Source organism: Streptomyces sp. NPDC046303 (assembly GCF_055588085.1).
Genome location: NZ_JBVJFA010000011.1, coordinates 57,134 through 153,801 on the forward strand (window position 1 = coordinate 57,134; position 96,668 = coordinate 153,801).

The 96,668-nt window shown below is 72.0% G+C and carries 85 protein-coding genes and 1 riboswitch (1 of these 86 cut by a window edge); of the genes, 32 read left to right on the top strand and 53 right to left on the bottom strand.

Translation table 11 applies throughout. From position 1 onward, the window contains the following. A protein-coding gene (locus ACZ6I1_RS14075; protein ID WP_469286820.1) for an anthranilate synthase family protein crosses the window boundary here: on the top strand, nt 1-347 show its 3' portion. It extends 1,516 nt beyond the left edge of the window; only the last 347 of its 1,863 coding nucleotides appear in the window; the start codon falls outside the window, past its left edge; the stop codon is at nt 345-347. On the opposite strand, the gene ACZ6I1_RS14080 is transcribed toward ACZ6I1_RS14075, so the two are convergent. The 6 genes from ACZ6I1_RS14080 to ACZ6I1_RS14105 all read right to left on the bottom strand — a co-directional run bounded on the left by ACZ6I1_RS14080 (nt 331) and on the right by ACZ6I1_RS14105 (nt 5,847). Next, nucleotides 331-648, bottom strand: a complete 318-nt coding sequence (locus ACZ6I1_RS14080; protein ID WP_469286822.1) for a hypothetical protein — start codon at nt 646-648, stop codon at nt 331-333. The two genes, ACZ6I1_RS14075 and ACZ6I1_RS14080, sit on opposite strands and share 17 nt — an antisense overlap. Before the next feature lie 284 nt (nt 649-932). Next, the gene (locus ACZ6I1_RS14085; protein WP_469286824.1) at nt 933-1,928 is read right to left on the bottom strand and encodes a 2-hydroxyacid dehydrogenase; all 996 of its coding nucleotides are present in this window, start codon (nt 1,926-1,928) and stop codon (nt 933-935) included. Nucleotides 1,929-1,996: 68 nt separating this feature from the next. Beyond that, nucleotides 1,997-3,025 (bottom strand): 6-phosphofructokinase, encoded by a 1,029-nt coding sequence (locus tag ACZ6I1_RS14090; protein WP_469287060.1) that lies wholly within the window; start codon nt 3,023-3,025, stop codon nt 1,997-1,999. Between the two features lie 145 nt (nt 3,026-3,170). Continuing rightward, the gene (locus tag ACZ6I1_RS14095) at nt 3,171-3,815 is read right to left on the bottom strand and encodes a response regulator transcription factor (RefSeq protein WP_362300331.1); all 645 of its coding nucleotides are present in this window, start codon (nt 3,813-3,815) and stop codon (nt 3,171-3,173) included. A gap of 23 nt (nt 3,816-3,838) precedes the next feature. Beyond that, nucleotides 3,839-5,053, bottom strand: coding sequence for a MacS family sensor histidine kinase (gene macS, locus ACZ6I1_RS14100; RefSeq protein WP_469286826.1), 1,215 nt, complete (start codon nt 5,051-5,053; stop codon nt 3,839-3,841). 32 nt (nt 5,054-5,085) lie between these two features. Further along, complete coding sequence (locus tag ACZ6I1_RS14105) at nt 5,086-5,847, bottom strand: lysophospholipid acyltransferase family protein (protein ID WP_469287062.1); 762 nt, start codon at nt 5,845-5,847, stop codon at nt 5,086-5,088. A gap of 170 nt (nt 5,848-6,017) precedes the next feature. On the opposite strand from ACZ6I1_RS14105, the gene ACZ6I1_RS14110 reads away from it, so the two are divergent. Then, entirely contained in the window at nt 6,018-6,797 is a 780-nt protein-coding gene (locus ACZ6I1_RS14110; RefSeq protein ID WP_469286828.1) for an alpha/beta hydrolase, read from the top strand. After that, nucleotides 6,790-7,398 carry a hypothetical protein gene (locus tag ACZ6I1_RS14115; protein WP_469286829.1) on the top strand — a complete coding sequence of 203 codons (609 nt, stop codon included), beginning with the start codon at nt 6,790-6,792 and terminating at the stop codon, nt 7,396-7,398. Before ACZ6I1_RS14110 ends, ACZ6I1_RS14115 begins: the two co-directional genes overlap by 8 nt. Before the next feature lie 69 nt (nt 7,399-7,467). Here the strand turns inward: ACZ6I1_RS14115 and ACZ6I1_RS14120 are convergent, their stop codons facing one another. From ACZ6I1_RS14120 to ACZ6I1_RS14150, 7 genes are all read right to left on the bottom strand, one after another. Further along, nucleotides 7,468-7,632 (bottom strand): hypothetical protein, encoded by a 165-nt coding sequence (locus ACZ6I1_RS14120; RefSeq protein ID WP_469286831.1) that lies wholly within the window; start codon nt 7,630-7,632, stop codon nt 7,468-7,470. Between the two features lie 55 nt (nt 7,633-7,687). After that, nucleotides 7,688-8,458 carry an endonuclease/exonuclease/phosphatase family protein gene (locus ACZ6I1_RS14125; RefSeq protein ID WP_469286833.1) on the bottom strand — a complete coding sequence of 257 codons (771 nt, stop codon included), beginning with the start codon at nt 8,456-8,458 and terminating at the stop codon, nt 7,688-7,690. 72 nt (nt 8,459-8,530) lie between these two features. Beyond that, complete coding sequence (locus ACZ6I1_RS14130; protein ID WP_469286835.1) at nt 8,531-9,472, bottom strand: ROK family glucokinase; 942 nt, start codon at nt 9,470-9,472, stop codon at nt 8,531-8,533. Nucleotides 9,473-9,533: 61 nt separating this feature from the next. Further along, the gene (locus ACZ6I1_RS14135; RefSeq protein WP_469286836.1) at nt 9,534-9,998 is read right to left on the bottom strand and encodes a DUF5304 domain-containing protein; all 465 of its coding nucleotides are present in this window, start codon (nt 9,996-9,998) and stop codon (nt 9,534-9,536) included. Between the two features lie 114 nt (nt 9,999-10,112). Further along, nucleotides 10,113-11,342, bottom strand: coding sequence for an ArsA family ATPase (locus tag ACZ6I1_RS14140; RefSeq protein ID WP_469286838.1), 1,230 nt, complete (start codon nt 11,340-11,342; stop codon nt 10,113-10,115). A gap of 28 nt (nt 11,343-11,370) precedes the next feature. After that, nucleotides 11,371-11,814 (bottom strand): SRPBCC family protein, encoded by a 444-nt coding sequence (locus ACZ6I1_RS14145; protein ID WP_469286840.1) that lies wholly within the window; start codon nt 11,812-11,814, stop codon nt 11,371-11,373. A gap of 80 nt (nt 11,815-11,894) precedes the next feature. Next, nucleotides 11,895-12,722, bottom strand: a complete 828-nt coding sequence (locus tag ACZ6I1_RS14150; RefSeq protein ID WP_469287064.1) for a metallophosphoesterase family protein — start codon at nt 12,720-12,722, stop codon at nt 11,895-11,897. 242 nt (nt 12,723-12,964) lie between these two features. On the opposite strand from ACZ6I1_RS14150, the gene ACZ6I1_RS14155 reads away from it, so the two are divergent. Further along, nucleotides 12,965-14,761 (top strand): AMP-dependent synthetase/ligase, encoded by a 1,797-nt coding sequence (locus tag ACZ6I1_RS14155; RefSeq protein WP_469286842.1) that lies wholly within the window; start codon nt 12,965-12,967, stop codon nt 14,759-14,761. On the opposite strand, the gene ACZ6I1_RS14160 is transcribed toward ACZ6I1_RS14155, so the two are convergent. The 7 genes from ACZ6I1_RS14160 to ACZ6I1_RS14190 all read right to left on the bottom strand — a co-directional run bounded on the left by ACZ6I1_RS14160 (nt 14,758) and on the right by ACZ6I1_RS14190 (nt 23,252). Continuing rightward, nucleotides 14,758-16,386: a GMC oxidoreductase gene (locus tag ACZ6I1_RS14160; RefSeq protein ID WP_469286844.1), complete on the bottom strand. Its 1,629-nt coding sequence runs from the start codon at nt 16,384-16,386 to the stop codon at nt 14,758-14,760. The two genes, ACZ6I1_RS14155 and ACZ6I1_RS14160, sit on opposite strands and share 4 nt — an antisense overlap. Nucleotides 16,387-16,725: 339 nt before the next feature. After that, nucleotides 16,726-17,868 (bottom strand): glycosyltransferase family 4 protein, encoded by a 1,143-nt coding sequence (locus ACZ6I1_RS14165; RefSeq protein ID WP_469286847.1) that lies wholly within the window; start codon nt 17,866-17,868, stop codon nt 16,726-16,728. A gap of 32 nt (nt 17,869-17,900) precedes the next feature. Further along, on the bottom strand, nt 17,901-19,031 hold the full coding sequence (locus ACZ6I1_RS14170; RefSeq protein WP_469286849.1) for a hypothetical protein: 1,131 nt from the start codon (nt 19,029-19,031) through the stop codon (nt 17,901-17,903). Between the two features lie 33 nt (nt 19,032-19,064). After that, complete coding sequence (locus ACZ6I1_RS14175; protein WP_469286851.1) at nt 19,065-20,108, bottom strand: C40 family peptidase; 1,044 nt, start codon at nt 20,106-20,108, stop codon at nt 19,065-19,067. 221 nt (nt 20,109-20,329) lie between these two features. Then, nucleotides 20,330-21,358: a C40 family peptidase gene (locus tag ACZ6I1_RS14180; RefSeq protein WP_469286853.1), complete on the bottom strand. Its 1,029-nt coding sequence runs from the start codon at nt 21,356-21,358 to the stop codon at nt 20,330-20,332. A 252-nt stretch (nt 21,359-21,610) separates the two neighbouring features. Continuing rightward, complete coding sequence (locus tag ACZ6I1_RS14185; protein WP_469286855.1) at nt 21,611-22,972, bottom strand: NYN domain-containing protein; 1,362 nt, start codon at nt 22,970-22,972, stop codon at nt 21,611-21,613. Nucleotides 22,973-23,012: 40 nt separating this feature from the next. Beyond that, complete coding sequence (locus tag ACZ6I1_RS14190) at nt 23,013-23,252, bottom strand: hypothetical protein (protein WP_008738811.1); 240 nt, start codon at nt 23,250-23,252, stop codon at nt 23,013-23,015. A gap of 137 nt (nt 23,253-23,389) precedes the next feature. Between ACZ6I1_RS14190 and ACZ6I1_RS14195 the strand changes: the two genes are divergently transcribed. Together ACZ6I1_RS14195 and ACZ6I1_RS14200 are read left to right on the top strand one after the other, a co-directional pair. After that, complete coding sequence (locus ACZ6I1_RS14195) at nt 23,390-24,112, top strand: rhomboid family intramembrane serine protease (protein WP_469286858.1); 723 nt, start codon at nt 23,390-23,392, stop codon at nt 24,110-24,112. Continuing rightward, complete coding sequence (locus tag ACZ6I1_RS14200) at nt 24,109-24,390, top strand: Lrp/AsnC family transcriptional regulator (protein WP_008738815.1); 282 nt, start codon at nt 24,109-24,111, stop codon at nt 24,388-24,390. The genes ACZ6I1_RS14195 and ACZ6I1_RS14200 overlap by 4 nt, the downstream gene beginning before the upstream one ends. Nucleotides 24,391-24,735: 345 nt before the next feature. Here ACZ6I1_RS14200 and ACZ6I1_RS14205 read toward each other — a convergent pair whose 3' ends face one another. From ACZ6I1_RS14205 to ctaE, 7 genes are all read right to left on the bottom strand, one after another. After that, entirely contained in the window at nt 24,736-25,341 is a 606-nt protein-coding gene (locus ACZ6I1_RS14205) for a hypothetical protein (RefSeq protein ID WP_469286859.1), read from the bottom strand. Nucleotides 25,342-25,354: 13 nt separating this feature from the next. After that, on the bottom strand, nt 25,355-26,755 hold the full coding sequence (locus ACZ6I1_RS14210) for an aminotransferase class V-fold PLP-dependent enzyme (RefSeq protein WP_469286862.1): 1,401 nt from the start codon (nt 26,753-26,755) through the stop codon (nt 25,355-25,357). Nucleotides 26,756-26,973: 218 nt separating this feature from the next. Beyond that, nucleotides 26,974-27,090: riboswitch (SAM riboswitch) on the bottom strand. An 84-nt stretch (nt 27,091-27,174) separates the two neighbouring features. After that, nucleotides 27,175-28,239 (bottom strand): anthranilate phosphoribosyltransferase, encoded by a 1,065-nt coding sequence (gene trpD / locus ACZ6I1_RS14215; RefSeq protein ID WP_469286864.1) that lies wholly within the window; start codon nt 28,237-28,239, stop codon nt 27,175-27,177. Between the two features lie 166 nt (nt 28,240-28,405). Then, entirely contained in the window at nt 28,406-30,037 is a 1,632-nt protein-coding gene (qcrB, locus tag ACZ6I1_RS14220) for a cytochrome bc1 complex cytochrome b subunit (protein WP_469286866.1), read from the bottom strand. Further along, entirely contained in the window at nt 30,034-31,089 is a 1,056-nt protein-coding gene (qcrA, locus tag ACZ6I1_RS14225) for a cytochrome bc1 complex Rieske iron-sulfur subunit (protein ID WP_469286868.1), read from the bottom strand. The genes qcrB and qcrA overlap by 4 nt, the downstream gene beginning before the upstream one ends. Next, nucleotides 31,086-31,895, bottom strand: coding sequence for a cytochrome bc1 complex diheme cytochrome c subunit (qcrC, locus tag ACZ6I1_RS14230; RefSeq protein ID WP_469286870.1), 810 nt, complete (start codon nt 31,893-31,895; stop codon nt 31,086-31,088). The genes qcrA and qcrC overlap by 4 nt, the downstream gene beginning before the upstream one ends. Before the next feature lie 76 nt (nt 31,896-31,971). Continuing rightward, a complete protein-coding gene (gene ctaE / locus ACZ6I1_RS14235; RefSeq protein ID WP_030036314.1) occupies nt 31,972-32,592 on the bottom strand; it encodes an aa3-type cytochrome oxidase subunit III in 621 nt (206 codons plus the stop codon). Nucleotides 32,593-32,791: 199 nt separating this feature from the next. Between ctaE and ACZ6I1_RS14240 the strand changes: the two genes are divergently transcribed. Then, nucleotides 32,792-33,196, top strand: a complete 405-nt coding sequence (locus tag ACZ6I1_RS14240; RefSeq protein ID WP_215140598.1) for a DNA-binding transcriptional response regulator — start codon at nt 32,792-32,794, stop codon at nt 33,194-33,196. Between the two features lie 54 nt (nt 33,197-33,250). Here the strand turns inward: ACZ6I1_RS14240 and ACZ6I1_RS14245 are convergent, their stop codons facing one another. The 4 genes from ACZ6I1_RS14245 to ctaC all read right to left on the bottom strand — a co-directional run bounded on the left by ACZ6I1_RS14245 (nt 33,251) and on the right by ctaC (nt 37,730). After that, nucleotides 33,251-34,495: a L,D-transpeptidase gene (locus tag ACZ6I1_RS14245; RefSeq protein ID WP_469286872.1), complete on the bottom strand. Its 1,245-nt coding sequence runs from the start codon at nt 34,493-34,495 to the stop codon at nt 33,251-33,253. Nucleotides 34,496-34,612: 117 nt separating this feature from the next. Beyond that, complete coding sequence (locus tag ACZ6I1_RS14250; RefSeq protein WP_469286874.1) at nt 34,613-35,011, bottom strand: cytochrome c oxidase subunit 4; 399 nt, start codon at nt 35,009-35,011, stop codon at nt 34,613-34,615. After that, complete coding sequence (gene ctaD, locus ACZ6I1_RS14255; RefSeq protein WP_469286876.1) at nt 35,008-36,744, bottom strand: aa3-type cytochrome oxidase subunit I; 1,737 nt, start codon at nt 36,742-36,744, stop codon at nt 35,008-35,010. The genes ACZ6I1_RS14250 and ctaD overlap by 4 nt, the downstream gene beginning before the upstream one ends. After that, nucleotides 36,741-37,730 carry an aa3-type cytochrome oxidase subunit II gene (gene ctaC, locus ACZ6I1_RS14260; protein ID WP_469286879.1) on the bottom strand — a complete coding sequence of 330 codons (990 nt, stop codon included), beginning with the start codon at nt 37,728-37,730 and terminating at the stop codon, nt 36,741-36,743. Before ctaC ends, ctaD begins: the two co-directional genes overlap by 4 nt. A 283-nt stretch (nt 37,731-38,013) precedes the next feature. On the opposite strand from ctaC, the gene ACZ6I1_RS14265 reads away from it, so the two are divergent. After that, complete coding sequence (locus tag ACZ6I1_RS14265; protein ID WP_469286881.1) at nt 38,014-39,393, top strand: aminotransferase class V-fold PLP-dependent enzyme; 1,380 nt, start codon at nt 38,014-38,016, stop codon at nt 39,391-39,393. 75 nt (nt 39,394-39,468) lie between these two features. Here ACZ6I1_RS14265 and ACZ6I1_RS14270 read toward each other — a convergent pair whose 3' ends face one another. Then, nucleotides 39,469-40,443 carry a carbohydrate kinase family protein gene (locus tag ACZ6I1_RS14270; RefSeq protein ID WP_469286883.1) on the bottom strand — a complete coding sequence of 325 codons (975 nt, stop codon included), beginning with the start codon at nt 40,441-40,443 and terminating at the stop codon, nt 39,469-39,471. Between the two features lie 133 nt (nt 40,444-40,576). Between ACZ6I1_RS14270 and ACZ6I1_RS14275 the strand changes: the two genes are divergently transcribed. Continuing rightward, on the top strand, nt 40,577-40,816 hold the full coding sequence (locus ACZ6I1_RS14275; protein ID WP_469286884.1) for a hypothetical protein: 240 nt from the start codon (nt 40,577-40,579) through the stop codon (nt 40,814-40,816). A gap of 73 nt (nt 40,817-40,889) precedes the next feature. Further along, nucleotides 40,890-42,338 carry a hypothetical protein gene (locus ACZ6I1_RS14280; protein ID WP_469286886.1) on the top strand — a complete coding sequence of 483 codons (1,449 nt, stop codon included), beginning with the start codon at nt 40,890-40,892 and terminating at the stop codon, nt 42,336-42,338. 75 nt (nt 42,339-42,413) lie between these two features. On the opposite strand, the gene erpA is transcribed toward ACZ6I1_RS14280, so the two are convergent. Beyond that, nucleotides 42,414-42,770 (bottom strand): iron-sulfur cluster insertion protein ErpA, encoded by a 357-nt coding sequence (gene erpA, locus ACZ6I1_RS14285; protein ID WP_030010511.1) that lies wholly within the window; start codon nt 42,768-42,770, stop codon nt 42,414-42,416. A gap of 315 nt (nt 42,771-43,085) precedes the next feature. On the opposite strand from erpA, the gene nadA reads away from it, so the two are divergent. Beyond that, the gene (gene nadA, locus ACZ6I1_RS14290) at nt 43,086-44,273 is read left to right on the top strand and encodes a quinolinate synthase NadA (RefSeq protein WP_469286888.1); all 1,188 of its coding nucleotides are present in this window, start codon (nt 43,086-43,088) and stop codon (nt 44,271-44,273) included. An 84-nt stretch (nt 44,274-44,357) separates the two neighbouring features. Here nadA and ACZ6I1_RS14295 read toward each other — a convergent pair whose 3' ends face one another. After that, nucleotides 44,358-47,489: an efflux RND transporter permease subunit gene (locus ACZ6I1_RS14295; protein ID WP_469286890.1), complete on the bottom strand. Its 3,132-nt coding sequence runs from the start codon at nt 47,487-47,489 to the stop codon at nt 44,358-44,360. 146 nt (nt 47,490-47,635) lie between these two features. Next, the gene (locus ACZ6I1_RS14300) at nt 47,636-48,361 is read right to left on the bottom strand and encodes a response regulator (protein WP_469286892.1); all 726 of its coding nucleotides are present in this window, start codon (nt 48,359-48,361) and stop codon (nt 47,636-47,638) included. A gap of 157 nt (nt 48,362-48,518) precedes the next feature. On the opposite strand from ACZ6I1_RS14300, the gene ACZ6I1_RS14305 reads away from it, so the two are divergent. Continuing rightward, nucleotides 48,519-49,415, top strand: coding sequence for an alpha/beta fold hydrolase (locus tag ACZ6I1_RS14305; protein ID WP_469286894.1), 897 nt, complete (start codon nt 48,519-48,521; stop codon nt 49,413-49,415). Between the two features lie 50 nt (nt 49,416-49,465). On the opposite strand, the gene ACZ6I1_RS14310 is transcribed toward ACZ6I1_RS14305, so the two are convergent. Then, complete coding sequence (locus tag ACZ6I1_RS14310) at nt 49,466-50,287, bottom strand: adenosylcobinamide-GDP ribazoletransferase (protein ID WP_469286895.1); 822 nt, start codon at nt 50,285-50,287, stop codon at nt 49,466-49,468. Between the two features lie 70 nt (nt 50,288-50,357). Between ACZ6I1_RS14310 and ACZ6I1_RS14315 the strand changes: the two genes are divergently transcribed. Continuing rightward, nucleotides 50,358-51,134: a hypothetical protein gene (locus ACZ6I1_RS14315; RefSeq protein WP_469286897.1), complete on the top strand. Its 777-nt coding sequence runs from the start codon at nt 50,358-50,360 to the stop codon at nt 51,132-51,134. Between the two features lie 70 nt (nt 51,135-51,204). Here ACZ6I1_RS14315 and pspAA read toward each other — a convergent pair whose 3' ends face one another. After that, entirely contained in the window at nt 51,205-51,483 is a 279-nt protein-coding gene (pspAA, locus tag ACZ6I1_RS14320; protein WP_469286899.1) for a PspA-associated protein PspAA, read from the bottom strand. Between the two features lie 13 nt (nt 51,484-51,496). Beyond that, nucleotides 51,497-52,291: a PspA/IM30 family protein gene (locus ACZ6I1_RS14325; RefSeq protein ID WP_469286901.1), complete on the bottom strand. Its 795-nt coding sequence runs from the start codon at nt 52,289-52,291 to the stop codon at nt 51,497-51,499. 291 nt (nt 52,292-52,582) lie between these two features. On the opposite strand from ACZ6I1_RS14325, the gene ACZ6I1_RS14330 reads away from it, so the two are divergent. Continuing rightward, the gene (locus ACZ6I1_RS14330; protein ID WP_469286904.1) at nt 52,583-53,191 is read left to right on the top strand and encodes a DUF3043 domain-containing protein; all 609 of its coding nucleotides are present in this window, start codon (nt 52,583-52,585) and stop codon (nt 53,189-53,191) included. 113 nt (nt 53,192-53,304) lie between these two features. Further along, on the top strand, nt 53,305-54,015 hold the full coding sequence (locus ACZ6I1_RS14335; protein WP_469286906.1) for a class I SAM-dependent methyltransferase: 711 nt from the start codon (nt 53,305-53,307) through the stop codon (nt 54,013-54,015). Between the two features lie 53 nt (nt 54,016-54,068). Here the strand turns inward: ACZ6I1_RS14335 and ACZ6I1_RS14340 are convergent, their stop codons facing one another. After that, nucleotides 54,069-54,281: a hypothetical protein gene (locus ACZ6I1_RS14340; RefSeq protein ID WP_469286908.1), complete on the bottom strand. Its 213-nt coding sequence runs from the start codon at nt 54,279-54,281 to the stop codon at nt 54,069-54,071. Between the two features lie 93 nt (nt 54,282-54,374). Here ACZ6I1_RS14340 and ACZ6I1_RS14345 point away from each other — a divergent pair, with 93 nt between their 5' ends. The 6 genes from ACZ6I1_RS14345 to ACZ6I1_RS14370 all read left to right on the top strand — a co-directional run bounded on the left by ACZ6I1_RS14345 (nt 54,375) and on the right by ACZ6I1_RS14370 (nt 61,579). Then, complete coding sequence (locus tag ACZ6I1_RS14345; protein ID WP_469286910.1) at nt 54,375-55,604, top strand: bifunctional adenosylcobinamide kinase/adenosylcobinamide-phosphate guanylyltransferase; 1,230 nt, start codon at nt 54,375-54,377, stop codon at nt 55,602-55,604. Nucleotides 55,605-55,617: 13 nt separating this feature from the next. Next, nucleotides 55,618-56,514 carry a DMT family transporter gene (locus tag ACZ6I1_RS14350; protein WP_469286912.1) on the top strand — a complete coding sequence of 299 codons (897 nt, stop codon included), beginning with the start codon at nt 55,618-55,620 and terminating at the stop codon, nt 56,512-56,514. Nucleotides 56,515-56,547: 33 nt separating this feature from the next. Further along, complete coding sequence (gene cobT / locus ACZ6I1_RS14355; RefSeq protein WP_469286914.1) at nt 56,548-57,612, top strand: nicotinate-nucleotide--dimethylbenzimidazole phosphoribosyltransferase; 1,065 nt, start codon at nt 56,548-56,550, stop codon at nt 57,610-57,612. Between the two features lie 82 nt (nt 57,613-57,694). After that, complete coding sequence (locus ACZ6I1_RS14360; protein WP_469286916.1) at nt 57,695-59,599, top strand: phosphatidylglycerol lysyltransferase domain-containing protein; 1,905 nt, start codon at nt 57,695-57,697, stop codon at nt 59,597-59,599. Beyond that, nucleotides 59,596-60,315 (top strand): hypothetical protein, encoded by a 720-nt coding sequence (locus ACZ6I1_RS14365; protein WP_469286917.1) that lies wholly within the window; start codon nt 59,596-59,598, stop codon nt 60,313-60,315. The genes ACZ6I1_RS14360 and ACZ6I1_RS14365 overlap by 4 nt, the downstream gene beginning before the upstream one ends. Nucleotides 60,316-60,400: 85 nt before the next feature. Continuing rightward, a complete protein-coding gene (locus ACZ6I1_RS14370) occupies nt 60,401-61,579 on the top strand; it encodes a sensor histidine kinase (protein WP_469287066.1) in 1,179 nt (392 codons plus the stop codon). 36 nt (nt 61,580-61,615) lie between these two features. Here the strand turns inward: ACZ6I1_RS14370 and ACZ6I1_RS14375 are convergent, their stop codons facing one another. From ACZ6I1_RS14375 to ACZ6I1_RS14395, 5 genes are all read right to left on the bottom strand, one after another. After that, on the bottom strand, nt 61,616-62,431 hold the full coding sequence (locus tag ACZ6I1_RS14375) for an endo alpha-1,4 polygalactosaminidase (protein ID WP_469286919.1): 816 nt from the start codon (nt 62,429-62,431) through the stop codon (nt 61,616-61,618). After that, nucleotides 62,428-63,120 (bottom strand): spherulation-specific family 4 protein, encoded by a 693-nt coding sequence (locus ACZ6I1_RS14380; protein WP_469286922.1) that lies wholly within the window; start codon nt 63,118-63,120, stop codon nt 62,428-62,430. The genes ACZ6I1_RS14375 and ACZ6I1_RS14380 overlap by 4 nt, the downstream gene beginning before the upstream one ends. 26 nt (nt 63,121-63,146) lie before the next feature. Then, the gene (locus ACZ6I1_RS14385) at nt 63,147-64,673 is read right to left on the bottom strand and encodes a hypothetical protein (protein WP_469286924.1); all 1,527 of its coding nucleotides are present in this window, start codon (nt 64,671-64,673) and stop codon (nt 63,147-63,149) included. Further along, complete coding sequence (gene pelF / locus ACZ6I1_RS14390; RefSeq protein WP_469286926.1) at nt 64,670-66,202, bottom strand: GT4 family glycosyltransferase PelF; 1,533 nt, start codon at nt 66,200-66,202, stop codon at nt 64,670-64,672. Before pelF ends, ACZ6I1_RS14385 begins: the two co-directional genes overlap by 4 nt. Before the next feature lie 101 nt (nt 66,203-66,303). Continuing rightward, nucleotides 66,304-68,331: a hypothetical protein gene (locus tag ACZ6I1_RS14395; RefSeq protein WP_469286929.1), complete on the bottom strand. Its 2,028-nt coding sequence runs from the start codon at nt 68,329-68,331 to the stop codon at nt 66,304-66,306. Nucleotides 68,332-68,676: 345 nt separating this feature from the next. Here ACZ6I1_RS14395 and ACZ6I1_RS14400 point away from each other — a divergent pair, with 345 nt between their 5' ends. The 8 genes from ACZ6I1_RS14400 (at nt 68,677) to ACZ6I1_RS14435 (ending at nt 84,543) form a co-directional block, all read left to right on the top strand. Continuing rightward, nucleotides 68,677-70,218 (top strand): leucyl aminopeptidase, encoded by a 1,542-nt coding sequence (locus tag ACZ6I1_RS14400; protein ID WP_469286931.1) that lies wholly within the window; start codon nt 68,677-68,679, stop codon nt 70,216-70,218. A 333-nt stretch (nt 70,219-70,551) separates the two neighbouring features. Beyond that, complete coding sequence (gene lpdA, locus ACZ6I1_RS14405) at nt 70,552-71,940, top strand: dihydrolipoyl dehydrogenase (protein ID WP_446587501.1); 1,389 nt, start codon at nt 70,552-70,554, stop codon at nt 71,938-71,940. A gap of 53 nt (nt 71,941-71,993) precedes the next feature. Next, the gene (sucB, locus tag ACZ6I1_RS14410) at nt 71,994-73,772 is read left to right on the top strand and encodes a 2-oxoglutarate dehydrogenase, E2 component, dihydrolipoamide succinyltransferase (protein ID WP_469286933.1); all 1,779 of its coding nucleotides are present in this window, start codon (nt 71,994-71,996) and stop codon (nt 73,770-73,772) included. A gap of 129 nt (nt 73,773-73,901) precedes the next feature. Continuing rightward, nucleotides 73,902-75,287 (top strand): esterase/lipase family protein, encoded by a 1,386-nt coding sequence (locus ACZ6I1_RS14415; protein ID WP_469286935.1) that lies wholly within the window; start codon nt 73,902-73,904, stop codon nt 75,285-75,287. Continuing rightward, the gene (locus tag ACZ6I1_RS14420) at nt 75,280-80,262 is read left to right on the top strand and encodes a caspase family protein (protein ID WP_469286938.1); all 4,983 of its coding nucleotides are present in this window, start codon (nt 75,280-75,282) and stop codon (nt 80,260-80,262) included. The genes ACZ6I1_RS14415 and ACZ6I1_RS14420 overlap by 8 nt, the downstream gene beginning before the upstream one ends. A gap of 121 nt (nt 80,263-80,383) precedes the next feature. Next, complete coding sequence (locus ACZ6I1_RS14425) at nt 80,384-81,007, top strand: GntR family transcriptional regulator (protein ID WP_362054665.1); 624 nt, start codon at nt 80,384-80,386, stop codon at nt 81,005-81,007. Between the two features lie 221 nt (nt 81,008-81,228). After that, nucleotides 81,229-83,913, top strand: coding sequence for a pyruvate dehydrogenase (acetyl-transferring), homodimeric type (gene aceE, locus ACZ6I1_RS14430; RefSeq protein ID WP_469286940.1), 2,685 nt, complete (start codon nt 81,229-81,231; stop codon nt 83,911-83,913). A 108-nt stretch (nt 83,914-84,021) separates the two neighbouring features. Beyond that, nucleotides 84,022-84,543 (top strand): DUF4240 domain-containing protein, encoded by a 522-nt coding sequence (locus ACZ6I1_RS14435; RefSeq protein ID WP_469286942.1) that lies wholly within the window; start codon nt 84,022-84,024, stop codon nt 84,541-84,543. Nucleotides 84,544-84,627: 84 nt separating this feature from the next. Here the strand turns inward: ACZ6I1_RS14435 and ACZ6I1_RS14440 are convergent, their stop codons facing one another. Then, the gene (locus ACZ6I1_RS14440; RefSeq protein ID WP_469286944.1) at nt 84,628-85,398 is read right to left on the bottom strand and encodes an SDR family NAD(P)-dependent oxidoreductase; all 771 of its coding nucleotides are present in this window, start codon (nt 85,396-85,398) and stop codon (nt 84,628-84,630) included. Between the two features lie 87 nt (nt 85,399-85,485). On the opposite strand from ACZ6I1_RS14440, the gene ACZ6I1_RS14445 reads away from it, so the two are divergent. After that, nucleotides 85,486-86,139 carry a TetR/AcrR family transcriptional regulator gene (locus ACZ6I1_RS14445; protein WP_469286945.1) on the top strand — a complete coding sequence of 218 codons (654 nt, stop codon included), beginning with the start codon at nt 85,486-85,488 and terminating at the stop codon, nt 86,137-86,139. 55 nt (nt 86,140-86,194) lie between these two features. On the opposite strand, the gene ACZ6I1_RS14450 is transcribed toward ACZ6I1_RS14445, so the two are convergent. Continuing rightward, entirely contained in the window at nt 86,195-86,686 is a 492-nt protein-coding gene (locus ACZ6I1_RS14450) for a hypothetical protein (protein ID WP_469286946.1), read from the bottom strand. Between the two features lie 207 nt (nt 86,687-86,893). Continuing rightward, nucleotides 86,894-88,303 (bottom strand): type I glutamate--ammonia ligase, encoded by a 1,410-nt coding sequence (gene glnA / locus ACZ6I1_RS14455; protein ID WP_469286948.1) that lies wholly within the window; start codon nt 88,301-88,303, stop codon nt 86,894-86,896. 185 nt (nt 88,304-88,488) lie between these two features. Here glnA and ACZ6I1_RS14460 point away from each other — a divergent pair, with 185 nt between their 5' ends. Further along, on the top strand, nt 88,489-88,956 hold the full coding sequence (locus ACZ6I1_RS14460) for an RDD family protein (protein WP_469286950.1): 468 nt from the start codon (nt 88,489-88,491) through the stop codon (nt 88,954-88,956). Between the two features lie 84 nt (nt 88,957-89,040). Here ACZ6I1_RS14460 and ACZ6I1_RS14465 read toward each other — a convergent pair whose 3' ends face one another. The 4 genes from ACZ6I1_RS14465 to lipB all read right to left on the bottom strand — a co-directional run bounded on the left by ACZ6I1_RS14465 (nt 89,041) and on the right by lipB (nt 92,098). Beyond that, complete coding sequence (locus ACZ6I1_RS14465; protein WP_469286951.1) at nt 89,041-89,739, bottom strand: DUF4191 domain-containing protein; 699 nt, start codon at nt 89,737-89,739, stop codon at nt 89,041-89,043. A gap of 10 nt (nt 89,740-89,749) precedes the next feature. After that, nucleotides 89,750-89,947 carry an SCO2195 family GlnR-regulated protein gene (locus ACZ6I1_RS14470; RefSeq protein ID WP_069923792.1) on the bottom strand — a complete coding sequence of 66 codons (198 nt, stop codon included), beginning with the start codon at nt 89,945-89,947 and terminating at the stop codon, nt 89,750-89,752. Nucleotides 89,948-90,196: 249 nt separating this feature from the next. Further along, on the bottom strand, nt 90,197-91,147 hold the full coding sequence (lipA, locus tag ACZ6I1_RS14475) for a lipoyl synthase (RefSeq protein WP_469286953.1): 951 nt from the start codon (nt 91,145-91,147) through the stop codon (nt 90,197-90,199). A 153-nt stretch (nt 91,148-91,300) separates the two neighbouring features. Next, nucleotides 91,301-92,098, bottom strand: a complete 798-nt coding sequence (gene lipB / locus ACZ6I1_RS14480; RefSeq protein ID WP_469286954.1) for a lipoyl(octanoyl) transferase LipB — start codon at nt 92,096-92,098, stop codon at nt 91,301-91,303. 512 nt (nt 92,099-92,610) lie between these two features. Between lipB and ACZ6I1_RS14485 the strand changes: the two genes are divergently transcribed. Beyond that, nucleotides 92,611-94,053 (top strand): regulator, encoded by a 1,443-nt coding sequence (locus ACZ6I1_RS14485; RefSeq protein ID WP_469286955.1) that lies wholly within the window; start codon nt 92,611-92,613, stop codon nt 94,051-94,053. A 91-nt stretch (nt 94,054-94,144) separates the two neighbouring features. Here ACZ6I1_RS14485 and ACZ6I1_RS14490 read toward each other — a convergent pair whose 3' ends face one another. Together ACZ6I1_RS14490 and ACZ6I1_RS14495 are read right to left on the bottom strand one after the other, a co-directional pair. Further along, a complete protein-coding gene (locus tag ACZ6I1_RS14490; protein WP_469286956.1) occupies nt 94,145-95,416 on the bottom strand; it encodes an NAD(P)/FAD-dependent oxidoreductase in 1,272 nt (423 codons plus the stop codon). A 174-nt stretch (nt 95,417-95,590) separates the two neighbouring features. Continuing rightward, entirely contained in the window at nt 95,591-96,478 is an 888-nt protein-coding gene (locus tag ACZ6I1_RS14495; protein ID WP_469286958.1) for a TIGR01777 family oxidoreductase, read from the bottom strand. Between the last annotated feature and the right edge of the window lie 190 nt (nt 96,479-96,668).

Below are 96,668 nucleotides of genomic sequence, written 5' to 3' on the forward strand. Positions count from 1 at the left end.
GGCACGGCCTGCTCGGGGTCTGCCTGGGCCACGAGCTGCTGGCGGCGGAGCTGGGGCTGCCGCTGGTCCGCAAGGCGGAGCCGGCGCAGGGGGCGCAGACGCGGATCGACCTGTTCGGGGCGCAGGAGGTGGTCGGCTTCTACAACACGTACACCGCGCGGTGCGATGCGGGAGCGGAGCCCGCGGGGGTGGAGGTCTCCCGCGACCCGGCCACGGGCGAGGTCCACGCCCTCCGCTCGGCGGAGGGGGGCTTCGCGGGGGTCCAGTTCCACCCGGAGTCGGTCCTCACCCTCCGCGGCGCGGACCTGCTGCGCGAACTCCTGACGGGGGTCACGGCCCCGGCCTGACCGCGGCGCGGGGAGCGGGAGATCCGGTCGGAGCGGTCTGACCGCTCCGGCCTCCAGAGTTCCTGAGCTCGCGGGCCCACCTCCGCGAGTTGCGCAGGACTTCCTCGACGGACGGATTCGTGCCCACGGTCATCTGCCGCGCCTTCGCCGCGTACGCCTGGAGCGATCGGGCGAGTCGCTCCCGCTGCCCGTCGTCTTTCCACCCAAGGTTCTCGTCGGTCAAGAGCCACTCGGTCATCGCAATGATGTTCTCCACCTCGTGGCTGTGGAAGCGCCGCTCGCCGTGGTTCAGGACGTACATGAGCTGACGGAACAGCTGCTCACGAACCGCCGGTGCGTAGCGTGCCCACTTCCGTCTCCGGATCCGCCCGAGCTTCCGGTGGGGTGTCCCTCTGACAGCCGTCAGTGCGGCCACCGCGCTGCTGCGTTCCTGGGACCCTCCACCCATGTGGGACAGGGCGGTGATGACAAGCTGGTCCAGCCGCTGGCGATAGCTGTTCCACAGGGTCACGCACGCGGTCACGGCTGCGGTAAGGACCACGAAACCGCCGGCGATCCAGGCGGGGGCGACTGATGTGGCCATGGTCAGACCGCCGGGACCAGGGTGTTCTGCGACCGCCGGCCGGCCAGGTAGTCGGCCACGTTGCGCACGGTGGTGTCGATGATCTGCCCCACCGCGTCCGTCGTGTAATACGCCTGGTGCGAGGTCACCACCACGTGCGGGAACGTGACGAGCCGGGCCAGGGTGTCGTCCTCGACGGCCTCCAGGGACTTGTCCAGGAAGAACACCCCGGCTTCGGCCTCGTACACGTCGAGCCCCACCCCGGCGAACCGCCCCGCCCGCAGCTCCGCGACCAGCGCGTCCGTGTCGACCAGCCCGCCGCGGCTGGAGTTCACCAGGATCGCGTCGTCCCGCATCAGCCGCAGCGCCGCCGCGTCGATGAGGTGGTGGGTGGACTCCAGCAGCGGTACGTGCAGGCTGATCAGGTCCGAGGACGCGAGCAGCTCGTCCTTGTCCACGTACTTCATGCCGAGCTCGACGCAGGCCGGGTTCTGCGCGACGTCCCAGCCGAGCAGGTTCATCCCGAAGCCGTGCGCGATCCGGGTGAACGCCTCGCCGATCTTGCCGGTGCCGAGCACGCCCACCGTGCGGCCGCGCAGGTCCCGGCCCATCAGCCCGTTCAGCCGGAAGTCGAAGTCCCGGGTCCGGTTCGAGGCGCGGACGATCCGCCGGTTCACGGCCAGCGCCAGGGCCCACGCGAACTCGGCCACCGCGTACGGCGAGTAGGAGGAGACGCGGCTGACCGTCATGCCGAGCTGCCGGGCCACGTCCAGGTCGATGTTGTTGAAGCCCGTGGAGCGCTGGGCGACCAGCTTCGTACCGCCCGCCGCGAGGGTCCGCAGCACCCGGCCGCCCAGATCGGCGTTCACGCTGGAGGAGACGATCTCGTACCCGGCCGCGATGGGCGCGGTGTCCTCGCTCAGGAACACGTCGAGACAGCGCACCTCGTGCTGCCCGTCGAAGGCGCGCTCCAGGAGCGGCTTCTCGTCGGCGGTCACACCGAATGCCAGGATCTCCACGCCGGCTCCCGTACCTCGTCCCCATGGGTCGTTTTGTCACCCTACGACCCATGGGTCCGCACTGCCGCTCAGCCGAAGAAGACCCCGACCTCCCGGTACAGCGCCGGGTCCACCGTCTTCAGCTTCGCCGTGGCCTCGGCGATGGGCACGCGCACGATGTCCGTCCCCTTGAGCGCGACCATCTTGCCGAAGTCCCCGTCGCGCACCGCGTCGATCGCGTGCAGCCCGAAGCGGGTCGCCAGCCACCGGTCGAAGGCGCTCGGCGTACCGCCCCGCTGGATGTGCCCGAGCACCGTCGTACGGGCCTCCTTGCCGGTCCGCGCCTCGATCTCCTTGGCCAGCCATTCGCCGACGCCCGACAGCCGGACGTGCCCGAAGGAGTCCTTGGTGGCGTCCTTGAGCACCAGGTCCCCGTCGGTGGGCATCGCACCCTCCGCGATCACGACGATCGGCGCGTAGCTCGCCTTGAACCGGGAGGTCACCCAGGCGCACACCTGGTCGATGTCGAAGCGCTGCTCCGGGATGAGGATGACGTTGGCGCCGCCCGCGAGCCCCGAGTGCAGGGCGATCCAGCCGGCGTGCCGGCCCATCACCTCGACGACCAGGACGCGCATGTGCGACTCGGCCGTGGTGTGCAGCCGGTCGATGGCCTCGGTCGCGATGCCGACGGCGGTGTCGAAACCGAAGGTGTAGTCCGTCGCGGACAGGTCGTTGTCGATGGTCTTGGGCACGCCGACGCAGGGGATGCCGTACTCCTCGTACAGCTTGGCCGCGACCCCGAGGGTGTCCTCGCCGCCGATCGCGATGAGCGCGTCCACCTCGTACTTGGCGAGGTTGTCCTTGATCTGCCGGACCCCGTGCTCCACCTTGAACGGGTTGGTGCGCGAGGAGCCCAGGACGGTGCCGCCCCGGGGCAGGATCCCGCGGACGGCGGGGATGCCGAGGGGGACCGTGGCCCCTTCGACCGCGCCCCGCCAGCCGTCCTTGAACCCGATGAACCCGTAGCCGTACTCCTGCTCGCCCTTGCGGACGACGGCCCTGATCACCGCGTTGAGCCCGGGGCAGTCACCGCCGCCGGTCAGCACTCCGACCTTCATTGCATCTCCCTTCGCCATGACGGCCACGCTAGTGGTGACCCAGGTCACAGCGAGAGGTCTGGAAGAGTCAATTCGGGCGGAATTACGGGGCGTTGCGTACGCTCGTTCACTCGTACGGGGACATAAGTACGACCGACGCCACCGGCTACGCGTCGTCGAGGCCCCGTTCGATCGCGTACCGGACGAGCTCCACGCGGTTGTGCAGCTGGAGTTTGCCCAGGGTGTTCTGGACGTGGTTCTGCACCGTGCGGTGGGAGATGACCAGCCGCTCCGCGATCTGCTTGTACGAGAGCCCCTTGGCCACGAGCCGCAGGACCTCCGTCTCCCGGTCGGTCAGCTGGGGCGCCTTCGCCTCGTCGGAGGCGGCGGGCGCCGGGTCGGTGGCCAGCCGCCGGTACTCGCCGAGCACCAGTCCGGCGAGGCCCGGGGTGAACACCGGGTCGCCGGCCGCCGTGCGGCGGACCGCGTCGATCAGCTCCTGGGCGCCGGCGGACTTCAACAGGTAGCCGGTCGCGCCGGACTTCACCGCCTCCAGGACGTCCGCGTGCTCGCCGCTGGCCGACAGGACCAGCACCCGCAGGGCGGGGTTGGCGCCCACCAGCTCCTTGCAGACCTGGACGCCGGGCATGCCGGGGAGGTTGAGGTCGAGGACCAGGACGTGGGGGGTGACGGCACGGGCCCGGCGCACGGCCTCGGGGCCGTCGCCGGCGGTGGCCACCAGGTCGAAGCCCGCGGCGGCCAGGTCGCGGGCGACCGCGTCCCGCCACATCGGATGGTCGTCGACGACCATCACCTTGATCTCGTGCGGTTCGCTCACTGGGTCCTCCCCCTCGGTACTTTCAGTTCCACCTCGGTGCCCTGTCCGGGGACGGACACCAGCTCGGCGCTGCCGCCGAGATCACGCAGCCGGCCGCGGATGGACAGGGCCACTCCCATCCGGCCCTCGCCCTCGGCCTGGTCGAGCCTGCCCGCCGCGATGCCCGGGCCGTCGTCCCGGACCGTCACGATCACCTCGTCGCCCCAGTCCTCGAGCAGGATCCAGGCACGGGCACCGTCCCCGGCATGCTTGCGCACATTGTCGAGGGCGGCTGCGACGGCCGCGGCCAGTTCCTTCGCCGCGGGCGCCGGCAGCGGCACCGCGGTGCCCGGCTCGGCGAAGCTCACCCGGGACCCGGCGTGCGGGGCGAGCAGCGTGCGCAGGTCCAGCTCGCCGCCGTCCGCGTCGCCGGGTTCGTCCACTTCGTACGCGTCCACCAGCGCGCCGCGCGATTCGTCGCGGGAGACCCGGGAGGGGTGCACCAGCCCGCTGGAGACCAGCGAGCGCAGCGCCACCTCCTGCTCCCCGGCCATCCGGCCCAGCTCGGCGGCCTCGCCGCCCAGTTCGGTGCCGCGCCGCTGGACCATGGCGAGGACCTGGAGGACCCCGTCGTGGATGTCGCGGGCGAGGCGCTCGCGTTCGCGGGTGGCCGCCTCGATCTCCAGGGCGCGGGCGAGGGTGGCCTCACTGGCCCGGGCCACCTCGACGACGTAGCCGATGGCCACGGAGGCGACCCAGACGAGCAGGACGTTGTGCAGGGCGTCCCGGGTGGGGTCGCCGCCGTGGACGGCGATGTTGGCCACGGCCACGAAGGTGGAGGCGACGCACGCCCAGCGCCAGCCGCCCTTGATGGCGAAGGCGAGGACCGAGCCGGCCGTCCAGATGGTGGGCAGGGTGGGGCCGCCGGCGGCGATCCGCTCCTGGGTGTCGGCGAGCGGGGTGAGCAGGATCCCGACGAGGGCGACGGCGAGGTCGACGCCGAGGAACCGCTTGGTGCAGCTGGCCGCGTTCGCCACCTTGCCGTGGGTGGCCAGGGTCCAGACCGCGAGGACGGCGAGGTAGCCGACCGCGATGCCGGGGCGGTCGAACCGCTTGTACGCGGAAGCGAACAGCCCCACGGCGTAGACCATGGTCAGCAGCCGGTACACCGTCAGGGCGCGCCAGAGCGGCTGCTCGACCGACATGCGCACGACGCGTTCGCGTTTCGCCATCTCCCCCACCCCCGCGGGCGGTTCGCCCGTCGTTACTCCGCCGCGCCGTCGGCCTTCTCGGCCTTCTCGGCCTTCTCCGCCTTGTCGGCCTTGTCAGCCTTCTCGGCCCTGGCGGCGGCCTTCTCGGCGTCGGCGATCTGGCGCTTGGCCGCGGTGGCGTAGATGTCCACGTACTCCTGGCCGGAAAGCTTCATGATCTCGTACATGACCTCGTCGGTCACCGAGCGGAGGATGAACCGGTCGCCGTCCATGCCGTGGTAGCGGCTGAAGTCGAGCGGCTTGCCGATCCGGATGCCCGGGCGCATCAGCTTGGGGACCACCTTGCCGGGCGGCTGGATCTTCTCGGTGTCGATCATCGCCACCGGGATCACGGGGGCGCCGGTGGCGAGGGCCACGCGGGCCAGGCCGCCGGGCTTGCCGCGGTAGAGCCGGCCGTCGGGTGAACGCGTCCCCTCGGGGTAGATACCGAACAGCTCCCCCCGCTCGATGACCTCGATGCCGCTCTTGATGGCGGCCTCACCGGCCCCGCGCGCACCGGAGCGGTCCACCGGGAGCTGGCCGACGCCCTTGAAGAAGGCGGCCGTCAGCTTGCCCTTGACGCCCGGGGAGGTGAAGTACTCCGCCTTCGCGATGAAGGTGACCTTCCGGTCCAGTACGGCCGGGAGGAAGAAGGAGTCGGAGAAGGACAGGTGGTTGCTCGCGAGGATCGCCGGCCCCTCCGCGGGAATGTTCTCGAGGCCCTCCACCCACGGCCTGAAGGCGAGCTTCAGGGAACCGCCGATGGAGAACTTCATTGCGCCGTAGATCAACTCTTAAGCCTTCCTGTGTCTGTCGATCAGACCATATCCCGTGGCTCTCCCGGCAGCGGCCCGACGGCCCTGGTCGGTGTCACCCCGGTCGCGTACGGTGAAGTCACACAGAGCAACGCACCCACCTGATGTACCTCGTGATCAAGGAGACCCTGGTGCCCGTCCTCCCTGGAGCCGAGCCGTTCCGCCACGAGGGCGGAGAGGTCGGCGTCCTTCTCTGCCACGGCTTCACCGGTTCCCCGCAGTCGCTGCGCCCCTGGGCCGAGTATCTCGCCGGGAGGGGGCTCACGGTGTCGCTGCCGCTGCTGCCCGGGCACGGGACGCGCTGGCAGGACATGCAGCTCACGGGCTGGCAGGACTGGTACGCCGAGGTGGACCGGGCGCTGCGGGAGCTGCTGGACCGGTGCGAGCAGGTGTTCGTGTTCGGGCTGTCCATGGGCGGGGCGCTGACCCTGCGGCTGGCGGCCAGGCACGGGGACGCCATCAGCGGCATCGTCCTGGTCAATCCGGCCAACAAGGTGCACGACCCGCTGGCCTTCGCCCTGCCGGTGGCCCAGCACTTCATCCGTTCGACGCCGGGCATCGCGAGCGACATCGCGAAGCCCGGGTCGGAGGAGGTGGGATACGACCGGGTCCCGACGCGGGCCGCGCACTCGCTGCGGAAGTTCTTCCAGCTGGTGGACACCGAGCTGCCGCAGGTCACGCAGCCCGTGCTGCTGCTGCACAGCCCGCAGGACCACGTCGTACCGCCGGCCGACTCGGCGCGGATCCTGGCGCGGATCTCGTCCACCGATGTCACCGAGACCCTGCTGGAACAGAGCTACCACGTCGCGACGTTGGATCATGACGCGGAGCGGATCTTCGCGGACAGCTATGCGTTCGTCGGCCGACTGGCGGAGAGCGTGGGCAGGGAGGGGGCGCAGGCGGGTGGCTGAGCACGAGGAGCAGTCGGGCGGGGTTCCGCCGCTGGACGAGGAAGCGGCGTGGGCGGCCATCGTCGCCGGGTACGGGCAGGAGCCGCCGGACCCGCCGGGGTCGCGGCCGTTCAAGCCGATCGAGAACCTCCTGCTGCCGGAGGAAGACGTGAAGCCACTGCCGCCGGAGCCGCAGTCCGCGGGGGGTTCGCAGCCCGAGGACGAGCACGAGCCGAAGCCGAAGGCCGAGCCGAAGCCGGAGCCCAGGCCGGAGCCGGAGCCCCCGGCCGCGCTGGGCAGCTCGGTGGTTTTCGCCCCGGGTGTCGGCGCCCCCGGCCCGGGCCCCCGCGACCACTCGCTCGCGGAGCCGGCGGACGAGGGCCACTTCGTCCCCCCGGAGCCGGAGCTCCCGGAGGCGGACACCACGTCGAAGTTCGCCTGGCTGGCGGTCGTCGGCGGCCCGGTGCTGCTGCTCCTGGCGGTGCTGCTGCAGTGGGAGATGACCTGGTGGCTGACGACCCTGGGCATCGGCGGCTTCCTGGGCGGCTTCGCAACGCTGGTCGCGCGCATGGCCCAGGACGACGACGAGGACGACGACCCGGGCCGCGGCGCGGTGGTCTAGGGCTGCCGTTCCTTGACACCCCGCGCAGAAGCCCCACCGAGAAGGTTCCTCGGTGGGGCTTCTGACGCTTCAGCAACCGCGCGTCTTCAGATACTTCGCGATGATGACGGATGCTCCGTGAGCGCCGTTCCTGGCGGCCAGGAACAGGTCCAGCTCCTCGAACAACACCTCGAGCGCTTTCTCCTCGTCGGCACCGGAAAGCTCCATCCCGACGCCAGAGTCTCCGGCTGCCACGTCCGCGACCTTCACGGAGACTGATGCGGTCAATGGCTCCCGCCGGCGGCCCGGTTCACGACCGGGCGGTGGTCGCCGGGAGGCGGAGGGCGGCCAGGACCGGGAGGTGGTCCGTGGCTGCCAGGAGGTCGGCGGGGGATACGCCCGGCAGGCCGGCCGGGACTCCGCAGGCCAGGACCTCCACCTCCTTCGTCGCGAAGATCCCGTCGATGCGCCGGGCCGGCGCCGAGACCGGGAAGGTGGGCTCGCCGCCCCACGGGGCCACCGACCAGCAGTCCTGCAGTGATCCCGCGAGCTGCCCGAAGGCCGGGCCGTCCGGGCCCTCGTTCACGTCGCCGGCGATGATCCCGTACGGGGTGTCCAGTGCCGCGACCCGGTCCAGGAGGAGATCCGCCTGGGCCCGGCGTTCCGTGCGGTTCAGGGACAGGTGGGCGCAGAGGAGGCCCGCGCGGGCGCCGCCGATGCGGACCACCGCCGTCGCGAAGCCCCGCCGGTGCAGGCCGGGGGTGCGCGGCAGCAGTACGTCCTCGGTCCGCTCCACGAAGACCCGTAGCGAGGACAGCAGCAGCGGCCCGGATGCCGTCGCGCCCCCGCCCAGCACCACCAGGTCACACTTGGCGGCCAGCCGCGCCGCGTGTTTGCGCCACCGGAAGAACCGCGGCGCCTCCTGCACGAACACGAGGTCCGGTGCGCAGGCCCGGATGACCCGGGCCAGCGCCTCCTCGTCGTCGCGCAGCGAGCGGACGTTGTAGGTGAGGACCCGGATCACGGCAGAACCGTCGGGCTCCGTACGGGACTTCGGCAGCGAGGGCAGCAACTGGTCCATGTCCGCAAGATATGCGGCCGCCCGCCGCTCCCCCAAGGGGCGCGGCGGGCGGTCGCGTACGTGCCGGAGGCGTCAGCCCTGGCGGGCCAGGTCGGCGGCGCCCACGAGCCCGGCCTTACCGCCCAGCTGGGCGGCCAGTACCTGCGCGTGCGGACGCCAGGCACCGCCGATCAGCCAGCGCTTGAAGGACTTGCGGATCGGGTCGAGGACGAGGTCGCCCTCGTCGGAGACGCCGCCGCCGACGATGAACGCCGACGGGTCGAAGAGCGAGGCGAGGTCGGCCAGGCCCGCGCCGGCCCAGCGGGCCAGCTCGCGGAAGGAGTCGATGGCGACCAGGTCGCCCTGGCGCGCGGCCTGGCTGATGTGCCTGCCGTCGATGCCCTCGGGGGTGCCGTCGCCGAGGGAGAGGAGGATCGCCGCGTTCTCGGGGGTGGCTTTGGCGCGCTGCTTCGCGTACCGGACGAGCGCGCGCCCGGAGGCGTACTGCTCCCAGCAGCCCTGGCTGCCGCAGCCGCACAGCAGGCCGTCGGGGACGACCCGGATGTGGCCGAATTCGGCGGCGACGCCGAAGCGTCCGCGGCGCAGTTTGTTGCCGATGATGATGCCGCCGCCGAGGCCGGTGCCGAGGGTGATGCAGATGACGTCCTCGTGGCCCTGGCCGGCACCGAAGCGGTACTCGCCCCAGGCCGCGCAGTTCGCGTCGTTCTCCACGACGACGGGCAGGCCGATGCGCTGCTCGACCTTGTCCTTGAGCGGTTCGTGCCGCCAGTTGATGTTGGGGGCGAAGAGCACGGTGGCGCGCTTGTCGTCCACGTAGCCCGCGGCGCCGATGCCGACGGCGTCGATGGTGTGGTTGCTGCTGACTTCGGAGACGGCGGCGCAAATGGCCTCCGTCACTCCGTCCGCGGTCGGCGGGGTGGGCACCTTGTACGTCTCAAGGATGGTGCCCTCTTCGTCGACCACGCCGGCCGCGATCTTCGTGCCGCCGATGTCGACGCCGATGGTGAGTCCCATTAGTCCCTCGGTTTCCGGTCAAACCCCGCCACGGCCCACCGTACCCGAGGGCGGAGGGCCTTCAGTCGAGATCGATCCGCTCGGCCGGTCCGTCGCCGGGGCCGTCGTCGCGGGGATCGCGCTCGCCGGGGGCCTGGCGGGGGGCCGGGGGCTCGCCGCGCGTCCAGCGGCGTTCGTGGCCCTCGACCGCCGAGCGGTAGGCGGCGAGCAGCTCGGATCCGGCGGCCGCGAGGTGGTCGAACACCTCGGGGTTGCGCTCGATGACGGGCTTGGCTGCGATCTTCGCCTGGTTGACGAACTGGCGGACGGCGCCCTGGGCCGCGCCGCCGATGAGGGGGTTGTTCAGGCCGGACACCTTGTCGGCGACGGCCTCGAAGAGCTTGAACAGCTCCTCGGCGGCGGTCCCGGCGCCCTGGCCCCCCGCCGCGCCCTGCCCGCGCAGGCGCTCCTTCTCGGCGGCGAGGTCCTCGGCGCAGGCCTTGGCCCAGGCGTCGTCATCGGTGGGGCGGTCGGTGGCCTCGCTCATGGCGGACTCCTGCGGCGGCTGCGGTGCGTGCGGTGTGCGTGTGCGGTGTGCGTGTGCGGTAGTGGCTGTGCGGTGGTGGCTACCTTCGACGGTACCCGAACGGCGGTACGCGGATCAGGGCGTGCGCGGCCACAGGCCGGGGTCGGGGGTGAAGCGGATGCGCAGCGCGTCCTCGGCCAGGGCGGCTCCGGAGACGGTGCAGCGGCGCAGCGCGGAGGGCAGGGGAACGATCCTGCGGTACGGGCCCACGGCGAGCAGCAGCTCGTCGCCGCGCCGGATCAGGTCGAGCTCGCGCTTGTGCGCGCCGGGCAGCGGGACCACCCAGACGAGTACCCCGTCCTCGGCGAGCCGGTCCTCGACCGTCCAGGCCGGGCGGGGGGCGGGCGCCTGCGGGAGGAGTCCGCCGGCGGCGGCGAGCAGTTCCAGGTCCTGCGGGCCGCGCGGGTCCCGGCCGAGGTGGCCGAGCCGGACCAGGGGAACCTCTCCGGCCCACTGGGAGGCGTACTTCTCCTGCTGGGCGGCGAGACCGGCGAGCCAGGGGTCGGCGGAGCCCTCGGGCAGGAGGCGGTTGGCGACGACGGCGGAGAGGGGCAGCTGCTGGAGGGCGAGCCCGAGCCGCCCCTGCCGGAGCGCGTCGTGGGCGGCCGGTCCCGGTTCGGCGACCAGCCGGACCCCGGTGGTGTCGGCCTCGATGACGGCCTGGACCGCGGCGAGCTCCTCGTCCCAGCGGGCGGCGGTCTCGTAGAGCCACTGCGCGGGCATGGGCACGCCGGCCAGCTGGGCCAGTACGGGCCGCAGGGCGCGGGCGGCCTGCCGCTCGGCGGGGAGCAGCCGGGCGAGGTAGCGGCGCAGCTGGGCGGGAAGGGCCAGGGCGGCCAGGGCCTGGTGGAGCGGGGGCAGGTCGACGACGACGAGGTCGCAGTCGGGCGCGGCGGCGGCCCGCCGCAGGGCGCGCAGCAGGGCGAACTGCTCGGCGCCGGGCAGTTCGGTGAGCTCCTCGGCGCCCAGCGGCCGGGCCCCGACCATCCCGAGGAGGGCCGATCCGCGCTCCTGGAGGGCGACGAGTTCCTCCCGGAACTCCTCGCCGGAGTCCACCCGGGCCACCCGGATGCCGCCCGCCACCGGGACGGCCGGCAGTCCGGGCGCGACGTCGGCGGGCTCCCCCACCGGTTCCCCGGTCAGGGCGGAGAGGGGGTCCCCGGCGTCCCCGGACAGCAGCAGCACCCGCCGCCCCTGCCGAGCCGCGGCGAGGGCGGTGGCCGCGGCCACGGTGGTCCGCCCGGCCCCGCCGGGGCCGGTGATCAGCACAGTGTGCTTGGTGGGCGTGGTGGGCGTGGTGTGCACGGTGTTCAGGGCCTCGGTCCCAGCAGCCTCAGCCGGTCGATTCCACGCGCTTCTTCAGGCCGGCCAGCGCGCGGTCGATGATGACCTTCTCGGCCTTGCGCTTGATCATGCCGAGCATGGGGATCTTGACGTCCACGGTCAGCTGGTAGGTGACCTCGGTGCGCTTGCCGCCGTCCAGCGGGGCCAGCCGGTAGGAACCGTCCAGCTGGCGCAGCATCTGGGACTTGTCCAGGGTCCAGCTGACCTCGTCCTCGCCCTTCCAGGTGTAGGACAGGGTGTGGTCGTCCTTGATCGCGCCCGCGTCGAGCAGCAGCCGGACCTTTTCGGCCCGGCCCTCGGCGTCGGCGGCCATCACCTCGGCCTCCTTCACCTCGCCCGTCCACTCGGGGTAACGGGCGAAGTCGGCGATCACGGCCATCACGTCGGCCGGCGAGGCGTCGATCGTGATGCTTGAGCTGGTGTGTTCCGCCATCGCGGTCGCTCCTCCGTGGAGTTATTCGAGGAAGTGTGCGGCCTTCGGCCGCCGCTCGAAGGCTACCGTGCGTGCGGAGCTCACCACTCCAGGGCCCAGGGCGTCCCGGTGGCCGCGAAGTGCCCGACGTTCACGCACTCGGTGCCGCCGATCCGCATCCGCCGGGCGAGCGGCTGGTGGACGTGCCCGAAGAGGGCGTAGCGGGGGCGGGTGCGCCGGATCGCGGCCAGCAGGGCCTCGCTGCCGCGTTCGAAGCGGCGCGCGACCGTGTCGTAGCAGAGCTCGGGCACCTCCGGGGGGATGTGCGAGCACAGCACGTCCACCTCGCCCAGGGCCTCCACCTTGGCCGCGTACTCCTCGACGTCCACCTCGTACGGGGTGCGCATCGGCGAGGGCAGCCCGCCGCCGACGAAGCCGAAGACCCGGCCGCCGATCTCCGCGCGCTGTCCGTCGAGCACGGTGACGCCGGGGCGGCCGGCGTACTCCGGCCACAGGGCCGGGATGTCGACGTTGCCGTAGGTGGCGTACGTCGGGGTGGGGAAGGCGGCGAACATCTGTGCGTACTGGCGGCGTACGGCGTCCTCGATGAGCCGGTCCCGGTCCAGCCCCGCCCACAGCTGCCGCCCGAAGGCGCTGGCCTCGGCGAAGCGGCGCGCGGTGCGCAGCTCGACGATCCGGTCGGCGTTCTCGACGCCGAACAGGTCGGGGAAGATCCCGCGCGAGTGGTCGGCGTAGTCGAGGAAGAGCACGAGGTCACCGAGGCAGATCAGCGCGTCGGCGCCGTCCCCCGCCCTGGCGAGGGCCTCGGCGTTGCCGTGCACGTCGCTCACGACGTGGACCCGGGTGCGGGGCGCACGGCGGAGCCCGGCGCGGCTCGATCCGCTCGTGCCCGACGTCCCGTCCCGCATGCTCCCGGCCATGCGGCCACCCTAGGGCGGCCGGGTGAGGGCGGGGTAGAGGGGGTACCAGATGCAGCCGGACCTGCGGTTACTTCCGAGTCCCCGGCGGGGTCGACTAGGGTCGGCTCGAAAAGGCCGTGTCATGTGACGCAGGGAACATCTGGCCGGTTCCCTCTATCCGGAACCCACTACCGGTGGGTAACGTCCGGTCGGTCCACATGGTGGCGATGGCGCCCAGAGGAGCAGCAGTCTTGCGCGAGTTCAGCCTTCCGGCCCTGTACGAGGTCCCGTCGGACGGGAACCTGACGGATCTCATCCGCCGCAATGCCGCTCAGCATCCCGACACCGCCGTCATGAGCCGCAAGGTGGACGGCCGGTGGCAGGACGTGACCGCGACCGAGTTCCTGGCCGAGGTCCGGGCCACGGCCAAGGGCCTGATCGCGGCGGGCATCCGCCCCGGCGACCGGGTCGCCCTGATCTCCCGTACCCGCTACGAGTGGGTGCTGGTCGACTTCGCGATCTGGACGGCGGGCGCCGTCACCGTCCCCGTGTACGAGACCAGCTCCCCCGAGCAGATCCAGTGGATCCTCGGCGACTCCGGCGCCGTCGCCGCGATCGTCGAGAGCCCCGGGCACAGCGCGGCCGTCGCCTCGCTGCGCGACCGGCTGCCGGACCTGCGCGACGTCTGGGAGATCGAGCAGGGCGCCCTCGCAGCACTGAAGAGCGCGGGCGCCGAGGTCACCGACGCCGAGGTCGACGAGCGCAGCAGCCTGGCGGGCGCCGACGACCCGGCCACCATCGTCTACACCTCGGGCACCACCGGCCGCCCCAAGGGCTGTGTGCTGACCCACCGCAACTTCTTCGCCGAGTGCGGCAACGCCGTGGAGCGGCTGAAGCCGCTGTTCAAGACCGGCGAGTGCTCGGTCCTGCTGTTCCTTCCGGCGGCGCACGTCTTCGGCCGCCTGGTGGAGGTGGCGGCCGTGCTGGCGCCGATCCGGCTGGGCTGCGTACCGGACATCAAGAACCTCACCGACGAGCTGCAGTCCTTCCGGCCCACCCTGATCCTCGGTGTGCCGCGCGTCTTCGAGAAGGTCTACAACTCGGCGCGCGCCAAGGCCCAGGCCGACGGCAAGGGCAAGATCTTCGACGCGGCCGCCGAGACGGCGATCGCGTACAGCCGGGCACTGGACACCCCCCGCGGGCCGTCCTTCGGCCTGAAGCTCAAGCACAAGGTCTTCTCCAAGCTCGTCTACAGCAAGCTGCACGCGGTCCTCGGCGGGCGCGGCGAGTACGCGATCTCCGGCGGCGCGCCGCTGGGCGAGCGGCTCGGGCACTTCTTCCGCGGCATCGGCTTCACGGTGCTGGAGGGCTACGGCCTGACGGAGTCCTGCGCGGCGACGACCTTCAACCCGTGGGACAAGCAGAAGATCGGTACGGTCGGCCAGCCCATGCCGGGCTCCGTGGTGCGCATCGCGGACGACGGCGAGGTGCTGCTGCACGGCGAGCAGGTCTTCACCGGCTACTGGAAGAACGAGACGGCGACGGCCGAGGCCCTGACCGACGGCTGGTTCCACACCGGCGACGTCGGCACCCTCGACGAGGACGGCTACCTCACGATCACCGGGCGCAAGAAGGAGCTGATCGTCACCGCGGGCGGCAAGAACGTCGCACCCGCCGTGATCGAGGACCGGATCCGGGCGCACGCGCTGGTCGCGGAGTGCATGGTCGTCGGCGACGGGCGGCCGTTCGTGGCGGCGCTGGTCACCATCGACGAGGAGTTCCTCGGCCGGTGGGCCGCGGAGAACGGCAAGCCGGCGGGTGTGACGGCGGCGGAGCTGCGCGATGACGCGGAGCTGAACGCCGCCGTCCAGCAGGCCGTCGACGACGGCAACGCGGCGGTTTCCAAGGCGGAATCGGTGCGGAAATTCCGCATCCTGCCCTCCCAGTTCACGGAGGAGTCGGGCCACATCACGCCGTCGCTGAAGCTCAAGCGGAACGTGGTCGCGAAGGACTTCGCGGACGAGATCGAAGCCCTGTACCGGGGTTAGGCGGTTCCCTGGTCCTCGGAGAGGATCCGGGCCATGTTCCGCTCGGCGAGGGCGGTGACGGTCACGAACGGGTTCACGCCGAGCGAGCCGGGGATCAGGGAGCTGTCGACCACGTACAGCCCCTGGTAGCCCTTGGCCCGGCCGTACAGGTCGGTCGCCTCGCCGAGGACGCAGCCGCCGAGCGGGTGGTACGTGAAGTCGTCGGCGAAGGCCTTGTTGTCGCCGAAGAGGTCGTACCGGTACATCGTGACGTTCCTCCGGTTGATCCGGTCGAACAGGTTCTTCGCCGCGTTGACCGAGGGCGTGTTCTGGTCCCGCCGCCAGTGGAGGCGGGCCGAGTCGGTGGCGGCGTCGTACGTGAAGTGCCCGCGCTCGGGGTTCTTCGTGATGGCCAGGTACAGCGAGATCCAGTGCTCGATGCCCATCGGGAGCGGGGCGACCTCGGCGAAGACGGGGTTCGCGGCGTTGTCCCGGTCGTCGATGCCCAGGGCGGGCATGGTGGCCTGGTTGCAGCCGACGGTGTCCCACAGGTGGTTGGCGCGGGCGGTCATGACGTTGCCGTTGTGGCCCCAGCCGAGCCCGACCCGGTCGCTGAGCGCGGGCAGCGTCCCGGTCTCGCGGGCGCGCAGCAGGATCTCGGTGGTGCCGAGGCTGCCGGCGCCCAGGAAGAGCCGCCGGCAGCCCAGTTCACGGACTTGGGTGACGCGGCCGCCGAGGTCGCTGGTCCGCACGGTGAGGACGTAGCCGCCGTCCGGGTCCTGCCGTACGCCGACGACGCGCTGCATGGTCTCGATGGTGACGTTCCCGGTGCCGATCGCGGCGGCGAGGTAGGTCTTGTCGAGGCTCTTCTTGCCGTGGTTGTTGCCGTAGATGACCTCTCCGGCGAGGGCCGACCGGGTGGCGGTGCCGGCCGCCTCCCGCCGCATGTAGGCGAAGTCGTAGACGTTGGGGACGAAGACGGTCCTCAGGCCGGTGTGGTGGGCGTGCTTGCGGGAGATCCGGGCGAAGCGGTACCACTCGGTGGACTCGAACCAGGCCGGGTCGATGTCGTTGACGCCGAGCATGGCGCGGGCGCGGGGGAAGTAGGTGCCGTACATCTCGTCGGCGTCGACCCCGGGCAGCACCTCGGAGAAGTACGCCCTCCTGGGGGTCGGCGCCATGCCCCCGTTCACGAGCGACCCCCCTCCCACACCTCGGCCGACGTACACGGACATGTCGCCGTGGTGCACGCGGTCGAGGACGCCGGGGTACGGGCTGATGTCGCGGTTGACCACGTCGAGCCAGAGGAACTGGGCGAGCGGGGCCTCGGTGCGCGTGCGGAACCACATGGAGCGGTGGTCGGGCGCGGAGGTGGAGGGGAAGACCTTGCCGTCGGGCCCGGGGGCGTCCCAGAGCCGGCCCATTTCGAGGACGACGGTGCGGATGCCGGCCTGGCCGAGGCGGAGGGCGGCGACCGCCGCGCCGTAGCCGGAGCCGACGACGATGGCGGGCGCGTAGGGGGCTGCGCCCGGCTCGGCGGGGTCCGCGGCTGCGGAGCCCAGGCCGATCCTCGTGAAGCCGAGGGCGGCGGCGGTCTGCAGGGCGCCGAGCCCCAGGACGTGACGGCGTGTCAGGTGGGGTGTCATGGCCGCATGATGGGCGGAATCGGCCGGTTCGGCCAGACGCGGCCGTGCCAGGCATCCGGGGAACAGTCAGCCGTGGCTGCGGCGCGGTGTGCACGGCTCGCCACCGTTGTCAGGGGCTCCGCCCCCGAACCCCCGCGCCTCAAACGCCGGCGGGGCTGGTTTTGGCTGATGCAGTCCCATAGGGGTACGTCGCAGGCTGACGTCGGCCACTTCCAGCCCCGCCGGCGTTTGAGGCGCGGGGTCTGGGGCGGAGCCCCAGCAACGGCGCCGCGCCAAATCAGCCTCGCCGGCGATTGAGACGCGGGCTGGGCGGGAGCCCCATGCGGCCGCCGCGCGGCCTCAGAGCAGGGCGCGGAGGCGGTCCGCCAGGAGGTCCCAGCGCCACTTCTCCTCGACCCAGGCGCGGCCCCGCTCCCCCATGCGGGCCCGCAGGGCCGGGTCCAGCAACAGGGCGCTGATCCGGTCCGCCGCCTCGTCCGGGGCGCCGCCCCGGACGACCCACCCCGTCTCCCCGTCGAGCACCGCGTCCGGCGCCCCGCCCGAGTCGCCGGCCACCACCGGCAGCCCCGTCGCCGAAGCCTCCAGGTAGACGATCCCGAGCCCCTCGACGTCCAGTCCGCCGCGCCGGGTCCGGCACGGCATGGCGAAGACGTCCCCGGCCCCGTAGTGGGCGGGCAGCTCGGACCACGGGACCGGTCCCGTGAAGAGCACCGAGTCCTCGACGCCCACCGAAGCGGCCAGCGCCCGCAGGCCGGACTCGTACGGTCCGCCGCCCACGACGAGCAGCACCGCGTCCGGCACCGCCGCCAGGATCCGCGGCATCGCCTCGATCAGCGTGTCCTGCCCCTTGCGCTGCACGAGCCGCGACACGCACACCACCACCGGCCGGTCGGTCAGCCCCAGCCGCGCCCGGACCTCCGCCCCGCCCGACTCCGGGTGGAAGGTCTTCTCGTCCACCCCCGGCGGCAGCTGCACCATCCGCGCCGCCGCCCGTTCGGACACCGCCGAGGCGATCCGCGAGCGCGTGTACTCCCCCAGGTAGGTCAGCGTGTCGGTACCCTCGCCGATCCGCCGCAGCAGCTGCCGCGCCGCCGGCAGCTGGGCCCAGCCCGCCTCGTGGCCGTGCGTGGTGGCCACGATCCGTCGGGCGCCCGCCCGCCGCAGCGCCGGGCCCATCAGCCCGAGCGGGGCGGCCGCCCCGAACCACACGGACTCGCAGCCGTGTTCGCGCAGCAGGCCGACCGCCCGCCGCGTCACGCGCGGGGTCGGCAGCAGCATGGTCGTGCGGTCGCGCACCACCTGGAAGGGCTGCTCGGCGTCGAAGGCCGCGGTGGCCTCGCGGCCCTCCGCGCTGTGCTTCCACGTGGAGGCGTACACGACGACCCGGTCGGGATCCAGCCGCAGCGCCATGTTGTGCAGGAAGGCCTGGATGCCGCCCGGTCGCGGGGGGAAGTCGTTGGTCACGATCAGCGTCTTGTGCATTGCCTGCCGACAGTACCGGACGTGCGCGGCGCTCAGCGGAGCCAGCCGCGCAGGGCCTCCTGCCAGGCCTTCGTCAGCCCCGCCTCGTCCACGTCCAGCGCCCCGTCGAGCGCTGTCGCGAGGGGCTCGCGGCCCGTCCGCTCGTACAGGTCGGTCAGGGCCTCCTCGCCCCACTTCTCGGCGATCAGCCGGCAGGCCAGCCACGCACCCTCGTACGCCCCGGCCAGCGCCTCCGGGTCGCCGCCGAAGGCGAAGGCGTCCGTCGCGGGCAGCGTCGCGGGCACCTCGCCGCGCCGCACGGCCCGGCCCAGCGCCGGCGCGCCCTGCCCGGGTGTGGTGGGGCCGCCGCGGTACGCGGCCCAGTCCGCGAAGCCCTCGGAGAGCCACAGCGGGGTCGAGGCGGTGGTGGCCGCCCGGGTGGCCACGTGGGTGACCTCGTGGGTGAGGACGATCCGGCGGCCCGCCGCGCCCAGGTCCGCGTACCCCTCCGGGTTGACCACCACCCGGTCCGCCGGGGCGGGTCCCGCGCCCACCCGGCCGGTGGTGACGGCGCCCATGCCCCGGTAGGCGTCGGCCGTCCCGCCCAGCAGCTCCGCCATCCGCTCCAGCGACCCGGGGACCAGCACCACCACCCGCCCGGCCCACGGCCGGGGCCATGCGGCGCTCACCGCGGGCACCGCCCGGTCGGCCTCGGCGGCGACGGCCCGCAGGGCGTCCTCGTCCTGCCCGGAGCCTCCCAGCACCAGGGAGTGCGTGCCCCGGACCACCGACACCGGCCCCTGGTCCCACAGCTGCGGCGGGGCGCCGGGAGCGGGCCGGTCGGCGGTGACCCGCCACGTGCCGCCGTCCTGCCGCAGTTCGAGCGCGCGGGCCGAGCCTCCCGGGGCCGGGTCGTAGCCGGTGAGCCGGTAGCGCAGCTCCGCGCGTACGAGGGCCCGTACGCCGTCCCGCCGCACCGACGCGACCTCGTACGCCCAGTCCTGCACCGGGACCCCGGCGAGCCGCTCGGGCGGTGTCCGCGCCCACTCGGCGACGGCCCGGCGCACGTCCTGCCCGGCCGTGTCCGCCGGCCGCACCGCGCATCCGGCCGCCGGCACGCACAGAAGGCACAGCAGGAGCGGCAGGAGCGGCAGTACGCGGACGAGACGACGGGCCGGGAGCATCAGCCGATCGTACGGGGGGCGGCTCTCCGGGGGTCAGGGCCGGGTGACCGCCGACACCGGCATCATCCCGACGGGGTCGTAGCGGACCCTGGCCCCGGGGTAGGGGGCGTGGACCACCTGGCCGTTGCCGACGTACATGCCGACGTGGCTGGCGTCCGAGCGGTACGTCACCAGGTCGCCCGGGCGGGCCTGCGACAGCGGCACCTGGCGGCCGGCGTACCGCTGGGCCTGCGAGGTGCGCGGCAGCGAGACCCCGGCCTGCCGGTAGGACCACACCATCAGCCCGGAGCAGTCGAAGCCGGAAGGGCCGGTGGAGCCCCACACGTACGGGCGGCCGACGGCGGCCCGGGCCGCCATCACGGCGGTCGCGGCGCGGCCGGAGGAGGGGCCCAGGGAGGGGAGGTCGGGCAGCGCGTCGGGGCGGCCGCCGGAGCGGGAGGCACGCTCGAAGTCGGCCCGCTCCTCGGAGGGCATGGCGTTGAGCAGCCGCCGGGCGGCCGCGAGCTTGGCCGTGACCGAGCGCTTGTGCCGGGCCACCTCGGCGCGCAGCGCGTCGAGTTCGGCGAGTTTGCGGGCGCCCTCCCGGCGCTCCTGGCCGAGTCGGCGCTGCTCCTCGCGGAGTTCGTCGAGCTGCCGGGCCTGGCGGCCGGTCAGCCGGTCCAGGGCGGCGGCCTGTTCCAGGTACGCGTCGGGGTCCTCGGCCAGCATCAGGCCGACGGCGGGGTCGATGCCCCCGCTGCGGTACTGGGCTCCGGCGAAGGTGCCGAGGATGCCCCGCATGGTGTTGATGCGCGCCTGCCCGCGGGCGACCGCGTCCTGGGCCCGGTTGACCTCGGCGCGCAGCCGGTCGGCCTTCTCGCCCGCCTCGTTGAAGCGCTCGGTGGCCTGCTCGGCCTCCTCGAAGAGCCGGTCGACCTGGGCGCGGGAGCCCGTTGGGGGTTCCTGCGGCAGGCCGGGGGCGGCGAGGGCGGGCGCGCCCGTCATGGCGACGGCGGCCGTGGCCGCGGCGGCGGTGAGGACGGTGACCTTCGTGTTCCGGTCGAGGCTGCCGAGCCCGGGCCGGCGATGGGACGCCACGTGAAACCGCTCCCTTCCGCTGGGCGTGGCCCGGGTCCGCCCCCCGTGGACGGACGTGTGCCGGGTTACGCGCTGGCAGACAGTAGCCGCGCCACCGGGCACCGGCCAACGACCGTCGGAGGGCACGCACGGCGACGCCCCGCCGGAGACGCAGGTCACCGGCGGGGCGTGGGGTCAGAGCGGAGCCGTGGAATTCGCCCGGATGGGCGGTGTACGGCGCGTCAGGAGACGCGGACGCCGAACATGAACGGCATGTTGTCCATCGACTCGTACTTGATGCCGCCGCGCGGGTTGGAGGCGTGCAGCGTCATGTTGTTGCCGGCGTAGAGGCCGACGTGGTGCAGGTCGTTGTAGAAGAAGACCAGGTCACCGGGCTGGAGTTGGCTGCGGCTGATGCGCGTGCCGTCGTTCGCCTGGGTGTAGGTGGTGCGGCTGATGCTCACACCGGCCTGCTTGTACGCCCACTGGGTCAGCCCGGAGCAGTCGAAGGCGCTCGGGCCGGTGGCGCCGGAGACGTACGCGCCGCCCAGCTTGGTCTTGGCGGCCGCCAGGGCCGCTCCGGCCCGGCCGGAGGCGCTCACGTTGCCGAGCTCGACGCGCTGGCTGTCGCTGCGGCTGGCGCGCGACTCCTCGTCCTTGAGCGCGGCACGCTCCTGCGCGGTCAGGGTGTTGAGCAGGGCCTGGGCCGCGGCGAGCTTCTCCTGCGAGACCTTCTTCTTCTCGCCGAGCTCCTTGCGGGTGGCGTCGAGGTCGGCGAGCTTGCCGGCGGCCTCCTGGCGCTGCTGCGCGAGGGTGCGCTGCTTGGCCTGGATCTTCTGGACCGCCTCGACCTGCTTGCCGCTCAGGTGCTCCAGGGAGGAGGCCTTGTCGAGGTAGCTGTCGGGGTCCTCGGAGAGGAGGAGGGCGAGCGACTGGTCTATGCCGCCGCTGCGGTACTGGGCGCTCGCCATCGAACCGAGCGTGCCGCGCAGCTCGTTGAGGTCGCCCTGGCCGCGCGCGACCTGGTCCTGGAGCTGCCCGATCTCCTTCTCGAGCTTCTCCTGGCGTTCCTTGGCCCCGTTGAACTTCTCGGTGGCCTGCTCCGCCTCTTCGTAGAGCGCGTCGACCTGGGACTTGACCTCGTCCTTGCTCGGCTTCGCCGGGGCGGCGGTGGCGCCCTGGGTGGAGAGCGCGACGGCCGCGGCCGCGGTGGCGGTCAGCACGGTCACACGAGCGCGGGTCGGCTGCTTGGGTCGACGGTGGGACGCCACGAAGGCGATCTCCTTCTTCCTCGAGCCGCCGAAGAACGCAACTCGGCAGCACCTCCGCTGCCACCCCGAATGAGTGATCTACCGCACGAAGGTTTGAGCAGACCCTAGTGACCCTACTGTGATCAGTTCAAATCCTGCCGGGAAAAAAGTCGGTCCCCGACCAGCTTCTTTACCTACAGCGCACGCTCTGTGCAGGGCACTTGACGGTACGTTCCCCGAGCGCCCCGCCAATTCGGGCATGCAGGGCAGGAGTTACGAAACGCGCGAAAGCCGCTTCAGGAGCAATGCGGACGCCACGGGCCGCGCGCCCGCCTTGGCCACCCCGTCCGCGACCTCCCGGTCGGTGGAGACCACGACCACCGGCCGGCCGGGCGGCTCCGCCCGCACCAGCTGGCGGATCAGCTCGTCCGCCGTCACCCCGGCCTTGGAGAACAGCACCCGGACCCCGCGCGGCGGCGCGAGCAGCACCGGGGCGGCCAGTTCCGCCCCGTCGAAGACACAGGTCATCTCCGCGCCCGTCTGCGCGGCCAGCATCGACAGCCCGCCCAGCAGCCGCAGCCGCTGCTTCTCCAGCGGCATCGTCGGATAGCCCGTCTTGGTCACGTTGTAGCCGTCGACGACCAGATGGGCCTGCGGCAGCGCCAACAGCTGGTCCAGCAGCGCCGGATCGGTCTCCGACAGGGCGCGCGCCGCGATGTCCTTCGGGGTCATCCGGCCCGGCTCCACGGCCTCCACGGTGTCCGCGGGGCGCGTCGACACCGGCGGCAGCGCCAGCTCGCGGCGCAGCCCCGCCGCCGCGTCCAGCACGGTGTCCAGCAGCAGCCGCAGCCGCATGTCCTCGATGCTGCGTCCCTCGCGGGTGGCCCGGCGCGAGGTCTCCAGCGCCGTCTCCACCTCCGCCAGACGGGACTTGAGCCGCCGGGTCTCGCTCTCGGCGGCGGCCACCCGTGCGGCCGCCTCGCCGCGGATCCCGTCGATCTCCGTGTTGACCTTGCGCAGGGCGGCCTCGCCGCGCTTGACGTCGCTGAGCGCGCTGCGCAGCTTGCGCTGAAGCGATTCCGCTTCCTTGCGGGCCTCGTCCAGCTCGGCCCGCACCTGTTCACCGCCCGAGCGCTGCACGTCCCGCAGCTGCGCCAGCTCCTCGCGCAGCCGGTCCAGCTCGCGCCGGGTCTCCTCGCCGACCCGCTCGGCATCGGCGCGCTGCGCCTCCTCGCCGGCGGCGGCCACCAGCTTGACCCAGCCGACCGGCCGCAGGACGTACGCGGCCGCCGCCACGTCCAGCGGATCCGCGGCGGCGGGCGGTGCGCCGGACTCCAGCGCACCGGCCAGGTCCGCCTGCGCCTCGCGCAGCTTCTCGGCGACCCGGCTGCGGAACACGGGGTCGGTCTCGACCGCCGCGGCCATCGCGTTGCCCGCGAACTTGGCGCGCCGGGTCGGGGTGAAACGGGCGTACTGGCGCAGCTGCGCCGGGAGGTCCGCGACCGTCAGTCCGCCGAAGGCGTCCGAGACGAGCGCGACGACCCGGCGCCGCACGCCTTCCGGCAGCGGGCGGTCGAGCACCTCGGCGGCGTCGCCGGCCGCATCGGCCGGCCCAGCGCCGCTTGCTGGCTCCACAGTCCGTCACCCCTACCGATCTACCGTGGGCGGGGCTCCGTCAGGAGTCCGCGCCCGGCCTGTCCACGAGCTCGATCTGGTCCACCGCGTTGCACCAGCGGCAGCGGACCGACTCGATGGTCTCATTGACCACCTCGCGCTCCTCGACCTTGGGCTCCCCGGCGAGGTCCAAGTGGACGTACTCCACGACCTTCGACGAACGGGTGACGTCGAAGCGCGTGAGGTTGCCGCACAGGGTGCAGCGCCACCGGGTGGTGTCGGTCGGCAGGGGAACCGTCATCAGGCCGCTCTCTCCTTCGTAGCTGATTCAATTAAAGCCGTCGGCTGAGCCGCCCGCGCCGATTGGGCGGACGCCGGCTCGTAACCCTACGGCCTGCCACCGCCTCGGGTGGGGTGGGTTGCGTCATGCTCTGTCACATGATCGTAAGGTGGCAGGCCGTTCGCGAGGCCGCCCGGGGACCGGTGGTCACCCATGCGCTGATCGCCGGCTGCGCCCTGGTGTTCGTCCTGGGCCCGGCCTCGGGTCTGAACCCGGCCTACGGGACCGGCGAGGGGCTGCTGACCGCCGGGACGGAGTACTTCCGGCGCTGGGGAGTGGTCCCGGACGAGTTGTTCACGGGCCGCCCGCGGGCCTGGCTGACGCCGCTGACCGCGCTGTTCGTGCACGGGAGCTGGCTGCACCTGCTCGGCAACATGCTCTTCCTCCACGTCTTCGGCGCGATGGCGGAGGAGCGGATGGGCCGGCCGGCGTTCCTCGTGTTCTACGTCTGTACGGGGTACGTGGCCCTGGCGGCGTACGCGGCGGCCAACGCGGGGTCCGCCCAGACGCTGGTCGGGGCGTCCGGGGCCATCTCGGCCGTGCTGGGCGCCTTCCTCTACCTGCTCCCGCGGGCCAGGGTGACGAGCCTGTTCCCCTTCCTCTTCTTCCTGCCGCTGCGGTTCCCGGCGTGGATCGTGCTGCTGTTCTGGTTCGCCCTCCAAGGGGTGGCGGCGCACCGTGCGGGCAGCGGTCCCGGGGTCGCCTATCTGGCCCATCTGGTGGGCTTCTCCGTCGGCTTCCTGTACGCGTGGGCGCGCTATCGGCCTGCGACTAGAGTGGAGCGACCAGCGACGGCCACCGAGGGAGACAGTCAGCCGTGATCACCGCGATCGTGCTCATCAAGACCAGCGTGGACCGCATCCCCGAGATCGCCGAGTCCATCGCCGCGCTGGACAGCGTCAGCGAGGTCTACTCCGTCACGGGGACGTACGACCTGATCGCGCTGGTCCGCGTGGCCCGCCACGAGAACCTGGCGGACATCATCCCGGGCCGCATCAGCAAGATCCCGGGCGTCGAGGCGACCGACACGCACGTGGCGTTCCGTACGTACTCGCAGCACGACCTCGAGGCGGCGTTCGCGATCGGCCTGGACGCTTAGCGCTGGGCCCCGCCGTCTGCCCTGCCTTCGCCCGGCCGGGGCTCCGTCCGCCCTCCCCTGCCTCCGCCCGGCCCCCGGGGCTCCGCCCCGGACCCCGCGCCTCAAACGCCGGCGGGGCTGGGTTTGGCCCCCTGCCCGGGACCGGCCCGCCGGCCCGTCCGCGGGGTCCCTCCGGGGCGTCTCCTCGTCGTCGCGCACTGAGGCACCGCTCGATGCGGAGGGCGGTTGCGCGCTCCTCCTGCGGGGACGCCCCGCAGTGCCCCCGCTCCCCACGCATGCCGAGCGCCCCTGGGCCGGGAGGACACGGGCGGGGCACCACCCCAACAGACCGGTCCCGCCCATCGGTCATACGCCGGCCAGCTCCGGCAGGCGCTCGCCGGGCCGGGCGGGGCGGCCCTCCGAGAGCCAGAAGAGGTAGTCGCGCAGGTATTCCTCGAGGCCGCGGTCGATGTGGGCGGTGAACGCGCGGGCCCCCGCCGAGGCCTCCCGCTCGTAGACGCTCTCCGACGCCGACCAGCGGCGGTCCAGGGCCACGGCCCACTCCCGCACCCCTCCCCGGTCGCGCCACCAGTCCCGGACCAGCTCGGGCGTCCAGCGCAGGTCCCCGTCACCCGCGTAGCCGCACATCGGGTCGCACTCCGCGGCGCAGAGGACCGCGTAGGTCTCCTGCTCGTCGCGGGGCTGCCGGTAGACGAACTCCTGGTTGTGCTCGCCGTCGTACATCACGTTCGCGGGCGCGCAGTCGTGGCCGGTCCAGCAGGTGTCCGTGCCGGCGCCGTAGAACGGACCGGGTACGTTGCGCCAGTTGCGCTCGCTCCACTGGTCGGGCTCGCACGTGCTCGCCGACCCCCTGCTCCAGTCGGACACCGGCGGACGGGTGCCCGGCCCCCAGTGGGGCAGGTGCGTGCCCGCCACGGCGCGGACGGTCGGTATCGGGTCCCAGTAGGTCATGGTCCGCAGACTGTCAGACGGCCGGGACGCAGCGGCCGTCCTCGGTGCGGTACTGCCACTTCGCGCCGTCCGCGACGAGTTCGCGTACCGCGCGGACGAAGCGGTCCACGTGCTCGTCGGGGGTGCCGGCGCCGAAGCTGACGCGGACCGCGTTGAGTGAGGGGGCGCCCGGGGCCGCCTCGGGGGCTCCGCATGCGCCCTGGGCCTGCGGCTCGCTGCCCAGCAGGGTGCGGACCAGCGGGTGGGCGCAGAACAGGCCGTCGCGGACGCCGATCCCGTACTCCGCGGACAGCGCGGCCGCGAAGTGGGAGCTGTTCCAGCCGTCCACGACGAACGAGATGACGCCGACGCGCGGGGCTTCGTCGCCGAACAGCGAGAGGACGCGGACCGCCGGAACGTCGGCCAGGCCCTCGCGGACCTTCGCGATGAGGTGCTGCTCGCGGGCCACCAGGTTCTCGAACCCGGCTTCCCGGAGGGCCCGGCAGGCGGAGGCGATCGCGTAGACGCCGATGACGTTCGGGGAGCCGGCCTCGTGGCGGGCGGCGGTGGTGTGCCACTCGACGTCCACGCCGCCGTCCGCGCGGCGGGCGACCGTGCGGGAGGCACCGCCGCCGGCCAGGTACGGCTCCGCCTCCTGGAGCCAGTCCGCGCGGCCGGCGAGGACGCCCGAGCCGAAGGGGGCGTAGAGCTTGTGGCCGGAGAAGGCGACCCAGTCCACGTCGAGGTCCCGGACCGAGACGGGGTGGTGCGGGGCCAGCTGGGCGGCGTCCAGGACGATCCGCGCGCCGTGGGCGTGCGCGGCGGCGGCGAGCTCCTTGACCGGCCACAGCTCACCGGTGACGTTGGAGGCGCCGGTGACGCAGACCAGGGCCGGGCCGTAGGGGTCGCGGTCGGCGAGCGCCCGCTCCAGGGTGGCGACGGCCTCGTCCGGGGTGCGGGGCGCGTTGAGGTAGGTGACCTGCGCGTCCGTCCACGGCAGCAGCGAGGCGTGGTGCTCGGTCTCGAAGACGAAGACCTGGCAGCCGGCCGGGAGGACGGCCGCGAGCAGGTTCAGGGAGTCGGTGGTGGACCGGGTGAAGACCACCTGATCGGTGGGGCGGCAGTCCAGGAACTCGGCGACCGTGACCCGGCTCTGCTCGAAGAGGTCGGTGGAGAGCTGCGAGAGGTAGCCGGCGCCGCGGTGGACGCTGCCGTAGTACGGGGCGTACGCGGCCACGTCGTCCCAGACCCGCTGGAGCGCGGGGGCGCTGGCCGCGTAGTCGAGGGCCGCGTAGGCGACCTCGCCGCCGGTGACGAGCGGGACGGTGACGTCCCGGCCGAGGACCGGCAGCGGCCCGGCACAGGCGAGGTCGACGGTGTCGGTGGTCACGGCGGCGGCGGTGGCGGTGGCGACGGCAGTCAGGGATGCGGACATGGCGGAATCTCCCGGCAGGCAGGGGTGAATGGCTTCGGTGTGCCCGTACGCGGCCACGGCGCGGCGCCGTGCGGCGGGGTACGGGAAGTCCTCGGAGCTGAACGGGGGTACGCCGAAACGACCCTGTCCGAGGGGTGAAGAAGGGGCGGAGTCGCCCTATCGCATTCGCTTGCTCACGGAAAACGCTCCTCGAGAGACCAGGACCCCTGGTGTCGAGGGATCCGCGCTTGCCGTAGGCCTTGCTGCCTACGACCTGGTCATCACCCGGGGCACCCCGCCACGGAAGGAGGGTTGCCGGACAGCAAGCCGGGGCCTAAACGCTGTCACTCGTGACCTGGTCAGCATCCTGCCACAAGATCCCGCACGCGCAAGGCCCCGGTCCAGCATCCGGACCGGGGCCTTGACCGAAAAGCGCGGGGTCAGGCGTTGCTGGCCGCCACCCACCGCTCCAGTGCCGCCCGGGCCGCGCCCGAGTCGACGGACTCCGCCGCACGGGCGATCCCGGCCGCGATCTGCTCCTCCAGGCTGCCCGTGCCCGGGTCCAGCGCCACCAGGGCCGCCGCCGAGTTCAGCAGCACCGCGTCCCGGACCGGGCCCGTCTCGCCGGCGAGCAGGCGGCGGGCGATGTCGGCGTTGTACGAGGCGTCCGCGCCGCGCAGCTGCGACACGTCGACCAGGGGGATGCCCACGTCACGGGGGTCGAAGGGCTGCTCGGCCACCTCGCCGTCGCGGACCCACCACACCCGCGAGGTGGCGGTGGTGGTCAGCTCGTCCAGGCCGTCGTCGCCGCGGAAGACGAGCGCCGAGGAGCCGCGGTCGGCGAGGACGCCGGCCACGATCGGGGCCACCCGGGGGTCCGCGACGCCAGTGGCCTGGGCGCGGACCTGGGCCGGGTTGGTGAGCGGGCCGAGGAAGTTGAAGGTGGTGCGGATGCCCAGTTCCTTGCGGGCCGCGGCCACGTGCCGCAGCGCCGGGTGGAACTTCACGGCGAAGCAGAAGGTGATGCCGGCCTCCTCCACGACCTCCGCCACCCGCGCCGGGGTGAGGTCCAGGTTGACGCCGAGCTTCTCCAGCACGTCCGAGGAGCCGCTCGCGGAGGAGGCGGCCCGGTTGCCGTGCTTGACCACCTTGGCGCCCGTACCGGCCACGACGATCGCCGACATCGTGGAGATGTTCACCGTCTTGGCCCCGTCGCCGCCCGTGCCGACGATGTCCACCGTCCGGCCCGGCACCTCGATGAGGTTGGCGTGCGCGTACATGGCCCGGACCAGGCCGTTGATCTCCGCGACCGTCTCCCCCTTGGCCCGCAGCGCGACCGCGAAGCCGGCGATCTGGGCGTCGGTGGCCTCGCCGCGCATGATCCGGTCCATGGCCCAGGCGGTGTCCTCCGCGTTCAGGTCCCGTCCGGTGAGCAGCGCGTCGAGTACGCCCGGCCAGCCACGGGCCGCCACGCTGTCGCCGCCTGCCGGGGTCGCAACGTTCATGGTCCGCTCCTGCTGCTCGTCGCCCGCTGTTGTGGGGGCCCACACCGAATGGGAAGGCCTTCAGCCTATCCAGCCCCGGAGACGGCAAAGAGCCCCGTCCAGACACTGGACGGGGCTCTCGCCGTGGCGACACCGGGACTGGCCGGAACCAGTCCCTCAAACGGGATCAGTGGTGGCCGTGGCCGCTCTGGATCTCCTTGTACTCCTCCACCGTGGGCTTCGGAATCTGGTTGCCCTCGGCGTAGAAGCCCTTGCTGAGCTTCGCGCGCAGCTTCTCGCCGAGCTTCACCTTGCGCACGACGCCGTTCTCGTCGACCGTCGGGCCGATCTCGATCGGCTCGTAGGTGACGTACGAGGTGAGCGTGTGCAGCTTGTCCTGCGAGAGCGGCTCGTGGACCTCGACGAACTCACCGTGCGGCAGGCGCTTGATGATGCCGGTCTCGCGACCGTGCAGCACCTTGTCCCGGTCCCGGCGCTGGAGGCCGAGGCAGATCCGCTTGGTGACGATGAAGGCGAGGACCGGGACGACGAAGAAGCCGATCCGGACGAACCAGGTGATCGAGTTGATCGACAGGTGGAAGTACTGGGCGAACATGTCGTTGCCGCCGCCGATGAGGAGCACGATGTACTCCGCGATCCAGGCGACACCGAAGGCCGTACGGGTCGGGACGTTGCGTGGGCGGTCCAGCAGGTGGTGCTCGCGCTTGTCACCGGTGACCCAGGACTCGATGAACGGCCAGACGGCGATCGCGCCCAGGACCAGCGGGAAGAGGATCAGCGGGATGAACACGCCCAGGACGAGCGTGTGGCCCCACAGGTTGATCTCCCAGCCGGGCATGGCTCGGATCAGGCCTTCCGGCATACCCATGTACCAGTCGGGCTGCGCACCGGTGGACACGTGGTCCGGGCGGTACGGGCCGAGCGCCCAGATCGGGTTGATCGAGGCGATCGCCGCGACGGCCGCGATGACACCGAAGACCAGGAAGAAGAAGCCTCCGGCCTTGGCCATGTAGACCGGCAGCAGCGGCATGCCGACGACGTTGTTGTTCGTCTTGCCGGGGCCGGGGAACTGGGTGTGCTTGTGGTAGAAGACCAGGATCAGGTGGGCCACCAGCAGGCCCATCATGATGCCGGGCAGCAGCAGGATGTGCACCGAGTAGAACCGCGCGACGAAGTCGCCGCCCGGGAACTCCCCGCCGAACAGGAACATCGACAGGTACGTGCCGACGACCGGGACGGACAGGATGGCGCCCTGCATGAAGCGGACACCGGTACCCGAGAGCAGGTCGTCCGGCAGCGAGTAACCGGTGAAACCGGTGAACATGCCGAGGACCAGCAGCAGGAAGCCGAAGATCCAGTTGATCTCGCGCGGCTTGCGGAACGCACCGGTGAAGAAGACGCGCATCATGTGCACGACCATCGCCGCGACGAAGATCAGCGCGGCCCAGTGGTGGATCTGGCGGATGAGCAGACCACCGCGGACGTCGAAGCTGATGTCCAGGGTCGAGGCGAAGGCCTCGGACATCATGACGCCCTGCATGGGCACGTACGAGCCGTGGTACACGACCTCGTTCATGCTCGGGTGGAAGAACAGCGTCAGGTACACACCCGTGAGGATGATGATGATGAAGCTGTAGAGGCAGATCTCACCCAGCATGAAGGACCAGTGGTCCGGGAAGATCTTGCGCATGTTGGCCTTGGCCAGGCCGTAGATGCCCAGGCGGCCGTCCGCCCAGTCGGCCATGCGCTCGCCGGCGGGCGCTTTGCGCGCCGTCTTGGTGTCAGTCGCAGTACTCATCCGCGCTCCCAGAATGCAGGACCGACGGGCTCTTCGAAGTCGCCGAGCGCTTCGAGGAAGCCTTCGTCATTCACACCGATCCGCAGCTGCGGGAGCGCGTGACCAGCCGGGCCGAAGATGACACGGGCGCCGTCGGAAAGGTCGAAGGTGGACTGGTGGCACGGGCAGAGCACGTGGTGCGTCTGCTGCTCGTACAGGCTGATCGGGCAGCCGACGTGGGTGCAGATCTTGGAGTAGGCCACGATCCCGTCGTGGGACCACTCCAGCTCCTGCTTGTCCTTGATGTCCTCCGGCTTGATCCGGACGATCATCAGGGCGGCCTTGGCGATCTGGACCTGGAAGTCGTGCTGCTCCTCCTCCAGGCCTTCCGGCATGGCGAAGGTCAGCGAACCGACCAGGACGTCCTCGGGACGCAGCGGCTCCATCGTGTTCTGGTTGATGAGCAGCTTGCCCTTGGCCCACAGGGTCTTGCGCAGCTTGTCCTCGGGCAGCGGGCCCAGGTCGCGCATGATCACGACGGCGGAGAGCGGCAGCATGGCCAGCGCACCCAGCAGCGTGTTGCGGATCAGCGGGCGGCGGGCGATGCCCGACTCCTCCGCGCCGTCGCGGAAGTCCTGCATGACCTGCGCCTTGACCTCCGGCGGAGCCGCGATCTCGTGGCGCTCGGCGGCGACCTCGACGTCGGACATCAGGGTGCGGGCCCAGTGGACCGCGCCCGCGCCGATGCAGAAGAGCGCCGTGCCGAGGGTCATGCCCAGCGCGAAGTTGAGCGCGCTGACCTTCCCGAGCGGGAAGATGTACACGATCTTGTCGACCGGGATGGTCACGTAGGCGGCGATGAAGGCCACCGTGGCCAGCATCGACAGCGTGAACAGCATCGCAACGGTGCGCTCGGAGCGCTTCGCCGCACGCTCGTCGATGTCCTGGATGCGCGGCTTGTGGACCGGCAGGCCCGGGTCGGCGAACGGGTCGTCCGCAACCGCTACGGCACCGTGGTGCGCGTCGCCCTGCTCACTCGGCAGGTGCTTCTCTTCGGGAATGTCTTGACTCATGACTTCTTGGCCTTAGCGGTGTGGGCCGCGACCCAGACGGCAACAGCGATCAGCGCACCCAGACCGAAGATCCAGCCGAACAGACCCTCGGAAACGGGACCGAGGCCGCCGAGCTTGAGGCCACCGGGGCTGGTGGACTTCTCGCCGTTGACGTTCTCGAGGTACGCGATGATGTCCTTCTTCTGCTTCTCCGGCATGGTGCCGTCCGGGAAGGAAGGCATGTTCTGCGGGCCGGTCAGCATGGCCTCGTAGATGTGCTTCGGCGAGACGTCCTCAAGGTTGGGGGCGTACTTGCCGTTCGTCAGGGCGCCGCCCTCGCCGGTGAAGTTGTGGCACTGCGCGCAGTTGTTGCGGAACAGCTCACCACCATTGGCGATGTCGGCACCTGCCGGGTCGTACTGCTTCTCGGTCGGCGTGATCGGACCGGCACCGAGGGAGGCGATGTACGCCGCCAGCTGGTCGATCTGCGCCTGCGAGTAGACGGCGGGCTTCTTCGGCACCTGGGCGCCGGGCTGCTGGGCGGGCATGCGGCCCGTGCTCACCTGGAAGTCGACGGCCGCGGAGCCGACGCCGACCAGGCTCGGGCCGTCAGAGGAACCCTGACCGCCGGTTCCGTGGCAGCTTGCGCAACCCACGGCGTAGAGCTTCTTGCCCTCCTCGATGGCGAGGGACTGGGCGGTTTCTTCGGCCTGCGCCTTGCCCGCGGGCGCGAAGGCGGCGTACAGCCCCCCAGTGGCCGCCAGCGCGAGGAGTAGAACGACGACCGCCGCCAGCGGATGGCGTCGTCGTGCGGAGAGCTTTTTCACGGATTACCCCGGTGTCAGGATCTTCTGCGTCGGTGTGTCTGGATGGAGTGCCGGGTCGGGCCCGGTGACGTGTTCGCTACTTGATCAGGTAGATCGTCGCGAAGAGGCCGATCCAGACGACATCGACGAAGTGCCAGTAGTAGGACACGACGATGGCCGACGTGGCCTGTTCGTGGGTGAACCTCTTGGCCGCGTACGTCCGGCCGAGGACCAGCAGGAAGGCGATGAGACCGCCCGTCACGTGCAGACCGTGGAACCCGGTGGTCAGGTAGAAGACCGAGCCGTACGGACCGGACGAGAGGCTCATGCCCTCGTGCTTGACCAGCTCGGTGTACTCGAACACCTGGCCGCCAATGAAGATCGCACCCATGACGAACGTGATGATGAACCACGTCCGGAGCTTCTTCACGTCACCGCGCTCGGCGGCGAATACGCCGAGCTGGCAGGTGAGCGAGGAAAGCACCAGGATCGTCGTGTTCGTCGCCGAGAAGGGCAGGTTCAAGGCCGAAGCCTGCTCTGTCCAGTACTCGGGGCCTGTCACTGATCGCAGGGTGAAGTACATCGCGAAGAGGGCCGCGAAGAACATCAGCTCGGAACTCAACCAGATGATGGTTCCGACGCTGACGAGGTTCGGCCGGTTGACCGTCGGGTGCGCGTGCCCGGTATCTACTGTCGTTGCTGTCGCCACGACCGACATTATGTCGGTCGCTTATCCCGCCCTCACCCCGGGGGGTGCCGTTCGGAGTGTCCGGGGCGTGTGCAAGGCCCGAACGGCCCATCAGATGAGCCAATGAGCGTCTCGTGCGAGGGTGTCCGAACGGATGTTGACAGCGCGGCGGGAGGAGTAGCATCCCGCGCAACATCAACGTGATTCACGTGACACGTGGAGGAACGAAATGCGGGCGACTGCGCGGGTTCTGGTCTACAGCGACGACGCGGGCACCCGGGAGCAGGTGCGGCTGGCGGCAGGGCGCAGGCCGGCCGCGGACCTGCCGCCGGTGGAGTTCCTGGAGTGCGCGACGCTGCCGGCGGTCCTGACCGAGCTGGACGCGGGCGGCATCGACGTGTGCGTGCTGGACGGCGAAGCGGTTCCGGCCGGGGGCATGGGCGTGTGCCGGCAGATCAAGGACGAGATCTTCCGGTGCCCGCCCGTGCTGTTGCTCATGGGACGCCCCCAGGACGCCTGGCTGGCCACGTGGAGCCGCGCGGACGCCGCGGTGACCCTTCCGGTGGACCCGGTGGAGTTCGCGGACGCCTTGGCGGCCCTGCTGCGCTCCCGCCTGTCCTCCTCGGCCGCCTGACGGGCCGTCCGCGGGCCCACGGGGTGCCGTGGGCCCCCGCGGAGGGGCCGGGGGTCAGACGGTGGGGCGCAGACGGGCCTGGTCGACGGGGCTGCGGCCTTCCTGGGTGCCCTTGAGGAGGGCGCTGCCCTGGCGCCAGTCCTTCCAGTCCATGTTCCAGTCGCCGAAGCCGTTTCCGAAGATGTCCATGTCGTCGCCGATGCTGTTGATCACCTGGACGATGTCGCCTTCGGTGATGTTCTCGTAGAACCAGGCGGCGTTGCCGGTGCTCATGCCGGTGCATCCGTGGCTGACGTTCGCATAACCGTGCGAGCCGACGGACCACGGCGCGGCGTGGACGTATTCACCACTCCAGGTGACGCGAGTGGCGTAGTAGACGGGCAGGTTGTAGTACTCGCTGCCGCCGATGCCGACGGTGTCCCCGCGCATCTGGACGTAGTACTGCTTGCCGAGCACCACCTTGACGCCGTTGCGGGTGGAGAAGCCGGGCTTTCCGGTGGTCACCGGAATGGTGTTGATCACTTCTCCGTTGCGCTTGAACGTGAGGTAGTGCGAGGCGGCGTCGGTGGTGACCTCGACGCGGTCGCCGATCTCCAGTTTCAGCGGCTTGGCCGCGGCCCCGTAGAGGGCGTCCTGGATCAGGACGCCCTCCAGGTTGCTCCGTACGGAGACCTCCGTGTTGGCCGGCCAGTACTCCTTGGGGCGGTAGTGGAGCCTCTTGTCGTCGACCCAGTGCCAGGCGCCCTCGACACCGGCGGGGGCGGTGACCACGAGGCCCCGTTCGACGACGGCGCGGGCGGCCTTGTCCTTGACGGGTTCGCTGAGGTCGGCCGTGAGGGGCTGTCCGACGCCGTATTTGCCTTCCTCGGGCCCGAATTCCACCTTCAGGACACCTTTGGCCGGGGTGGTCTCGAAGGACATCGTGCGCTGGCCGGGGGCGCCCTCGCCGTTCTCGGTGCTGACGGTGACCGTGTAGCGGACGCCCGCCGCCATGGACGCCGTGTTGTGCCAGCGGTCGCCCTTGGCGGACAGTTCGCCCGCCAGCCGGCGTCCGTGGGTGTCCACCACGGTGACGTCGGTGATGCGGGCCTCACCCCCCTTCGTGGTGACTTCGAGGGGCTTGTTGGGGTCGACGGGGCGCCCGCCGGCGGCCTGGTTGAAGGCGACTTGCTCGCCCGCGTCGTACGGGCGGGCTGACAGCGGGTTGTCGCCGGACCCGCATGCGGTGGCGCCGGCCCCGAGGGACGCGACCAGCAGGGAGCAGCTGAGTACCGTCCAAAGACGCGGTGAGTGCTTCATGGAGCCAACGCTATGAAGATATGACAATTACGGCGCGTGGAGTGACTGCAAACGAGGGGCCCGGACCCCTCCGAAGAGGTGTCCGGGCCCCAGGTTCACCGAGTGCTACGGGTCTTGCTACTGGTTCTGGTTCTCACCGCGGTAGTACTCGTACACCCAGCCCCACAGGCCGATCAGGATGATCGGGGCCGAGAAGTACATGAGCCACCAGCCGAAGATGACGCCCATGAACGCGAGCGCGCCACCGATGCCCAGCGAGAGCGGCTGCCAGCTGTGCGGGGCGAAGAACCCCAGCTCGCCCGCCTCGTCGGCGACGTCGGCCTCCAGGTTGTCCTGGGCCATCTCGTCGACGCGCTTGGCCGTGAAGGCCAGGTAGTAGCCGATCATGACGCTCAGGCCGAAGGCCAGGAAGAGCGCGGTGGTGCCTACGGGCTCCTTCGACCACACGCCGTACACGACGGCCATGATCAGGATGAAGAAGGAGAGCCAGAGGAACATCTTGCCCTGGATCTTCACTTGCCGGCCTCCTTGTCACCGGTGAGCGCCTTGGTGCCACCGGCGGTGTGGTCCTCGAGGTGGTCGAGGGCCGCGATCTCCGGGTGGTGCAGGTCGAACGCCGGGGATTCGGAACGGATCCGCGGCAGGGTGAGGAAGTTGTGCCGCGGCGGCGGGCAGGAGGTGGCCCACTCGAGTGAACGGCCGTAGCCCCACGGGTCGTCGACCTCGATCTTCTTGCCGTACTTCGCCGTCTTCCAGACGTTGTACATGAAGGGGAGCATCGACAGGCCGAGCACGAACGAGCTGATCGTGGAGATGGTGTTCAGCAGGGTGAAGCCGTCGGCCGCGAGGTAGTCCGCGTACCGGCGCGGCATGCCCTCGGCACCCAGCCAGTGCTGCACGAGGAAGGTGCCGTGGAAGCCGATGAACAGCGTCCAGAAGGTGATCTTGCCGAGGCGCTCGTCCAGCATCTTGCCCGTGAACTTCGGCCACCAGAAGTGGAAGCCCGCGAACATCGCGAAGACCACGGTGCCGAAGACGACGTAGTGGAAGTGCGCGACGACGAAGTACGAGTCGGAGACGTGGAAGTCCATCGGGGGCGAGGCCAGGATGACGCCGGTCAGACCACCGAAGGTGAAGGTGACCAGGAAGCCGATCGTCCACAGCATCGGAGTCTCGAAGGACAGCGATCCCTTCCACATGGTGCCGATCCAGTTGAAGAACTTCACACCGGTCGGTACCGCGATCAGGAAGGTCATGAAGGAGAAGAAGGGCAGCAGCACACCGCCGGTGACGTACATGTGGTGGGCCCACACGGTCACCGAGAGACCGGCGATCGCGATCGTCGCCGCGATCAGACCGATGTAACCGAACATCGGCTTGCGGGAGAAGACCGGGATGATCTCGGAGACGATGCCGAAGAACGGCAGCGCGATGATGTACACCTCTGGGTGTCCGAAGAACCAGAAGAGGTGCTGCCACAGCAAGGCGCCGCCATTGGAGGCGTCGAAGATGTGCGAACCGAACTTGCGGTCGGACTCCAGCGCGAAGAGCGCGGCGGCCAGCACCGGGAAGGCGAGCAGGACCAGGACACCGGTCAGCAGCACGTTCCAGGTGAAGATCGGCATGCGGAACATCGTCATGCCGGGAGCGCGCATGCAGATGATCGTGGTGATGAAGTTGACCGAGCCGAGGATCGTACCGAAGCCGGAGAAGGCCAGACCCATGATCCACATGTCGGCGCCGATGCCCGGCGAGCGGACCGCGTCCGACAGCGGGGAGTAGGCGAACCAGCCGAAGTCGGCGGCACCCTGCGGGGTGACGAAGCCGGCCACCGCGATGGTCGAGCCGAAGAGGTACAGCCAGTACGCGAACATGTTCAGCCGCGGGAACGCCACGTCGGGCGCGCCGATCTGCAGCGGCATGATCCAGTTCGCGAATCCGGCGAACAGCGGCGTCGCGAACATCAGCAGCATGATCGTGCCGTGCATCGTGAACGCCTGGTTGAACTGCTCGTTCGACATGATCTGCGTACCCGGACGGGCCAGCTCGGCGCGCATGAAGAGCGCCAGGAGGCCGCCGATGAGGAAGAACACGAACGAGGTGACCAGGTACATCGTGCCGATGGTCTTGTGGTCGGTGGTGGTGAGCCACTTCACGACCACGTTGCCCGGCTGCTTGCGCCGTACCGGCAGCTCGTTCTCGTACGAGTCAGCTGCGGCGGCACCCTGGGATTCGTTGAGGATGCTCACAGTGTGTTCGTCTCCGCATTCCGGGCCGGGTCGGTCTGCTTGATGCCGGCCGGGAGGTAGCCGGTCTGGCCCTTCTCCGCCAGTTCCTTCAGGTGCGCCCGGTACTCCTCGGGCGAGACCACCTTGACGTTGAACAGCATCCGGGAGTGGTCGACGCCGCAGAGCTCGGCGCACTTGCCCTTGAAGGTGCCGTTCTCGGTCGGGGTGACCTCGAAGACGTTGGTGTGGCCCGGGATGACGTCCTGCTTGAACAGGAAGGGCACCACCCAGAAGGAGTGGATGACGTCGTTCGACGACAGGATGAAGCGGACCTTCTCACCCTTGGGCAGGTAGAGGGTCGGGCCGGGCCACGTGACGCCCTCTGCCGCGCGGTCCGGGTTCACGTCGCTCGGGACGCCCTTGGTGTAGACGCCTTCGGCGCCCGCGGGGAAGTCCTTGGTGAAGCGGTCCGGGATGGAGGCGAGCTCCTTGGGGACCTCGCCCGCCTTCGGGGTCGCCGCGTCGCCGTCGACGTCCTCGATGTAGTTGAAGCCCCAGCTCCACTGGTAGCCGACCACGTTGATCGTGTGCGCCGGCTTGGCGGAGAGGGCGAGCAGCTTCGACTCGTCACGCGCGGTGAAGTAGAAGAGCACCGAGACGATGATGAGCGGGACCACGGTGTACAGCGCCTCGATGGGCATGTTGTACCGGGTCTGCGGGGGGACCTCCACCTTCGTCCGGCTGCGCCGGTGGAAGATGACGCTCCACATGATCAGGCCCCACACCAGGATGCCCGTGATGAGCGCGGCCGCCCAGGAGCCCTGCCACAGGGAGAGGATGCGCGGCGCCTCCTCGGTGACCGGCGTCGGCATTCCGAGGCGGGGGAAGCTTTTCCAGTTATACGAGCAACCAGTGGCGGTCGCCAGGACCGCGCCCGCAGTCAGCGCCTGCAGCAGCTTCCGCCGCATCGGGCGCCGCGGCGAGCGGTCGGAGCCGTAGGGACTCACGTAGCGCCTTCCCGAGAGTCTCGGCCCGCGCGGCCGGCCGCGGCCGTGTTCGGGTCGGTCGCCGGCCCTGACGCAGGCAGGGGTTTGGATGTTTATGCGGACCAAACCCTACTGGACGCTATTTGGGGTCGCGCGGGGAGGGTGCCCAACGCGCCGCTACTGCCCCCGAAGGGATGGATCCGCCGTCCGGGGGATGCTGCGAGCGGCCCTGAATGGGGGCCTCCGGAAGACTTCTGACGGCCCCTGACCTCGGGCGCTGCCGGTAGCCGGTTAGCGTGCGCGTATGCCGTACTTCGACACCGCGTCCGCCGCCCCTCTGCACCCCGTGGCCCGGCAGGCGTTGCAGGCCTCCCTGGACGAGGGCTGGGCCGATCCGGCCCGCCTGTACCGGGAGGGCAGGCGGGCGCGCCTGCTGCTGGACGCGGCCCGGGAGGCGGCGGCGGAGGCGGTGGGATGCCGGGCCGACGAGCTGGTGTTCACTCCTTCGGGGACGCACGCGGTTCACACGGGGGTCGCGGGGGTCCTCGCGGGGCGCCGGCGCGTCGGGAACCGGCTGGTCCTGTCGGCGGTCGAACACAGTTCTGTACTCCACGCGGCACAGGTGCACGAGGCCGCCGGAGGCACCGTCACCGAGGTCCCGGTGGACCGGTACGGCGCGGTGACCGCCGCCGGGTACGCGGACGCCGTGGGCCCGTCGACCGCGCTGGCCTGCCTCCAGTCCGCCAACCACGAGGTGGGCACGGTCCAGCCGGTGGCGGAGGTGGCCGGGGTCTGCGCGGAGGCGGGGGTACCGCTGCTGGTGGACGCGGCGCAGTCGCTGGCCTGGGGGCCGGTGGAGGGCGCCTGGTCCGTGCTGGCCGCCAGCGCGCACAAGTGGGGCGGCCCGCCCGGGGTGGGGCTGCTCGCCGTCCGCAAGGGAGTCCGCTTCTCCCCCCAACACCCGGCGGACGAGAGGGAGTCGGGCCGCTCCCCCGGCTTCGGGAACCTTCCCGCGATCGTGGCGGCGGCCGCGTCCTTGCGGGCCGTACGGGCCGAGGCCGAGGCGGAGGCGGACCGGCTGCGGATCCTGGTCGACCGGATCCGGCGGCGGGTGGTCCGGCTGGTCCCGGACGTGGAGGTGGTCGGCCATCCGGACCGCCGGCTGCCGCACCTCGTCACGTTCTCCTGCCTGTACGTGGACGGCGAGATCCTGCTGCACGAGCTGGACCGGGCCGGGTACTCGGTGTCCTCGGGCTCCTCGTGCACGAGCTCGACGCTGACTCCCAGTCACGTGCTGCGGGCGATGGGGGTCCTGTCGGAGGGCAACGTACGGGTGTCCCTGCCGACGGGGACCACGGCGGAGGAGGTCAACGGGTTCCTGGAGGTGCTGCCGGGGGCGGTGTCCGGGGTGCGGGAGCGGCTGGGCGTCGCCGAAGCGGTGCCGCCGGTCGCGGAGTCGGAGTCCCTGGAGCTGGACGCGCTGGGGCTGCGGTGTCCGCAGCCGGTGATCGAGCTCGCCGCCGCCATCGGCCGGGTCCCGGTGGGCGGCACGGTCACGGTCGTCTCCGACGACGAGGTGGCCCGGCTGGACATCCCGGCGTGGTGCGGGATGCGGGGGCACGCGTACCTGGGCGAAGCCGAGCGGCCCGTGGGGGTCGCGTACACGGTGCGGCGCCTCACCTGACGGACCACGGGCTCCGCCGGCGCACCGGGGCCGGGTCCGGGACGTACCCCGGAACCGGCCCCGGACCCGGTCGGGCTAGGCCAGGTGGGACTGGACCTCGGCCGCGGCCTCGTCGCCGTACGCCTTCGTGAAGCGCTCCATGAAGTGGGCCCGGGCGAGGGTGTACTCCTGCGTGCCCAGGGTCTCGATCACGAGGGTGGCCAGCATGCAGCCGAGCTGCGCGGCGCGCTCGAGGCCGACGCCCCAGCTCAGTCCGGTGAGGAACCCGGCGCGGAACGCGTCGCCGACACCCGTCGGGTCGACCTTCGCGTTCTCCTCCGGGCAGCCGATCACGAGGGGGGCCTCGCCGGCCCGCTCGATGCGGACGCCGTTGGAGCCGAGCGTGGTCACGCGCGTGCCGACCTTCGCCAGGATCTCCGCGTCCGACCAGCCCGACTTGGACTCGATGAGGCCCTTCTCGTACTCGTTGGAGAAGAGGTACGTCGCACCCTCCATCAGGGTGCGGATGTTCTCGCCGTCCATCCGGGCGATCTGCTGCGAGAAGTCGGCGGCGAAGGGGATCCCCCGCGTCCGGCACTCCTCCGTGTGGCGCAGCATCGCCTCGGGGTCGTCCGCGCCGATCAGGACCAGGTCCAGGCCGCCCACGCGGTCGGCGACGGACTTCAGCTCGATCAGGCGGGCCTCGCTCATCGCGCCCGTGTAGAAGGAGCCGATCTGGTTGTGGTCGGCGTCGGTGGTGCAGACGAAGCGCGCGGTGTGCAGCACCTCGGAGATCCGGACGGACTCGGTGTCGACGCCGTGGCGGTCGAGCCAGGCGCGGTACTCGTCGAAGTCGTAGCCGGCGGCGCCGACCAGGATCGGGCGGGTGCCGAGCTGACCCATGCCGAAGCAGATGTTCGGGCCGACACCGCCCCGCCGGACGTCGAGGTTGTCGACGAGGAAGGAGAGGGAGACCGTGTGCAGCTGGTCCGCGACCAGCTGGTCGGCGAAACGGCCGGGGAAGGTCATGAGGTGGTCGGTGGCGATGGAGCCGGTGACTGCGATGCGCACGGCGTGGATGCTCCTGCGGAGGACGGCAAGGGGGACAGTCAAAACTACCCGGTCGGCGGCCCGGAGCCGAACGGCCGAAACTACCCCGTAGTAAGCCTTTCTTCCCGTACGGCGCGGTGCCTACGGTGCCTGCATGACGTATACGGACGACTTCGGCTACGGCGAGTACACCGGCGACAGGCGTGGCGCGGAAGGCTCGCGGCAGACCGGCTTCGCCCGGTTGCTGGGCGACTGCGCCCGGATGGCCCCGCACTGGGCGGTTCCCGCGGGTCCCCGGCCGGTCCGCGTGGCACCCTCGCAGATCCACGGGATCAGCGTCCCGCCGGCTTCGGCGCGGCTGATCGCCTCCACCGCGGCGTACGGGGACCAGTAGGACGGGAACCGGTTGCGCCTCCGTTCCGTCCCACCCGCATCAGGCAGGACGGGACAGGTAAAGGAGCGATGCGGTGACCAGCGAACAACCCGGCACATCACGCGGTACACGACGGCGGCCGTCCTGGGCCGTCGGCTCGATCGCGGCTGCCGTCCTGCTGACGGGCGGCGGTACCGCGTACTGGGCGTCCACGGCCCACGGAGACGGTGCGGGCCCCCGTACGGAGGGCAGCGCGGCCTCCGCGCCCCGCGACGCGGGCGACCCGTCGGGGCCGGGCATCGCGCCCGGTGAGCCCGACCCGTCCGGCGAGCCGGTGGTCTACCGGGCCGACGTCGCACTGCCGGAGGCTCCGGCCTCCGCGCCCTCCTACAGCGCGAAGGGTGAGGTCGGCGCGGCGGAGGCGGCACGCCTCGCCGCGGCCCTGGGCGTGCCGGGCACACCGCGGCTGAGCGGGGACGTCTGGCTGGCCGGGGAGGCCGCCGACGGGTCCGGGCCGCGGCTCACGGTGGCCCGTACGGCCCCGGGGACCTGGAACTTCAGCCGCTTCCAGGCGGGGGGCAACGGCGGCGGCGGTGGCGACGACTGCGTCCGCGGCAAGGACACCTGCGGCCCCGCCACCCTCCCGCGGGACGCGGGGAGCGCGGGGAGCGCGGGCTCCGGCAAGCCGGTCTCCGAGGAGGCCGCCAAGGCGGCGGCCCGGCCGGTGCTGGCGGCCGTCGGCCAGGAGGGGGCGAAGCTCGACGCCCGGCTGACGCACGGCTCCGTTCGGGTGGTGACCGCGGACCCGGTGGTCGGCGGGCTGCCCACGCAGGGCTGGTCGACGACCGTGAGCGTGGGGGACGACGGCTCGGTGGTGGCGGGCAGCGGCGAGCTGACGGCCCCGGTACGGGCGGCCGACCAGAAGGTGGTCGGGGCGGTGGAGGCGCTGGCCCGGCTGAACGCGCGGTCGGGCGGTGGGGGCGGCACCGGGCCCAGCGGCTGCGCGAGCTCGGTTCCGCTGGATCCGGACCTGGCGGCGGGGACCACGGACACGCCGCCGTGCAATCCGGAGCCGCGGCCGATGAAGCCGCCGCGTACGGAGACGGTCAAGGGCGCCGTGCTGGGCCTGGTGTCCGGGACGGTGGACGGGGCGCGGGGTCTGGTTCCGGCCTGGCTGTTCGAGGTGGCGGGCAAGAGCGGCGCCCCCGGCCGCACGGTGGCCGAGCCGGCCGCCGCCGCGCAGGACCCCGGCACGCCGGCGCCCGGCCCGACGGACGGCCGTACCGTGCCCGGATTCTCGTACGCGCAGGCCGACCGGAAGCTGACCGTGAACTTCTGGGGCAGCGTCTGCAGCAGCTACTCCGCGTCGGCCCGGGAGTCCGCCGACGCGGTCCTGGTGAAGATCACGGACACGCCGAACCAGCCGGGCCAGGCCTGCATCATGCTCGCGCAGGAGATGTCCGTCACGGTGACGCTCGAGAAGCCGCTGGGCGACCGGAAGGTGGTCGACGCGACCACGGGCAAGCCGCTTCCCCGGCAGTAGGCGCACGACGAGGGCCCGCCTCCGGTCGCGTGAGCGGCGGAGGCGGGCCCTCGTGCGTACGTACCCGGTCCAGCCTTAGCTGAACGAGTCGCCGCAGGCGCAGGAGCCCGTGGCGTTCGGGTTGTCGATCGTGAAGCCCTGCTTCTCGATGGTGTCGACGAAATCGATCGAGGCACCGTGCAGGTACGGGGAGCTCATCCGGTCGGTGACGACCTTCACACCGTCGAAGTCCTTCACGACGTCGCCGTCGAGGGAGCGCTCGTCGAAGAAGAGCTGGTAGCGCAGGCCGGAGCAGCCGCCGGGCTGGACGGCGACGCGCAGCGCCAGGTCATCGCGGCCTTCCTGCTCCAGCAGGGTCCTGACCTTCTCGGCGGCGGCGTCGGACAGGAGGATGCCGTCGCTCACAGTGGTCTTGTCGTCCTGTACGGACATCTGCATTCACTCCCGAAGTGGGCGGCTCCCCGCCGGAGGCAGGGAAACGTCGGACTCTTGCCGTTGGTGGCAACGAGCGGGACCGCGGATTCATTCCGGGACCCGACGCTTGTTTCAGACATTCATGCTCGCACACCACGGGTCGGGCGGACCCTGCGGACCGACGGGGTGATGCGTCACATTGACACTATCGGCATCGTCAAACTGACGTGAAGCGGTTATGATAGATAGCGTCAAGTAGACGAGAAGTCGAACCGGCGCCAGAAGAAGTCCCTTGTCAGTCCCTCGTCAGTACCTCGTCGCAGAACAGAAAGGGTGCGTGTCGTGACCACCGCCCAGCCTTTGGACGTCCAGCCGACGCCCCTCGCCCTGCTGCTGCTCGGCCGCGAAGCCGACCCCAAGAGCGAGCGCGGGGTGGAGTGCCCCGGCGACCTGCCCTCGCCGTCGGACCCGGACCTCGTGGCGCGCGCCCGCGCGGCCAAGGAGAAGCTCGGGGACAAGGTCTTCATCCTCGGCCACCACTACCAGCGTGACGAGGTCATCGAGTTCGCCGACGTCACCGGTGACTCCTTCAAGCTGGCCAGGGACGCGGCCGCCAAGCCGGAGGCCGAGTACATCGTCTTCTGCGGCGTGCACTTCATGGCCGAGTCCGCGGACATCCTGACCACGGACGACCAGAAGGTGGTCCTGCCGGACCTGGCCGCCGGCTGCTCGATGGCCGACATGGCCACCGCCGAGCAGGTAGCGGAGTGCTGGGACGTGCTGACCGAGGCCGGCGTGGCCGATGTGACGGTGCCCGTCTCGTACATGAACTCCTCCGCCGACATCAAGGCCTTCACCGGCAAGCACGGCGGCACGATCTGCACCTCGTCCAACGCGAAGAAGGCCCTGGAGTGGGCCTTCGAGCAGGGCGAGAAGATCCTCTTCCTCCCGGACCAGCACCTGGGCCGCAACACGGCCGTGCGCGACATGGGCATGTCCCTGGACGACTGCGTCCTGTACAACCCGCACAAGCCGAACGGCGGCCTGACCGCCGAGCAGCTGCGGGACGCCAAGATGATCCTGTGGCGCGGGCACTGCTCGGTGCACGGCCGGTTCTCGGTGGACTCGGTCAACGACGTGCGCGCCCGCATCCCCGGGGTGAACGTCCTGGTCCACCCCGAGTGCAAGCACGAGGTCGTGGCGGCCGCGGACTACGTCGGCTCGACGGAGTACATCATCAAGGCGCTGGAGGCGGCCCCGGCCGGCTCCAAGTGGGCGATCGGCACCGAGCTGAACCTCGTCCGCCGCCTGGCGAACCGTTTCGCCGCGGAGGACAAGGAGGTCGTCTTCCTCGACAAGACGGTCTGCTTCTGCTCGACGATGAACCGCATCGACCTCCCCCACCTGGTGTGGACCCTGGAGTCCCTGGCCGAGGGCAACCTCGTCAACCAGATCCAGGTCGACAAGGAGACCGAGAGCTTCGCGAAGCTGGCCCTGGAGCGGATGCTGGCGCTGCCGTAGCCGCCGCTCCCCCCGCCGCACACGCCCGAAGGGCCGCCCTCCACGGAGGGCGGCCCTTCGGCCTTCGCGCACGCGGCGGCGCGGTCAGACGCCGGCCGGCGTCTCCTCGTCCGAGGACCGCGCCGGGGACGGGACCACCGTCAGGCGGGCCTCGCGCTTGGCGGTGCGCTTGTCCCGGCGGCGTTCCTTGCGGAGCTCGACCATCGTGTAGAGCGTCGGCACCAGGAGCAGGGTCAGCAGGGTCGAGCTGACCAGGCCGCCGATCACCACGACCGCGAGCGGCTGCGAGATGAAGCCGCCCTCGCCGGTGACGCCGAGCGCCATCGGCAGCAGCGCGAAGATCGTCGCCAGGGCCGTCATCAGGATGGGGCGCAGCCGGTGGCGGCCGCCTTCGACGACGGCCTCCACGACGCCCAGGCCCTGGGCCCGGTACTGGTTGACCAGGTCGATCAGGACGATCGCGTTGGTCACCACGATGCCGATGAGCATCAGCATGCCGATCATCGCCGGAACGCCCATCGGGGTGCCGGTGACGATCAGCAGGCCGAGCGCGCCGGTCGCCGCGAACGGGATGGAGACCAGCAGGATCAGCGGCTGGATCAGCGACCGGAAGGTCGCGACCAGCAGCATGAACACGATCGCGATGGCCGCGAACATGGCCAGGCCCAGCGAGGCGAAGGCCTCGTCCTGGTCCTCCGAGACACCGCCGATGGAGGCGGTGGCGCCCTCCGGCAGGTCCAGGGCCTTGAGCTTCGTCTGGAGCTCGGCGCTGACCGCGCCCGTGTTGTCGCCCAGCGGCTTCGCGGTGACGGTGGCGGCGCGGGCGCCGTCGATCCGGGTCATCGCGACCGGGCCCGGGACCACCTTGACCTCGGCGATGTCACCGAGCTTGAGCGGGCCGACCGGCAGGGCCTGCAGTTCGGCCAGGGTGGTGGCCGGCTGCGCGGACTTGATCACGATGTCGCGCTCGGTGTTGTCCAGGACGGCCTTGCCCGCCGGGTTGCCCCGTACGGCCTGGGCGACGATCGCGCCCAGCGCGGCCTGGTTCAGGCCCGCGTCGGCGGCCTTCGGGGTGGCGGTGACCGAGATCCGGGGCACGGACTGCGACAGGTCGCTCTGTACGTCGGTGACGTTCTCCAGCCGCGCCACCTCCGCGCGGACCTGCTCGGCGGCCTTGGCGAGGACCTCGCCGTCACCGGCCTTGACGACGACGCTCAGGTTCTGGTTGCCGAAGCCGTCGCCCGCGGCGATCCGGGTCTCGCCGATGCCGTCGAGGGCGGCCAGCTTGCCCTCGATCTGCTTCTTGACGGCGTCCGCCGTGCCGGAGTCCTTCAGGGTGACCTGGTACGAGGCCTGGTTGGAGCCCGTACCGCCGCCGAACGCGGCGAGGAAGCCGGAGGAGCCGACGGTGACCTGGTAGCTCTTGACGCCCTCGACGGAGGCCAGCGCCTGCTCGATCTTGCGGCTCGCCTCGTCGGAGGCGGCCAGCGAGGTCCCGGGGGCCAGCTCCTGCTTGACCGTCAGGACGTCCTGTTCCCCCTGATCGAAGAAGTTGGTCTTGAGCAGCGGGGTCATCCCGAAGGTGCCGATGAGGATGACGACCGCGAGGGCCACGCTGGTCAGACGGCGCCGGGTGGCGAAGCCCAGGACCCGTACGTAGATCCGCTGGAGCTTGCTGCGCGCCTCCTTCTCCTCGGCGTCGCGGCGGGCCTTCGCGGGATCCTGTGCGGCGCCCTTCGGCGCGCTGAGGAACCAGTACGAGAGCACTGGCACGACCGTCAGCGAGACGAGCAGCGAGGCCAGCAGGGCGGCGGTGACGGTGAGCGAGAAGGAGCCGAAGAGTTCGCCGATCATGCCGCCGACCAGGCCGATCGGCAGGAACACGGCGACGGTGGTCAGCGTGGAGGAGGTGACCGCGCCGGCGACCTCCTTGACCGCGGTGATGATGGCGGCCTCGCGCTCCTCGCCGTAGCCGAGGTGGCGCTTGATGTTCTCCAGCACCACGATCGAGTCGTCGACGACGCGGCCGATGGCGATGGTGAGCGCGCCCAGCGTCAGCATGTTGAGCGACAGGTCGCGGGTCCAGAGCACGACGAGCGCGAGGACCACGGACAGCGGGATGGAGACCGCGGTGACCAGCGTCGAGCGCAGCGAGGCCAGGAAGACCAGGATCACGATCACCGCGAAGAGCAGGCCGAGCAGGCCCTCCGTGGTGAGGCTGGAGATGGACTTGGCGACGGCCGGGCCCTGGTCGCCGACGACGGTCAGGTCGGCGCCGGAGCCGAGCGCGGAACGCAGCTCGGGCAGCTTGTCCTTGACGGCGTCCGAGATGGCGACGGCGCTGCCGTCCTTGTCCATGGTCAGGACGAGGGCGAGGCTGGGCTTGCCGTTGGTGCGGGTGATCGAGACGGCCTTGGCCGCCTCCTGCTTCACGCTGGCGACGTCGCCGAGGCGGACGGCCGGCTTGCCGGGGCCGGGGCTCAGGCGCAGGTCCTCGACCTGGGCGAGGGAGGTGTAGCCGGCGCCCACGCGGACGGTGCGGTTCTTGCCCTCCTCGTCGAAGGAGCCGGCGGGTACGGTCGCGCCGCCCGCCTGGAGGCCCTGGGCGAGCGCGGCGCCGTCGAGGCCGGCGGCCGCGAGCTTGGCGTTGTCGGGGGTGACGGTGACCTGGAGGTCCTGGACGCCGTCCACGGTGACCTGGCCGACGCCCTCGATGTCCGACAGGACGGGGACGACGGATCGTTCCAGCTGGTCGGCGAGGGCCTGCTGGTCCTTGTCGGAGGTGACGGCGAGGATGACGGTCGGGATGTCGTCGGTGGAACCGGCCACCACCTGCGGGTCCACCTCGGCGGGCAGCCGGACGCGGGCCCGGTTGACGGCCTGCTGGACGTCCGCGACGAGCTGCTTGGTGCCGCTGTCGCCGTAGTCGAAGGTGGCCATGACGAGGGCGTTGCCCTCGCTGGCGGTGGAGGTGATGCCGGTGATGCCGTCGACGCCCTTGAGCATGGCTTCGATCGGCTCGACGACCTGCTTCTCCACCACGTCGGGCGAGGCGCCCTGGTACGGCGCGAGCACGGACACCATCGGCAGTTCGATGGAGGGCAGCAGCTGCTGCTTGAGCTGCGGGATGGCTATGGCGCCGAAGAGGAGCGCGACGATCGACACGAGGCCGGTCAACGCCCTTTGGGCAAGGCTGAAGCGGGACAGCCAGGACATGGATGGGGATCTCTCTGCTGTGACGTCGGCGAAGGGGCACCCCAGCCTTTCGCACGCCCCCGCGCCGTTGCGTCGCTCGCAGGTCCCGTCCTTGGGTGCGGCATACCGCGTCCGGAGTACGCGGCACTACTCCGTCCGCTTCCCCCCTACTCGGCGCGGGGCCGGACCAGTCCCGATTCGTAGGCAATGACCACCAATTGGGCCCGGTCGCGGGCGCCGAGCTTGGCCATGGCCCGGTTCACGTGGGTCTTGACCGTGAGCGGGCTGACCTCGAGCCGTCCGGCGATCCCGTCGTTGGACAGTCCCGCGGCGACGTGTACGAGGACCTCGCGCTCCCGGACGGTCAGCGCGGCGAGCCGCTCGGCATGCGCTCCGGCCGCGGCCGCCCCGACGGCCGGATCGGCTCCGCCGCCCTGGGCGAGGAAGGTGGCGATGAGCCCCTTGGTGGCGGCCGGGGAGAGCAGCGCCTCGCCGGCGTGGGCGACGCGGATGGCGTTGAGGAGTTCCTCGGGCTCGGCGCCCTTGCCGAGGAAGCCGGAGGCACCGGCCCGCAGGGCGGCGGCCACGTACTCGTCGACCTCGAAGGTGGTCAGCATGACCACGCGTACGGCGGCCAGTTCGGGGTCTCCGCTGATCATGCGGGTGGCCGCGAGCCCGTCGGTCCCGGGCATCCGGATGTCCATGAGGACGACGTCGGCGAGGGTCTGGCGGGCCATCGCGTAGGCCTGTGCCCCGTCGGAGGCCTCGCCGACGACCTCCATGTCCGGCTCGGAGTCCACGAGCACCTTGAAGGCGCTGCGCAGGAGCGCCTGGTCGTCGGCGAGCAGGACTCTGATCTGGCGTACGGGGAGGGCGTCGGCAGGCTCGGTCATGCGCCCAGGGTAGGCGGGCGGGTCCGGACGCCCGGAGGGGAGCGGGAGTCCCGTCCCGGCCGGTGGTGCGCCGGACCCCGGTGGACCCTGCCCGGCAGGCCCTTGCGATGATCGCGCCGGGAGGCCGCACGGGCCGCCGGACGGGGGGATGTCGACGATGGCCGCACGGATCGGCTGCTTCACCGATGACGCCGCGCGAGCGCGCGTCCTGGCCGCCTATGACCGGGCCATGGCGTACTGGCCCGCGCCGCGCGGGGAGCAGGACGTCCCGACCCGGTTCGGGAGGACCCGCGTCCACACCTACGGTGCGGGTGACCGGACACCGGTGGTGCTGCTGCACGGGCAGAGCGCGACGCCGGTCGAATGGGCCCCGCACGTCGCCGCGTTGGCCGGGCAGGGCCGCCGCGTGCTGGCCGTCGACCGGGTGGGCGAGCCCGGATACAGCGTGCAGAGCCGTCCGATCGGCGACGCCGGCGACACGGCGGCCTGGCTGGAGGACGCGCTCACCGGGCTGGGTGTGCGGCGCGTCCACCTGATCGGGCACTCGTACGGCGGCTGCGTCGCGCTCCAGCACGCCGTGCGCGAGCCGGAGCGCGTGGCCTCCGTCACGGTGTACGAGCCGCCGGGGGCCCTGGCTCCGCTCAAGCCGGGCTTCCTGCTCGGCTCCGTCGCCGCCGTCGCGAGCGGCTCCAAGAGCCTCCAACACCGCTGGTTCACCGGACTCATCGGGCAGACGGGCGCGTCCCCGGAGGAGGCCGAGGCGGGGGTGCGGCTGTCGCTGGAGGCGATGCGCGGCTTCAGGGTCCGGCTGCCGCTGCCGCAGCGCATGAGCGATGAGGAGTTGCGCTCGGTCGCCGCGCCCGTGTTCGTTCTGCTGGGCGGCGCCGACCGCGTCATGGACTCGGCCCGCGCCGAGGCCCGTGCGCGGCGTCTGATCCCGGACGTACGGACCGAGGTCCTCCCGGGCGCCGCACACGGCATCCCCGTGGAGGCCTTCAACGCGCGGGTCCCCGGGTTCCTCGACGACGTGGAGCGGTCCCACACCAGCGGCTGACGGGCCCGGCGGCGGGGCCGCCGCCGGCCGTCGGCCGCCGTCGGCCGCCGTCAGCCCAGGGCGAGCACCACCAGGGCCGTCGTCGCCGAAACCTCGGCCAGGGCTCCGAAGACGTCGCCGGTGACCCCGCCGAAGCGCCGGACGCAGCGGCGCAGCAGCAGTTCCGCGACGAGGAGCGCGGCCGGGACCGCGCAGGCTGCGCGGGCGGCGGCCGGGAGGCCCACGGGCAGGGCGGCGGCCGCGGCGAGCAGCACGACCGCGGCGCTGACGGCGCCGGCCGCGGCGCGCGGGACCACCCCGGCGACGGCCGCGCCGAGGCCCTCCGGGCGGGCGGCCGGCACCCCTTCGCGGGAGGCGAGGGTCATGGCGAGGCGGGCGGCGACGGCGGCGGTCACCGCGGCCAGGGCGCCGCGGAGCCAGCTGTCGGCGTAGGCCTCGGCCAGAGCGGCCGCCTGCACGAGCAGGGCCAGCACGAGGGTCACGACACCGAAGGGGCCGATGTCGGACTGCTTCATGATCCGCAGGGCCTCGTCGGCCGGTTTGGCGCTGCCCAGGCCGTCCGCCGTGTCGGCGAGTCCGTCCAGGTGCAGGCCGCGGGTGAGCGCCGCCGGGACGGCGACGGTGACCGCCGCGGCGAGCAGCGGGCCCCCGCCGAGCAGCAGCAGGAGCACCCCGGGGACGGCGGCGAGCAGGCCGACGACCAGCCCGGCCAGCGGGGCGCAGGCCATGCCGGCGCGGGCGGCGGGGCGGTCCCAGCGGGTGATGCGGGCGGGCAGCACGGTCAGCGTGCCGAACGCGAAGCGGACGCCGTCGGCGAACGAGGCACGGTCCGCCGGCGGCACGGGGGGCGGATCTGCGAACGAATCTGTCATCGGCGCGAACGCTACCCGCCCACCGAGACCGGTAAATTGCCCATTACCTACCAAATAGGGAGTCAGTGGGATGGGTCACTGGTGGTTTCGGAACATCGTCGAACCGGGGAAGCTGCCCCTGCTCCTCGCCCTTCTCGCCTTCGTGACGTCGTTCCTGGTCACCCGCGTGATCACCCGGATGATCCGGGCGGGGAGGGGCCCCTTCAAGAACGTCACACCGGGCGGCCTGCACGTCCACCACGTGGTGCCCGGCGTGATCCTCGTGATCATCGGCGGATTCGGTGCGGTCGGCAGCGCCCGGCACGGTTTCGGCGCGGGACTCTCGGCCGTCATCTTCGGCTTGGGCGCGGGCCTGGTGCTGGACGAGTTCGCGCTGATCCTGCACCTCGACGACGTGTACTGGAGCGAGCAGGGCCGCAAGAGCGTGGAGGTCGTGGTCCTGACGGCCGCCCTGGTGGCCCTGGTCCTGGGCGGGTTCGTGCCCTTCGGGGTGAACGACCTGACCGCCGAGGAACGGCAGAGCCGCGGGCTGGTCGCCATGAACACGGCCACCAATTTCTTCCTGGCCCTGATCGCCCTGTGGAAGGGCAAGGCGCGCACGGCCGTCTTCGGCGTGGTCATCCCCTTCGTGGCGCTCGTCGGCGCGGTCCGGCTGGCCCGGCCCGGATCGCCGTACGCGAAGAGGTTCTACGCGAACCGCCCGCGCGCCCGCGCCAAGGCCGGGCTGCGCGCCTTCCACCACGACCGGCGCTGGTCGGCGCCGCGGCGCAGGTTCGAGAACTTCATCGGGGGAACCCCGGACCCGGAGCGGCCCGCCGTCTCCCTGGAGAAGCCGCCCCGGCACTGAACGGCAACGGGCCCGCCCCCGGGAATCCGGGGGCGGGCCCCTCACCGTGCCGGTGTGGCCCGGCGTGCGCTCAGCCCCGGATCAGGCCTTCGTCGCCGAGCATCTGCCTGACCTCGTCGAGGGTCGCGTCGTCCGCCGGCAGGATCAGCTCGGACGGCTCCAGCGCCTCGTCGGGAAGCGGCTCGCCGAGCCGCCGTACGGCATCGAGCAGCGCGCCCAGCGTGCGCCGGAAGCCCTCCTCGTCGCCGCCCTCCATCTCCGCGAGCAGCTCGTCGTCCAGCTTGTCGAGCTCGGTGAAGTGACTGTCGGCCACCTTCACCTGGCCTTCCCCCATGATGCGGACAATCATGACGGACCCCGTCCTACTGCTTGTCGAACCGGTGCTGGGTCTGGGGCTGCTGGGCGGTGCCCGGGGCGCCGCCCTCGATGGCCTGCTGCGGGGCGGAGGGGCCGCCCGCCAGCTCGGCCTTCATCCGCTGGAGCTCCAGCTCCACGTCCGTACCGCCCGACAGGCGGTCCAGCTCGGCCTGGATGTCGTCCTTGGAACCCAGCCCGCTCTGGTCGTCGAGCGCGCCGGAGGCCAGCAGCTCGTCGATCGCTCCGGCACGGGCCTGGAGCTGGGCGGTCTTGTCCTCGGCCCGCTGGATGGCCAGGCCGACGTCGCTCATCTCCTCCGAGATGCCGGAGAAGGACTCCGCGATCCGGGTCTGGGCCTGCGCGGCCGTGTACGTGGCCTTGATCGTCTCCTTCTTGGTGCGGAAGGCGTCCACCTTGGCCTGCAGCCGCTGGGAGGCGAGGGTCAGCTTCTCCTCCTCGCCCTGCAGGGTCTGGTGCTGCGCCTCCAGGTCGCTGACCTGCTGCTGGAGCGAGGCACGGCGGGACAGGGCCTCGCGGGCCAGGTCCTCGCGGCCCAGGGCGAGGGCCTTGCGGCCCTGGTCCTCCAGCTTGCCGGACTGGCTCTGGAGCTGGTTCAGCTGCAGCTCCAGGCGCTTGCGGGAGGTCGCCACGTCGGCGACGCCGCGGCGCACCTTCTGCAGCAGCTCGAGCTGCTTCTGGTAGGAGTAGTCGAGGGTCTCGCGCGGGTCCTCGGCCCGGTCCAGGGCCTTGTTCGCCTTCGCGCGGAAGATCATCCCCATACGCTTCATGACACCGCTCATGGGCTTCGCGCGCCCCCTTCTAGACGGACTGTGCTCCAGGTCACCAACAGAACCCACAGTACGGGCCCTGTCTCCATTACCGCACTGTTCGAGTACGGATGCGCTCCTCCTCCAGGACGACTGCGTCCTCGCCGTATCAGGCGTGAGGAGTAGGTGGGCCCCCACCATGCCGGCCCGGTACGGACCGGAACGGACGGCGGGCCACCCCGCGCTCTGTGTACTGGGGAAGACGCCCGCCGTTGCCGGATCGTTCCCCACCGGGGTGGGGCCCATGCCCGCAACCACGTACGCTTGGGTTTTGTGTTTGGTAACCGCTCCTCCAAGGAAGAGAAGGACGCCGCCGCCGACAAGGTGAGCGCCGACCTCTCGCAGCCTCGTGACCCGCAGGCCCCGAAGGGCCGCCCGACGCCGAAGCGTGCTGTGGCCCAGTCGCAGCGCAAGGCCGTGGTGGCCTCCACCGGCAACCGCAAGGAGGACGCCAAGCGAGCCCGTGAACGCCGCCGGGTAGAGATGGCCAAGCAGCGCGAGGCGCTGGCCAACGGCGACGAGCGCTACCTGCCCGTGCGCGACAAGGGCCCCGTCCGCAAGTTCGTCCGCGACTACGTGGACTCCCGCTTCTCCGTCGCCGAGATGTTCCTGCCCCTGGCGGTGATCATCCTGGTGCTGAGCATGGTGCGGGTGCCGTCCGTCCAGAACATCGCGCTGATCCTGTGGATGGGCGTGATCGCCCTGATCGTGGTCGACTCCATCGGCCTGGTGTTCCGCCTCCGCAAGGCACTCAACCAGCGCTTCCCGAACGAGCCCCGCCGCGGCGCCGTCGCGTACGGCCTCATGCGCACCCTCCAGATGCGCCGGCTGCGCCTGCCCAAGCCGCAGGTCAAGCGCGGGGAACGGCCCTGAGCCGAGGGACGCCCGGAGCGTCGGGGGACGTTTTCGCCTGGGGAGGTCCGGGAGGAGCCCGGCTGTGGCTCGAGGGCCTGGGCGGACTGCGCAACGCGGTCCGGCAGGAACTCGTGGGCCGGCAGGTCGACGAGCAGATCGCGCAGCGCTTCCCGGTCGGGCAGCGGCTGCGCGTCCTCGACGTCGGCATGGGCCAGGGCACCCAGGCGCTGCGCCTCGCCCGCGCCGGGCACAAGGTGACCGGCCTGGAGAAGGACCCGGGCATGCTCGCCGTCGCCCGCGAGGCGCTGGAGGGCGAACCCGCCGGGATCCGCGACCGGGTGCAGCTCATGGAGGGCGACGGCCGCGAGACCGGCGCCCACTTCCTGCCGGGCAGCTTCGACGTGGTGCTGTGCCACGGGGTGCTGATGTACGTGCCCGAGCCGGACGCCATGCTCGCCGGGCTGGCCCGGATGCTGGCACCCGGCGGACTGCTGTCCCTGCTGGTGCGCAACGGCGACGCGCTCGCCATGCGGCCCGGGCTGGGCGGTGACTGGACGGGCGCACTGAACGCCTTCGACAGCGTCGACTACCGCAACCGGCTGGGCATGGACGTACGGGCCGACCGGCTGGCCGGGCTGACGGCCACGCTGAACGGGATCGGGGCGCCGCTGCAGTCCTGGTACGGCGTACGCGTCTTCACCGACGGCACCGAGGCGGGCGAGAACCTGCCGCCCGAGGAGGAGCTGGAGCGGCTGCTGGCCGCCGAGGACCGCGCCGGGCGCACCGACCCCTACCGGGGCGTCGCCGCGCTGCTGCACCTGTGCGGCGTACGCGGCCAATAGGTCCGGCCGGGGTCTCCCCGGCCGGACCACGCGATGCGCCGGGCCGGCAGGGGCTACGCGTCGAGCGCCGAGCGCAGGCTCATCGTGTAGAGCTCGCTGCCGCCGTCGTCGGACAGCTTCACCTGCTCGACACCGCCCTCCAGCAGCTCCTTCCAGACCTCACCGATCCAGGACTCCGCGTCCCCCTGCGTGGTGAACTCCTCCGGTTCCACCGCCGGGCTCGTCTCCGTGCCTTCGGCCGTCTCGAACCGCCACGTCCACGCCATGTCCGCCTCCGTTGCTCGTCCGCTGCTCGCCTTGAGTCTGCCCGCAGAGTAACCGGGCGCGCACCACTCCCGGCGACGCGGGAGGATCTCCCTGTGGAACTCACTCTGCTCGGCACCGGCACACCCGAGGGCCTGCCCCGCCCCGGCTGCCCCTGTGCGGCCTGCGCGCTCTCCGTCGGTACCCGGGCGCGCGCCGCCACGGCCGTCCTCGTCGACGGCGCGCTGCTGCTCGACCTGACTCCCGGGGCGGTCCTGGCGGGCGCCCGCGCCGGGCATTCGCTGGCCGGCGTACGGCAGGTCCTGCTGACCCACCCGTCCGACGGGCCGCCCGTCGAGCTGCCGCCGGGGCTGCCGGCCGCCGGGCGGGTGCCGGACGGGCGGGAGCTGTCGGTGATCTCGGGGCACCGGGTGCGGGCGGTGCCGATGGACGCGCCGGGCACCGGCTACGAGGTGACGGGCCCGGACGGGGGCCGCCTGCTGTACCTGCCGCCCGGCGGGGCCCCGGCGGGCTGGGGGTCCCGGGGGACGGAGCCCGGCGGCGGCAGGGCCGGGCGGCGTCCGTACGACGTGGTCCTGGCCGATGTGCTGGGACGGCCCGAGGCACTGGCCCGGCTGCGGGCGGACGGCGCGGTGGACCCGGCCACGGACGTAATCGCCGTCCACCTCGACCACGACGTCCCGCCCGGGCGGGAGCTGGCGCGCCGGTGCGCGGCCGCAGGGGCGCGGGCGGTGCCGGACGGGACGACGGTGATCGCCGGGGAGTACCACGCGGTGCCGGACCTGCCGCGCCGGACGCTGGTGCTGGGCGGGGCCCGCTCCGGCAAGTCCGTCGAGGCGGAGCGGCGGCTGGAGGCCTTCCCCCAGGTGGTCTACGTGGCCACGGGCGGCAGCCGGGACGGCGACGCCGAGTGGGCGCAGCGCGTCGGGCTGCACCGGGAGCGGCGGCCCGCGAGCTGGCGCACCGTGGAGACCTGCGACCTGGTCCCGCTGCTCGCCGACACCGGTCCGCCGCTGCTGATCGACTGCCTGGCGCTGTGGCTGACGGACGCGATGGACCGGGCCGGGGCCTGGGACGACGAGGTGTGGGCCAAGGGCGGGCAGCACCAGCTGCGCGACCGGATCGCCGAGCTGCTGGCCGCCGTACGCGCGACCCGCCGCCGGGTGGTGCTGGTCAGCAATGAGGTGGGGTCCGGGATCGTCCCCGCGACGGCCTCGGGCCGCCGGTTCCGCGACGAACTGGGCCGGCTGAACGCGACGGTCGCGGGCGAGTGCGAGCACGTGCTCCTCGTCCTCGCGGGGCAGGCGCTCGTCCTCAAGGAATAGCTGGGGTGATCCCGTGGAACCGTCGCGCCTCGGCGCCGAGAGAACCGGCCTCGCCGCCTTCGCCGGATGCTGCCTGCTGGGCGGCGGCAACGCGGTCGGGGTGAGGTTCAGCAACCGCGAACTCGATCCGCTGTGGGGCGCGTCGGTGCGGTTCGGGGCGGCCGCGCTGCTGCTGCTGGCGGTCATGGCCGCCTTGCGCCTCGCGCTGCCGCGCGGCCGGGCGCTGGCCGGCGCCGTGCTGTACGGGATCCTCAACTTCGGGGTGACCTTCGCCCTGGCCTACTACGCGCTGGTCCGCATCCACGCGGGTCTGGGCCAGACGCTGCTGGCCCTGGTTCCGCTGGTGGCGCTGCTGCTGGTGGTGGCGCAGCGTCAGGAAGCGTTCCGCAGGTCCGCGCTGCTGGGCACGCTCGTCGCGGCCGCCGGGGTGGCGCTGGCCTCGCGGGCGCCGCTGCAGGGCGGCGTACCGGTGCTGTCCCTGCTGGCGATGCTGGGCGCCGTACTGTCCTTCGCCGAGGCGACCGTGCTCGTGCACCGCCTTCCGCCGGTGCACCCGGTGACGATGAACGCGGTGGGCATGAGCGCCGCGACGGTGCTGCTGCTCGCCGGCTCCTTCGCCGTCGGGGACACCTGGCGGCTGCCGGAGCGGACGGCGACCTGGTGGGCGCTGGCGTACATGGTCGTGGCGGGCTCGGTGCTGACCTTCGTGTTCTATCTGGTGGTGGTGCGCCACTGGGGCGCGTCCCGCGCGGCGTACGTCTTCGTCGTCATCCCGGTGGTCACGATCATGCTCTCGGCGTGGCTCGACGACGAGGAACTGACGGTGGGTCTGCTGCTGGGCGCGCCCCTGGTCATGGCAGGCGTTCACCTCGGTGCGCTGAGGCCCGGCCGGCACCGGACACGGCCCTGAGGGCAGGGCCTTACCGGCTGTACTCTCTGGCAGATGAGCACGCTGAATCTCGACGACTTCTCCGATCTGATCGAGCGTCCCGACGGGGGCGTCCGGCGTGACGCCGAGGAACGCCGTGAACGCCTCGCCGTGCCGCCCGGCGCGCTGGGCCGGCTCGACGAACTCGCCGAATGGCTCGCCGCCGCGCAGGGCCGGGTGCCGGTCCGGCCGATCGAGCGCCCCCGCGTGGTGCTGTTCGCCGCCGACCACGGGATCGCCTCCGAAGGGGTTTCCGCGCGGGCCGCGTCCAGCGCCCACGAGCTGGTGCGGAGCGTGCTGGACGGGTCCAGCCCCGTCGCCATCCTGGCCGGCCGGCTCGGCGCCACCGTGCGGATCGTCGACGCCGGGCTCGACTGCGACCCCGGGCTGCTCCCCGAGGACGTGGTCCGCCACCGCGTGCGGCGCGGCAGCGGCCGGATCGACAAGGAGGACGCGCTCACCCTCGAGGAGGCCCGCGCCGCACTGGAGCTCGGCATCCGGATCGCCGACGAGGAGGCCGACTCCGGTACGGACCTGGTGGTCCTCGGCGACCTCAGCGTCGGCGGGACCACGGCGGCCGCCACCCTCGTCGGTGCCCTGTGCGGAACCGACGCCTCGGTGGTCACGGGCCGCGGCGGAGTGCCCGTCGACGACCTGGCCTGGATGCGCAAGTGCGCGGCCATCCGCGACGCGCTGCGCCGGGCCCGGCCGGTCCTCGGCGACCAGATCGCGCTGCTGGCGGCGGTGGGCGGGGCCGACCTGGCCGCGATCACCGGCTTCCTGCTCCAGTGCGCGGTGCGCCGTACGCCGGTCATCCTCGACGGGGTCGTCTCGGCGGCCTGCGGCCTGGTGGCCCAGCGGGCGGCGTTCCGCGCCCCCGACTGGTGGCTGGCCGGTCAGGCGAGCGGCGAGCCCGGCCAGTCGAAGGCCCTGGACCGGATGGCACTCAACCCTGTGCTCGATCACGGCGTCACTGTGGGGGAAGGTACCGGGGCACTGCTGGCCCTCCCCCTGGTCCAGGCGGCCGCCGCACTCGCGGCGGAACTCCCGGAACAGGCGGCGCAGGAGCCGGCGGAGTGAGCCGCCGGGGTCCGCGGTCCTGACCAGCCCGCGTTCCCTGAGCCGGCCGCTGTGAACGACGACGCCCCATAAGATCGCTTTTATGGGAGAGGTCCGTTTGAGCAGGGCAGAGACCGACCGCGGCACCGTCACGGTGCCCCGACCGGCATCCGGCAGGAAGGAGACCGGCGGCGAACCCGCCGGCAAGGCGGCGGGGGGCGGCCGGGAGACCGGCCGGGGGACCGGCCGGGGGAGCACCCGCTCACGGCGCGGCGCCGCGTTCGCGGTCTGGTACCTGCGGGCCGTCACCTTCGTCAACTTCCTCAGCGCGGTGTGGGTTTCGCTCGGGCAGGACCTGCGCCGGCACAACGCCGCGGACTTCTACACCCCGTACCTGCTCACGGCCGGCTTCGCCTCCGGGCTCTTCTGCCTGCTCCTGGCGGTCACCATGGGCCGCCGCAAGCGGGCCGCCTGGATCCTGAACCTCGTCCTGGGCGGGATGCTGCTGCTCGACTTCGCCCGCGCGGCCTTCGTGCCCTGCTCGTGGGGTTCCGAGGTGTGCTATCCGGAGTTCCGCGAACACCCGCAGAACTGGGTCTCGCTGGCCTTGACCGCCGCCTTCGTCGCCGCCCTGCTGCTGGGACGACGCGAGTTCTACGCCAAGGGCGACCGCTCCAACCCCGCGCTCGCCACCGCCGTCGCCGCCGTCGGCCTGCTGGTGACCTCGCTGGTCGCCGCCCTGCTCGTCGGCGCCACCAACACCGCCGCGGACAGCGCCGGGGCCGGCTTCCTGACCCGCTGGCAGTACGGGGCGATGCGGCTGATCACCCTGGACCCGGACGCCAGGGCGTACAGCACCATCGACACCCCCGCCTGGGTGGACGTCTTCGTCAACGTGATGTCGATGCTCCTGCTGCTCGCCGTCCTGTTCGCGGCCTTCCGCTCGCGGCGCGCCGTCGACCCCCTGTCCGAGGACGACGAGGAGCGGCTGCGCGCGCTGCTCGCCCGGCAGGGCGAGCGTGATTCGCTCGGCTACTTCGCGCTGCGCCGCGAGAAGTCGGTCATCTGGTCGCCCACCGGCAAGGCCGCCGTCACCTACCGCGTCGTCGGCGGGGTCTCCCTGGCCTCCGGCGATCCGATCGGCGACCCGGAGGCCTGGCCCGGCGCCATCGAGCCGTGGCTGGCCGAGGCGCGCGAGCACGGCTGGGTGCCGGCCGTGATGGGCGCCAGCGAGGAGGCCGGGCAGATCTACGCGCGGCACGGGCTGGACGCGCTCGAGCTCGGCGACGAGGCGATCGTGGAGACCGCCGAGTTCACCCTGGAGGGCCGCGCCATGCGGACCGTCCGGCAGGCGTACAACCGCGTCAAGCGGGCCGGGTACACCGTACGGATCCGCCGTCACGCCGACATCCCCGCCGAGGAGATGGACGCGCTGGTCGAGCGGGCCGACGACTGGCGCGACGGGGCGACCGAGCGCGGCTTCTCGATGGCACTGGGCCGGCTGGGCGACCCCGGCGACGGCCAGTGCGTGATGCTGGAGTGCACCGACGGAAACGGCGATCTGCGGGCCGTGCTGTCGTTCGTGCCCTGGGGGCCCAAGGGGCTGTCGCTGGACCTGATGCGCCGTGACCGGGATTCCGAGAACGGCCTGATGGAGTTCATGGTCATCGAACTCCTGGAGCGTGCCAAGGAGATCGGGGTCACCCAGGTCTCGCTGAACTTCGCCATGTTCCGGTCCGTCTTCGAGCGCGGGTCCCGGCTCGGCGCCGGTCCGGTGCTGCGGATGTGGCGCTCCCTGCTGAGCTTCTTCTCCCGCTGGTGGCAGATCGAGTCCCTCTACCGGGCCAACGCCAAATACCGGCCGATCTGGGAACCGCGGTTCATGCTCTTCGAGAAGAGTTCGGACCTGCTGCGGATCGGCATCGCGGCGGGCCGGGCCGAGGGCTTCCTGGAGGCCCCCGGCCTGCCGAAGTGGCTGCACCGCAGACACCTGGAGACCCGCCGTTGACAGCGTGGAACACCTCCGCATCCGGGCGGTTCGCCCGCCGCGAATGGGGTCCCCTGTTCCGGACCGTCCGGGACGCGCTCGCCCGCGACAGGTGGCGGGCCGTCCCGATGACCCTCGGCGCGGTCTGCCTGACCTCGGTCTTCCAGATCGTGCAGAACACCTCCTGGGGCTTCCAGCCGGTGCAGAACCTCGGGTCGGTCAAGGCGGTCGACCCGCTGTGGCTGGCCCTGCTGCGGACCCCGCTGTCGCTGTTCGTGCCCGCCCTGGACCTGCCGGTGTGGGGGGCCCTCGCGCAGATCCTGCTCGTCTTCGGGATCTCGGAGATCTGCATCGGCTGGTGGCGCACGCTGGTGATCGGCTACGTGGCCACGCTCGCCGGGACCCTGTACGCGCGGATCGGGCTCGCGCTGGGCCCGGACCACCCGCTGGGCCTGCCGGTGTCCGACCGGGTCGTCAACGACACCGGGCCCTCGGCGGCGGTGGTGGGCCTCGCGATCTACGTCTGCTGGCGCTACCGGGCGTACGCCACGGGCGCCGTGGTGGTCCTCGTGATGGTCGGCGAGGTGCTCGTCAAGAACAACCTGGCAGGCAAGGAGCACCTGGCGGCCATCGCCGCCGTCATGGTCCTGTGCGCGGTGCGGGCGAAGTGGGGGCCGGAGCGCTCCCGCACGCCGCTGGGCGGACGCCCGCCGCCGCTGGACACCCGGCCGGATTGAACCGGCCGGACGGGCCGCGCGGACCAGGCCGTACCGTATCGGGGTGACGACAGACCTCGGACGGTTCGCGCCCACCCGGCAGTGGATGCGGACCCACCCGCTCGCCACCGATGCCGTGCTCGCGTTCGGGGCGCTCGTCTGCATGGTCCTCGGCTCCTTCGCCGATCCGCACGGGCCGCACGGGCCCACCTTCGGGACGCGCGACCCCGGCCCCTTCTCGCTGCTGCTGATGCTGCTCGGCGCGGCCGTCCTGGTGTTCCGGCGCCGGCGGCCGCGCGCCGTGCTCGCCTTGACCTGCGCGCTCTCGCTGCTGGAGCTGACCACCGGGGAACCGCGGGCGCCCGTCGCCATGTGCACGGTGATCGCCCTGTACACCGTGGCCGCGGCCACCGACCGGCCCACGACCTGGCGGATCGGGCTGCTCACCATGGCCGGGCTGACCGGCGTGGCGATGCTCGCGGGGCCGCTGCCCTGGTACGCGCAGGAGAACATCGGGATCTTCGCCTGGACCGGGATGGCCGCCGCCGCGGGGGACGCCGTGCGCAGCCGGCGGGCCTTCATCGACGCCATCCGGGAGCGGGCCGAGCGCGCCGAACGGACCCGGGACGAGGAGGCGCGGCGGCGGGTCGCCGAGGAGCGGCTGCGGATCGCCCGGGACCTGCACGACGTGGTGGCCCACCACATCGCCCTGGTCAACGTCCAGGCCGGGGTGGCCGCGCACGTCATGGACAAGCGGCCGGACCAGGCCAAGGAGGCGCTGGCCCACGTACGGGACGCCAGCCGGTCGGCGCTGAACGAGCTGCGGGCCACGGTCGGGCTGCTGCGGCAGTCCGGGGACCCGGAGGCGCCGACCGAGCCGGCGCCCGGACTGGCCGTCCTGGACGAGCTGGTGGACACCTTCCGGCACGCCGGGCTGCCGGTGGAGGTGATCGTCCAGCTGGGGCCCGGGCCGGGCCCGCTGCCGGCCGCGGTGGACCTGGCGGCGTACCGGGTGGTCCAGGAGGCGCTGACGAACGTGCGCAAGCACGCGGCCCCGGGGGCCCGGGCGGAGGTCAGCGTGGTGCGGGTCGGGCCGTCGGTGGAGGTGACGGTCCTCGACGACGGCGGGGACTCCGCGGACGGCGCACCGGACCCGGCGGTGCCCGGCGGCGGGCACGGCCTGCTGGGCATGCGCGAGCGCACGGGCGCGCTGGGCGGGACCTGTTTCGCGGGGCCCCGCTACGGCGGCGGCTACCGCGTCCACGCCGTCCTGCCGGTGGCCTGAGGGCCGTCCGTCCCCGGAAGGGGTCTGCCGGCGGGTTCAGCAGGCGCGGCGCCAGGCGTCGAGGTCGTAGCGCTTCTGCAGGGAGCTCAGGTTCAGCTCGCGCGAGCGTGCGCAGAAGCGGGACGCCGGCAGTTCGTACTCCACGTGGAAGACGGCCTTGCCCGCGTCGATGAAGGGGGTCAGCTTCTCGCACTCGCGGTACTGGGCGCACTGCTCGTTGACCGCGAAGTCGAAGTCGCCGACGAGCTGCGGGATCTGGTCGAGGTCGTTCTTCAGTCCGACCGCCATGCCCCGGTCGTGGGCGAGCTTCGCGATCAGCCGGTTGTAGCGCAGCTGGTCCTCGGCGGTGAGCGGGAAGCCGGAGGTGTTGCGGTAGCCGTCCATGTTGTCGGGCTCCACGGCGTCGAAGCCCTTGTCCCGGCACATGTCGAACCGTTTGGCCATCAGCGGTTCCAGCTCGGTCAGGCGGCGGACGTCCAGCCAGCGCTCGCCCTCCCAGCCGTTGCCCTTCCCGAGCACGGAGGCGGGGAAGTCCGCCGCGTCGGGCCGGAAGTCCTCCCAGGCGCCGGTGGACAGGTAGCAGATGGTCTTGCGGCCGGCCTTCTTCAGGGCGGCGACCTGCTCCTCGGTGGTGGTGAACCCGTCCACGTCGTACACGGGGGCCTTCACCGACAGGTCGAGCTTCCCGGTGAGCTGCCACTGCCAGCCCACGCCCGGCGGGGGCCGCCACCGCTCCCCCGGCGCCAGCTCGGGCCACGGGTACGGCTCGTCCCGGCCGTCGTCCGGCGGCTCCGCGGTGCAGGCGGTGAGCAGCAGCAGTGCCGCGACCAGCACGGTGGCGAAACGCTTCATCCGGCGGCCTCCAGGGCGTACGGGAGGGTTCCCCAGGGGTGTGCGCCGGTCCCGGGCACCGCGCAGTGCACCCCCGCCCGCCGTTCCCGGGCGAGTTCGGCGGCGGGGGCGTCCCGCGGGACGGCGTACACGAGGTGGCAGAACCGCTGGGCGGGATGGTCGGCGGTCCAGGGCGGCGCGGTGGCCGCGTCCCGGTAGGCGTCCCAGGGGCCCTCGAAGGTGACGAGCAGATCGGCGAGCCCGGCGTACCCGGGGTGCGGGTGGACGCCGTGGTTCAGGACGAGGGTACGGGCGCCCGCCGCCCGGGCGGCGACGGCGAGCCGCCCGTAGTGGGGCAGCAGTCCGGGATCGGCGGAGGCCTGGTCGAGGAAGGCGCCGTCGGTCTCGTACCAGTCGCGGTGGCGCAGCAGGTCCTGGACGACGTCCGCGTGCGCGCGCCGCCCGTAGTCGGTGTCGACGTAGCCGAGGACGGGCACCCCGGCGGCCCGCAGCCGCGCGGCGACGGCGGCGAAGCGTTCGTCGGGGGCCGGGCCCGGTCCGCTGTCGGGGTTGAGCACCACGGAGTGGAGCCGCCCGGCGGAGCGGATCAGCAGTTCCCACTCCTCGGGCCGGTCGGCGGGGTGCTCGTAGAGCGGCACCAGCAGCATGGGGTCCTTCTCGTACGGGGGCGCGGGGAACGGCGGTGGCATGGGCGGTGGCATCGGCGGTCGGGACATCAGCGGTGCGCCGTCGCACGGCCCAGCAGCAGGCAGACCAGCGCGGCCAGCGCCGCGGCGGCCGCGCCCGCCACCGCCAGCTGCACCAGCCGGGGCTGTCCCAGTCCGGTCAGCAGGGCCGCGCTCTGGGCCACGGCGGCCGAGGCGCAGACGACTGCCGCCGGCCGGACCGCGCCGAAGGACTGGAGCAGCAGCCCGGTCCACATCACGGCGCCGAGCAGCAGCAGGGTCGCGCCGCGGGCCCCGGTCAGGGCCGGGGCGCCCGGCCAGAGCAGGGTGCCGGCCAGCCCCAGGGCGAGCAGCACCGCCAGGTAGACGGCGAGGCACCGGGCCAGTGTGGCGAGCATCCGCCGCCGGAACGACCGGGGCGAGCGGGCCGCCCGGAGTCCGGCGAGGCTGCCGCTGCGGAAGCGGTGCAGCAGCCATTCGGCGGGCCCCATGCTGAGGGTGAGGGCCACCGCCGAGGGGGCGGCGACGGCCTCGGCCGGGCCCCCGGCGAGCACCTCGCCGAGAGCGGCGTACAGCACGAGCAGGCCCGTGCCGAGGCCGAAGACCCCGTACGGGACGGAGTCCCCGAGCCGGGGGCCGCGCACCACGTGCTCCTCCTCGGCTCCGCGCAGCATCCGCCAGCGCACCGGGCCGGTGCCGGGCCTGCGGACCCACCAGCCCCGGACCCGGGCGGCGGCCGCCCGCATCCCGTCGGCCAGCGGGAGTTCGCGTACGGCCAGGGTGCACGCGGCCAGCAGGGACACCCCGAGCAGGGTCATCCGTACCGGCACGGGCAGGTCCACGAAGAGCGCGAGCAGCGCCCCGGCCGCCATCGGGGCGAGGGCGGCGAACAGGACCCGCTCCCGGCCGAGGACGAGCAGGACGGTGGCGGCCCCGACGTACACGGCCTGTCCGGCGGCGAAGGCGTACGAGAAGGGCGGCCCGCCGGGCACGGCCAGCGCGGCGGCGGTGCCCAGCAGGGAACCGGCGGGGGCCCCGGCGAGCAGGGTCCGCCCGGCGGCGGCCCGGTCGCCGAGCCCGAGCCAGGAGTAGGCCCGGTGGGAGAGGGTCTGGTCCCAGACCCAGCCGATGAGCGCTCCGGCGAGCAGGGTCAGGGTGCCGGCGGGCAGGCCGAGCCGGTCGGGCGGGCCGTCGAGCAGGGGTGCGCCGAGCACGTACGCGAGTCCGGGCAGGGCGAAGATCACCCCGCGCAGGAGGCAGGCGGTGAGGGAGACCTTCCAGGGGTCGGGGGTGTCCTCGGGCTCCGGGAAGGAGCGGGGCACGCGGGCGTAGAGCTCCTCGGCGAGGGCGAAGGAGTCGTGGCGGCCGTAGGTGAGCCGGATGTACTCGTCGGTCATCCCGTCGGATTCGAGGACGGCGGCGATCTCGTCGGGGTGGACGGCTGCTCCGATGAACAGGTCGAGGCGCTCGGCGAGTGCGTCCATGGGGTCGGCGGCCGGGTCGCCGCGGCGCGGCCGGGGGATCGCGGGCAGGGTCGAGTCCCCGCCCGGGGCCTTCAGCCAGAGGGATCCGCTCACCACAGGCTCCCGTCGGCCGCGAGTTCGCGGTACCAGGGGTCGGCGAGCCGCTGGGTCCACTCGTCGCCGGCGCGGACGGGCAGGACCGGCTGGCCCGCGAGTTCGCGGTAGATGTGCCGGAAGCCGTCCACGGACTGGTGGAGGGTGAACTTCTCCACCACCCGCTTGCGGGCCGCCCGGCCGAGCTCGGCGCGCCGTTCGTCGTCGCGGAGCAGGGCGAGGGTGGCGCGGGCCATGGTCTCGGGCTCGCGCGGCGGAACGACCAGGCCGGTGTCCCCGACGGCCTCGCGGACGCCGCCCACGTCGGTGGAGACGGTGGTGCGGCCGCAGGACATGGCTTCGATGATGCTGAACGGGAAGCCCTCGCTGATGGAGGACAGCATCACGATGCTGCCGGCCGCGTAGGCGAGGGCGACCTGCTCGATGCGGCCCTCGTACGAGATCCCGTCGCCGACGCCCAGGTCGGCGGCGAGCTTCTCCAGCCGGAGCTTGTACTCCTCGCAGCCGGCCGGGACGGGTCCGAACAGGCGCAGCCGCAGCGCGGGCAGCTCCTCGCGCATGAAGGCGTAGGCCCGGATGAGGGTTTCGAGGTCCTTGATCGGGTCGATGCGGCCGCACCAGCTGAGGGTGGGCACCTCGGGTTCGGGGCCGGCCTCGGGGAAGGCGTGCGGGTCGACGCCGTTGTAGACGGTGCGGATCCGGTCGGAGGCGGCGCCTCCGCGCTCCTCCCAGCGGCGGTTGTACTGGTTGCAGGGGGTGATCAGGTCGGCCTGCCGGTACCCCTCGGTGTTGAGCTCGCGGTAGAAGCCGAGCATGAGGGCCTTGACGGGCCAGCGCTGGGCGGCCGAGCGGTAGCCGAGGTAGCGCTCGCGCAGGTAGATGCCGTGCTCGGTGAGGAGGAAGGGCACCTCGTCGAGGTACTTGGCGGCGAGGGCCGGGAGGGTGGCGAGGCCGCTGCTGACGGCGTGGGCGACGCTGTCGGGCGGGATCCGCACGGAGAGCGGGCGCAGCGCGTGTTCCAGCAGGTCGGTGGCGGTGAGCGCGTCGTGGATGGTGGGCGCGGCGGCGGCCGTGCTCAGGCCGGGGCGGGTCCACACGGTCATCAGCAGGCGCAGCACGGACTCGGAGCGCAGGGCGGGGGCGAGGCGGCCGGCGCGGGCCAGGACGGCCAGTTCGCGCAGGGCCGCGGAGAAGGTGCGGCCGTCGGGCCCGTGGCCGGGTGCGAGCAGGGAGAGCAGGAAGGTTTCGTAGACCTCGGTGAAGCGGCGGTGAGCCTTGCCCCGCAGGGTGGTCCGGAGGCCCCGGCGGCGCGACGGGGGTGGCCCCCAGAGCGGTACGGAGGTGTGCCGGTACACGTTGCGCGGCAGTTCCCAGGTGACCGGCTCGCGTCCGGAGCCGGTCAGGGCTATGACGTTGAAGTCGACCTCCGGCATACCGCGGACCAGCTGGTCGCACCAGGTGCTGACGCCCCCGTGGACGTGCGGGTAGGTGCCTTCGGTGAGCATGGTGACATGGCGCCCATGGCTCATGCGGTGTGTCCCCCCAGGACGTGAAAGGGGCCGGCGCCCGTGGTTCGCGGAGCGCCGGCGCTCGTGTTCCTCGTGACTCGGCTTGCGGAACGCCCGTACGGTCAGGCGGGCAGTTTGAGCGTGACGGCGCTCTGGAGCAGTTCGGGACCGGTCCAGGCGGAGCGGGTGCCGGCGTAGGCGGTGCCGAAGTCGGCGCTGCCGAGGAGGAGTTGCTTCTTGGTGCCGTTGGGGGCGGTGACCGGGGCGACGACTCCGGAGGGCGCCTTGACGGTGACGGTGGTGCCGATCCGGTAGGCGGTGACCCTGCCTTCGGCGAGGGCCTTGTCCCAGGCTGCGCGGCGGCCGAGCTCGACGCCGGCTTCCCTCATCGTCTGGTTGACGATCGGGGCGCTGGGCGCGTAGAGGGACCGGTAGGTGTCGAGGACCTGGTCGAGCACCGGGTAGAGGGTGCGGTCCTCGGCGAGGTTGGACTGGTGCACGTAGTGCGGGCGCGGGTCGTTGGCCAGGACGTGGCGCAGGGCGGTCCGGGCCTCCTGGGGGACGATGGTGTCCAGGTAGCCGGTGGCGGTGTCCACCGGGGCCGGCAGGCAGGTGGAGGTCGCCGGGTTGTCCTCGCAGATGCCGCTGCCGCCGTGGGCGCGGCTGGTGTAGATCCAGTTGTACTCGTCGGCCATCTCCGCGTTGGTGCCCGTGTTGTAGTACACGTTCATCGGGTGGCGGGGCACGGTCAGGGCGGCGCCGACCGCCCGCTGCGCGGGCTCGCGGGAGTTGTCGCTGCCCGCCCACTTCACGCCGTTGTCGGCGAGGGCGCCGGCCAGGTTGGGGTTGTCCTGGGGCTGCTGCGGGGCGGTCTTGAGTCCGGAGTGCTCACCGGTGACGAGTTCGGTCCGGTCGGTGGTGATGCCCTTGGCGGCGGCCCAGTTGTTGTTGTCGCGGATCTGCGCGGAGATCTCCGCGCGGCTCATGTACTGGACGGCGCCCTGGGCGTTCTTGACGCAGGACCAGGGGATGGTGGTGGTGTCCTGGACGCAGCCGAGGAAGGGGTGCGTGTAGGTGTGGTTCATCCACCGGTACTTGGCCCGGTCGGCGACCAGCTGGGCGGTGAGGGCGTCGGTGCCGCCGTTCTCCGCCTTCCACTCCTCGCCGGCGCCCGCGTTGAAGAGCATGTCGAGCTTGAAGTTCTTGGACGCCTGCCACTGCGCCGCGTGGACGGCGTCGGCGGCGGTCATCCGGATGGTGCTCTCCTTGCCCTCGCCGCCGGGGCAGGCGTAGTCGCCGGGCGTGCAGTTGAGCTCGGTGTTCCAGCGGGCGTCCGGCGCGAAGACGTCGTCGACGTGGACCGCGAAGTAGCTGCGGCTCTGGCCGAGGTGGACCCCCTGGGTGAGCCAGTCGACGATGCCGCGCGCCAGCAGCCGGAACTGCTGCTGGTGCTGGTTGTAGCCGAAGGTGACGACGAGCTCGCTGCGCCCGTCGTGGGTGTACTCGCCGACGAGCGAGGCCCGTCCGGAGCCGACGGGCGCGTCGAGGTAGCTGGTGTAGCCGGCCCGCGGCCTGCCCATGAACCCGAAGCTCTCGGGGACGAGCGCGGAGTTGTCCTCGAAGGCGACCTGTCCGCCGAGGTAGCCGAAGGGGCCCGCCTTGCCGGCCGCGGTGACCGCGGCCCGGGTCCCGTCGAGCTGGCCGCTGTAGCCGCCGTTGTCGGTGTACTCGAGGCCCACGCCCGGGTGGGCCCAGGTGTAGGCGTCGACCTGGCGGATCCCGTACGCCGTCTCGTACGCGGTGAGGGCGGCCATCTCGGCCGAGCCCTCCCCGAAGGGGTTCTCGTTCGGCAGGACCACGCCCTGGTACTTGGCGCGGGGACGGCCGTCGACCGTGTCACTGAGGAAGCCCGCGTTGATGACCGGGCGGCTGCCGCTGCCCAGCTGGACACGGGTGTACGGGACTCCGGTGTCGCGGAGTTCCGCGGTGATCGCCTCGACCGAGCTGCCGCCGTCGTCGACGACCAGCACCTTCAGGTCGATGCGCGGAGCCGTGGCCGCCTGGGCGGTCGCGGCGGGTGCTGCGACGGACACCAGGACCGCCGCGGCCATGGCGGCGGCGAGCCTGTTCATCCGGTTCTTGTTGACCATTTCGGCCTTTCCCCCCGCAGGCATCCCCCGACTCGGCCCATGGCGGTCGGCCGGGCCGGGGAGGCTCTGTGGAAATCATGCAAAGGAACCCCGCGTCCCCTTGCGAGAGTGGACCGAGTCTTTCGGACCTCGTCACGTCTACGGGGCAAACCTGGAGCAGAGTCCACAGATGGGTGAACCTCTCGGCTTCTTGATCGAACAACTTGACAAATCTTCGAGTGCCGTACGGAAGAGTGCGTACGCGTAGGCTCATTTCTGGCAGCCGTCGGGCCGGAATACGATCGCCGCGGATGGCCGTCCACCCACTCGGCCCACACACACAAACGGAAGCGAGACTTCACCACCGTGACTGCTCTGACTCTCAGCACTGCCGGCGCGGCGACGCTGCGCGCCGACGCCCTCGTCGTCGGTGTCGCCAAGGGCTCCAAGGGCCCGGTCGTCGCCCCGGGCGCCGAGGCCGTGGACAAGGCGTACGACGGAAAGCTCGCCGCCGTGCTCGACGCGGTCGGCGCCTCGGGCGCCGAAGGCGAGATCACCAAGCTGCCGGCCCCGGCGGGCCTGAAGGCTCCGGTCGTGCTGGCGGTCGGGCTCGGCACGGTCCCCGAGAAGGACGAGTCGTTCGACGAGGAGGTGCTGCGCCGCGCCGCCGGCGCCGCCGCCCGCGCCCTGCACGGCTCCAAGAAGGCCGCCTTCGCCCTCCCCCTGGACGACGCCTCCGCCGTCACCGCCGTCGCCGAGGGCGCGCTGCTGGGCGCGTACTCCTTCACCGCCTACCAGGGCGGCGAGACGAAGACCTCCAAGAACGCCGACAAGAACGGCGGCCCCAAGCTGCCGCTCGCCGAGGTCGCCCTGCTCGGCGCCAAGCCGCGCGACAAGGAGCACAAGGCCGCGGCCGAGCGCGCCACGGTCGTCGCGACCGAGGTCAACATCGCCCGCGACCTCGTCAACACCCCGCCGAACGACCTCACCCCCGAGGCCTTCGCCGCCATCGCCTCCGCGACCGCGAAGGAGCACGGCGTCAAGGTCCAGGTCCTGGACGAGAAGGCGCTGCTCAAGGGCGGCTACGGCGGCATCATGGGCGTCGGCAAGGGCTCCGAGAACCAGCCCCGCCTGGTGAAGCTCTCCTACACCCACCCCAAGGCGGAGAAGACCCTGGCCTTCGTCGGCAAGGGCATCACCTACGACTCGGGCGGCATCTCCCTGAAGCCGGCCGGCCACAACGAGACGATGAAGTGCGACATGGCCGGCGCCGCCGCCGTCTTCGCCTCCGTGATCTCGGCCGCCAAGCTGGGCCTGCGGGTCAACGTCACCGGCTGGCTCGCGCTCGCCGAGAACATGCCCTCCGGCTCCGCCACCAAGCCCGGCGACGTGCTGCGCATGTACAGCGGCAAGACCGTCGAGGTCCTCAACACGGACGCCGAGGGCCGCCTGGTCCTGGGCGACGCGCTGACCCGGGCCTCGGAGGACGAGCCGGACGCGATCGTCGACGTCGCCACCCTGACCGGCGCGATGATGGTGGCCCTCGGCAACCGCACCTTCGCGATCATGTCGAACGACGACGCCTTCCGCACCTCGGTCCACGAGATCGCCGAGGAGGTCGGCGAGTCCTCGTGGCCGATGCCGCTCCCCGCCGAGCTGCGCAAGTCCATCGACTCCCCCACCGCCGACATCGCGAACATGGGCGAGCGCATGGGCGGCGGCCTGGTGGCCGGCATCTTCCTGAAGGAGTTCGTCGGCGAGGGCATCACCTGGGCCCACCTCGACATCGCCGGCCCCGCCTTCCACGAGGGCGCGCCGTTCGGCTACACCCCCAAGGGCGGCACCGGCGCAGCCGTGCGCACCCTGGTGCGGCTGGCCGAGCGCACGGCCACCGGTGACCTGGGCTGATGTAACCCCGTAGCCACCGGCCCCCGCGGCGCAGCAGCGCCGCGGGGGCCGGATGTGACATGCCTCAAGCCTTGATCGTCCACTTGATCAAGGCTTGAGGCATGTTCACCGACAACGAAATCCGTAGGTTTCTACGCACTGGTAACCCTCTCTCCGGGCAGAACCGCCTGCCACATCGTGGGCCCGGCGTCTCGCGTTCCGCCGACAAATGCGAAGATGGGTTCTCGGCAGGACAGGGCCCCCACCACAGGGCCGAAGAACTAGCGGCCGATTACCAGCCGCCGCCCGGTCACAGAGGACCGGTGCCCGGCGCACATGCATGGAGGACGTGACGTGGCGAACGACGCCAGCACCGTTTTCGACCTAGTGATCCTCGGCGGTGGCAGTGGCGGTTACGCCGCGGCGCTGCGCGCATCCCAGCTGGGTCTGGACGTTGCCCTGATCGAGAAGAACAAGCTCGGCGGCACCTGCCTGCACAACGGCTGCATCCCCACGAAGGCTCTGCTGCACGCGGGCGAGATCGCGGACCAGGCTCGTGAAGCCGCCCAGTTCGGTGTCAAGACCTCTTTCGAGGGCATCGACATCGCGGGTGTCCACAAGTACAAGGACGAGGTCATCTCGGGCCTGTACAAGGGCCTGCAGGGCCTGGTCGCCTCCCGCAAGGTGACCTACATCGAGGGTGAGGGCCGCCTCTCCTCGCCGACTTCCGTCGACGTGAACGGCCAGCGCATCCAGGGCCGCCACATCCTGCTGGCGACCGGCTCCGTGCCGAAGTCGCTGCCGGGCCTGAACATCGACGGCAACCGCATCATCTCCTCGGACCACGCGCTGGTCCTGGACCGCGTGCCCGAGTCCGCGATCGTCCTGGGCGGCGGCGTCATCGGCGTCGAGTTCGCCTCGGCGTGGAAGTCCTTCGGCTCCGACGTCACCGTGATCGAGGGCCTCAAGCACCTCGTTCCGGTCGAGGACGAGAACAGCTCGAAGCTGCTGGAGCGCGCGTTCCGCAAGCGGGGCATCAAGTTCAACCTCGGTACCTTCTTCGACAAGGCCGAGTACACGGAGAACGGCGTCCGCGTGACGCTGGCCGACGGCAAGACCTTCGAGGCCGAGGTGCTCCTGGTCGCGGTCGGCCGCGGTCCGGTCTCGCAGGGCCTGGGCTACGAGGAGCAGGGCGTCGCGATGGACCGCGGCTACGTCCTGGTCGACGAGTACATGCAGACCAACGTGCCGACCATCTCGGCCGTCGGCGACCTCGTCCCGACCCTCCAGCTCGCGCACGTCGGCTTCGCCGAGGGCATCCTGGTCGCGGAGCGTCTGGCCGGTCTCAAGACCGTCCCGATCGACTACGACGGTGTCCCGCGCGTCACCTACTGCCACCCCGAGGTCGCGTCGGTCGGCATCACCGAGGCCAAGGCCAAGGAGATCTACGGCGCGGACAAGGTCGTGGCCCTGAAGTACAACCTCGCGGGCAACGGCAAGAGCAAGATCCTCAAGACCGCGGGCGAGATCAAGCTCGTCCAGGTCAAGGACGGTGCCGTGGTCGGCGTCCACATGGTCGGTGACCGGATGGGCGAGCAGGTCGGCGAAGCCCAGCTGATCTACAACTGGGAGGCTCTCCCGGCCGAGGTCGCGCAGCTCATCCACGCGCACCCGACCCAGAACGAAGCGATGGGCGAGGCCCACCTGGCCCTCGCCGGCAAGCCGCTTCACTCCCACGACTAATCGTCACGGGCGCGACGACCACTTCCGCACATTCGTTAGGAGCAACTGAAACCATGTCGGTTTCCGTAACCCTTCCGGCGCTCGGAGAGAGCGTGTCCGAGGGCACTGTCACCCGCTGGCTGAAGGCCGAGGGCGAGCGCGTCGAGGCCGACGAGCCGCTGCTCGAGGTCTCGACCGACAAGGTCGACACCGAGATCCCCTCGCCCGTCGCCGGCATCCTGGCCTCCATCAAGGTCGCCGAGGACGAGACCGTCGAGGTCGGCGCCGAGCTGGCCGTCATCGACGACGGTTCGGGCGCCCCGGCCGCGGCCGAGGCCCCGGCCGCCGCCGAGCCCGCTGCCGAGCCCGCCGCCGCTCCGGCGCCGGTCGCCGAGGCCCCCGCGGCCCCGGCTGCCGCTCCGGCCGCCGAGGCCCCCGCCGCCGCTGCCCCGGCAGCGTCCGGCACCGATGTCGTGCTGCCCGCCCTGGGCGAGTCCGTCACCGAGGGCACCGTCACCCGCTGGCTGAAGCAGGTCGGCGAGTCCGTCGAGGCCGACGAGCCGCTGCTCGAGGTCTCCACGGACAAGGTCGACACGGAGATCCCCGCGCCGGTCGCCGGCACGCTGCTGGAGATCCTGGTCGGCGAGGACGAGACCGCCGAGGTCGGCGCCCGTCTGGCCGTCATCGGTGTCGCGGGTGCGGCTCCCGCCGCGGCCCCGGCCGCCGCCGCCCCGGCTCCGGTCCAGGCTGCCGCTCCGGCCGCTCCGGCCCCGGTCGCCACCCCGGCCCCCGCCCCGGCTGCCGCTCCGGCCCCGGCCCCGGTCGCCGCCCCGGCTCCGGTCGCCGCTCCGGCTCCGGTTGCCGCTCCGGCTCCGGTCGCGCCCGCCGCGCCCGCAGCCCCCGCCGCCCCGGTTTCCGCCGGTGACGAGGGCGCGTACGTGACCCCGCTGGTGCGCAAGCTCGCCACGGAGTCCGGCGTCAACCTCAACACGGTCACGGGCACCGGCGTCGGTGGCCGTATCCGCAAGCAGGATGTCCTGGCCGCCGCCGAGGCCGCCAAGGCCGCCGCTGCCGCCCCGGCTCCGGCCGCCGCCGCTCCCGCCGCGAAGGCTCCGGCCGCCGCGGTGTCCGAGCTGCGCGGTCAGACCGTCAAGATGACCCGCATGCGCAAGGTCATCGGCGACAACATGATGAAGGCCCTGCACTCGCAGGCGCAGCTCAGCTCCGTGGTCGAGGTGGACATCACCAAGATCATGAAGCTGCGCGAGAAGGCCAAGGCCGGCTTCCTCGCCCGCGAGGGCGTCAAGCTGTCCCCGATGCCGTTCTTCGTCAAGGCCGCTGCCCAGGCGCTGAAGGCCCACGCGGTCGTCAACGCCCGGATCAACGAGGACGAGGGCACCATCACCTACTTCGACTCGGAGAACATCGGCATCGCCGTGGACTCCGAGAAGGGCCTGATGACCCCGGTCATCAAGGGTGCCGGCGACCTCAACCTGGCGGGCATCTCCAAGGCGACCGCCGATCTGGCCGCCAAGGTCCGCGGCAACAAGATCACGCCGGACGAGCTGTCGGGCGCGACCTTCACCATCAGCAACACCGGCTCGCGCGGTGCCCTGTTCGACACGGTCATCGTGCCGCCGAACCAGGTCGCCATCCTGGGCATCGGTGCCACGGTGAAGCGCCCGGTGGTCATCGAGACCGCCGAGGGCACCAACATCGGCATCCGGGACATGACGTACCTGACCCTGTCCTACGACCACCGCCTGGTGGACGGCGCGGACGCGGCCCGGTACCTCTCGGCCGTCAAGGCCATCCTGGAGGCCGGCGAGTTCGAGGTCGAGCTCGGCCTGTAAGGCTCCCGCCGCAGGACGGCAGTCACCCGTACGGCGCCCTTGTCCGGAAACCACTCCGGGCAGGGGCGCCGTCGTCTTACCCTGCCGGTCCAGGGACGACCAGCGGGGGCATGCATGTCACGTGCACGAGTGAACGATCTTGTGGTGGTACTGCCGGGCATCATGGGGAGCCGGCTGGCGGACGCCGACGGCAAGCCGGTCTGGGACCTGTCGGGCGGCGCCCTGTGGCGGGGCCTGCGCACCTTCGGCGGCTCGGTGAACCGCCTGCGCCTCCCGAAGGACATCGGGGACGACCATCCCGGTGACGGCGTGGTCCCCATCGGGCTCATGCCCGACGTGCACGCCATCCCCGGGATCTGGCAGCCGGTCGACGGCTACACCGACCTGCTGGGCTGGCTGGAGCGGTCCTTCAGCCTGTCCCCCGGGGGCAACCTCGTCCCCTTCCCGTACGACTGGCGCCTGTCGTGCCGCTGGAACGCGGAACGGCTGAAGAAGGTCGTCGCCCGCGAGCTGGAACGCTGGCAGGCCTCCGCCCCCGACCGCCGCGACGCCCGGGTGGTCTTCCTCTGCCACTCCATGGGCGGACTGGTGGCCCGCCACTACGTGGAACTCCTCGGGGGCCACGAGGTGACCCGCCGCGTGATCACCCTGGGCACCCCGCACCGCGGCTCCCTGGACGCACTCGGCCACCTGGTCAACGGCCTGCACAAGGGCTGGGGGCCACTGGGCGTCGACCTCAGCGCGTTCGCGCGCAGCCTGCCCTCGCTGCACCAGCTGACGCCCGACTACGCGTGCGTGACCGGGCCGGGCGGGCTCGCGTACGCCCGCGACCTGCCGGGCCTGCCCGGCATCGACGCCGAACTGCTGGCCGACGCGGCCCGCTTCCACGCGGACCTGCGCCGCTGCGCCGACCGCCCCGACCCCACGCCCCTGCACGCCATCACCGGCATCCGCCAGCCGACCCTGACGACGGCGGAGATCACCGGCGGCGGGCTGACCCCGCTGTGGCTCATCAACGGCACGGACGAACGCGGCGACGGTACGGTCCCCCGCCTCGCCGCGCGCCCGGCGAACGCCGACAACACCGGCTATGCGGTCGAGGAGGCCCACACCCCGTGCGAGCAGCACGGATCCCTGCAGAACAACCGGGGCGTCCGGGACGCCCTGGCCGGTCTGCTGGGGCACGAGCGCCCGTTCCACCGGGACGGGGAGGAGGGTGACGTCCCGCTGAGCGTGCTCGCTCCCCCGCTGCTGGAGGCGGGGGAACCGTACGGCGTCGCCGTGACGGTCCCGGCGGAGATCCCGGACCACGACGCGCTGCACCTCACGGCGGAGCTCCGCCCGGCCGACGGCGCGCAGGCGCTCTCGCGGACGCTGCGCCCCCTCGGCGAGGGCCGGTACACCGCGTCCTTCCCGGCGCCGGACCCCGGGGCGTACCGGCTGGCGGTACGCGTGACCGCGCGGGCGGAGACCACGGTGACGGCGCTGACGCTGGTGGGAGGAGCCGGTGAGTGAGCGCACCGGCGGGATCCGGGGGACGGCCCTGGGGATCGTGGTCGAGAACTACCTGCACCCGGCGAAGTTCCGCACCCTGACCGGCGCGACCTCCCAGATGCGGGACCTGTGCGCACTCCTGGAGGCCCGGGGCTACGCGCCGACCGTGCTGCCGGACCCGGGGCAGCCGGACATCAAGGCCGCGGTGAAGGACTGGGCGACGGGACGGAGCCCTGCGCAGGTCCGCGGCCCCGCCGTCGTCCTCTGGTCCGGCCACGGCGTGCTCGACCCGCGGGGGCTGCGCCTGGTGCTGCACGACACCGAGGACGCCCAGTACGGGGATGAGACGTATTCGGCCATCCTCCTGACGGAGGCGGCCCTGCGCAGCGGGGCGGACCAGATGCTGCTGCTCATCGACACCTGTCATGCGGGGGCCGGGGTCATGGAGTCCCTGGACACGGCGTTCGACGTGCTGACCGCGAAGAACCTGCCCCCGGGCCGGTCCACGTGGCTCGGGGTGCTCGCGAGCAGCCGCCCCCAGGAGAAGGCCGAGGCCGCCGGCATCCTGCTGGAGACCCTGACCCGGGTGCTGCGGGAGGGGCCGCGGAGCGAGGACTACCGCCACGAGTGGAGCAGCCGGAACGGGCAGGTCAGCGGGGCCACGGTCATCAACACGGTGCTGGACCAGTGGCCGGAGGAGGTCGGCCACAAGCCGGTCCCGGCCATGTTCGGCGAGGCCCGGATGATGTTCGACAACCCGCTGCTGAAGACCGGTTCGGAGCCGGAGCTGGTGGAGCACCTGGTGCAGGCGAGCCGCGGGGCGCCCGTGGACGACGGGGGCTGGTTCTTCAGCGGCCGGCACGACGTGCTGGGCCGGATCACCGAGTGGCTGGACGTACGGCAGCCGGGCCTGTTCCTGGTGACGGGCAGCGCGGGATGCGGAAAGTCGGCCGTCCTCGGCCGCATCGCGACCCTGTCCGACCCCGCTCACCGGAAGGACATCCTGGAGCACCGGGCCTTGGCACCCGGGGATCCGGACCCGGGCGAACGCTCGGTGGACGCGTCCCTGCACCTGCGGGGCTATACGGTGCAGCAGCTCGCCGAGGCCGTCGCCCGCGAACTGGGCCTTCCCGCTCCGCAGACCCCCGCGGCCCTGATCGCCGAGGTGGAGAAGAAGTGGCCCGCCGCCTGCCCGGACCGCCTGCCGGCCCTGGTCCTGGACGGCCTGGACGAGGCGGCCCCCGACCAGGCCCACCCGATCGTGGAACAGCTCCTGGCCCCGCTGAGCCGCCTGGTCTGCGTGCTGCTCGGCTCCCGTGACCGGCCCTTCCGCCCGCAGGACGAACTCCAGGAGCCGCTGGACGAGGCGGTGAGCCGCCTGCTGGACGTCCGGGCCCGCGCCTGCGACCTGGACGACGAGACCGGCACGGAGGACGACATCCGGACGTACTGCACGCGCCGGCTGACGGCGCGCGGGCTGCCGTCCGGGGACGCGGCGACCGCGGCGGGCCTCATCGCGGACCGTGCCTGCGCCCACACCGGCGGCTTCCTCTTCGCGAGGATGGCGACGGACTCGGTGATCAGGCGGTTCGCCGCTCCGGGCAGCGGGGGCCGGGATTGGGAGGAGGCCATTCCGTCCTCCATCAGCGCCGCGTTCACCGAGGACCTGGAGCAGGGGCCGCAGCGGGAACGGGACGGCGAAGTGCTGCCGCACGCGGCACGGGACCTGCTGACCGCACTGGCCTGGAGCGCGGGCAAGGGCATGCCGGCGCGGGGGGTCTGGGAGGCGGCGGCCTCGGCGCTCGCCTCCGGCGGGACCGCGTACGGGCCCGAGGACGTGGACTGGCTGCTGAACACGTACGGCCGCTACGTCGTGGAGGACAGCGACGGCGTGCAGGCGGTGTACCGCCTCTACCACCGCGAGTTCATCGGCCACCTGCAGTTCACCCCGGAAGGATCCGACCACGCGTACCGCGTGGCGCGGGCGCTGGTGGACCTCTTGCGGGAGCAGAGCGCCGACGCCACGGTGATCGAGGCCGCGAACCCCTACCTGCGCGGGGCGCTCGCGGCGCATGCGGCCATCGCGAGAGGGCGCGGCATCTCACTGGTGCGTGAACTCGTCGCCCTGCGGGAGGACGTGTTCCGGCCTGATCTCGCAGCGGCGCTGGTCATGGAGTCGCTTTCGCTGTCCGAGGCCGGGCGGCGCATGGACGCGATCGCACCGGCGCGGGAAGCGGCCGACCTGTACCGGGACCTCGCCGACGGCGACCCGGCCGTCTACCTTCCCGACCTCGCCATGTCCCTCAACAACCTGTCCGCCGTCCAGGTCGAGGCCGGGGACCCGCGGGGCGCACTGGCCAGCATCACCGAAGCCACGTCCTTGCGCAGAGAGCTCGCCGAACGCAACCCGGCCGCCTACCTCCCCAGCCTCGCCGGCGCCCTCAACAACCTGGCCACCGCCCAAGGCGCGACCGGGGACCGGCAGGGCGCACTGGCCACGATCACCGAGGCCACCACCCTCTACCGGGACCTCGCCGACGGCAACCCGGCCGCCTACCTCCCGGACCTCGCCATGTCCCTCAACAACCTCGCCAACTTCCAGGGCGATACCGGAGACAGCCGGGGTGCACTGGCCACGATCACCGAAGCCACCGACCTGTACCGGGACCTCGCGGACGGCAACCCCGCCGCCTATCTCCGCAACCTCGCCAGCGCCCTGAACAACCTCGCCACCACCCAGAGCGACACCGGAGACAGACAGGGCGCGCTGCCCACCATCACCGAAGCAACGGACCTCTACCGGGACCTCGCGGACAGCAACCCCGCCGCGTACCTCCCCAACCTTGCCGGCACCCTCAACAACCTCGCGAATCTGCAGGGCAGCAACGGGGACCGGCTGGGGGCACTGGCCACCATCACCGAAGCCACCGGCCTGTACCGGGACCTCGCGGAAGGCAATCCGGCCGCGTACCTCCCCGACCTGGCCATGTGCCTCAACAACCTCTCCAACTTCCAGGGGGACAGCGGGGACAGCCGGGGCGCACTGGCCACCATCACCGAGGCCGCCACCCTCTACCGGGACCTCGCCGACGGCAATCCGGCCGCGTACCTCCCCGACCTCGCCATGTCCCTCAACAACCTCGCCACCGCGCAGGGCGCGACCGGGGACCTCCAGGGCGCACTGGCCACCATCACCGAAGCCACCGTCCTCCGCAGGGACCTCGCCAGTACCAGCCCGGCCGCCTACCGGCCCAGCCTCGCCGGCTCCCTCAACAACCTCGCCAAGTTCCAGAGCGCGACCGGAGACGGCAGGGGTGCACTGGCCACCATCACCGAAGCGAACGGCCTGTACCGGGACCTCGCCGCCGGCAACCCGGCCGCGTACCTCCCCGACCTCGCCATGTCCCTCAACAACCTCTCCACCGCCCAGGGCCGGACCGGGGACCGGCAGGGCGCACTGGCCACGATCACCGAAGCCACCACCCTCTACCGGGACCTCACCGACAGCGACCGGACCGTTTACCTGCCCTACCTCGCCATGTCCCTCAACAACCTCTCCACCGCCCAGGGCGCGACCGGGGACCTCCAGGGCGCGCTGGCCACCATCACCGAGGCCACCACCCTCTACCGGGACCTCGTCGGCACCAACCGGGCCGCGCACCTTCCCGAACTCGCCGGCACGCTCAACAACCTCTCGACCGCCCAAGGCCAGACCGGGGACCTCCAGGGCGCGCTGGCCACCATCACCGAAGCCACCACCCTCTACCGGGACCTCGTCGGCACCAACCGGGCCGCGCACCTCCCCAGGCTCGCCATGTCCCTGGTCAACCTGTCGACCGCCCAGGGCCAGACCGGAGACACCCAGGGCGCACTGGCCGCCATCACCGAAGCCACCGCCCTCTACGGGGAGCTCGCCGGCACCGACCCGGCCGCCTACCTCCCCGGCCTCGCCGGCGCCCTCGACAACCTCTCGCACGTAGCCACGGTGCAGGACGCCCTCGCGGCCTACGCCAACGCCGAGCGCATCCTGGCCGCGCATGGGGAGGCGGTACGGTACCTGGCCCTGCGGCGCGGGGTGTTCGAGGTCGCCCACGCGGACGAGGGCATCGGCCTGCGCACCCTCATACCCCTCGTGCACGGTTCGGACCCGGCGGCTTTCCACGCACGGCATCTGCTGCGCACCCACGGCCAGGCCACCTCCGCGAGCGCCTCCCAGGTCAGTGCCCTCTGGCGCGAAGCGGCCGGGGCCGAACCGCCGCCGTGGCTGGCGATACCGAAAGCCGCGATCGAGCTCGCCGTCGACTGGATCAGCTGCCCGACCTGGGCCGCCTCCCGCGCCTTCTGGGAGGAGCACGCCGAAGACCTCGGTGCGGCCGAGACCGCGGCGGCGCTGGAGGAGATCGCCCTGTTCAGCCAGGCCGCCGAGGAACATCTGCGGCTCGCGCGCGAGGCAGCGGCAGCCGGTCCTGACAGTGCCTTCCGCCCGTACCTCACCGTCGAACTGCTCCACACCTGGATCGGCTTCTCCACCTGGGAGGAATCGCGGGCGTACCTCACCGAGCACGCGGCGGAGCTCCTGCACGATCAGGCCCTCGAACTGCTCGACGGCGAACCCGGTGCCGAGCCGGCCGTGCACCGCGCCCTGATCACCCTCGGCCGCGCGGACGCGATCCCCGCCGCCTACCGGTACGTAGAGGACCGCCCCGCCCTGCACCTGCGGCTGGAGCAGCTCCTGAACGGGCCCGAGCCCGATCCCGAACTCCTCCGGGCCGTTGCCTTCCTGGAGCTGTTCGTCCACGAGGAGGAGTTCACCGGGGCCGCCCATCTCGCCCTCGCCGGGGTCCTGGCCGGGGTTCCGTCCACGCCCGCGCAGTGGCCCCCCGCCGAGCCCGCCGAACGCAACCGTGCCCTCTCCGAGATCGCCGTGCTCATCGGGCGCCTCCCCGCGCACGCCGCGGCCCTGAGCGCCCTGATCCAGAGCCTCCTGGCGGCGTGACCGGCGCTTGTAACCAGCCTCACCCTGCGTCCCTGACCGCGAACCCTTCGCGCCGGGCTACTGCGCCGTATTGTCTACGCATCAGAGCTCTGCATGCCCCACAGGAGATGAAGCCCGGATGATCACCCCACCCGTCGTGCACTCGCTGCGCGAGCAGATCCGCGAGCACATCGTGGAGGGGATCGTCAGCGGGCGCTGGAAGCCCGGCGAGCGGATCGTCGAGCGCCGGATCGCCGTGGAGCTGGAGGTCAGCCAGACGCCGGTGCGCGAGGCGCTGCGCGAGCTGGAGACGCTGCGGCTGATCGAGTCGGCGCCGAACAAGGGCGTGCGCGTACGGAACCTGTCCGCGGCGGACCTGGAGGAGATCTATCCGGTCCGGGCCGGTCTGGAGCAGATCGCGGCCGAGCTGGCCGCGCCCCGGCTGGCGGCGGACTGCTCGGCGCTGGAGCCGCACGTCGCCGCCCTGTGGGAGGCCGACCGCAGCGAGGACGGCACGGCCCAGGTGCGGCACACGGTGGGCTTCCACCGGGAGATGGTGCGGGCGGCCGGGAACAGCGTGCTGCTGCACACCTGGGAGAGCCTGGGCATCGAGGTCTTCACGGCCCTGTCGATCCGCTGGCTTGGAACGGTCCAGAAGTCGTACGCGGAGGAGCACGAAGCGCTCGTCGAGGCGTTCCGCAGCCAGGACCCGGACATCGGTCTGCTGGTGAAGCGGCACGTCCTGGGGTGCGCTCCGAGGGCCTGACCCCGCCTTATTGCCCCGCTTTGCCCGGCACCGGGTGCCTTGTTCACTGGCACCCGGTGCCGACTTTTGCGCGGCGGACGTTTCTTTGTCACTTTTATTTGATCGATCATCGATCAGCGATTTACAGTCATCGGCGGGCCTCAACCAGGCCCACCGACCCTGTCCTGCCCGTCAGGGATTTTTTCACCACCTCTCCTTTGTCCGGAAGGCGGCGCACACCGATGTCCGACCCCGTAGGAAAGCTTCCGAGCGAGCTCGACCAGCTCCCGGACCGCGACACCGAGGAGACCGCCGAATGGGCGGCCTCCCTCGACGCCGTCGCCCAGGCCGCCGGTACGCGCCGCGCCGAATACCTGCTCCGCCGCACCCTCCAGCACGCCGAAGCCGCCGGCCTCGCCCTGCCGAAGCTGCTGGAGACGGACTACGTCAACACCATCCCCACCGCCGCCGAGCCCGAGTTCCCGGGTGACGAGGCGATGGAAGCCAGGATCACCGCATGGAACCGCTGGAACGCGGCCGCCATGGTGACCCGCGGCTCCAAGTACGGCGTCGGCGGCCACATCGCCACCTTCGCCTCCGCCGCGTGGCTGTACGAGACCGGCTTCCAGCACTTCTTCCGCGGGAAGGAGGCCGACGGATCGGGCGACCAGCTCTACATCCAGGGCCACGCCTCCCCCGGCATCTACGCCCGCGCCTTCCTCGACGGGCGCATCTCCGAGCAGCAGCTCGACAACTTCCGCCAGGAGTCCGGCGGCAACGGCCTGCCGTCCTACCCGCACCCGCGGCGCCTGCCGTGGCTGTGGGAGTTCCCCACGGTGTCCATGGGCCTCGGCCCGCTCTCCGCGATCTACCAGGCGCGCTTCAACCGCTACCTGCAGAACCGCAGCATCAAGGACACCGCGAACTCGCACGTCTGGGCCTTCCTGGGCGACGGCGAGATGGACGAGCCCGAGTCGACCGCCGCCCTGGCCCTCGCCTCCCGCGAGCAGCTCGACAACCTGACCTTCGTCATCAACTGCAACCTGCAGCGCCTCGACGGTCCGGTCCGCGCCAACTTCCGCGTGGTCCAGGAGCTGGAGGCCCAGTTCCGCGGAGCCGGCTGGAACGTCATCAAGTCGCTGTGGGGCTCCGCCTGGGACGAGCTGTTCCAGCTCGACACCACGGGCGCCCTGGTACGCCGCCTGCGCGAGGTGCCCGACGCGCAGTTCCAGACGTACGCGACCCGCGACGTGGCCTACATCCGCCAGCACTTCTTCGGCGTCAACGCCGAGCTCGTCCAGCTGGCCGGGGTGCTCTCCGACGCGAAGATCGCCGAGTGCTTCCACAGCTCCCGCGGCGGCCACGAGCCCCGCAAGGTCTACGCCGCGTACAAGGCCGCCCTGGAGCACAAGGGCGCTCCGACGGTCATCCTCGCGCAGACCGTCAAGGGCTACACGCTGGGCGCCGGGTTCGAGTCGAAGAACGCGAACCACCAGATGAAGAAGCTGACGATCGACGAGTTCAAGGACATGCGCGACCTCCTTGGCCTCCCGATCCCGGACAGCGCCTTCGCCGACGGCCAGGTCCCGTACGGCCACCCCGGCGCGAACAGCCCCGAGGTGCGGTACCTGAACGAGCGCCGCGCGGCCCTCGGCGGCCCGGCCCCGGCCCGCAAGGTCAAGCACGTGGCCCTGCCCGCCCCGGCCGAGCGCTCCTTCGCCCCGCTGATCAAGGGCTCCGGCAAGCAGGAGATGGCCACCACCATGGCCTTCGTCCGGCTCGTCAAGGACCTGATGCGGGACAAGGAGACCGGCAAGCGCTGGGTGCCGATCGTCCCCGACGAGGCCCGCACCTTCGGCATGGAGTCCCTCTTCCCGTCGGCCGGCATCTACTCGCCGCTCGGCCAGACGTACGAGCCGGTCGACCGCGACCAGCTCATGTACTACAAGGAAGCCAAGGACGGCCAGATCCTCAACGAGGGGATCACCGAGGCCGGCGCCATGGCCGACTTCATCGCCGCCTGCACGTCGTACGCGACGCACGGCGAGCCGATGATCCCCTTCTACATCTTCTACTCGATGTTCGGCTGGCAGCGCACCGCCGACCAGATGTGGCAGCTCGCCGACCAGCTCGGCAAGGGCTTCATCGTCGGCGCCACCGCCGGCCGCACCACGCTGACCGGTGAGGGCCTGCAGCACGCGGACGGCCACTCGCACCTGATCGCGTCCACGAACCCGGCGTCGCTGAACTACGACCCGGCCTTCGCGTACGAGATCGCGGTGATCGTCAAGGACGGTCTGCGCCGGATGTACGGCGAGAAGCCGGAAGACGTCTTCTACTACCTGACGGTCTACAACGAGCCGAAGGTGCAGCCGGCCATGCCCGAGGGCGTGGAAGAGGGCATCCTGCGCGGCCTGTACCGCTTCAACACGGCCGCGGACCTGGCCGAGGCGGCCCCGGCCGCCGACGCACCCAAGGTGCAGCTGATGGCCTCGGGTACGGCGATCCACTGGGTGCTGGAGGCGCAGAAGCTCCTCGCCGCCGACTGGAACGTGGCCGCCGACGTGTGGTCCGCCACCTCCTGGGGCGAGCTGCGCCGCGACGCGCTGGAGTGCGACGAGGCGCTGCTGCGCGGCGAGGTGCGCACCCCGTACGTCACCCGCGCGCTGGAGGGTGTCACCAGCCCGGTCCTCGCCGTCTCCGACTGGATGCGTCAGGTCCCGGACCAGATCAGCCAGTGGGTGGAGCAGGACTACACCTCCCTGGGCACGGACGGCTTCGGCCTGTCCGACACCCGTGAGGGCGCCCGCCGCCACTTCGGTGTCGACGCCCAGTCGATCGTGGTGGCCGCGCTGGCCCAGCTGGCCCGCCGCGGCGAGGTTCCGGCGTCCTCCGTGAAGGAGGCCCGGGAGCGCTACGGCCTCTGAGCCGCAGGACCGGCAGCGAAGGCCGGTGTCCGCCCCTCCGGGGTCGGACACCGGCCTTTCGCCGTACGCGCGGTGGCGGCGCGGGGGCAGAGCCGTGATGCTGGAGCGGTGATGGACGAGACGGAGTTCTGGGAGATCGTCGACCGTACCCGCGAGGCCGCCGACGGCGACCCCGAGGAGCACGCCGAGCTGCTCGTGGAGCGGCTGACCCAGCTCGACCCGGACTCCGTCCTCGACTTCGCCCGGCACTTCGAGTCGCGGTACAACCGGGCGTACACATGGGACCTGTGGGGCGCGGCCTGGGTGCTCCTCGACGGGGCGAGCGACGACGCCTTCGACTACTTCCGCTGCTGGCTGATCGGCCAGGGCCGGGAGGTGTTCGAGGGCGCGGTCCACGATCCCGACCACCTCGCGGAGCTGCTGGGCGAGTTCGACGAGGAGATCGACGGCGACGGCGAGGAGCTGGGGTACGCGGCCGACGAGGCGTACGAGCAGCTGACCGGGGTGGTGGCCCCGGACCTGGGCATCCCGCTGCAGCCGGCCGAGCCGGAGGGCGCCCCGCTGGACTTCGAGAACGAAGCCGTGCTCGCGGAGCGCTTCCCCCGGCTCTGGGAACGCTTCAGGGGCTGATGCCCGACCGGACCGGAGCCCGGAGCCCCGGAGCCCGGAGCCCGGAGCCCGGAGCCCCGGTGTTGTCACAGCGCTCGCTCGGTCTCAGTAGTGCGTGCCGCCGTCGATACGGATCTCCGTGCCGGTGATGAACGCACCGTCCTCGGAGCCCAGCATCGCGACGACGCCGGCCACGGTCTGCGGGCCGGCGAAGCCCTGGCCGATGGCCGGGGCGAGCTTGGCGAAGAGGGACCAGTCGGTGTCCTCGGGCAGGCCGGGGCCGTTGCCGGTGGTCATGCCGCTCTCGATGGAGCCCGGCGCGACGGCCACGAAGCGCAGGCCCTGCTTGCTGTATTCGGCCGCCAGCGCGTGGGTCATGGACTGGATGCCGCCCTTGCTGGCCGCGTAGGCGGACATGTAGGGGTGGGCGAAGGACGCCGAGGTGGAGCTGAAGTTCACCACCACGGGCCGGTCGCCCGCCAGCAGCGCCGGCAGCGACTCGCGGATCATCAGGAAGGTGCCGGTCAGGTTGACCCCGATGACCTGGTTCCACAGGTCGAGCGTGGTCTGGTGGGTGTGCCCGGAGCGCAGGATGCCGGCGGCGTTGACGAGCACGTCGATCCCGCCGAGGGCAGCGGCCGCGGCGGCCACGCCCTCCTTGACCGCGTTCTCGTCGGATATGTCCAGCAGGGCGGTGGTGAGGCGGTCCTGGCGGCCGTCGGCCGCGGCCCGGTCGGCGGTGGCCTTGAGGCCGGTCTCGCTGACGTCGACCGTGTGGACCCGGCCGCCCTCGGCGAGGATCCGGTGGACGGTGGCCTGGCCGATGCCGGAGCCGCCGCCGGTGATGAGGACGCGACGTCCTTCGTAACGGTTCATGTGCCGAGCGTACCGAAGCGCTGACACGTTTTGCCAGAGTGACAAATGGTGCTATCCGTGGTTGTTCCGAGAGGTACGCTTCCCTGCGTGAGATCCCCTCGCCCGTACTCTCCCCAGGCCGGCCCCGGAGCCCCGTCGCTGACCGAGCGCCGCAAGGCCGTCACCCAGCTCGACATCGCCCGCGCGGCCTGCGCACTCTTCGCCGAGCACGGCCCCGACGGCACCACCGCCGAGGACATCGCCCACCGCGCGGGCGTGGCGCTGCGGACGTTCTACCGCTACTTCCGCAACAAGCAGGAGGCAGTGGCCCCGCTGCTCGCGGTCGGCGGCGACGCCTGGCGGGCCCTGCTCGCCGAAGAGGACCCGGGCACCCCGCTCGCCGAAGCCCTGGAACGTGCCGTCACGCGGACGCTCAGTGAACCGCAGGCGGTCGAGGAAGGCCTGGAAGTGACCCGCGGCCTGCTGCGCGCGGCGGCGACGGACGAGGCCCTGCGGGCGGTCTGGTACCGGGTGAACCAGGACTCCGAGGAGCGCCTGGTCCCGGTGATCGCCCGACTGGCCGGCCCGGACGCCGACCCCCTGGACGTCCGCCTGCTCGCCGCGGCGGCCACGGACGCGATCCGGATCTCCCTGGAACTGTGGTCGGCCACGGACGCCCCGCTCTCGGGCCCCGGCTCCCCGACGGAACTCGCGGTCCGCTCGCTGCGCCACCTCACCGGCGCGATGCCCTTGTTCCGCTGAGCTCAGCGGAACAAGGGCATCGGGTCGGGCCGGTGGCCCCGGGGCTGGTTACCGCTCAGCGGCCGCCACCCCAGCCGCCGTCGCCGCCGCCTCCGCCGCCCCAGTCACCGTTGCCGCCGTCGCCGCCGCGACCGCCGCCCCAGTCACCGTTGCCCCAGTCGCCGTTGCCGCCGTCGCCGCCGCGGCCGCCGCCGTCGTTCCAGTGGCCGTTCCAGTCGCCGTTGCCGCCGCGGCCGTCACCCCAGTCACCCCAGTCACCGTTGCCCCCGCGGCCGGAGTCGTTCCAGTCACGCCAGTTCGCGTCGTGCCAGTTCCAGTTCCCCCAGTCGTGACGCCCGTTTCCGCCGTTTCCGCCGACCCCGTCGTCCCAGCACCAGCTCGGGCGGTCCCGCCAGTCGCGGTTGCAGCACTCGTTCCAGCGCCAGTCGCTCCAGCGCTCCGAGCACCGCCAGGTGCCGTCGCCGGCCGAGGCGCTCGTGGCCGGCAGCAGACCGAGGGCGGCCCCGGCAGCACCTGCGACAACTGCAGCAACGATCCTTCGGCGCATCTCCATGCACCTCCGCACATAGGTCGATAGGGGGCCTTTCGGCTCTCATTCCACCCTCGCCCGCCCTCGGTCCGCTGTCAAAGCAGGGGCCCACACCACCCCTTGACCTGCGATGACGCACCAGCGGAACACACGCCGGACGCGCGTCCGGCAAAAACGAAGGTCGGCTCCACCCGTGACGGGTGGAGCCGACCTTCGTGGCTGTCTTTAGATGTCGAAGTACAGCTCGAACTCGTGCGGGTGCGGGCGCTGCGCGATCGGGGCGATCTCGTGCGTGCGCTTGTAGTCGATCCACGTCTCGATCAGGTCGGGGGTGAAGACACCGCCGGCCAGGAGGTACTCGTGGTCGGCCTCGAGGGCCTTGAGGACGTCCTCGAGGCTGGTCGGGACCTGCGGGACGCTCGCGTGCTCGTCGGGCGAGAGCTCGTAGAGGTCCTTGTCGATCGGCTCCATCGGCTCGATCTTGTTCTTGATGCCGTCGAGGCCCGCGAGGAGCAGCGCCGAGAAGGCGAGGTACGGGTTCGAGGACGGGTCCGGCGCGCGGAACTCGACGCGCTTGGCCTTCGGGTTCGAGCCCGTGATCGGGATGCGCATGGCGGCGGAGCGGTTGCGCTGCGAGTACACCATGTTGACCGGCGCCTCGAAGCCCGGCACCAGGCGGTGGTAGGAGTTCACCGTGGGGTTGGTGAAGGCCAGCAGCGACGGGGCGTGCTTGAGGATGCCGCCGATGTAGTAGCGGGCGGTGTCCGAGAGGCCCGCGTAGCCGGCCTCGTCGTAGAACAGCGGGTCGCCGTTCGCCCACAGCGACTGGTGCACGTGCATGCCCGAACCGTTGTCACCGAAGATCGGCTTCGGCATGAAGGTCGCGGTCTTGCCGTTCTTCCACGCGACGTTCTTCACGATGTACTTGAAGAGCATCAGGTCGTCGGCCGCGGCCAGCAGCGTGTTGAACTTGTAGTTGATCTCGGCCTGGCCGCCGGTGCCGACCTCGTGGTGCTGGCGCTCGACCTGGAGGCCCTGGGCGTCCAGCTCGAGGGAGATCTCGGCGCGCAGGTCGGCGAAGTGGTCGACCGGGGCGACCGGGAAGTAGCCGCCCTTGTAGCGGACCTTGTAGCCGCGGTTGTTCTCCTCGGAACCGGTGTTCCAGGCGCCGGCCTCGGAGTCGATGTGGTAGAAGCCCTCGTTCGCGGAGGTCGCGAAGCGCACGCTGTCGAACACGTAGAACTCGGCCTCGGGACCGAAGAACGCGGTGTCGGCGATGCCGGTGGAGGCGAGGTACGCCTCGGCCTTCTTCGCGATGTTGCGCGGGTCGCGGCTGTAGGCCTCACCCGTGATCGGGTCGTGGATGAAGAAGTTGATGTTCAGCGTCTTGTCACGGCGGAACGGGTCCAGGCGCGCGGTCGTGATGTCGGCGCGCAGAGCCATGTCGGACTCGTGGATGGCCTGGAAGCCGCGGATCGAGGAGCCGTCGAAGGCGAGCTCCTCCGCCGGGTCGAACGCCCGCGCCGGGATGGTGAAGTGCTGCATCACACCAGGCAGGTCGCAGAAGCGGACGTCGACGAACTTGACGTCGTTCTCCTCGATGTACTGCTTCACTTCGTCGGCGTTCTGGAACATCCAACTCCTCCTACTCCCGGTCCCGGGGGAGGGACGGGCTTTATAGCTCGTGGTGCGTCAGTGCGGTGCCGCACGCTGACCCGACCATAAGCAGACGGGATTTCTCAAGCATGACCCATTTGTTTCGCACAAGTTAACCAGGGTCCGGGCCGGGGACCGCGAGGCCGCACCGGTACCGTGGTCGGGTGGACAACAGGCAAGCAATCGGATCGTGGCTCTCCGGCCCTCGCGCGGCCGCGGAGGAGATGGGCGTCGACTTCGGCTATCCCGGGCAGCGGCTCGGCCTGCCGCAGCAGGGGCCGGGCTCGGTGGCACGGTTCGGCCGCCGCCTCGGGGCCGTCCTCGTGGACTGGGTCGGCTGCCAGGTGATTGCGTACGGGCTGATCACGGGCGGCGACCTCGCCGCGGCCGGGAACTGGACGCTCGGGCTCTTCCTGGCCCTGAGCCTCCTGACGGTCGGCACCGTGGGCTTCACTCCCGGTAAGCGGATCTTCGGACTCAGGGTGATCGCGGAGGACGGCGGCCGCCTGGGCATCGCCCGGGTGCTGCTGCGCACGGTGCTGCTGGCCCTGGTGGTCCCGGCGCTGATCTGGGACCGGGACGGCCGCGGCCTGCACGACAGGCTGGCACGCGCCGTCCAGGTCCGCATCTAGCAGCGGGTGCGAAAAACGGGGGTGCCCCCGAGCCGTCCGGCTCGGGGGCACCCCCGTTTCGTATACGAAAATCAGCTCAACGGGTCAGCGCATTTTTCCGCCGCGCGGCGCCCGCATGCCCTTGGGCATCGGACCCTTCGGCAGCGGCATGTTGGACATCAGGTCGCCCATGGCCCGCAGCTTGTCGTTGACCTGGGTGATCTGGGCGCCGACCAGGACGCGCGGCAGCTTGAGCAGGGTGGTGCGCACCTTCTTGAGCGGCACCTCGCCCTCGCCCGTGCCCACGATGAAGTCGTGCACCGGCACGTCCGGCATGATCCGGGCCAGCTTCTTCTTCTCGTTCGCGAGCAGCGGCTTCACCCGGTTCGGGTTGCCCTCCGCGATCAGGACGACGCCGGCCTTGCCGACGGCCCGGTGGACGATGTCCTGCTGTCGGGTCATCGCGACGGCGGGGGTGGTCGTCCAGCCCCGGCCCACGTTGTCCAGTACGGCCGCGGCCGCTCCCGGCTGCCCCTCCATCTGCCCGAAGGCAGCCCGCTCGGCCCGCCGCCCGAAGACGATCGCCATCGCGAGGAACGCCACCAGGAAGCCCAGGATGCCCAGGTAGACCGGGTGGTCGATCAGGAAGCCGATCGCAAGAAAGACACCGAAGGTGACGATTCCCACGCCCGCGACGATCAGACCGACCTTCGGGTCGGCCTTGCGCGTCATCTTGTAGGTCAGGGCGATCTGCTTCAGTCGCCCGGGGTTCGCAGCAGTCTCTGCGTTTGACTTCCTCGCCATAGAGCGAAGTTTACGTGGCCTGCGGGGTCCGGGTCGCCGCGGCCTCAAGTACGTGTTCGGTTTCGACCCGGTCCTTGGCCCTGCGGCGGTCCTCCAGCACCGCCGTCCAGGCGTTGCGCCGGGCGCCGCTCATGAGCAGCGACTCGATGCCCCGGAAGGCGTCGGAGAGGGTCGGGATGGCGATGGCCCGTACGGGCGCGGCCTGCATGATGTCGATCCCCTTCACGGTGCTCACGTGTACGTGCGGTGTGGTGGGTGCGCGTGCGGTGTGTGTGCGGTGTGTGTGCGGTGTGTGCGGTGCGTGGACCCATCGTCACTGATTGGTGTTACCAGCGCATGACCAGCCGGTCAAACGTTTTCGAAACATTGACGCGGCCCGTCGGATCTCTTTCCTGCGAAAGAGCCTACGGGCCGCGCCAATGCGGGGTTACTGCTTGGTAATGTTTTGTGCGCGAGTTCACACGACGCTTGCGCGCTTCTCCATCGCCTGGGTGTACAGACGCCCCGCCCGGTACGAGGAACGGACCAGCGGGCCGGACATCACACCGGAGAAGCCGATCTCCTCGGCCTCCTTCGCCAGCTCCACGAACTCGGCCGGCTTCACCCAGCGCTCCACGGGGTGGTGCCGCGGCGAGGGCCGCAGGTACTGGGTGATGGTGATGAGCTCGCAACCGGCCTCGTGCAGGTCCTTCAGGGCCTGCGAGACCTCCTCGCGCTCCTCGCCCATGCCGAGGATCAGGTTCGACTTCGTGACCAGGCCGTAGGCGCGCGCCTTGGTGATCACCTCGAGCGAGCGCTCGTAGCGGAAGCCGGGGCGGATCCGCTTGAAGATCCGCGGCACCGTCTCGACGTTGTGCGCGAAGACCTCGGGGCGGGAGGCGAAGACCTCCTCCAGCAGCTCCGGGACCGCGTTGAAGTCGGGGGCCAGCAGCTCGACCTTGGTGTGCCCGGCCTCGCGGCCGGCCGTCTGCTGGTGGATCTGGCGCACGGTCTCGGCGTACAGCCAGGCGCCGCCGTCCGCCAGGTCGTCGCGTGCGACGCCGGTGATCGTGGCGTAGTTCAGGTCCATGGTGACCACGGACTCGCCGACACGGCGCGGCTCGTCCCGGTCCAGGGCCTCGGGCTTGCCCGTGTCGATCTGGCAGAAGTCACAGCGCCGGGTGCACTGGTCGCCACCGATGAGGAAGGTGGCCTCGCGGTCCTCCCAGCATTCGTAGATGTTCGGACAACCGGCTTCCTGGCACACCGTGTGCAGTCCTTCGCCCTTCACCAGGGCCTGCATCTTGGTGTACTCGGGACCCATCTTCGCCCGGGTCTTGATCCACTCGGGCTTGCGCTCGATGGGGGTCTGGCTGTTCCGGACCTCCAGGCGCAGCATCTTGCGTCCGTCGGGTGCGACTGCGGACACGACCGGCTCCCTGTGACTTCGATTGTTCGGGCGCCCACCAGGGTACGCCCGTAATTTCGTACGCTCTTACGTCGGCCAACCTGCGAGGGGCCGGACCCATTCCCGGCGCCGGCCCCCGGCCGCTTCCGGGCCGGGGCGCGGCCGGACTCGCGGCTAGCCCGCCGCGGGCTCTATCTCGCGCGGCTTCAGCTCCGCCTGCTCCAGTACGTCCTTCAGGTGCCGCTCGACGACCGGCAGCACCTCGGCGATGGTGATCTCGCGGCCCAGTTCGTACGAGAGCGAGGTCACACCGGCGTCGCGGATGCCACAGGGCACGATCCGGTCGAACCAGGTGTTGTCCGGGTTCACGTTGATCGCGAAACCGTGCATCGTCACGCCCTTGGCGACACGGATGCCGATGGCGGCGAGCTTGCGGTCCTCGCGGCGCTGGCCGGCGTTGGACGGGGCGTACTCGGGGCCGTTCAGGCGCGGGTCGAACTCCTCGTCGCCGATCCGCGGGTCGAAGTCGAGGGCGAGGCCACCGACCTTGGGCCGCTCCTCGACGGGGTCGCCGAGGACCCAGACGCCGCTGCGGCCCTCGACGCGGGTGGTCTCCAGGCCGAACTCGGCGGCGGTGCGGATCAGCGCCTCCTCCAGGCGGCGCACGTGGGCGACGACATCCACGGGGCGGGGCAGCTTCATGATCGGGTAGCCGACCAGCTGGCCCGGGCCGTGCCAGGTGATCTTGCCGCCGCGGTCCACGTCCACGACGGGGGTGCCGTCGAGCGGGCGCTCGCTGGGGTCGGTGCGCCGGCCGGCCGTGTACACCGGCAGGTGCTCCAGCAGCAGGCAGGTGTCCTCGATCTCGTCCGCGAAGCGGGCGGCGTGCACCCGGCGCTGCTCTTCCCAGGCCCGGGTGTACTCGACGGATTCCGGTCCGAAGCCCAGATGGACAAACCCAAGCTCAGCCACCGCAGCGCCTCCTCGTTGAACCTGCTGTGTGCACGTATCGCACTCAGCAAGGGTACGGCGGCCCCTCCGAAGGCTCCGGCGGGGGCCACGGCAGCTGCTTCGGCCGGCGCCGGCCCTTCGGCGGCCGGTCCGGGTCCTCGTCCGCCCGCGGCAGCCGCCGGTGCCCCTCCGAGTGGTCGTTGACCCATCCGCAGACCCCGCACGCGTACCGGCCGTCGAGCCCCGCGATGTAGGTGCCGCACCGCCGGCACTCCGCCTCGGTCAGCTCGGGCGGAGGAAGCGGAGCAGTGGATTCGGGTCGCTCCTCGGGAAGGTGCGCCCGATGGGGCCGGCGGGTCATGGCCGCAGCGTACGCGGGCGGAGGGGGGCGGTCCGTAAAGCGCCCTACCGATTCTGCACACGATCGGATGAATGTGGGGCAGAGAGGGCGGCATGGACGGGGTTCGCCGCTACATTCACGCCGTTCACAGGGCCGAAACTCCGGTCCGTCACGTCAGGAGACCGTGGAGCCGATGACGGAACGACCTGCCCAGCGCGTCCCCAACCGGCAGCTCGCGGCGCTGATCGCGGAAGCCGGGTTCTCCAACGCCGGGCTCGCCCGCCGCGTCGATCAGCTGGGCCTGGAACACGGTCTCGATCTGCGGTACGACAAAACCTCCGTGACGCGGTGGCTGCGCGGGCAGCAGCCGCGCGGGACCACCCCCGCGCTGATCGCCGAGGTCTTCACCCGGCGGCTCGGACGGCGGCTCTCCGCACAGGACCTCGGGCTGGACGCCTGCGCGCCCGTCTACGCGGGCCTGGAGTTCGCGGCCACCCCGGAGGAGGCCGTGGACATCGCCAGCGGCCTGTGGCGCAAGGACTCCGGTTCCCACGCCGAGCTGCGGAAGATCGCCTTCACCCCGGCCGGCCTGGTCGTGCCCAGCCGGGACTGGCTCATCGGGAGGGCCGACGAGCGGGTGGGGCGGGGCGCGGACCCGGGGGCGGCGGCCCGGGTCCCGATGCAGGGCCGGAGCTCGGTGCCCCGGCAGCGGCAGATCGACCGGGGGCCCGGGCAGCGGGTCACGGGCGGGGACATCGCGGCCCTGCGCTCGGTGAGCGAGCTGTTCCGCGCGCTGGACCACGCCTACGGCGGCGGGCACGCCCGGCAGGCCCTGGTGCGGTACCTGGAGCACGAGGCGGAGCCGATGCTGCGGGGCACCTACGGGGAGACGACCGGGCGGCGGCTGTTCGCGGCCGCCGCCGATCTGACCAGGCTCGCGGGCTGGACCTCGTACGACATCGCCGCGCACGGCCTGGCCCAGCGGTACTTCGTGCAGGCGCTGCGGCTCGCCCAGGCCGCCGGGGACCGGCCGTACGGCTCGTACGTGCTGGTCACCATGAGCCGGCAGGCGGTCTACCTGGGCCACGGCCGGGAGGCGGTGCAGCTGGCCCGCGTCGCCCAGCAGGGCGTCGGGTCGGGTCCCCCGCCGGTGGTGCAGGCGCTGCTGCACTCGGCGGAGGCGCGCGGGCACGCGGTCCTCGGCGAGGTGCGGGCGTCGACGGCCTCGCTGGTGCGGGCCGAGCGGGCGCTGGGCGCGGCCCGGCCGGGGGACGACGTGCCGCACTGGGCGCGGTACTTCGACGAGGCGCAGCTGGCGGACGAGTTCGGGCACTGCCACCGGGACCTCCAGCAGTACCGGGCATCGGCCCAGCACGCCGAGCGGTCGCTCCAGTTGCGGGCACCGGCGTACGCGCGGTCGCGGCTGTTCTGCCGGGTGGTGCTGGCCACGGCGCGGCTGGGGCTGGGCGAGCTGGACCAGGCGTGCGCGCTGGGGGCGGAGGCGGCGCAGCAGGCGATGGAGATGCGGTCGGTGCGGGCGGTGGAGTACGTACGGGACTTCGAGCGGCGGCTGGAGCCGTACCGGGACGCGTCTGCGGTGCGGACGTACCGGGACCGGGTCGCCGCGCTGTCGTGATGCCGCGGGCCGGCTGCGGAGCCCGGCTGCGCCGGCGGGGCTGGAACTGCCCTGCGGGCGGTCCAGCCCCGCCGGCGGTCGTCGAGGGCTCTCAGGCGGCCACCGGAATGGCGCGCTCCGGAGCGGTCGGGAGCGGGATGCCGAAGTCGCGGAGGACGGCGTGGGTGGCCCGGCGGGCGGAGTGCAGGGCCCCTTGGACGGTGTTGGTGTCGCGGTGGTCCCCGCACACGTACAGCCCGGCGAGGACGCGCACCGGGCGCCGTACGTCGTAGGGCGGGGGCATGGCGGGGACGGCCTCCGGGGTGTGGTGGACGGCGAGGGTTTCCCAGTCGCGGGTGGTCGTGTCGTAGAGCCGCGCGAGGCGGGAGGCGACCGTGCGCGCCGGGGGCGGCGGGCCGAGCACGGTGGTGGTGACCAGACTGCGGCCGGCCGGGGCGCGCGTCGGGTCGACGGCGCTCATCACGGTGGTGTGCGAGACGGGCCACTTGGGGTCGCCGTCCAGGAGCAGCGAGCCGTCCCAGGGCAGGGGTGCGGCGGTGGCGTGGTGCAGGACGGTGACCTCGTGGAAGGCGGGGACGCGCAGGCCGGGCAGGAGCGCGGCGGCGGCGCGGGCCCCGGTGGCCAGCAGGACGGAGCGGCAGCTGAAGTCGCCGTGGTCCTCGGTGGTGACCACGTTGGTGGCCACCGACCGGACCCGGACCCCGGTGCGGACGGTGCCGGGCGGCAGACCGGCGGCGAGCCGGTCGGGCAGGGCCGCGGCTCCCCCCTCGGGCACGGCGAGGCGGCCGCGGGCGAAGGTGCGCAGGGCCAGGTCGGCGACCCGGCTGGAGGTGGTGAGTTCCGGGTCGCGGAGCAGGGTGGAGAGCAGCGGCCGGAGCACGCCGGCCGCGGTGCGCGGTGGCAGGGCGCGGGAGCGCAGCGCGGCGAGGGCGGTGCGTTCGGGCCGGGCCAGCAGGCGTTCCTCGGGCAGGGCGGCGAGCCGGCCGAGGGCGGCGCTGAGCCGTGCCTGGTCGAGCGAGCCGCTGGCCAGGGCGCGGGCCGGAGTGAGGGCGCCGGCCCGCAGCTGCCTGCCGTCGGTGTGGACCAGGACCCCGGGCGCGAAGCTGCGCAGGGTCAGGCCCGCCAGGCCCGGGGTGCGTTCGAGTTCCGGGTAGGCGGTGTTGAGCAACTGGCCGATCCGGTCCAGCCGGAACCCGTCGGCCGACACGGTGGCCATCCGGCCGCCGGGGCCGTCCGCGGCCTCCAGGACGATGACCGTGACGCCCGCTGCGATCAGGTGGTGCGCGGCCGCGAGTCCTGAGACTCCGGCTCCTACGATGACGACGTCCGCGTGGTGTGCGGAATGGTGTGAGCTGCTGAGCACGTGCCCCTCCCCGAGGTCGGCGCGGCTGTGTCTCGACCTCCTTCCCCCAACCGGCTCCAGGGGAACCCGAGTTGACCGGGGTATTGCGGGAATGTGGTCAACTCCGGTCGCACGGTGGTCGCATCCGGGTCACGAACGGTCGCACACTGGTCGCACGGCACAGGGAGACCCTGCTCACAGGGCGGCGCGGAGGGCGTCCGCGATGCCGGGGTGGCGGAAGACGAAGCCGGACTCCAGCAGCCGGGCGGGCCGGGCGCGCTGGCTGCCGAGCACGTCCTCGGCGAACTCCCCGAGCACGATGCGCAGGGCCACGGCCGGTACGGGCAGCAGTGCCGGCCGGCGCAGCACGCGGGCCATGGCCTCGGTGACCTGGCGGTTGGTCAGCGGCTCGGGGGCGGTGAGGTTGACCGGCCCGGAGACGGCCGGGGTGTCGATGATGTGGCGCAGGGCCGCGATCTCGTCGTCGAGGGAGATGTACGACCAGTACTGGCGCCCGTTGCCGAGCCGGCCGCCGATGCCGGCCCGGAAGACGGGGAACAGCTTCCCCCAGGCCCCGCCCTCGCGGGCGACGACCAGGCCGGTACGGGCGTACGCGGTACGGATCCCGGCCGCGCGGGCCGGTTCCGCGGCCGCCTCCCACTCCACGCAGACGGAGGGCAGGAAGCCGTGGCCGGCGGGGGCGTCCTCGTCGACGGCGCGGTCGCCGGTGTCCCCGTAGTAGCCGACCGCCGAACCGCTGACGAACACGGCGGGCGGCTCGTCGAGCCCGGCGAGGGCCTGCGCGAGGGCGGCGGTCCCGAGCACCCGGCTGTCCCGGATCTCCTTCTTGTACGCGGCGGTCCAGCGGTGCTCCCCCACTCCGGCGCCGGCCAGGTGCACGACGGCCGCGCAGCCGGCCAGCCCGGCGGGGTCGACGTACCCGCGCGCGGGATCCCACCGCGCCTCGTCGCCCGCGGCGGGCGGGCGGCGCACGAAGCGCACCACCTCGTGCCCGTCCGCCCGGAGGGATCGCACGAGGGCGCTGCCGATGAGGCCGGTCGAGCCGGTGACCGCGATACGCATGCCCCCATCCTGCCGGGTCGCTGCGCCGGCCCGAACGAAATCCGGGGCCCCCGCCGGGTGCTCGGCTGCGCGCCGGGGCCGGGGGCGGGGCCGGGGCCGGGACCGGGACCGGGGCCGGAGGCCAGGGGCCGCGGCCGGGGCCGGGACCGGGGCCGAGACCGGGGCCGAGACCGGGACCGGGACCGGGGCA

What these genes read in the sequence shown, in the direction of transcription:
- ACZ6I1_RS14080 (WP_469286822.1), bottom strand. Translation starts at nt 648, where the DNA reads ATGTACGTCCTGAACCACGGCGAGCGGCGCTTCCACAGCCACGAGGTG.
- ACZ6I1_RS14090 (WP_469287060.1), bottom strand. Translation starts at nt 3,025, where the DNA reads ATGAAGGTCGGAGTGCTGACCGGCGGCGGTGACTGCCCCGGGCTCAAC.
- ACZ6I1_RS14095 (WP_362300331.1), bottom strand. Translation starts at nt 3,815, where the DNA reads ATGGTCGTCGACGACCATCCGATGTGGCGGGACGCGGTCGCCCGCGAC.
- macS (WP_469286826.1), bottom strand. Translation starts at nt 5,053, where the DNA reads ATGGCGAAACGCGAACGCGTCGTGCGCATGTCGGTCGAGCAGCCGCTC.
- ACZ6I1_RS14105 (WP_469287062.1), bottom strand. Translation starts at nt 5,847, where the DNA reads ATGAAGTTCTCCATCGGCGGTTCCCTGAAGCTCGCCTTCAGGCCGTGG.
- ACZ6I1_RS14125 (WP_469286833.1), bottom strand. Translation starts at nt 8,458, where the DNA reads ATGGACCAGTTGCTGCCCTCGCTGCCGAAGTCCCGTACGGAGCCCGAC.
- ACZ6I1_RS14130 (WP_469286835.1), bottom strand. Translation starts at nt 9,472, where the DNA reads ATGGGACTCACCATCGGCGTCGACATCGGCGGCACGAAGATCGCGGCC.
- ACZ6I1_RS14135 (WP_469286836.1), bottom strand. Translation starts at nt 9,998, where the DNA reads ATGAGCGAGGCCACCGACCGCCCCACCGATGACGACGCCTGGGCCAAG.
- ACZ6I1_RS14145 (WP_469286840.1), bottom strand. Translation starts at nt 11,814, where the DNA reads ATGGCGGAACACACCAGCTCAAGCATCACGATCGACGCCTCGCCGGCC.
- ACZ6I1_RS14150 (WP_469287064.1), bottom strand. Translation starts at nt 12,722, where the DNA reads ATGCGGGACGGGACGTCGGGCACGAGCGGATCGAGCCGCGCCGGGCTC.
- ACZ6I1_RS14160 (WP_469286844.1), bottom strand. Translation starts at nt 16,386, where the DNA reads ATGACACCCCACCTGACACGCCGTCACGTCCTGGGGCTCGGCGCCCTG.
- ACZ6I1_RS14165 (WP_469286847.1), bottom strand. Translation starts at nt 17,868, where the DNA reads ATGCACAAGACGCTGATCGTGACCAACGACTTCCCCCCGCGACCGGGC.
- ACZ6I1_RS14170 (WP_469286849.1), bottom strand. Translation starts at nt 19,031, where the DNA reads ATGCTCCCGGCCCGTCGTCTCGTCCGCGTACTGCCGCTCCTGCCGCTC.
- ACZ6I1_RS14190 (WP_008738811.1), bottom strand. Translation starts at nt 23,252, where the DNA reads ATGACGGTTCCCCTGCCGACCGACACCACCCGGTGGCGCTGCACCCTG.
- ACZ6I1_RS14195 (WP_469286858.1), top strand. Translation starts at nt 23,390, where the DNA reads ATGATCGTAAGGTGGCAGGCCGTTCGCGAGGCCGCCCGGGGACCGGTG.
- ACZ6I1_RS14205 (WP_469286859.1), bottom strand. Translation starts at nt 25,341, where the DNA reads ATGACCTACTGGGACCCGATACCGACCGTCCGCGCCGTGGCGGGCACG.
- ACZ6I1_RS14210 (WP_469286862.1), bottom strand. Translation starts at nt 26,755, where the DNA reads ATGTCCGCATCCCTGACTGCCGTCGCCACCGCCACCGCCGCCGCCGTG.
- trpD (WP_469286864.1), bottom strand. Translation starts at nt 28,239, where the DNA reads ATGAACGTTGCGACCCCGGCAGGCGGCGACAGCGTGGCGGCCCGTGGC.
- qcrB (WP_469286866.1), bottom strand. Translation starts at nt 30,037, where the DNA reads ATGAGTACTGCGACTGACACCAAGACGGCGCGCAAAGCGCCCGCCGGC.
- qcrA (WP_469286868.1), bottom strand. Translation starts at nt 31,089, where the DNA reads ATGAGTCAAGACATTCCCGAAGAGAAGCACCTGCCGAGTGAGCAGGGC.
- ctaE (WP_030036314.1), bottom strand. Translation starts at nt 32,592, where the DNA reads ATGTCGGTCGTGGCGACAGCAACGACAGTAGATACCGGGCACGCGCAC.
- ACZ6I1_RS14240 (WP_215140598.1), top strand. Translation starts at nt 32,792, where the DNA reads ATGCGGGCGACTGCGCGGGTTCTGGTCTACAGCGACGACGCGGGCACC.
- ACZ6I1_RS14245 (WP_469286872.1), bottom strand. Translation starts at nt 34,495, where the DNA reads ATGAAGCACTCACCGCGTCTTTGGACGGTACTCAGCTGCTCCCTGCTG.
- ACZ6I1_RS14265 (WP_469286881.1), top strand. Translation starts at nt 38,014, where the DNA reads ATGCCGTACTTCGACACCGCGTCCGCCGCCCCTCTGCACCCCGTGGCC.
- ACZ6I1_RS14275 (WP_469286884.1), top strand. Translation starts at nt 40,577, where the DNA reads ATGACGTATACGGACGACTTCGGCTACGGCGAGTACACCGGCGACAGG.
- erpA (WP_030010511.1), bottom strand. Translation starts at nt 42,770, where the DNA reads ATGTCCGTACAGGACGACAAGACCACTGTGAGCGACGGCATCCTCCTG.
- ACZ6I1_RS14295 (WP_469286890.1), bottom strand. Translation starts at nt 47,489, where the DNA reads ATGTCCTGGCTGTCCCGCTTCAGCCTTGCCCAAAGGGCGTTGACCGGC.
- ACZ6I1_RS14300 (WP_469286892.1), bottom strand. Translation starts at nt 48,361, where the DNA reads ATGACCGAGCCTGCCGACGCCCTCCCCGTACGCCAGATCAGAGTCCTG.
- ACZ6I1_RS14305 (WP_469286894.1), top strand. Translation starts at nt 48,519, where the DNA reads ATGGCCGCACGGATCGGCTGCTTCACCGATGACGCCGCGCGAGCGCGC.
- ACZ6I1_RS14310 (WP_469286895.1), bottom strand. Translation starts at nt 50,287, where the DNA reads ATGACAGATTCGTTCGCAGATCCGCCCCCCGTGCCGCCGGCGGACCGT.
- ACZ6I1_RS14315 (WP_469286897.1), top strand. Translation starts at nt 50,358, where the DNA reads ATGGGTCACTGGTGGTTTCGGAACATCGTCGAACCGGGGAAGCTGCCC.
- pspAA (WP_469286899.1), bottom strand. Translation starts at nt 51,483, where the DNA reads ATGATTGTCCGCATCATGGGGGAAGGCCAGGTGAAGGTGGCCGACAGT.
- ACZ6I1_RS14325 (WP_469286901.1), bottom strand. Translation starts at nt 52,291, where the DNA reads ATGAGCGGTGTCATGAAGCGTATGGGGATGATCTTCCGCGCGAAGGCG.
- ACZ6I1_RS14340 (WP_469286908.1), bottom strand. Translation starts at nt 54,281, where the DNA reads ATGGCGTGGACGTGGCGGTTCGAGACGGCCGAAGGCACGGAGACGAGC.
- cobT (WP_469286914.1), top strand. Translation starts at nt 56,548, where the DNA reads ATGAGCACGCTGAATCTCGACGACTTCTCCGATCTGATCGAGCGTCCC.
- ACZ6I1_RS14360 (WP_469286916.1), top strand. Translation starts at nt 57,695, where the DNA reads ATGGGAGAGGTCCGTTTGAGCAGGGCAGAGACCGACCGCGGCACCGTC.
- ACZ6I1_RS14370 (WP_469287066.1), top strand. Translation starts at nt 60,401, where the DNA reads ATGCGGACCCACCCGCTCGCCACCGATGCCGTGCTCGCGTTCGGGGCG.
- ACZ6I1_RS14375 (WP_469286919.1), bottom strand. Translation starts at nt 62,431, where the DNA reads ATGAAGCGTTTCGCCACCGTGCTGGTCGCGGCACTGCTGCTGCTCACC.
- ACZ6I1_RS14380 (WP_469286922.1), bottom strand. Translation starts at nt 63,120, where the DNA reads ATGCCACCGCCGTTCCCCGCGCCCCCGTACGAGAAGGACCCCATGCTG.
- pelF (WP_469286926.1), bottom strand. Translation starts at nt 66,202, where the DNA reads ATGAGCCATGGGCGCCATGTCACCATGCTCACCGAAGGCACCTACCCG.
- ACZ6I1_RS14395 (WP_469286929.1), bottom strand. Translation starts at nt 68,331, where the DNA reads ATGGTCAACAAGAACCGGATGAACAGGCTCGCCGCCGCCATGGCCGCG.
- sucB (WP_469286933.1), top strand. Translation starts at nt 71,994, where the DNA reads ATGTCGGTTTCCGTAACCCTTCCGGCGCTCGGAGAGAGCGTGTCCGAG.
- aceE (WP_469286940.1), top strand. Translation starts at nt 81,229, where the DNA reads ATGTCCGACCCCGTAGGAAAGCTTCCGAGCGAGCTCGACCAGCTCCCG.
- ACZ6I1_RS14440 (WP_469286944.1), bottom strand. Translation starts at nt 85,398, where the DNA reads ATGAACCGTTACGAAGGACGTCGCGTCCTCATCACCGGCGGCGGCTCC.
- ACZ6I1_RS14450 (WP_469286946.1), bottom strand. Translation starts at nt 86,686, where the DNA reads ATGCGCCGAAGGATCGTTGCTGCAGTTGTCGCAGGTGCTGCCGGGGCC.
- glnA (WP_469286948.1), bottom strand. Translation starts at nt 88,303, where the DNA reads ATGTTCCAGAACGCCGACGAAGTGAAGCAGTACATCGAGGAGAACGAC.
- ACZ6I1_RS14465 (WP_469286951.1), bottom strand. Translation starts at nt 89,739, where the DNA reads ATGGCGAGGAAGTCAAACGCAGAGACTGCTGCGAACCCCGGGCGACTG.
- ACZ6I1_RS14470 (WP_069923792.1), bottom strand. Translation starts at nt 89,947, where the DNA reads ATGCAGGCCGCGCCCGTACGGGCCATCGCCATCCCGACCCTCTCCGAC.
- ACZ6I1_RS14485 (WP_469286955.1), top strand. Translation starts at nt 92,611, where the DNA reads ATGACGGAACGACCTGCCCAGCGCGTCCCCAACCGGCAGCTCGCGGCG.
- ACZ6I1_RS14495 (WP_469286958.1), bottom strand. Translation starts at nt 96,478, where the DNA reads ATGCGTATCGCGGTCACCGGCTCGACCGGCCTCATCGGCAGCGCCCTC.